This window comes from Rheinheimera gaetbuli (assembly GCF_054781935.1).
This window is the reverse complement of sequence record NZ_BAAGTL010000006.1, coordinates 1-115,343: the sequence shown is the minus strand read 5'-3', so window position 1 is coordinate 115,343 and position 115,343 is coordinate 1. Positions and strand designations below refer to the sequence as shown.

Genomic DNA, 115,343 nt, shown 5'->3' with positions numbered 1-115,343 from the left:
GATTGGATGAAGACAGCTGAGACATAACATAAGTTCTGACAGAATTAAACTGGCGCTAGTGTAGTCGCATCAACGGCTGAGGGAAACAACCATACTAAAAAATCATGCGCTGTAACGATAAGGTATCGCCAGATCTAAAGCGCTAACCCGGTTACGTAATACACGGATAACAGACAGCCGGCCCAGCGTTTTACCGGCCAAAGTGTCAAGCTCACCCAGTAACAGACAACTGACACAATCTGCGTCCGCAGCAACGACCAAGGCGCACTGGCTACTTAAGCCACGTAACATAACCACATCATGCATCGCTGCAGCACATGGTGTACCCAACTGAAAATACCAGCTTTTGTGCGCCTGCTGTTGTAAAAACTGGCAACTTAGTGCGGTAAGAACCAGCTCCAGCCGCACAGCAGCGGCTAAGTCCAATACCTGCAAGCTATGCTCTATGGCCCAAAAGGCTTCAGCTTCTGCCATAGACAAAGCTTGATGCTGTGGCAAACACGATAGTTGCCGGGCCGCAAATGGCGTGCAAAACTGCACATCGTCATTCAAGTCCAGCAACAAGCGATCACGTGTTTGGCAATAGGTCCAGATCCAGCGCTCAGTTGGCCTTAACATTCAAATCCCTGCGAATAAGATAATGGTTATTTATTGGTCAACTTAAGGGATACACTAAGATGATCAGGATGTTAAAGACTATTTTGTTCTAATAACAAATGATCAGCTATCGATCCTTATAAGCTATCAACGATCTCTTTAATCAGCGCTGGCCCGTGGTAAATAAAGCCAGTATAAACCTGCAATAAATTGGCGCCGGCTGCAAGCTTTTCCTGCGCGGAAGCAGCATCGCTGATACCGCCTACCCCGATAATGGGTAGTTCAGTGCCAACCGACTGGCGCAGCTGAGACAAAACCTGCGTACTTTTATCACGAACCGGCAAGCCACTTAAACCACCGGCTTCGTCAGCAAAACGCTGGCCCTGTACCAGACTTCTGTCTAGTGTAGTATTTGTCGCAATCACGCCATCCATCTTGCTTTTGAGTAACGTATCGGCCACTTGCTGTACTGCAATCAGATCCATATCCGGCGCTATTTTTACAAATACCGGCACATATTTATCATACTGAGCCTGTAAATCCAGCTGTTCATTTTTCACGCTTTGTAACAGATCAAGTAAGGCATCACCAAATTGCAGATCACGTAAACCCGGCGTATTAGGAGAGGAAATATTTACCGTAATATAACTGGCATGGGCATACACCTTGCGCATGCAGTGTATATAGTCATCTTTGCCCTGCTCGTTTGGCGTGTCTTTGTTTTTACCGATGTTAATGCCCAAAACACCTTTATAATTGGCGTTTTTCACATTCTGTACCAGATAATCAACGCCTTTATTGTTGAATCCCATGCGGTTAATAATGGCTTGTGATTGCGGCAGGCGAAAAATACGCGGTTTATCATTCCCCAGCTGCGGTCTTGGTGTTACGGTGCCGACCTCAATAAAGCCAAAACCCATCTGGCCAAAGGCATCTATACAATCGGCATTTTTATCAAGGCCAGCCGCCAGCCCTAACGGATTATCAAATCGAATACCTGCTACAGTAACCGGTTTTGCTTCCAGTTGTTGGCGCCATAGTGCAGCAACAGGGGTATGCGACAGCCGTTTTAAGCTGCCCAAAGCAAAATTATGTGACCACTCAGCGTCACAGGCGAACATCAGTTTTTGCGCAATAGGATAAAACATAACCTGCCTTATTTAACCAAAAAAATACCCCGGACCAGCCGGGGTATTGTAACGACTTAACGCATTATTTTACAGGATCGCAGTGATGACTTAATAACATTAGTTCACGCAACGCTACTGAAAACTTAGCAAACTCATGGTTCTTGGTCGTCTTAAACTCGGCCAGCATTAAACGCCAACGAACTAATATGGCATCGTTCGCACTGATCCAGCTGTTAATTACTTCATCAGCTGCACATACTGAACCACAGCTACGAACCACAACCGCAGATAGTGCACGTTGCTGCCAGTCTAATTCTTCACGGTATGAAGCCCGCGCCAGTGCCTGCCAATGATTTGCTACCGGCTGCGCGGTAATTTGGTCGAGGAACCAATGCAAATCCAGCTTATCGCCAAGTTTAAAGTAAATCTCTGCCACCATAGGTAGCGGCACTTTTTCTGTATCGGCAACTTGTGCAATATCCATCACCGAGAACAAAGTGCTGAGTTGCGATAAATATTGTGCAACATCCTCTGGCACGCCTTGTTCAACGAAACTGGCTTGCTTTTGCTGCAGCTGTTCAAGCTCAGCAGACGCAAGATATTGTGCAAGGTCCTGAGCCAGCTGCTGGTAGGCCGGTTTGAAAAAATCAACCGTTTGCTGAATATCCAGTGCCTTATTACGATGGCGCAGGAACCAGCGAGTAGCACGGCGCATCGTACGGCGCAGCTGGTGCAATAACCGGGTTTGTAACTCTGCCGGAATAATATTGTCCAGTTGCTCAACTTTACGCCATACCGCCGACATATCAAACAAATCACGCGCTATGGCATAACACAATGTCACTTCGCCGACACTGGCACCGGTTTCTTCTTGCATACGCTGAGCAAAGTTTGGCCCCATCTCGTTCACCAGCATATTCGCCAGTTTAGTTGCGATGATTTCGCCTTTCAGCGGATGGTTTTCCATCTCAGTTGCATACTTGTCTTGCAACATCTGCGGGAAATTAGCAAACAGCTGACGCTTAAAATAGGCGTTTTCAAAAATTTCCGGTAATACCAGGCGCTCTTTTAATACCATCTTGCCGTAAGCCGTCAGAATCGACAGCTCTGGCCGGGTTAATCCCTGGCCTTTTGCCATACGATCGGCAAGTTCATCGTCAGATGGCAAAAATTCCAATTCGCGATTAAGCTTGCCGTCTTTTTCCAGCGTATGAATAAAACGGGTGTACTCTTTTAGCTGCTCTGAGCCCAGTAACGACGAAATACTGATGCTCTGGGTTTGACGATAACAATCTTTAATGACGATTTCTGACACATCATCTGTCATATCCAGCAATAGTTTATTACGCTGTTTCAACGTCAAGTCGCCGCTGGCGACCAGTGTATTAAGCAAAATCTTGATGTTAACTTCATTATCAGAGCAGGTAACACCACCAACGTTGTCAACAAAATCGGTATTGATTAAACCGCCATGCATAGCAAACTCTATACGGCCACGCTGGGTAGCGCCAAGATTACCGCCTTCGCCAAAAATTTTCGCTTTCAGCTCTTTACCATTCACCCGTAGTGCTTCAGAGCCGCGATCACCTACTTCAGCATGGCTTTCGCCGCTACCTTTAACATAGGTACCTATGCCGCCGTTCCAAATCAAGTCTACCGGCATCATCAGGGCTTCACGGATTAACTCATTTGGTGTCATGCTGGCTTTAGTAGTGCCCAGCATTTCTTTCATTTGTGGCGACAGCTTAATCGCTTTAGCGCTACGCAGGAAAATACCACCACCCTCTGAAATTAACGATTTATTGTAATCATCCCAGGTTGAGGTAGGTAGATTGAACATCCGCTCACGTTCAGGCCAACTCTTTGCAGCATCCGGATTCGGGTCAATAAAAATATGCATATGGTTAAACGCAACCTGCAAGCGAATATGCTTTGACAACAACATACCGTTACCAAACACGTCGCCGGCCATATCACCAATGGCAACACAGGTAAAATCGCTGTTTTGGCAGTCAATACCGATTTCGCGGAAGTGACGCTTTACAGACTCCCAGCCACCACGGGCAGTTATACCCATTTTCTTGTGGTCATACCCATTAGAGCCGCCGGAGGCGAACGCATCGCCAAGCCAGAAACCATATTCTTCTGAAATACCATTAGATATATCAGAAAAGGTTGCCGTACCTTTGTCTGCGGCTACCACCAGATATGGGTCATCCTCATCATGACGCACCACATCTTTAGGCGGGACTACCGCGCCCTGTACGATGTTGTCAGTAACATCCAATAAGCCCCGGATAAAGGTGCGGTAACACTCTTTACCTTCATTGAGGAAAGCTTCGCGACCGCCGGTTTCTGGCAGCTTTTTACAAACGAAGCCACCTTTAGAGCCGGTTGGTACTATAACGGTGTTTTTTACCTGTTGTGCTTTAACCAGCCCCAGTACCTCGGTACGGAAGTCTTCGCGCCGGTCTGACCAACGCAAGCCGCCGCGTGCTACTTTACCAAACCGCAGGTGTACACCTTCTACCCGTGGTGAGTAGACGAAAATTTCAAACATCGGTGTCGGTAATGGCATATCAGGAATAAGATCAGATTTAATCTTAAACGAGATATAGGGTTTGTCGGCACCGTCTGATAATTTTTGGAAATAGTTAGTCCGCAAAGTAGCATTAATCATATCGACAAAGCGGCGGATAATACGGTCATCATCCAGATTTGCTACATGTTCCAGTTGGCCGGCAATTTGCTCTTCCAGTTTTTCAATAGTTTTTGCCGTTGCTTTTGATTTTGGCTCAAATTTGCTGTTAAACAGCTGTACCAGCAGATTAGCAAGCTCAGCATAACGGGTAAAAGTACTTTCTACATAAGACTGGCTGAACGTGCCGCCTATCTGCCGTTTGTATTTGGCATAAGCGCGCAACAAAGACGCTTCACGCCCACATAGGCCAGCACCGAGGATCAATTTGTTAAAACCGTCATCTTCTAACTGACCAGCCCATACTTTGGCAAATGAGTTCTGAAACGAGTTCTGTGCCGCTTCAAAATCTGCCGGCACAGCACAGTTTAACTCCATAGCAAAGTTCAATATCCAACTTACTGTGCCATCAGCACATTTCACTGCATAAGGCGTCTCGCCGATAACGCGCAAGCCGAAGTTTTCCAGCATCGGTAGCACGTCGGATAAGTGGATTGGATGATCTTTATGAAACAGATTTAACCTTACAGCTTTGCTATCTGCTTTTTCTTCCTGCGGCCGGTAAAACAGCATTTCGAGCTTGTGCTCATCATTCAGCGCTTCCAGTTTGCCAATGTCGACCAGTGCATCGTTTGGCAGCATTTCTTCTTTGTAGCTGCGCGGAAAGGCGTTGACATACTTACCAATCAGCTCGCGGCCACGCGCTTCACCGTAAACGCCTATCAGGGCGCTTTCTAACTTGTCTTCCCAGGTACGGGCAGCTTCAACCAGATTACGTTCAATATCTTTCACTTTATACTCGACATGGCTATCGCTGATCCGCACGAGATAATGGGTACGTGCCAGCACAGATTCTGAGAAATAGGTGGTAAATTCCACCGGCTCGTCACTCCCCAGAGCTCGTTGCAATATAGTCTGGGTTTCTTTACGTAACTGAGTGTTATAGCGCTCGCGTGGCACATACACCATCACTGTAACAAAACGGCCAAATGGCTCTTTGCGCATAAAAACACGTGTCATGTCACGTTCCTGCATCTGCAGCACGCCCATCGCTACATACAGCAGTTCATCTGCTGTAGCCTGAATAAGCTCATCACGTGGGTAGGTTTCCAGAATATTAAGCAAGGCTTTGTATGCATGCGTGCCGGCAGCAAATTCAGACTTCTGCATGACGGCAGCAAGTTTGTCTTTTAACAGCGGAATATCACCTGCACTGTTATTGTAAAGTGAAGAGGAATACAAACCGATAAAACGGTCTTCGCCAATGACTTTGCCGTCTTTATCGAATTTTTTTATGCCGATATAATCAATATAGGCTGGACGATGCACGCGTGATTTATTGTTGGTTTTTGTCAGGATAAGCAAGGCCTGACTCAGCGCCTGTTTACGGCCTGATTCAGGTAGTTCTGACAGTAACAATTCGCGTGACGAAGTGCGTCGCATTAAACCCAGCGATGTGTCATCAATACCACAAATTTGGTAATCGCCTTTTACCGGACTAATACGATATTCGCGGTAACCTAATAAAGTGAAGTTATCTTTAGCCAGCCAGTTTAGAAAATTATCAACTTGCTCAACTTCAGCCTTGCTGGCTTTGCCACTTTGTTTCGCCAGGTTTCTAATGACATTTTTTAGCTTTTCACGTGCCGGCTTCCAATCCTGTACAGCCAGCGACACATCTTCCATAACAGAATGCAGCTCGTCAGTAAGTGCAGAGATAGCTGTTTTGTCGGTTAACCGATCAATTTCAATATGAAATACAGTTTGCTCGGTACTGGCGTTGCTTTTACTTCCCAGTTTAAAGAAATCCGTGATTGCGCCTTTGTCATCACGTTCAGTCTGTAATGGGTAATGCAGCAGCAAATGAGCAGTAATGCTAAGGCGGCTCAGTGCCATTCGCACAGAGTCGACTAAAAATGGCATATCCTCAACCACTATCTCGACAACGGTGTGTTTAGATTCCCAGCCATGCTTGGCGATTTCCGGATTAAATACCCGGATCATTGCTTCAGGTTGCGCATGTTGGTTAAAGGTTTGCCATAAGCTTAGTGCTGCGCCGTAAAGATCGCTGTCATTACGGCCCACTAAATCTTCGTTCGACATATTGCCATACAAGGTATAGGCAAATTTTTCGACCAGGTTAACCTGATCTTTAACTTTTTGCTTTATAAGTTTATTAACATTTTGTAGTAATACAGAGGGTTGACCGTCTATCAGTGCCATTTTTGTATCCTTTTTGCAGTCACTGCCATAAAGCAGGCGCTACCGAATAAACCAGAGCGTGTCAGCTGCGCAGTGTAGTGCCAATTGTAGCGCTTTTCGAGCACTATTTTTGCCTTTTATGCTGGTTAAACCAGTGATTTTTAAAGGCTCTGACAACTTATTCAGCAAGCGTAAATAGAAAATGGCCTTTCGGCCATTTTCGTGTTTATTCATGCAATAATATTTTTTACTTACGCCGCCATAAAAATGCTGCCAGCGCGGGTAATACCACTATGGCACCAAGCATATTAACGATAAACATAAAGGTTAACAGTATGCCCATATCGACCTGAAACTTCAGCGCAGAGAATACCCAGGTGCTCACACCTATAGCCAATGTAATCCCGGTAAACAAGACGGCACTGCCACGTTCTTTTAATGCTTCAAAATAGGCCTGACGCAGCGGTGCGCCTTCACGCAACATCTGTGTCATATTCGACAAGATGTAAATGCCGTAGTCGACACCTATACCCACCCCCAGCGCAATCACCGGTAAGGTCGACACTGTCAAACCTATCTGTAGTTTAGTCATTAGCGCCGTTGCCAATACTGACACCACATACAAGGGCAAAATCACTGATATTGTCGCCCGTAACGAGCGAAAACTCAGCAAGCATAATATAATCACCGCACCGTATACGTACCACATCATCGGTTGTTGTGCTTCAGATACGGCCTCATTGGTTGCGGCCATAACACCAGCGGGACCCGAAGCCAGCATAAAACGTGTTTGTTCATCGCCCAGTTGGGCACCGTATTGCTTGGCTGCTGCTACCACACGCTCGATAGTTTCGGCTTTGTGATCTTCAAGAAACAACATTATCGGCATCACCGAGCAGTCCGCATTTAATAACCCTGTACTGGTCTCAACTCTGGACGAAGCCTGCACCAAACTTTGCGTATTGCGTGGCAAAATACGCCATTTAACATTACCTTCGTTAAAGGCAGCATTAATGTTTTTCGACACTGATGCCAGTGACACTGCTGATTGTACGCCGGCAATGTTCTCCATTAACCATTGAAACTGGTCGATACGTTGCATAATGCTATGTTCAGTGCAGGCACTGGGGATGGTTTCTACCATCACATTGATATAGTCAACCGAAATAGCGTAACGATCAGTGATAAGAAAGGTGTCCTGGTTATAACGCGATTCTTCATGCAGTGCCGGAGCGCCGGCATGCAAATCACCAATTTTAAGTTGCTGGCTTTGCATGTAGCCAAAACCAAACAGCACCGCGGTAATCAGCAAAATAACTGCTGCATATTTACGCGTAGCGAAAGCTGACAGGGCGTACCACACTTTCTCGGCTAGCGGTGATGGCGTTGCAGCGCGCTGTTTATACTTATCGCTAAACTTAACAAAAGACATTAATACCGGCAGCAGGATAAGGTTGGTCAGAATGATCACAGCTACACCTAAACTGGCTGTAATTGCCAGTTCACGTATTACGCCTATTTCAATAATTAGTAGGGTTAAAAAGCCGACAGTATCAGATAGTAATGCCACACCACCGGGCACTAACAGCTTACGGAAACTGGCCTGGGCAGCAGTTTTAGCATCCATCCCCGCAGCTACCCGTTTCCCGGTGGAGTTTATCATTTGTACGCCATGGCTAACACCGATAGCAAATACCAGAAACGGCACCAAAATAGACATCGGGTCGATACCAAAACCGAGTACAGACAGCAGGCCCATTTGCCATACGACGGCCATCAGCGAACAAGCTATCGGTAGTATGGTTAACATTAACGAGCGGCAAAAGAAAAATACCATTATCGATGTAACAGCTATTGCTACGGCGAAAAACGCTAAAACCCCTTTGGCGCCGTCGGCAACATCGCCAACCATCTTAGCAAAACCGATAATATGCACACTAAGCTTGTCATTTTCATACTTAGCGCGAATATTTTGTTCCAGCGTGCTGGCAAAACCTATGGTGTCCAGTTTTTCACCAGTGTCGGGGTCTGTTTCCAGTAACTGGGCTGAAATCATCGCACAGCTATAGTCATCTGCGACCATGCGCCCAACGATACCCGCTTTCTCGGTATTTTCTTTTACTTTAGCCAAGCCGTTGGCATTGGCGACAAAATCAGCCGGGATAACCGGGCCACCGGCAAAACCGTCTTCGACTACCTCAACAAAACGTGTGCTTGGGCTAAATAATGATTTAACCTGCACCCGATCAACTCCGGGTGTATATAGCAATTCATCATGGGCATTGCGCAGGCTGTTAAAAAAGTCGGCATTAAAAATATCACCACCGGCGTCACACAACGAGATAAGTATGTTGTTAGCGCCACCAAAGTCCTGCGCATGACGCAGATAAGTTTGCATATACTCATGTTTTAATGGGATATTTTTTGTAAATGCTGCATCCAGCTTTATTGATGTCGCTTTAAATAGCAAAAACAAGGTCGCCAACAAAAAGACAACAATAACCATTGCCCTATGCCGGAACAGCGCATATTCAAACTTGTTTACCAGTCTGTTAATACTCATCTTATTCTAATTCACTTAGTTTTATCGTTGTCACACCGGTTTCAGTGACCAGTATCAATTTGTCCTGCCACGCCAGGCCATTTACTATGGCTTTGCCGTTGGCTCGTGAAAAGTCGCGAAAGCTAATGCCATCGTCGTAGCTAATAAGCAAGCTACCAGCATTGCCCGCCAAATATAAACGGCCTGCCGCATCAGAGAAAACGCTATTAAACGTTGCTGTTTCGCCCACAGCAAGCGGTTGCCAGCTATTGCCCTGATCTGTGCTTTTAAACGCGTTGCCACGTAAACCAACAGCAATCAGGCTCATTTGCGCAGAGCGGGTAATATCGAATAATGAGCCATTATAAAACTCTTCCAGCCTGGTCCAGCTTTGGCCAAGATCAGTACTCTTTGCCGCAAATCCGGCTTCCCCGACCATGTACAGTACATTACCATCTGCGTACAACCGGTTAAAATGTGGCAATATCGCGCCTTGCTCTATCGCATATAACTCGGGATCGCTGTCCTGCAAGTCGGCAAGATAATCCTGCTCATCCTCTGACAACAGCTCGGGATGAAATTCTTTATTCCAGTTTACACCACCATCAGCGGTGCGATAAAACAGACCATAGGCGCCAACGGCAATACCGTTTTTAAGATCAGAGAAATAAATGTCAAACAATGGCTTATCAATTTGAGGCGCAAAATGTTGTACCTGCCAGTTTAATCCGCCATCAGTTGTCTGCAAAATGCTGGCATCGTGGCCCACTGCCCAACCATATTGTTTATTGGCAAAATAAACGCTGTTCAGGTTAGCTTGCACCGGCACATTCGCCTGTTGCCAAACCTCGCCATCTTTACTCATCACAATATGTCCGCGCTCACCTACTGCAATTAAAGTAACGCCATGCACATCGATAATGTCAGTTAACAGAGAACGGCTAACCATTGGCAGCTGATAAGCAGATTGCGGCTCTGCCTGGTTGGCCTGAACTGCACCAGGCATCATAAACAAGGCCGAGCCTAGCGCAACTAAGCAAATGAATTTATTACACATAATCTGAGTTATTACTCTACTGTACTTTGTAAATAAAAACGGTTGGCACTAGGCCAACCGTAACCGTAACGTGAGAAGGTTAACGTGTGCCTTCACGACGCAGTGCCGCCGGAGTGAAGTCGGCATCAGACAACTGCACAGAGAAATCATACATTTTGTCTTCATTATCCAGACCGATGGCAATGTAACGGCGAGAGTTTAAGTCGTGATACACTTCCAGCGTACTCCAATGCGTTGGGACTTCATAATAGTTCAGACCGTGGGCAAAAGCGACGCGATACAGCTCCATACGATTATCATAAAGATCCGCTACATGGATTTGCCAGCTGTCTTCGTCTATATAAAACACCCGCTTGCCATAGACGTGGCGTGTGCCGTCTTTTAAAGTTGCTTCAACCACCCAAACACGGTGTTTTTCCCAACGCACATATTCTGGGTTAATGTGGCCTGGCAGCAGCAAGTCAGCGTACTTCACTTCATTGCTATGCAGTTTGTAATCGTTGTAGGCAATATACATTTCCTGCTTGCCTTTTAACTGCCAGTTATAACGATCTGGCGAGCCGTTAAACATATCAAAATCATCAGTGGTGCGAAGACCGTCAGATGCTGTACCTGGTGCATCATAAGCTACGTTTGGCGCCCGACGCACACGACGTTGGCCAGTATTGTAAGTCCATGCCTGACGTGGTGTTTTGACCTGGTCCATAGTCTCATGCACCAATAAGGCAGTACCTGCCAACCGCGCCGGAGAAGTAACTCCTTGCTTAAAGCGGAACAGAATATTTTCTGCGGTTAATGCTTCAGCAGTAGCATTCGGCTCTGAATATTTGAACATGATCTGCTCATCAAAACCGATAACGGTATAAGCGCCTGTTGCAGTCGGTGCTGCCTGGCCACCGTTACGGCTGGCGGCAACACCGCGATAACGTAGTAAGTGATTCCATATTGCTTCCAAACCATTTTGAGGTATTGGAAACGGTATGCCAATCGCTGCGTTAACAATGCCATTACCACCCTCAACCAATTCGGCTTTGGTAGCAATATTTTTAGTAGCATCATAAACATACTGAGGATAAGACGCTGAACGGCGCGTTGGATACACATTCATTTTAAAGGTGTCAGGGTATAACTCGAACAGTTTGATTTGTCCAGGACTCAATAATGATTTGTATTGTTCTACATTACTTTTATCAATCGAAAACAATACTTTGTCATCAGCAAATGGATTTAAATGATGCATACCTGCAGTATAACCGGCAGGGGCAGCAGTAATGCCTCCAGTCCATGCAGGTATAGAGCCGTCAGCATTAGCTGCTTTTTCAGCGCCAAGCGGGGTCAAATCATTGCCCAGCCGATTAGCTTGTTCTTGAGTAACCTTAGCAGCCACAGAGCAGCTTAATACCAGTGCAATTGCTGAGGTCAGTAGGGTGAGTTTTTTCATAATTAGTGCTCGTCCCTTAAATTGAGTACTTAATGTTAAAAGAGATAAAGTCACGGTCGGCTACGTTGTTGGTTGTACCCTGTCCGTCCCAGAATATGTTGTAAGATAGCTCACCGGACCATTTACTCAGGTAATCAAAACTTACTGCATAAGCCAGCGACTTGCGGTCTTCTACAAACAAAAATAACGGATCGGGTGTAATACCATTTACGTCGTGAGAAAATACAATACGTTGTGACAGGTTAACACCAGCAAACACGTTGTTGTAGTCGGCTTTAGCAAGTAAGCGATAACCCCAGGCTGAAGCGGTAGGAAACGGATTAGTTTCAGCACCGTTTGACAAACCGGTATGCAAACCATCCTTATTCACCAGATTGCCACTGCTATCCAGCCCAAGCAAGGGGCCGCCACTGCGGTCCGTATTAGGGCCATTGAGGCGCAAAACACTTTGATCCGGCATGTCCTGAATACTGATACCACCTACTTCTGCCAGTAAACTTATATTGTCAGAACCCAATGCAGGGCCCACCAGGTGGGTAAACGTCATTTGGGCTTGTATTGTGTCTGTAAGGATAAAACCTTGTGCTTTTTGCCCAGGCTGTACTTTTTGGCCATAACGTGGATCACGGCCAATTTGCGAGATACCGGCTAAATCAGGTCGAAGCCCGGCATTAGCTAGTTGTTCCGGCATACCGGCATAGAGAATTTCAACATCATCTATTTGCAGCGGCTCGTCTTTACGATATGAAATTTCACCAGCAACAGAGGTTTCACCTACTGTAGTGTTAAAGCTGAAACCATAGAGTTTTATATCCTCAGGGTATTCAATCAGCGCTTTGGAAAACGCACCAAGCTGAGTAATATTCTCTTTTGTTACGCCACCAGACGCTGCCATAGCTGCCAAACGGCCTATATCAGCACCCGCCTGCGAGAAATCAGACGCTATACCCGATATCAGCGGTACACGGCTGTGGTAGTTCATGTAATACAGTGCAAATTCTGTATCGTTCAATTCAGGTGAAAAATACTCAAACTTAATACCGTACTCGCCACCATCTTTTGGCTTAAGCTCTCCGGCGCTGCCATAAGGACGCAATGTCACCTTAGTTGGATATGCCAAATAAGCTTGAGCTGCAGTAGCTGCAGGTAAGGCACCTGAAGCAACGGCAGAGCCCAGCATATTCAGACTGCTAAGCAAATGATCAAGATCAATATCCGGATTACCGGCAAAACCTAACTGAACATTTTGCTGATAGCCACCTTTACCGGCAAAGTCGTTGGTAGAAAAATAAGTTCCTGGTACAGGCAGGTAACTGTTTACCCACTCATACTGATAAAACAATTCCGTAGACAGGTTATCTGTAAGACCAATATTCAGGGTAAACATACCCACCGGAATATAGGCTTCTTTTAACTCGGCACCCGGGGCTCGGGCAACACCAACATCTATCGGCGTAATATTAATACCGTGCTGGATCAAGGTACTTTCACCCCAACTAAGCACTTGCTGACCCAGTTTAACCGTAACCGGATTCATACCATCATTAAAGCTAAAGTTACCGTAAACATAAGCATCAAGCAGGCGAACATCACGGCAAGTTAAGCTGCGGGCATCTTTATCAGCACAAGGGTCAACTTTTTTGCCAGAAACGGGGTTAGTGTACGCACCCTCTTTATCCATCAGGGCGAAATCATAAAAATACATAAAGCGGGTAAACAGACCAATGTTATCCTTAGTAATAGATAACTCATGCAAGCCTTTAAACAGGCTGCTAAACATATCACCTCTATCATAATTCAGGTTGCCTGCGTCACCATTGCTGGAATAACCGCCTGGTTGTTGCCAAATTTGTGAAGGTGTATAGATATTATTCGTTGCAGCGTTGTAACCTTCCCAATCAAAACGCGGATGATTAACTTTACTGATAGTATCCCAGTTACGGTCTTCCATACGCCAGCTACCACCGTATGAGAAGGTTGAGTCAAACGTGATATTTACATCACCCAGACTCCAGGATGCGGCATTTACCGGCGCCATTGACAAAGCAAACAGCGCGTACGCAACACCCACAGCTAAGGGTTTCTTAGCAAAGGTTATTGACCTTTTTTTCATCTTGTTATCTCCCCCCCTGTCCCAACAGGATTTATAAATGTTTTTTTTGTTATATTACTAAGCCAACTGATCCGATCTCAGCTTACCTAGCTAAAATAATTACATCATTTAACGCTACAGGCAAGGCCTGCCATAACGTAAATCTGTTGATTTTTATTCAGTTTTTATAAAACGCGCTCATCTTTTAACCAGCACTAGCTGTGTCAGGTTTAATCTTAGCAAAGGAGTGCACCACAAATTTTTCTAAGCTAATGAAATTAAAGGTCAAACCAGAGCGTTAAGCAAGCTATTGTTTTAATTCATTGTTTAAAGTATTAACTCTAATTAATTTTTTCCAGTCGCTCAAAAGTGCCCTGCTCAGTTACATTCAGCCGAAAACGACCTCTTATCCCTAGCGAATCTACAAAGGGAAGAAGATGACGAAAATGTAGCTGAATACGTAAACCATCGTCTGTCGTAACCAGTACATATTTAATCTGGCCGCGGTAATAACTCAAACATTGTTCAGCGTTTAACACAGCATTAAAGTTGTACTGTGGCATTATTGCAAACTTCTGCTGACCTTCTCAAACAGGTCATTGCTTAAATTAGATTGTGCGGCAAGTAACGTTAGTGCATTGCGCATTAACTGTTGCCGCGTCTTGTCAAAGCGTCGCCAACTGAGTAATGGCGTGACTAAACGCGCAGCAACTTGTGGATTGATAGGGTCAAGCTTTTTCACTGCATCCAGTATCAACTGGTATCCTTTACCATCCACACGGTGAAACTGTTGTGGATTGCGCATACTGAAAGCCGAATATAAAGCCCGGACACGATTTGGATTTTTCCAGCTAAACTGCTGATGCTGCAACATCGTCTCAATACCGGCAAATACCTCATCGCCCGGGTTGGTCGCGACCACCGCAAAGGCTTTATCCATAACCAATGCATCATGCTGCCAGCGTTGGCAAAACACATGAGTCAACTGTGCAAACAGCGCCGGTTTTGCTTGCTGCACAGCAATAAGCACCGCCATAGTGTCGGTCATATTGTCAGCTTGCTGATAATACTGCTGCAATAAATCATCGGTTGATGGCAGCTGCGCCAGATAAGCTAAGCATAATCCCCGTAACCGCCGCACTGCTACATGCTGCTGCTCGTAGCGATAGCGTTGCTGTGGCAGGCGCTGCAAACACTGCATAAACGCTGGTTCTAGCTGTTCTGCCAGGCTTATTTTAATAGTTGCAAGCGCAGACAAAATAGCATCTACCGGAATCTCGTCATGTTGCTCTGCCAGCGTATCAAAATCAGGAAGGGTTAACAGTTCAGCCGTTAGCGCCAAATCATCGCCCGGTGATTCCAGCCATTGTTTTAGCGTTGCAACTAAAGTATCTGACAGAATCGATGGCAAGGTGGCGCCCTGAATCAGTGCTGCGATTTGCCGGCTCCAATACTGCTGCATCGCATCCCAGCGCGCCACGCCATCTGATGCCCTGTCGGCAATTAGCAGTAATTCATCCGCCGTTGTTTGGCATTGCAATTTTACCGGTGCGGAGAAATGCTCCAACCAGACGACAACGGGCTCTGCTGGCAGGTCTTGCAGCACAAACTGTTGCTGGGCCGCAGTTAAACTAAACAAATGTTTTTGCTTGCTGCCGTGCTCAAAAAGTAGCTCAACAGCCAGTGGCAGCAATAATGGGTGTTTAGTCAGCTGATCTGCTGTTGCAGCAGTGTGTTGTTTTACCGTTAAGGTAAGTTGTTTGCTGGCAGCATCATATTGCTGCATAACCGAAACTACCGGCGTACCTGATTGGCTGTACCAGCGGGAAAACAACGTAAGATCATAGTCACTGGCATCCTGAATCGCCTGAATAAAGTCATCACAGGTAGCTGCCTGACCATCGTGCCGTTTAAGATATAACGCCAAGCCAGCGGCAAATCTCTCTCTACCCAGCAATGTCTGCAGCATGCGGATCACTTCCGCACCTTTATCGTAAACGGTCACAGTGTAAAAGTTATTCATCTCCAGCACTTGCTCTGGCCGGATGGGATGTGCCATTGGGCTGGCATCTTCAGCAAACTGAGCTGAGCGGACTAACTTGACTGCATCAATACGACACAGTGTGGCAGAGCCCATATCGGCACTGAATTCCTGATCACGAAATACCGTTAAGCCTTCTTTGAGGCTTAACTGAAACCAATCACGACACGTTACCCGGTTACCCGTCCAGTTATGAAAATACTCATGGCCAATGATAGATTCAATATTAAAATAGTCACGATCTGTCGCACTGGCAGCATCCGCCAGCACGTACTTGCTGTTAAAAATATTCAGACCTTTGTTTTCCATGGCGCCCATGTTAAAGAAATCAACAGCGACTACCATGTATATGTCCAGATCATACTCAAGGTTAAAACGTTGCTCATCCCAGCGCATAGCACGTTTTAACGCCTGCAGCGCAAAATCACCTTTTGCCGAGGCGCCCTTATCAACAAAAAGCTCCAGGCGGACATCTCGCCCTGACTGAGTAGTAAAGTTATCAGTCAGTAGATCAAAATCACCGGCGACCAGGGCAAATAAATAGCAAGGCTTCGGAAAAGGGTCATGCCACTGCACAATTCTGCAGCCCTGCTCATCGACATGCTCTGATACTTTATTACCATTTGATAACAGATAAGGGTATTTTTTAGCGTCGGCTTTAATGGTTACAGTGTACTGACACAATACATCAGGCCGGTCAGGAAAAAACATTATCCGACGAAATCCTTCGGCTTCACATTGCGTACAATAAGTGTTGCCTGCCATATACAAGCCTTCCAGTGCCGTATTGTGTTGTGGCGCCAGTTCCGTCTCAATACAAAGCTCAAAGCTATCGGGCACCTCAGACACGATAAGTCCATCGTCAAGCAATTGGTACTGACTACTGTTAAGCGGTTGTCCGTTAAGTGCTATTGCCAACAGTGTTAACTGCTGCCCATCCAGGCGCAAAGCGGCACCTGGCGATTGCCGGTTTATCTGCATCACCGCCCTGACTCGCGTGGCAGTGTCATGCAAATCAAAACTTAGCTGCATTGTCTGAATAGTGAAAGTAGGTGGCTGATAATCGTGGCGAGAGCGGGCAATCCGGCTGGCAGTGTGTGATGACATAGTGCGTCTCTGACAATAATAAAAATTACATTAATAATGACAAAAAAGCCTGACAGATTCAGGCTTTTTTATTCAGGCTTTGGCTTGCGTTTGCTGTAGCAAGGAATCAGGTGGTGTCAATTTCAATATCTTAATACCGCAGTAGGCATAAATAATCGCTAAAACCGGGTTTATTAAATTAAAGAAAGCATAAAATGCGTAATCCAAGGGGCTAACCTGTAACACGCTATGCATATAAGCACCACAGGTATTCCATGGGATCAACGGGCTGGTAATAGTACCGCCATCTTCCAATGTTCGGGATAAGTTCACAGGCGCCAGATTACGCCGTTCATACTCTTCTTTAAACATCCGGCCGGGCATTACTATCGACATATACTGATCTGCAGTAAGCACATTGGTAACAAAACAGGTCGCAATAGTGCTGGTAATAAGTGAGCCTGTGCTACGGGCAAAATACAAAATAGAGCTGACAAATTTACGTAATAAACCTATTTTTTCAATCGTCGCGCCAAACATCATGGCGCTAAACACCAGCCAGATTGTGTTAAGCATGCTAGACATACCACCACCGCTTAACAAATCATTTAAACTGGCATTGCCAGTGTCAATGGTAAAACCAGCATGTAAGGTATGCCAGATTAACTTAACGATACCAAGTGCCGACGGTACGTCGGCCTCAATCAGTTTAGCCAACAAATCCTGCTGAAAAAACACCGCCCACACAGCGCCCAGTAAGGCACCAATAAACACGGTTGGAAAAGCAGGAACCTTCTTTATTGCCATCGTTAACAAGACAAACAGCGGGATCAGTGCAATAAAACTGATCGAGAAGTTATCTTGTAATACGCTGGTAATTTCAGTGATACGGGCTAAATCAGCACTCACATTCGAGTTAAATCCGATAACCGTAAACAACATAAGCGCTAAGATGAAACTGGGAACCGTGGTCCACAACATATGCCGGATATGGTCGAACAAATCGGCCCCAGCTACTGCAGGAGCTAAATTTGTCGTTTCGCTCAGTGGTGATATTTTATCGCCGAAATAAGCGCCAGAAACGATAGCACCAGCAGTAATTGCCGGAGACAAACCTAAGCCGGCTGCCACGCCTATCAGGGCGACACCTATAGTCGCCGCAGTAGTCCAAGAGCTGCCGATACTCATAGCAACTATGCCACACAATAAACAACTGGCAGCATAAAACCAGCTTGGACTTAGCAGCTGCAAGCCATAGTAAATTAAGGTTGGCACAGTGCCGGACAGCATCCAGGTGCCGATCAGTGCGCCCACCGATAACAAAATAAGTACTGCGCCTAATGACAGTGAAATGCCTTTAACCATCGCTTTTTCCATTGCCGACCAGCGATAGCCATTCTTTAAGCCTATCACCACGGCAACGGCTGTAGCCATAAATAATGCAATTTGATTTGGCCCATAAGAAGAATTATCACCAAACAAATACACTGATGCAGATAATAAAATAATCAGTACGATAAGCGGTATCGCGGCATCCAGAAAGCTAGGTTGTTTTTCAGACATCTATTGCTCCGATTGGCTAAGGGTGCATCGACCCTTGCTCTTTATAGTTATATATTGTCAAACCACAAAACTAAAACGAACGGTAGAACATCACCAGAATGATAACCGGGCAAACAAACTTAACGTACCAAGGCCAAATCCGCCAAAACAGGCGTTGCTCCGCCAGGGCGTCACCCTTTTTCAACTCTTGCAGTATGTCATTACGTCGCCATACCCAACCGGCAAAAAGACATAGCATTAAGCCCAACAAAGGCTGGCTATAGCGTGTTGTCAGCGCAATCACAAAACCGAAAAGGCTATCAAAATTGACAATTATCAGACAACTTAGAGTAAAAATGACTGCGGCAATTAACCACACCGTTTTCTGTCTGGCTATTTGATGTTTTTCCACCACGTAGGACACCGGCACTTCAAGCATTGAGATAGACGAAGTTAACGCAGCTATTGACATCAGTAGGAAAAATGCGAACGCAACGATACCTCCGACAAAGCCCATCGTAGCGAACAATGACGGTAACACAGTAAAAATCAGCGTATCTTCAGATAGCATACTGCCATCAGCAGCAAAAATCTGCACACCATTATTTAAAGCTACATACATCGCCGGAATAATTAACAAACCGGCCAGCACTGCCACACCAATATCCACCAGCGATACAGCGGCACCCAAGCGCGGTAAATTTTCGCTATGGCTGACATAAGAGCCATAAATAAGCATAGTGCCAACGCCTAGTGACATGGAAAAAAACGCCTGCCCCATCGCACTGATCAACAAATCCGGCTTAAGGATCTGGCTGAAATCAGGTAGTAGGTACACTTTCAAGCCTTCGAGAGCGCCATCTTGCGTCATAACATAACCAAATAACACAAACATAATGACAAACAAAGTTGGCATCAGACGCACCGACCAACGTTCAATACCATTGACCACACCACCACTTACAATACCTACCGTTAAAGCCATAAAACCAGCGCAAAACAGTAAGTTACGCTCCAACGAAAAGGTGATTAACCATTGTGATACTTGATGAAAGCCCACTAGACTGGCGATAGCCTCAAGTGTATGTGCAAGCATCCAGCCGCCAACAATACTGTAGAATGCCAAAATAAGTGATACGGTAACAATGCCCCAGCCACCAACAAGACGCCCGGAAAAGCCTCTGGACACCTGCCCCAATGCATCAACCACATTGGCTTTGGTAGCCCGGCCAATCAATAATTCAGCCATTAATACCGGATAAGCTAACAGAAATGCTAATATCAGATACATTAGAACAAAAGCAGCACCGCCATTGCTGGCTACCTGCGTCGGGAAGCCCCAGATATTCCCTAACCCAACTGCTGAACCTGAGGCAGCCAAAACAAACCCCAGCCTCGACGAGAACTCACCACGTGCACTCATAGTAAACCTTTATAATTATTATGTTTTTTAAACTTAAAAAGAAGGCGGTATTGCTACCGCCTTCTTGTACCGATACAACCTAAAACTTATTTTTTTGCCAGACGGCTAACCATTTTTAAATCGGCAGTAATATTAGCAGCCTCTTCTAAAAATGGATCTATTTTCTCCAGCTTCTCTGGCACATCGTCAAGCGATTCAACAACAGGCATACCAAACCGCGTCAAACGTTGATTTACACGGCTAAGTTGCTTCGCTTTGTTTTCATCACGCTCTGCTAAACGCTCAGCCTCTTTTAACGATACCGTTTTCTCATCAATGTTTTGCTTGTATTCGGATATGTCCTGCAACAAATACTGAAATTCTGGCTCCGCACTGATACGGGCCTGATGTTTTTCACGCAAGCTCGGCACCAAAGTAGCAATGTCATACAGACTGTCGTACTGCGCAGCATTTATTGAGTCCCACGGCAAAGCATATTCCTCTTTGCTTTCGCCCCACTCTTGCGGATCTATCGCTGTTGGAAATAAGATATCTGGGATCACGCCTTTGTGCTGTGTGCTGCCGCCATTTATGCGATAAAATTTAGCTATGGTGTACTGCACGCTACCAAGCGGATTATCAAACATATCATAGATCCGGCCAAGACCCCGGTGCTGCTGCACAGTGCCCTTACCAAACGTTTGTTCACCAACAACCAATGCCCGGCCATAATCCTGCATTGCTGCGGCAAAAATTTCTGATGCTGATGCACTGTAGCGATCGACCATTACCGTTAAAGGACCATCATAATAACTAACGCCATCATTATCTTGCGATACAGAAACCTTGCCATCACCTTCACGAATTTGCACTACCGGACCACGGTCAATAAATAAGCCTGTCAATAACGTCGCTTCTTGCAGCGAGCCGCCACCATTGCCACGTAAATCGACAATAATGCCATCAACATTCGACTGCTTTAAATCAGCCAATAGTTTTTTAACATCTTCGGCCAAATTATTGTAGAAGCCAGGGATACTAATAACCCCGACTTTTTGATCAAGTTCAGACAACTGCGGCTCAAATATTTCGGCCTTTGCTGCGCGATCTTCAAGCCGGATTTTATCACGCACAATACTGATAACCTGAGATTGGCTGGTGCCAATATCATTGCCACCCACTACTTGTAAACGCACAGTGCTGCCCTTGGGGCCTTTTATCAAGTCTACGACATCATCCAAACGCCAACCTATCACATCGACAAACTCACTTTTGTCTTGCGCCACACCGATAATTTTATCTTTCGGTTTTAGCTTTTGTGTCATATCTGCCGGACCACCGGGAACCAAGCTCTGGATTACGGTGTAATCTTCATCTGCACGCAGCACAGCGCCAATCCCTTCCAGAGACAAGTTCATCTCTTGCTGAAAACGATCGGCGTTGCGAGGTGAAAGATACGACGTATGCGCTTCAATACTGCGGGCAAAAGAATTCATTACCAACTGAAATACGTCTTCACTTTCAGTTTGCGTTAGACGTTTTTTTGTATTGCGGTAACGTTTAGATAAAATTTCTTTTGTTTCTGCGGTGGTTTTTCCCGCAAGCTTAAGATTAAGCGCATCAAATTTTACTCGTTGCCGCCAAATTTCATTTAACTCTTTGGTATCTGCCGGCCAATTTGCTTTTTCTCTGTCGTAAACATATTGATCATCAACAGAAAAATCAAACTCAGTGTCCAATAACGACAGCGCGTAATCAAACCGTTCTGCACGACGTTGCAGCGTCAGGTTAAACATCTCAAACGCCAGGCTTAGATTGCCTTTGTTTATTGCATCATCAAACTGGGTTCGATATTTTTCAAAGCTCTCTGCATCAGCTTTGGTCAGTACGTTGCGATAATAGTCCAGATTCTTCAGGTAAGTATCAAACATACGTGAAGACAGGGCATCGTCAAGCTGCACTTTGCTATAATGGCCACGGGTAAACAACGCAGTGATTCTTTTACTGGCTGTTGCATGCTGAGATGCCTGCGTCACAACCGGCAGCACCAACGCGTCCGTGTCTACACCTGAGGCACCGATGCCAAAAGTAACAAAAAGTGCTGTCGCAAGTACTGAACATTTTTTCATAAGCTACTCTGTATTAATCAGGCCAGATACAAACTATCCTGCCGTGTTTTTATTACCATACCAGAATCCAGCTGCACAGTGACATCCTCTTTGCTAACTTCCAGCACCGTCGCCGGCATTGGGCTAAGACCAAGTTTAATCAGCACTTTGGCACCAACAACAACATCAGACGTCACAACAGGTTGTAAGGATGCTGAAGTGGCCGCAACCGGCTCAGCTCTGGCGGGTCTGTGGCTAACCTTAGCTTCTTTAGAGGCCTGAACAGGCTTTTTGTTCTGGTTTTTTTTGTAAGCAGGTTTTTCTGGCGCTACTGGGGCTTGTTTTGCTTTGGCTTCAGCAATGCGTGCTTTGCGTTTTTCAGCTGCTTTTGCCTTACTTTGTTCCAAAGTTTGGCTGGCATGTTCAGCTTGCGCAGCGTCGATTAAATCACCGTTGCTGCCGTCTAAATCGACTCTGGCAGTCCCTTCTTTGGTAGCTTCCAGATAACGCCAGCTTGATGTATAAACCCTTAGGGCTTGACGTAACTGAGTTTTACTAACAGTTTCATCCGTTTGCAAGCGTGCAGCTAAATCCTGAAAAATACCAATTTTTAGCGGCTTAGCTTCACCAGTCAAACTAAAGCAAGCTGGAAACTTATCGACAAGGTAAGCTAATACATCTTTTACATTTGTCGCTTTAACATTTTGTTCGGTTGGGGTGGTCATTAACGCTTCACTCTTCTTCATCTACGGTATCCGCGTCCGGTATACCTTCTTCCAGCTGTTGGCGCACATAAGCCAAAGCCCAATCTATTAATTCATCTTCGTCTGCTTCGAGCAGCACAGTACCGCCACGCAATTGATCCCATATGCCCGGCAGCAAATGCTCTACCTGGTCGGTAGTAATATCATCCGGCAACGCCTGCCAAACTGTATGATAAACCGCATTTATTTTATCTGTTACCAGCTCTTCATCACCTTCCCAGTCACCGATATCGGCTACGTCAAACAGGTAGTCGTGAATTGAAATGGCATCTTTCATAGTGTAACAGCCAAGTGCTGTTCAAACAGCTGAATAAGCTGCTCAAGCCCGGCCTGGTCATCGGTATCAAACCGTGCTAATTGCGGGCTATCGATATCCAGTACGGCAATAATCTCAGCATTATGGCGCAGTGGTAATACTATTTCAGAATTACTGGCGGCATCACAAGCAATATGGCCGGGGAATTCGTGCACATCCTTGACCAGTTGCACCTCGCCGCTGGCAACAGCTGTACCACAGACACCTTTACCTACAGCAATGCGCACGCACGCAACCTGGCCCTGAAACGGCCCAAGTACCAGCTCACCACTGCGCATAATGTAAAAACCTGCCCAGTTTAAATCAGGCAGCTGATTAAATATTAGCGCACTTAAATTCGCCATATTGGCAATAAGGTCGGATTCGTGCTCAATTAAAGCCTTGGCTTGCTGATTCAGCAGCCGGTACAACGCGGTTTTTTCACTAGACATGAAATATGGGATTCTGACTAAAGCTCAAAACCCGTACATTACTCGTTTTACCTGAGAATTTAAACCACTTCAGGGCAAAGATTTGCTGCCATTGGCGGTTTAAATGAAGCTTGACACGTATTTGACTGATATTTATACAAGGTTTGAGCCTAAACCCTATCGACCTTGTTCGGATTGGCCGGATAATAACGAACCGGCTGTTGCGCCTGATGACTAAAAAACCGCGTATCTTTGTATGGCAGTTTCATAAAGCCGCCAACACCCTCTCCGCTTATCTGCGCCACTTTGTGCAAAATACTTTGCAGTAAACGCTTAAACTGTGGCTCTGCGGCCGGGTCCAGCAAACGGTAGTAACTGTGGATCTTCATATACAAAGTGGTTACTTCAAAAATAATGCAGCCGGTATGCCGGATTAAGTTCAGCTTAGCAATGTCGTCCATAATAGCATCGGGCAATATCAATTGCTCATCCGGATCTTTACCATCTTCAAAATAAGAATGCTGTTTACTGGCGTCTTCGTTGCTAAGAACCGGGGCTAACTGATATGGAATAACTGCATCTGCCGGCGCGGTAAAGGGCTCGCTAACGCTATTTCGGCTGATATGCAGCGTATTACGTGCATTAAATAAGCAAGCTTTAAAAATACCCACTTTGGCAATGGCGCGCGCCAGCGTGACCACATTATTGACAGACAAAGCGAAAGAAGGCGCCAGGCTGTCGTCATATAAATTCAGGCTTGAATCAATGTAAACGCCACCCGCCTGCCAGTGAATAGCCAGACCACCGACCACAGGAAAACGCGCCAGCCGGCTTACTGCTGCGACAAAGGCTTTTTCTGTTTCGCCCATACCCTGCAAATAGTTTTTGTAATAACGCTCTAGTTGCACATCATCGACATAAGCAATGCCTTCTTCTTCACTGTGCTCACGTAAAAACGACTTACGCGATGAATACACTACCGTATCCAGCTCGCGCGCCTGCGGGCTTACCCATACCGGCAACAATGGGGAATCATCAAACAAAGCAAACTGCGGCAAGACTAAACGCTTTAATGCCGACATCTGCTGTAAAAAATAATCACCGGCCTGCGCCCTTAACATGGCATCGTCCGACAGCATACTGTCTAGCAGAGTGGCAAACTCTACCGGTAAACCCAGGCTGCGCGCAGGTATCGCTTTACAGCCAAAACGGCATGACTGACCGGATGCCAGCGCATACAAGGTGCCGGCAACGCCCTGCTCGTCAAAGCGTGGGCTGGACAAGGCGCCGGCACGTTGCTCAGGGCCGATAAAATACACATCGCCCATCCGCGCATTGGAGTGTTGTAAATCCGCCGACATCAACTGCATGACGTTGTTGGCTACATACTGGCCATTGGCATCTAATTGAGCAAATACCGACGAGCCCCAGTCAATCAGGCTGACATGGCCGTTTAGCTCGTCAAACACCAGGTTAGACGGCTTAACATCACCGTGCACTATTGGTATTAGCTCGCCGTCTTTGACATTACTACGCAGTGCCAACAACACATCCGCTAACTGACAGGCAATATCCACTAACAGCCGGGCACTTAAACGGCCATGCTTTAAGCTGTAATGCTCTAAATCGATACCAGCGCCACGTTGCATCATCAGAATGCCTTGCTTTTTAACCACCTGGTACGTGATGTAACGCGGTACGTTCGGATGCTGTACCTGCGACAGCATATAGGCTTCGTCCGCCAGCCGCTCCTGAATATGCTGCGGCAAATTGATGCGCGAAAATTTAAACACACAGCTTTGTCCGCTGGCATCTAACCCGGCAAATGCAAAGCCATAAGCGCCTTTACCAATTAGCTCAATCTGGCCGTAACCGAGTTTTTCCAGTTCAGAAATACACAGCGCCACCCAGTCTTTAAGCTTTTTAGCATCATTGGCATTAAGCAGATAGATCGACTGCTCTTCCGGAATGTAAAAGTTGCGCAACTGGTTTTTATACTGCATAGGGCCTCAGGCTTTCACACAGCGCTCGAGCGCCCATTGGCGCAGCGCATTAATTTGCTCTGCCATCACCACCGACAGCGGCTGCGTTGCTGACAGCTCGTCCATTAAATGGTGCAAGCTGAACTCAGTGCCGGCGGCCCGTGCACGAAAACTGGCACCAACGACCGCTTGCTCCAGCTCTGCGCCGGAAAAACCACGGCATAATGTCATGGCCTGTTGCAGTGCCTCATCCGGCAGGCTCAGTTGTCGCCTGGTTAAATGCAATCTGAGCAGCTGTAAACACTCGTCGTTACCGGGTAAGTCAACAAAGAAGATTTCATCAAAGCGACCTTTACGCAGCAACTCTGGTGCTAATTCGTGGATATTGTTCGCGGTAGCGACCAAAAACACCTGTGATTTACGCTCTGACAACCAGGTAAGAAAACTACCGAGCAAACGCCGAGTCACGCCGTTGTCGCTGTCACCACCGGACAAGCCTTTTTCTATTTCATCTATCCATAAAACGCAAGGGGCCATCGCATCGGCCAGCGCCAATGCTTGGGCGAGGTTTTTTTCGGTTTCACCAATGTACTTATTGTACAGCGCCGCCATATCCAGCCGCAGTAAAGGCAGGCACCAACTACCTGCGATGGCTTTTGCCGCCAGGCTTTTACCCGTGCCCTGCACCCCAGTTAGCAATAAGCCTTTGGGCGTATCTTTGGCGTTATCAATAAAGGCTTGCTGGCGCTGCGCTATCCAATGCTTAAGATTATGTAAGCCGATCACATTGGCAAAGCTGCCGCTGTCGAATACTTGTGACAACACGCCATCGGTTTGCAACAAGCTGAACTTAGCGCGGTTAATACGCGGGATATCCTCTTTTGTAATGGCACCGTCATCCGAAATCGCTTTGTAAGCCAGCCGTTTTACCTCATCAAAGGTTAAACCGCGTAAATTTTGCACCAGTAATGCCACATTCTCAGCACTCAGTTCTGCCAGCATGCCGTGTTTAGCGCTATAGCTATCGGCCATATCATGCACTAGCTGACGTACTTGCTGGTCGGAAGGCAAACTCAACTCAAAGCGGTAGCACAAGCGGGCCAGTTCCGGCGGTACCTCTATTGCGTGGCTTAACAGCATAATTGTGTGGCCAAGCTGTTCATGTGCCTGAGCAATCTCTTTGATATAACGTATATGCTTGGGATCAGACAAAAACGGATGAAAATCACACAGCACAAAAATGCCGGGGTTGCGGGTTGCTTTAATTTGCGCCAGTAAATTGGTGGGATCAGCATTAAATGCCTGGGCGCTGTGTTCACTATCCAGCCGCTGCAAACCGTCGGTGATGGTCCATTTAAACACCGGCCGCATTAAGTTTACGGCCAAGCGTTTGATCAGCAATAGCGCGCGCGGCTCTTCATAGCTTTCAATTACAATCAGCGGGCTGTGTGCCTGCACCAATACCCGTAAGTCATCAAATTCGTGCATAACAATCCTTGAGCCAAACACCAATAAAAAAACCCACTACAATGAGTGGGTTTTAGCAGAAAGCCGCTTAGCTGCCAAGCTTAAATATCGGCTATCAGCGCATTGCCACTAACATGGCTGACGGCTGTTCCAGATACTGTTTCCAAAGATTGGTAAAGCGCGCTATGGTGCCGCCGTCAATAACGCGGTGATCGCCAGACCAGCTGATCTGCATCAGTTGGCGCGCTTCCACTTCACCTTTGCTGTTAAAGCGTGGCAGCGTTTGCACTTTACCCAGCGCCACTATCGCCAGCTCCGGCTTATTGATAATCGGCGTGGCGACAGTGCCGCCTAGTGCACCAATATTGGAGATACTGATAGTACCGCCTTTTAAATCGGCCGGGCTTACCCGTCCTTCCCGCGCCTGCTCGGTTAAGCGAGTTAAATCGTTGGCAATATCAATAATGGATTTATGCTGGCAACCTTTGATATTCGGCACCAGCAGACCAATTTTGGAGTCTACCGCTATACCGATATTGTGATCATCAAAGTAGGTGAGCTCAGTGCAATCAGCATTGACTTTGGCGTTCATAATTGGGAACTGGTTAATTGCCAACGACAGTGCTTTGATAAAAAACGGCATCATCGTCAGTTTTACGCCCTGATTAGCGTAGTGATCTTTCAGACTGAGGCGCAGTGCAATCAGATCGGTTAAATCAATCTCTTCACAGTAAGTAAAGTGCGGAATAATCGACACCGATTCAACCATTTGCCGCGCCATCGCCGCTTTAATACCTTTGATAGGCTCAATACGGCTACCGCCGGATACCGCCGCCGGCGCTGGTGTTAACGCTTTGACTTGCTGCGGTGAAGATACTGGTGAAGTTTGCTTACCACCAGCAAAAGCACGCACATCCTCTTTATATACCCGGCCTTTATCACCGCTGCCTGGCACCTTGCTTAAATCAATATTTAATTCACGGGCTAAACGGCGCACCGCCGGGCTGGCCAGGGCTTTGCCTTGCACAGCTGGAGAGACAACTGCTTCGGGCACACTGGCTTGCGGCGTGAGTGCAACAGTTTGGCTTGCCGCTGCAGGTGATGTTGTTGCCGGCGCAGTGCCGGCATGCGTCATAGCAAACAGTGGCGAGTGTACCTTGGCAATTTCACCTTTGGCGTAATACAGCTTAGTAATTTTACCCGAGTACTTGGCGGGAATTTGTACCAGTGCTTTGTCGGTCATCACATCACATACCGGCTGATCTTCAACGATGTTATCGCCCTCTGCCACCAGCCAATCGACAATTTCACACTCAACAATACCTTCACCGATATCCGGCAGAATAAAATCTTCGCTGCCGCTCGCCGCAATAGTCGCAGGTGCTGGTGCTGGTGCTGGTGCTGGTGCTGGTTGAGCATCGCCACTGCTTGCTGTGCCTGCAACCTGCATTTCAAAAAGCGGCGCATGCACTTTAGCAATCTCGCCCTTGGCGTAATACAGCTTAGTTACTACACCGTTATGTACCGCAGGAATTTGCACCAACGCTTTGTCGGTCATCACATCACATACCGGTTGGTCTTCAGTGATGGTGTCGCCTTCACTGACCAACCAGTCGACAATTTCACACTCAACAATACCTTCACCGATATCCGGCAGAATAAAATCTTTTTTCATTGCTGCCTCCGTTAAAAGTTAACTGAGCGTTTAATCGCTTCATAGGTTTTTAAGTGATCTGCCACATACTCTTTTTCCAGCGCGAGCGGGTAAGGCGTATCCATACCGCATACGCGTTCAATCGGGCTTTCCAGATGTAAAAAGCACATTTGCTGGATAGTGGCGGCAATTTCACCGGCAAAACCTCCGGTTAACGGCGCTTCATGGTTTATCAGCAGGCGGCCGGTTTTCTTCACCGAGGCTGCAACCGTATCAGCGTCCCACGGTAAGATGCTGCGCAGGTCGATTACTTCGCACGAAATACCGTCTTTTTCAGCCATCTCAACTGCTTTTTGCACGATTTCCATTTGCGCGCCCCAGGCCAGCACGGTAATGTCTTTGCCCTGCTGGGTCACTTCGGCTTTGCCCAGCTCAATTTCGTAATAGTCTTCAGGCACTTCACCCACTGATGCGCGATAGAGCTTTTTCGGTTCAAAGAAAATAACCGGGTCGGGGCTGGCGATAGACGCCAGTAACAACCCCTTGGCCTGATACGGATCACGTGGGATCACCACTTTTAAACCCGGAGTATGCGCGAAATAGGCCTCCGGCGACTGACTGTGATAGTGTCCACCGGCAATACCGCCGCCATAAGGGCTTCGAAAGACAATGCCGCCTACATTAAACTCATTACCGGAGCGGTAACGGAATTTCGCGGTTTCGTTAACTATTTGGTCAAAGGCCGGGAAGATATAATCGGCAAACTGAATTTCCGCTACCGGCTTCATGCCTTGCGCCGCCATGCCATTGGCAAAACCGGCGATACCCTGCTCGGTTAATGGCGTATTAAAGCAGCGGGCTTTACCGTATTTTTCCTGCAATTTACTGGTGGCGCGAAATACACCACCAAAGTGGCCGACGTCTTCACCAAAACACACAACGCTGTCGTCTTTGGCCATCGCTAAATCAAGCGCATTATTAATGGCCTGTAACATATTCATCTTTGCCATTAGTCTAATCTCCCCGCCGTTACCGGATACGCATCCGGGTACTTACGGATATGCGCTTTTAATTCATCTAATTGTTGTTGTAGTGCCGGGATCGGCTGGGCATATACATCAGAGATCAGGTGTTCAATACCGGGCTTAGCCACTTTTTCCGCCACTTTTAACGCATCAAGAATTTCGCTGCGCAGTGCTTCAATGGTCACTTTGTCATCGGCATCTTTTAGCCAGCCTTTGTCAATTAACCATAAACGGTAGCGGGCGATCGGGTCGTTCTGGCGCCATTTCTCTTCTTCTTCTTTCGAGCGATAGCCACTTGGGTCATCAGAGGAGGAGTGCGCACCTAACCGGTAAGCGATCGATTCAATTAACACCGGTTCGTTATGCTTAAGCGCATGCTCACGCGCCATTTTGGTGGCATGGTACACGGCTAAAATATCCGCGCCGTCTACCCGCAGTGCTTTCATACCATAACCGACTGCGCGACAGGCAATACCGTCGCCGACAAACTGCTCGTTGGCCGGGGTAGAAATAGCATAACCATTGTTACGACAGAAGAAGATCACCGGTGCTTTGTGTACTGCGGCCATATTTAAGCCAGCGTGAAAATCGCCTTCAGAGGCAGCGCCTTCACCAAAATAACAAATAGTGGTGTTGGCCAAACCGCGCAGCTTTTGCGCATAGGCATAACCACTTGCCTGCGGAATTTGCGTGCCCAGCGGTGAGGATATTGTCATGTAGTAAATATCTTTACTGCCGTAATGCACCGGCATTTGCCGGCCTTTACCCAAATCTTTTTCGTTGGAGAACAGTTGGTTCATAAACTGCTCCAGCGTAAAGCCACGATAACGCAATGCCCCCTGTTCACGGTATTGCGCCATAATCATGTCTTTATCGTCCAGCGCAGCGGCACTGCCAACGGTAGCGGCTTCTTCGCCAAGACATTGCATATAAAAGCTGATGCGGCCCTGACGTTGTGCTGCCAGCATGCGCTCGTCCAGCACCCGGGTAAACACCATGGTGTCGTACATTTTAAGTGCGGTAGCCTTATCCAACTCCGGCACTGTTGCACCTTCGTACAGGCTGCCATCGTCGCGTAAAATGCGCAGCGTAGGAATTTTTAACGCATCACCGGCGGTAAACTCCGCAGTGTGCACCGTGGTAATGGTGGCGTTATTTGGGTTAGTCATAGGGTGTCTCTTGTTTGTTATACGTGTTGGACATGTGGTTAGCAACGCTGGCCCGGCCTTGGTGTCAGGCCAGCGTTACTACTCATTATAGCGGTGTTTACCGCTCTCCCCGTTTGTGCGCCACGTGAGCAGGCACCGGTTTGTTCTGATTATTATCGGCGGCAACTTTACCTTTACGTAAACTGCATTGCAACCGCCCTTGCGGTTTAGCCAGGCAAGCGCTGCCGGAGACTGTCAGCTTAAATTTACTCTTTACAGCAGGTTAATCGGCTAACTGCTGTTACACCAGGTTGTGCTGCACTGTGGTGGGCACCACCATCAACATAGCGCGTTGGCCTATTGCGACTTTAGCATTAGGGAAAATAATGGCTTCGCCTTCCCGCTCTACCCGATATTCAGTGTCGCCGTCAGTGGCTAACAACGTACCCACCGGGTAAGCGGTAAAGTTTTGCACGTCATCGGAAAAATGCAGCTTAAATTCCTGCGTTTGTTTATTAATAGCCCGATACACCTGATACAGCTGAAACTGCTGCTCATCGAACGGCACTGTGTTTACCCTCTCTTCGCTAACCAATTGACGCAATGCCGTGCGGGCTTTACTAAAACGGCGCATATCATTTTGGCCGAACGGCTGCACTTTACCCAGTTCAATGGTAAAGGCATCTGCGCCGTGGCTGTTAGAAGCATAATAGCTAAAGGTCGATGCCGGCGTTTGCATCAACAGTACAGTAGTGACATCACAGGCCTGTAAAAACTCAAACCCGGCTTTTTGCCACGGCTTGTCATGTAGGAACGGATATACGGCAAATTTTTCAAAGCGTGAGCCACGAATAGCGGTGTGTAAATCGTATAAATAACGGTTACGCGGCACCAATTTGGTTACGCGTACATCGTTGTAGAACCGGCTGACATAGTCTTCTAACGCCCTAGCACGGTGACGCTCAGCATTAATCAGGCCGGCGCCCATACTATGATGACCGGAAAACAACCGGTTTAAATTTTCTGTAATTTCTCGGCTGCCGGCATTAATCGCCGGTGGGTTACCAAACAGTACTAATAAGCGGTGTTTAAGCTGCAGTTGGCCGGTAAGCAGGTGCTTGACCAGCTCAGCACAAATTTCTATCGGCGCGGTTTCATTGCCATGTACACCGCAGGATAGGACAATGTCTTTACTGCCTGGCTGCTCGGGTTCAAAACAAATAACACCGGTGTCCCACACCGACACTGCGGTGTTGTCAGCCAGATTAAAATGTATTGGCGCCAGGCCATCGGGATGTTGCAAAGTAAGATGCAGAAAGTCACCGTTTGCGATCTGTTGTGGTGTCATACGCCAGCTCCGTGTAATAAAACAGCTGTCGATTCTACCCTATAACCACGCGGGACTAAACGGTTGAACGGTAATCAGAAAACGCTGCCACTGTATCTCGGCCTAACTCTTTAGCCCGATACATCGCATAGTCGGCGTCTGCCAATAGTTGCTTAAGCTGATAGCCGGAAGTATCAGAACCAGAAACCCCAAAACTGGCACTTAACGGAAACTGCTTGCCACTGTCGCTACTATCAATAGCACCTATTGCATCGCGGCAAATCTCTGCCAGCAGCACGGCTTTATCGGTGTGACAACCTGGTAAAACCACAGCAAATTCTTCGCCGCCAATGCGGCCAAACACATCATTGTTACGCATAAAATTACGACAAGTTTTAACAACTGCTTGCAAAGCCCAATCACCCGCAGCATGGCCATGCGTATCGTTTATCGTTTTAAAGTAATCCAGATCAAATAAAATAACTGCTGCCGGCTTCGTATTGTTTTCACAATAGTTCAGCGCTATTCTAGCCTGATTATTAAAGTGGTAACGGTTGCTAATGCCGGTAAGCTGGTCGTATTCAGCAATTTTCTTAAAACGCTTACGTCCTGTCATACCGCGATAAGCTAATGTCGTAGCGATTACCAATACAAACGCCAGTATCAGTACAACAAGACGGTTTTGTTTGGCTTCCTGTTCGTACAAGTCGCGCTGTAATGATAATACTTCATTGTCTTTATCCAACAATGCGATACGCTGGTTTTTAACTTCAATATTTGCTTTAGTAATGTTGTACGCTAACAAACCAGCGGTTTTCTCGTCTTCAAAAGCAGTTTGCTTTTCTACCCAGGTTTCATGATAGGTAAGTGCATTTTGAAAATTACCAACAGCCTTAGAGCTTTCATATAGCACCTGATAAAGCTTTAGCACTGCGTAATTTATTTCGTTAGACATCAGCAACTTCTCTGCTTCCAAGCCACGGCGCAATGCTAATTTTGGTTGCCCGGTTTTTAGAAGATTTAGACTATAGAGCGCCTTATACCATACTGACAACAGGTTGTAAGAAGTGCTCTCAACTTCAGGAAGGTACTTCCCAAGTTCATCAAGTGCTTTCTTAGGATCCTGCTCAGAAAGTTGCTCCAACCAGATACCTCTGACTATGCCAACATAGACCGGCTGTTCTGCAATTTCACACTGACTTACTGCGTTGTGATAAATTTCATCGAATTCACGATTCCTATTAGCACGATGTAGCGACTCAGCTTTATAGGATAAGCCAATACAAATATTTCGCGGATCTGTAGCAACTTCCAGTCTTTTATTTGCGTAATAGAGACCTAGCTCAAATTCATTTATATTGTTAAACACCAAAGCCATGATACCCAAACCATAGCTTTTAATTTCTTCATCGGAGATGTTTTTCAGCAAACTTTGGAAGTCATCAAAATACTTGAAAACATCACTGTATTTTCGTGAGACGACAAGACTATTTATCAGCAGCCCATAGGACCTGAACTTTATGTTATCAGAACTGGTGGAATCAATTAGACTTAATAACTTGGTGGTGGCTTCCTGTTTTTGACCAGAGTAAACCAATTGATAACTCAGTAAAAAATCAAGTTCCTGCTGCTGCAGCTGTGTTAAGCTTTCACGTACATTAACTAAATCAAATACAAGTTCAGTATATCTTTTAAAATCGGATGACTTGATTTCATCGGCTTGCTTTAACAATTCATTAAAATCTGATTTATGCAGCTCCACCTCAGAACAATACAACATGCTTGTAAAGGACAAGCATGTTGCTATCAAAATCGAAGTGACACTATGCATCGATATCACAAATAGTGTAGTAACTTACTTGTCTTCTTCTGGTGAATCTTCATCCGGAGCGTCTTCTGGTTGCTCAGCGGGCTCTTCAGCTGGTTCAATACCACAAACTAGATTTTTTCTGGCATCCAGTAGCATTTCTACCGTAGGATGAAGTGATGAGGCTTCGTTACTAACAAGTTTTTCTTGCTTGAGTAATGCCATCGCCTCAGTTTCAGTTAGCTCTTGAAACTCAGCGGAAGACCCCAACTTTTCCATAAAATTTATTATATTTCCCATTTGCGTTCCTTAGAGGTTTATAGTTTTACTAAGTTTTCTACCTTGTTTTTATACTAGAATTTGCTTCGTTTAGCTAGCAAGTTCATGCCCGCGCAGTGATTTAGAGAATTCCACCGCAGTAGCATTATTTAAAGTGTCTGACGTTTCTGTTGCTGTAAAACCAAGTAATTTCGCTGCACGTATAGCAGGCAGATTTTTAGGATGGATTTTGACAGTGAATTCACTAATGCCAATCTCCTGATAAATACGTTGCATCAACATGGTACTCGCATCTTGTCCCACCCGCTTACCGTGCGCGTTTGGCAATACCATACTACCAATTTCCACTTTTTTATTCGCCCGGTCAAAAAAGCTAATACTACTGAGAGCTGCAGCTTTATCTGCTCCGTCCACTGTAACACTAAAGAATAATCGGTCGCTTTTTACACTGCCATTCAACTTTAAAGCATATGCGAAACTTTTTTTTGCTTGTTCAAGTGACAATGGCTCGCCAATAAACTTCATCACCCGCTCACAGCAATACAAGTTTATGTATAACTGCAGATCACATTCGGATAATGGCTTTAAGTGTAAATGTTGCCATTTAAAATCAAACCTTTTCGCATCAAGCAACATCAATCAGCCTCATTTCCCCGGCTCTTTACCAGCAATTCCAGCTCTGTAATCAGTGCCTGGTTCAACTCGGCTTTGGTGCTAGGCGGTATTACCAGCGTGGTTTTTAAATCCATACTGGCATCGGGTAAGGCGCTTATGGGCAAATGGTCAATGCGTGTTGGCTGAATCGGTAGTGTTGCCGCTTCATACAGAATCACTTCATGCTCTGGCGGGTAATATTCTGCCAGCAGTTTTACCAGTACCTTACGGTACTCGCTGTCGGTGGTAAATTTCGCCAGGCTTCTGTCACCGGCTATACCTACCTGCCATAAAATCAGATAAGCCGCTGTATCGATATTGCGCTTGTAAAACATAAACTGGCTGGTTTCATAGTGCTGACAGCCCGAGCTGCCAGGGTCTATGCCCAAATCGGCAAACAGGCAGTCTTCGGCAGAAATGCCTGGCTCCATATGGGCTTTGTAACCCAGCTCGCGTGCCTGCTTAATGGCATTATGCGGTACCCAGGCAAACACACCAGGGTGGCCATAAAAGGCGCCGACTACTTTTTTACCGGCTTTAACTTCAGCCAGCATTGCCGCCACCATCTCACGGTAGGTAATCATGCGTGACTTACCTTCCAGATAATAGGGTTGCAGTGAACGCACATCAGCGTTCATCTGCTCTATCCATTTCTCGGTAATGCCGTCGGCCACCAGTACAAACACCACATCGGCCTGCTCGATATAACTGCGCGAAAGCGGGCTGATATGCGCCCCCAGTGTCATGCCGGTGCCGACACAAACTAAACTACCTGACTGCAAAGTACGTCCTTGATGTTTTTTTTGCACTATAAAGCGTTTTCTGCACGCGTTACAAGAGGGGCAGGCTTATCAGCTGCAAAAAATAAAAAGCCTGTCAGTGACAGGCTTTTTACGCGGTTTTAGCTGCGTTTTACCGTACATTTCTCCAGATGCCATATGCGACTTACATAATCTTCTATGGACCTATCTGAAGTAAATTTACCTACCGAAGCCGTATTTAACATCGCCTTTTTTGCCCACAGTGATTTATCGCGGTACCACTGGTCTATTTTTTCCTGAGCTTTGACATAGCTGGCAAAATCAGCCAACACCAGATAAGGGTCTCCGCCTTCTAACAAACTGCGCTTAATCGCTGCTAACTCGCCCGGTTTGCCTGGCGTAAAGTAATCGGTTTCCAGCCAATCCAGAATGGCTTTAATTTCTGGATCAGCGTAGTAATAGTCGGTACTGTTATAACCGCCGACCTGCAGTGCTTTCACTTCATCTACCGTTAAACCAAAGATAGCGATGTTATCACTGCCCACTTCTTCGGCAATTTCAATATTAGCACCATCAAGGGTACCTACCGTCACAGCACCATTTAATGCCAGTTTCATATTGCCGGTGCCGGAGGCCTCTTTACCTGCTGTCGATATTTGTTCGGATACATCGGCTGCCGGGATCATTTTTTCAGCCAGCGTGACACGGTAATTTGGCATAAACACCACTTTAATGCGGTTTTTTACCCTTTTATCATGGTTTATCTTCTCGGCCACTTTATTAATGGCATAGATAATTTCTTTCGCCAGCTTATAGCCAGGGGCCGCCTTGGCGCCAAATAAAAACACCCGTGGAACCATGTCATAGTCAGGCTCCTGCAATATACGGCGATATAACGCCAGTATATGCAACAGGTTAAGGTGTTGGCGTTTGTACTCGTGCAAGCGCTTGATCTGAATATCGAAGATGGCATGCGGGTCAATATCCACATTCGTCAGTTTTTTTACTACCGCGGCCAGCTCTGCTTTGTTCTGTTGCTTAATCGCCATAAAGGCGTCCTGAATCGCTGGATCATCAGCAAAAGCAGCAAACTGGGATAACTGCTTTAAGTTAGTTGGCCAGTCAGTGCCCACTTGTTTGTCCAGCAAGGCTGATAACCGTGGGTTACAGGCTTTAAGCCAACGCCGCGGCGTCACGCCATTGGTAACGTTAGTAAATTTGTCCGGCCAAAGCGCAACCATCTCCGGAAATAAATCCGATTTAACCAGCTGCGAGTGAATTTCGGCCACGCCATTGACACGAAAGGCTCCCACCACCGACAAGTGTCCCATCCGTACCATAGGGTCATGGCCTTCCTCGATGATAGACAATTTACGTTTTTTCTGGCTGTCGCCTGGCCACAATACATCAACCTGCTCTACCAGAAAGCGGCGGTTAATCTCATAAATAATTTCAATATGCCGCGGTAGTACTTTTTCAAATAAGCGTACCGGCCACTTTTCCAACGCTTCGGGCAATAACGTATGGTTGGTATAGGCAAATACCTGCTGACATAAATTCCAGGCCTGATCCCATTGCATTTCTGCGCGGTCTACCAACACGCGCATTAGCTCTGGTATTGCCACTGCCGGATGAGTATCGTTAAGTTGAATAACAACTTGCTTGGCAAAATCGCTCCAATCGTCTGCATGGGTGCGCTTGTAGCGGCGAATTATGTCTTTTAACGAGCATGAAACGAAGAAATACTGCTGAATTAACCGCAGCTCTTTACCGGCATCGGTTTCATCGTTCGGGTACAGTACTTTAGAAATGGTTTCAGCTTCGATGTTCTCGCGTGCCGCATCGATATAACCGCCAGAGTTAAATACATCCCAGTTGAAAAAGTCACTGGCCCGGCTTTCCCACAGACGCAATACATTAACCGAACTACCATTATAACCCACCACCGGAATATCCCAGGGCACACCTTTGATAATGCGGCCAGGGTGCCACACTTTCTTCATCCGGCCTTGCAGGTCATAGACGGTTTCAACATAACCATACACAGAAATTTCCTGCACCGACTCTGGCCGGCAGATTTCCCACGGGTTACCGTATTCGCGCCAGCTATCCGGCCGCTCTATTTGGCGGCCATCCTGAAAGCTCTGCTTAAATAAACCGTGTTCATAATGAATGCCATAGCCAATAGCCGGATAATTCAGTGTCGCTAACGAATCGATAAAACATGCCGCTAAGCGGCCAAGGCCACCATTGCCTAGCGCCATGTCTTCTTCTTGATCTTCCAGATCAGCAATATTCATCCCCAACTCGCTCAACGCCTGTCTGGCTTGGTCATACAGCCCGAGATTGTGCAGATTGTTGCTGAACAGCCGGCCCATTAAATATTCCAGACTGAAGTAATGCAGTGCGCGGGTATTTTGCTCGTAGTGGGTACGTTGGGTATTACGCAAACCATCAAACACCTGCTCATTTACCGCAGCACAGGTCGCGCGCCACCAGGCTTGGGGGCTGGCTTTATTGACATCGGTACCAAGACTGGCATGTAAATGTCGCACGATATTATCTTTTAGCTGCTCAGTGCTGAGCCTGGCAACCGATGTTGCCTCTGTCGTGGTATGTTTTTTCATTACAAATCCTGAAATGTTTATGCCTGAATTTTCAACAAAATAGCGGCAAATGTAGACTTATTACAAAAAAATACCTTAATGGACGTGTCTTAGCAAAGTAAAACGCTACGCATGAAACTTAGTTACAGTTTAATTTGTAGCGTTTTCAACAGCTTAGATTTTACTGAATACGTATTCAACAAATGCCTTAGCGTCCTGCTCTAACTGTAGCAGATGCGTTTCACCAACAAAGCTTTCCAGATAAATTTTATAAGAATTTTCTGTACCGGATGGCCGGGCAGCAAACCAACCATTGCGGGTAACCACCTTTACGCCACCGATGTCTGCGTCGTTGCCAGGCGCTTTAGTCAGCACCGCCAGAATGTCATCACCGGCCAGGGTAGTCTGCGTGACGCTACTAACATCCAATTTTTTAAGTGCTGCTTTTTGTTCAGCACTTGCCGGTGCATCCAGCCGCCGATAAAGTGGCGAACCTAACTCTTTGGTTAATGCCTGATATTGCAGATAAGGGTCAACACCGGTCTTTGCCAGCATTTCTGCTGCCAACAAACCTAAAATAATACCGTCTTTATCAGTCGACCAGGCGCTGCCATCAAAGCGTAAAAAACTGGCACCGGCACTTTCTTCACCGCCAAACGCTACGCTGCCGTTGTGCAGGCCGTCGACAAACCATTTAAAGCCTACCGGCACTTCCAGTAAATTACGGCCCCGGGAAGCCACTACCCGATCAATTAATGCACTGGACACCAGCGTTTTACCAATGGCTAATTCTGGCGCCCAGTCTGGCCGGTTTGCCAGCAAATAATTAATCGCTACTGCCAGGTAATGGTTCGGATTCATCAGGCCGCCACTGCGTGTAACAATACCGTGGCGATCAAAATCAGGGTCATTACCTATGGCAATATCAAACTGATCTTTAAGCTGAATCAAATTTGCCATTGCATAAGCTGACGAACAGTCCATGCGGATCTGGCCGTCTTTATCGAGCGACATAAAGGCAAAAGCGGGGTCAACTTTGTCATTTACGACGGTAATGTTAAGCCCGTAACGCTCTGCAATCCGTGGCCAGTACGCAATACCTGAACCACCCAGCGGGTCTACACCAATTTTAATGCCGGCCTTGGCAATCGCAGCCATGTCGACAACGTTTTCTAAGTCATCAACATAATGCTGAATATAATCTATGTGTTGACAATAGCCTGATTGCAGTGCCAGCGCATAAGGCATCATTTTTACGCCTTCCAGCTCTTTTGCCAGTAGCTGGTTCGCACGCTGCTCTATCCAGTTAGTGACGTCGGTATCCGCCGGACCACCGTGTGGCGGGTTGTACTTAATACCGCCATCTTCCGGCGGGTTATGTGATGGCGTAATCACAATACCGTCGGCCAGTTGGCTGCTTGCGCCTTTGTTTTGCGTTAAGATGGCATGCGAAATAACCGGTGTTGGCGTATAGCCCAGATCTTTTTGAATACATACCTGAATTTTATTCGCAATCAGCACTTCAAGTGCGGTAGCAAACGCGGCTTCAGACAAGGCATGCGTATCTTTACCAAGAAATAATGGTCCGGTAATACCCTGTTGCTTACGATAATCGGCAATCGCCTGACAAATGGCCAGTACATGAGGCTCATTGAAAGAGCATGTTAAAGCACTGCCTCGATGGCCTGAAGTACCAAAACTGACTTTATGCTGCGCATACTGATGCACATCGGGCTCCAGCACATAGTAGGCTGTCATAAGCCGACTGATATTGGGTACTAACGAAGAGGGCACCTGTTGGCCGGCCAGCGCATGTAGCGACATAAAAATTCCTTGTTATAACAAATCACGAATACGTTCAACGTCCTGCTCACTGTAACCCAGTTTTAACGCTGTTTCAGTCAACATCATTTTTTTCCGGGTGGTGTTAGAGTTGGTAATCACCCAAAAATCAGTATTGGGGATCAATTTTGGGTTGGTGCTGCTGCCCGCTTCGGACAACTCTTCAGCACTGTGGCCAAAATACAGTCGGTTACGGCCTTTTATCTCCAGCACTTTGGCAAACTGCTTTTTATGCGCTCGTGCCAATGTTGATAAAATAAATAAAAACCGCCCTACTACACTAGACTCCGCCTGCAGATCTTGCCGGTTTATTAAGTCAAAAATATTACTGTTGACCACAGGTTCGACCATAGCAGGCTCAGACAACTGCTCTGAGCTTGCTTCACTATCGCCCAACAGCAAGCGGCGCAGAATATCAGAGGCGCTCTCGCCGATGCGTTGGGTCTGGCCTGCAATATACTGATATAGCTCGTCATCTATTTCGATGGTTTTCATATATTTATTCCGCGCACTTAGAAGTCGCACCATTATATAAAGCCTTGCCGACAGACGCCAGCGACATGATTTGGTAGACTCTACTTAAAGGTAACCAGATGAGTGTTTTATGCTGTTATATAACCATATAAGTGGCCAGGCTATAGCAGGCCAGGCACCGGTAGTACTGATCCATGGCCTGTTTGGTAGCTATGAAAACCTTGGCGTAATTGAACGAAGCTTAAGTGAGCAATATCAGGTCATTAATATTGATGTACGCAATCATGGCCGCTCTGGCCACAGCGACGAGATGAATTATCAGCTGATGGCAGACGATCTGGCGCAAACCCTGGACAGTCTTAATGTTACCTCAGCGGCACTGCTTGGCCACTCTATGGGTGGCAAACTGGCAATGGCTTTGGCACTTGCTCAGCCGCAAAGGGTTAGCAAACTGATCCTGGCGGATATCGCCCCCGTTGCTTATCCTGCAAGGCACAACAGCATTTTTGCCGGTTTACATGCAGTAGACTTAAACACGATTAACAACCGCAATGACGCCGATGCCCTGTTGGCAAAGCATATCAGTGAATTAGGCGTGCGGCAGTTTTTACTAAAAAGCCTTGTAAAACACGATAATAAATTTATTTGGCGCTTTAATCTGGCAGCATTATACAGTAATTATCAGCAACTTATTGGCGCTCCGATACTTGAAGGCTGCTACCATGGGCCGGTGTTATTTATCAAAGGTGGTGATTCGGACTATATACTGCCCGAGCACAAAGCGCAGATTATGCAGCTATTTCCAAAGGCGCAAGCCAAAGTGATACAAGGCACAGGTCACTGGTTACATGCCGAAAAACCCGCTGCATTTACAAAGCTGGTAAACGACTTTTTATTGAGTTAACGCAGTAAAATTTTACCGCAGTTATGCTATAGTGCGCGCACTTTTTTCAGGTCAGGTAAAGTGCCGTGTCAATAGAGCAGTTTGAAAGCTTAGGCTTATGGCTTGGTTTGGGCGTGTTATATATATTTATCGTAATGGCGATAAGAGATGTACTGAAAAAAAGTAACGCACCCAGGCTTGGGCAGTTTTTTGTCTGGCTAGTGCTGTTTCTGTCGCCGGCGGTGTTTGTTATCAAAAGCATAGTGCCCTATTTTATCGAGTAGTAAGGTTTGGATTAATGGCTAAAATTGCCACTGATCGCACCACGATTGATTTGTTTGCGCAGGAAAAGCGCCCGGGACGGCCAAAAACCAACCCATTGCCGCGCGAAGAGCAACTTCGGCTGAACAAACGTAATCAGGTAAAACGTGATCGCAGTAAAGGTTTAAAGCGCATCGAGTTTAAACTGTCTGATCAGCTGTATAGCAAATTAGAGCAACAGGCAGACAAAGCTGGTATGACTCGCAGTGCGTATATAGAGAGTATTCTGACACAAGTTTTAACCAGGTAAGAAGGTTAGATTAATGGCAACTGTAGGCATTTTTTTCGGTAGTGATACCGGCAACACTGAACATATCGCCAAGATGATCCAGAAAGAACTGGGTAAGCACTTGTTTGATGTGCGTGATATCGCCAAAAGCAGCAAAGAAGACATTGCGGCTTTTGACTTATTATTACTGGGTATTCCGACCTGGTATTATGGTGAAGCACAGTGTGACTGGGACGACTTTTTTCCAGAATTGGACAATATCGACTTTAGCAACAAGCTGGTGGCTATTTTTGGTTGTGGTGATCAAGAGGACTATGCAGAATATTTCCTTGATGCCATGGGTACACTACGTGACATAATTGAGCCTAAAGGCGCGATTATTGTAGGACACTGGCCAACCAAAGGTTATAACTTCGTTGCTTCTAAAGCGCTGGCCGATGACAACCACTTTGTAGGCTTAGGCGTTGACGAAGACCGTCAGCCAGAGCTCACCGAACAACGTGTTAAACAGTGGTGTAAACAGATATATGAAGAAATGAGCTTAAAAGAGTTCGAAGGTCTGTAAATCCAGTTAAAAACCGGCAATTTTGCCGGTTTTTTGCAACTATCTAGCTCGGCCGGTATTGCGCTTTTTTACGCACATACACAGTACGGTTTACCTCACACACTATCTGACCTTTGCTGTCTTTAATGTGCAGCAAAAACTGCGGAAAATGCTTGCTACCATCCTCCGTTGCAGCCTTAACAGCATCAAGTGTTTTATCAGCCAACCAAAACTCAGCTATCAGTTTGCCGCGGCCCGGGCTAATAAAGTTAATATCGGCTTGTTTGTCCCATACCAGATACTCTTTACCCAAGGCTCCCATCAACATCAACGGGTAAATGGGATCGGTCATCGCAAACATCGAGCCACCAAATTGGCTATTGTTGATGTTACGCGTCCAGACACGCGACTTTAACTCTACCTTACAGTAGCGATAATCATCGCTAAGGTCTGCTACACGAATGCCGGTGAATAAAAACGGCGGCCAAAAGTTAAGTAAACGCCGCATCACTGACGGCTTAAATGCCCATTTCATCTGCTTTCTCTGGTATGACCTGTTGCGAGGTATTGTACCGACTGACACAACAAGCACAAGGACTATGCTTGCATTTAAGGGATGCTTTTCCATTTCAATGTCGGCATAATGTCTTTATAATCTTTTGCAAATATAAGCCAGAGTTAGAGTTATTATGTCAGATCACAACAGCGAATTACGTAAAGCCGGCCTGAAGGTTACCCTGCCACGGGTAAAGATTTTAGAAATCCTGCAGGATCCGAAAAACCAACATATCAGTGCTGAAGACGTATATAAGCTGCTGCTGGATCTTGGTGAAGACATCGGTTTAGCCACGGTATACCGGGTATTAAACCAATTTGACGATGCCGGAATTTTGACCCGTCATCATTTTGAAGGTGGTAAATCAGTGTTCGAACTCACTGGCAGCCATCACCATGATCATCTTGTGTGCTTAAAATGTGGCAAAGTTATTGAGTTTGAAGACGAGGTCATTGAAGCGAAACAGTTGGAAATTTCTGAGAAAAACGGTATTAAACTGACCCATCACAGTTTATACCTTTATGGCGAGTGCGTAGATACAGCGCAATGCAAGAAAAACAGCGATATGAACTAACAAGGTTTAGTTGAGCATGACGGCGCCTGGTGGCGCCGTTTTACTAGTCAGACATTGCCTGTGGTAATCCTCGCCATGCACAGTGCATTAACATAGCGCCCATATTGAAAGGCGAAATCCGTCAGCTCTGCTTCGGCTTCAAAACCAAAACGCTCATATAACGCAATTGCCGCCTCATTATTAACGTAAACCGTTAGCTCTACCCTGCGTATATTTAACCAATTATCACACAGCTCTAATGCTGAGCGCAGTAATGCCGAGCCAATACCCTGCCCCTGATAGTGTTCTGACACACCCATACCTAACTCGGCCACATGACGCCGGCGTGGGTTCTGGCAGACTTGCAAACCCAGCTGACCAATAACACGGCCTTCAACTTCAGCCACCAGATTGTAAAAGCCTGTGCCGGCATTATACAATCGCTGCCAGTTGGCAACAGGCTGATAAGGTAACTGCAGCGTATTGGCATACACAGAGCTTTGATCATATATGGCTTTTATCGCCTCAATGTCTTCCGGTTCAGCATGGCGTATTACAGCAGGCATATTGGCATCCTTATCAATGTCAGGCAGTTATCTTAAGCGGGGTTGAGCTTTAACAACAAGAGCCTAAATGCAAAAAAGCCAGCAAGACGCTGGCTTTATTCAAATTAGCACTGCTTACAGTTGCTGCTCCAGCTCAGGTAATACCGTAAACAAATCGGCTACCAGGCCATAGTCAGCAATTTGGAAAATCGGCGCTTCAGCGTCTTTATTGATCGCAACAATAACTTTGGAGTCTTTCATACCGGCCAAATGCTGAATAGCACCGGAAATACCCACAGCAATATACAGCTCAGGCGCTACAATTTTGCCAGTTTGACCAACTTGCATATCATTAGGTACAAAGCCGGCATCAACTGCCGCGCGCGACGCGCCTATAGCGGCACCTAGTTTATCGGCGATACCATTTAACAACGCAAAGTTTTCACCATTTTGCATACCACGGCCACCAGAGATAACGACGCGGGCAGCGCTTAGCTCAGGGCGCTCAGACTTGGTTAGCTCTTCGGCAACAAAAGCCGACACCCCTGCGTCATGAACTGCTGTCACAGCTTCAATCGATGCATTATTGCCTGTTTCAGCAGCACGGAATGCAGACGGGCGAATGGTCAGCACCTTTACTGCATCAGCTGATTTAACGGTTGCAATAGCATTGCCGGCATAAATAGGCCGAACAAAAGTATCAGCCGATTCAATAGCAATAACATCAGAAATTTGAGGCACATCCAGCATAGCCGCAACGCGTGGCAAGAAATTTTTACCTGTTGTCGTCGCCGCAGTCAAAATATGGCTATAACCATTACCCAGCTCAGCAACTAAGGCAGCAATATTTTCTGCAAGCTGATGCTGATAAGCGATATTTTCGGCCAACAGCACTTTGCCAACGCCGTTGATTGCTGCTGCTTCAGCGGCAACAGCATTGCAGTTAAAACCGGCGACCAGCACGGTAATGTCGCCACCAATCTGGCTGGCGGCCTGTACCACTTTATGCGTCTCGCTTTTCAGACTTTGGTTGTTATGCTCTGCAATTATTAAAATAGCCATTAGATCACCTTTGCCTCATGCTTTAACTTGTCGACCAGCTCTGCCACTGACTCTACTTTAATACCGCCCTGACGCACTGCCGGTGCAGTGACTTTCAGCACAGCGATATTCGAGGTTAAATTGACACCAAAGCTATCTGCTGACTTGGTTTCAAGTGGTTTCTTCTTCGCTTTCATAATATTTGGCAGTGACGCATAACGCGGCTCGTTCAGGCGCAAATCTGTTGACACTACTGCCGGTAAAGTTAGTTCTATTGTTTGCAAGCCACCATCAATCTCGCGGGTTACCTGTACTTTGTCGGCGCTCACTTTAACTTCAGAAGCAAAAGTACCCTGGCCCATGCCTGTTAACGCTGCCAGCATCTGACCTGTTTGATTATTATCCGAGTCTATTGCCTGTTTGCCTAAAATCACCAAACCTGGCTGCTCTTCCCCTACCACTTTGGCCAATAGTTTTGCAACTTGCAAAGAATCAAGGTTTAGGTCGGTTTCGATATGCAAGGCCCGGTCTGCTCCCAGTGCCAAAGCCGTACGCAACTGCTCCTGCACCGCCGTAGTGCCGATAGATACAACGACAACTTCAGTCGCTGTGCCGGCCTCTTTTAACCGAACGGCTTCTTCTATGGCGATCTCACAAAAAGGGTTTAACGCCATTTTTACGTTAGCCAGGTCAACTGCTGTTTCATCAGCTTTTACCCGCACCTTTACGTTGTAATCAATAACCCGTTTTACCGGCACCAGTATTTTCATAATGTCCTCGTTCTTTTCCTGCGCAAACAGGCTTTATCAGCGCAGGTTTACGTTAAGGTAAAGCTATAATAGTTTGACTTGGCACAATCTACTTACTGTTGACGTTAACGTCAACCTGCAATACCCTAAACAACATGATAAAAGCAGCTATAGCTGTAAATAATAAACTCCAAGAGGTCGGTAGCGTGGAAAGAGAATCAATGGAATTCGATGTAGTGATTGTCGGTGCAGGTCCGGCCGGGCTATCCACTGCTATAAAACTGATGCAACAGGCGCGCGAAACAGCAATTGAACTGACCGTATGTGTGGTTGAAAAAGGTTCTGAGGTTGGTGCACATATCTTATCTGGCGCTGTGTTCGAAACGCGGGCACTGAATGAGTTACTTCCTGACTGGCAAGCACAAGGCGCGCCAGTAACAACGGCAGTTAGCCACGATGATATATATCTGTTTAAAGATGCTGACAACGCCACCAAACTACCCTCTTTTGCCGTACCTAAAACAATGCACAATAGTGGTAACTATATTGTTTCAATCGCAAACCTGTGTCGTTGGTTAGCACAACAGGCTGAAGAACTTGGCGTAGAAATTTTCCCTGGTTTTGCCGCCAGTGAAGTGCTGATAGAAGACAATATCGTCAAAGGTATTTTGATTGGCGACATGGGCCTGGATAAACAAGGCCAAGCCAAAGATAGCTTCGTACCAGGCATGGAACTGCGTGCTAAGTACACCGTCTTTGCAGAGGGCTGTCGCGGCCATCTGGGCAAACAACTTATTAAGCACTTCGAGTTGGACAAAGATAAATCACCTCAGCACTATGCCCTTGGCTTTAAAGAGATCTGGGATATACCCGCCGCAAAACATCAACCGGGTTTAGTGGTGCATTCTGCCGGCTGGCCGCTGGCTAGCGACACTACTGGCGGCGGTTACCTGTATCATGCAGAAAATCAACAGATCGTGGTAGGACTAATCGTTGATTTGAACTACAGCAATCCACACTTAAGTCCGTTTGATGAGTTTCAGCGCTACAAGCACCATCCGGTGATCAGCCAATATCTGGCTGGAGGCAAAAGGGTCAGTTATGGCGCCCGTGCCATTGCTAAAGGCGGCCTCAACAGCCTGCCCAAAATGACGTTTAATGGTGGTTTATTAGTGGGTTGTGACGCCGGCACTTTAAACTTTGCCAAGATTAAGGGTAACCACACCGCAATGAAATCTGGCATGTTAGCAGCGGAAACCTTATTTAACGCACTGCAACAAGGTAATGGCGGCGAAGATTTAACCGCTTTTGCGACGGCATTACAAAATAGCTGGTTATACGATGAACTGTATCGCTCGCGCAACTTTGGCCCGGCGCTACACAAATTTGGCACCTTTTGGGGGGGCGCATTCAACACGGTGGAACAAAACTGGTTCGGCGGTAAGTTACCCTTTACACTTAAAGATGACAGACTGGATCACGCGCAACTGAAACTGGCAAGCGAAGCACAGCAAATAAGTTACCCCAAGCCGGACAATGTGTTCAGTTTCGACCGCCTGTCGTCGGTGTACTTATCTAATACCAACCACGAAGAAGAGCAACCTTGTCATTTAAAACTAAAAGACAGTAGCATTCCCGTGCGGGTTAATCTGGCTAAATATAATGAACCGGCGCAACGCTATTGCCCTGCTGGTGTATATGAAATAGTGCATGATGACAATAATGAGCCTAAGTTTCAGATAAATGCTCAAAATTGTATTCACTGTAAAACCTGCGATATCAAAGATCCGGCCCAAAATATTACCTGGGTAACCCCTGAAGGGGCCGGCGGGCCTAATTACCCTAACATGTAAGCCGCTAAAGTAAAGGGGCTGCCTGGAACAGCAGCCCTTTTACTAACTTGTTGTTTTATATTGTCCAATATCATCTGCGCCACCGCCTCTCTATAACGTTTTTTCATCTTGCTTCATTGCCTTAATTTTATCCAGCAACTACTTTTAATGCTGAACTTACTCAAATGAAGTGCAGTAATGCCTCGCCAGAGACAGGAAGTAGCATGATGAACAATAGAATAAAACCCGAAGCCAGTGCACAGGATGATTTGGTGGTAAAGAGCGCGGTGAGAAAGTCACCAACAACACAAGCTATTACGCCGTCTTTTGCCAGCGACCGCTATATGTATTTTACCGAACGTGATCTGAACAAAATTCTGACTAATTTGGATGCGTTACGCAGCAGCGTCTTCCCTGCCCCTAACCCTGACAATGAAATTCAAAGTAGAAAACAGCAGCACTTTCCATCGGTGTGCTTAATTGGTCTTGGACGCTGTGGCTCTAATATTGCGCTGGATGTTGCCTCTTTGGTGTATAACGCACGCAATTTTTATCTAAACGAGTTTAACAATGAAGAGAAGCAGGTACGCGAACAGGAATACCGGCCAATGCGCTGGATTAAACGCAGTTTGCATCTGTCTAACTCACAGGCCATAAAACCGGTTTTTTTAATAGAACCATTGGTGATGCTAGGCGATCTGGACAAAGATATTGAAGGCCGGATCCGTTTTTCACATAAAGGTGAGAAAAGCGGCTTTTTGCACGATTACACCAAAATGAAAATTATGGATCTGTCAGAAGTGCACGCTGGTGGTGCCGGCAATGCTCCTATTTTGGGGCAGTATCTGGCGAAGATTATTCTCAATAAAGACACGCAGCGCTTTTCTAATGCTGATTGGAAGTTTATTCATTCTTACCTTATTGACTCCTGTGGTATTAAAGCTAACCAGTCCAGATTGTATTTTTATATTTTTAGTGCTGGTGGCGGCACTGGCTCGGGTATGGCATCTGAGTTTGGCCTGGCGCAACAGTATGCCTACATGAGTAAAACCTTTGACACACGCACCCTTGCCGAAGATGAGGAAAATCGTGGTCATTCGTTTGTATTCGAGCCTATTTTCACCAGCGGGATTTGTATATTACCGAATATTTCTGATCATGGTGTTGAAATGTCTGAAGCTTTACATATCAACGCCGGACGGCTGTTATGTAAGTATCTGGCAGAGGAATGGGATTTTTCTTACAACTTTGAAAACGAAGACAGCAGTGAGTCTAGTGTCATGCATCGCATTCGGCCCTGGAATGCTATGATGTTGATTTCAAATGATATAATGCGTTATGCCGAAGAGACAGATGATGGTGGTATTCAACATATCGACGTCAATGCGATGGAGAAATATGCCAACCAGTATATCTCGCAGCAAATTTTCAATATCTTAACCGCTCAGGCCGTTACCACTGATTATGACGAAAACTATTTCCGTCGGGCCGGTATCGATATAGGCGAAACCATAAGGTTAGATGCAAATGACTTATTTATGAGCCTCGCCGGGCCGGTGGCCGTTGCATATGCTGAATCCGTTGTACCGGCTGATAACGCTGGCGAAAAGTTAAAACTGTTCGATAAAACGACCGGAGGGTTGAATATCGACGATTTGTTCTTCCGGTCCATCGACTTGCCGCATTTTAACAAAGTAACTCAAGCCATAGAGGGCATTAGCTTACTGCCAATAGAATCCAGCCGCTATCGCGAAACACTGTCGGGATATGTTAAGAACGGATACAACGCCAGCGAACTTAAAGATCTGCATTTCTTTAAAAACTGTTCGTCGGTAGTGTCTATTATTTCACTGCCCAAAGATTACAAACTATCATACATGGATTTAAACCGGTTAAAGTCACATTTAAACTCACTGTTTCCCAATACCACATTGAAACGTTATGCCTTGGTTATTGGTGCCTCGGCTAATATTTCACTGACCACGTTAATTGTTAAAAGCCCTTGTTTAAGTGATGATTTTTTAACACTGATTGTTGCTTATATTAAACGCTGCTTTGCAAAAGACAATTACCGTTTTGACGAGCAACTGGACAAGGCGATGCTCGACTTCATCCGCACTGACGAATTCGACGAAGTTGCGTTGGACAAAATGTTACATGAATTTGAAAACCCGGCGAAAATTCTCGATACCAACTGGTATGCGATAAAACCGATGTACGAGAAAAAATACCGTGAACTCATTCATAATAAAGACAAATTTGTCTCAATAAATGATATTCGCCTAAGCCGCGACAGCGTGAAAAAAGCCATCAAATATTTGCGGGAAATCTATCGGCATAAAATTAGTAAGACTAAGGTTATTTCGCTTAATACCCCTGCCAGCACAAAAGCCAGCCAGGTAAAAACACCTGATAAAGCTGAATAAACACCTTGTAGTAACAACACTCTGAGACAGACCTGGCAAGCCAGGTCTGTTTTTATGGCAAAACTGCTGCCCGGCTGCTGATATACAACTGATACCAGTGCTCCCGGCTTAGCGTAATATCACAGGCCTCAGTACAGGCAGCAATGCGTGCCGGTTGTATGGTACCTATTACTGGCTGTATCACCGCTGGATGACGCATCAGCCAGGCCAACACTATGGCCTCAGCGCTACAGTTGTAGTGTTCTGACAAATCAGCAACTAGCTGTGCGGTTGCAGCTTGCTGCGCATTTTGCTGCGGCGCACCACTAAATACCCCTTTGGCTAAACTGCCCCAACTTTGTACTTGCACACCATGCTGCTGACAATACTCCACAGTACCGTAACCAAAATGGCGCTGGCCTCCCTCAGGCATACCGACTAACACGCTCTCTTCCAGCCAGTTAATATCGGCCAGGCTCATTTGTAACTGATTCGCAAGCAGCGGCTTGGCTAATGCAGATTGCAGCAGCTGCATTTGCGCCCAGCCCATGTTAGATACGCCAAAATGACGCACCTTACCCTGCGCATTTAATTGCTCAAACGCCTCAGCGACATGTTCTGGTTGCATCAGGGGATCTGGCCGGTGTAACAGCAACAAATCAATGTAATCAGTGTTTAAACGCCGTAAACTTTGCTCTACCGAGGCAATAATGTATCCCGGCGAGAAATCATAGCGGCCTGGTGCGTGTTCATCAGCAAAACGGATCGCACACTTAGTTTGGATAAACATCTGCGAACGCTTGGCAGGCGCCTTTGCCAAATATTGGCCAAATACCTGTTCAGCCTTACCGCAGGTATAAATATCAGCATGGTCAAACAGATTAATACCATTGTCCATAGCCGCATCTATTGCGTCAGATGCCTGACGCAGTTGTTCCGCACTTACCGGACTGTTATCCCAACCACCACCTAATCCCATGCACCCCAGCGCCAGACGACTGACACCGGGCAAATGTTTATCTAACGCTAACATAACTGTCTCTGGCTTATTTAACACGCCGACAGTGTAGCGAAAAAAGCCCTCAGGCCCTACACTAGCAGCAACTAAAAAACTGCTAAGAAATACTGTTAAACTATGTCTGAAGAATTAGTGTACCGATTAAATAAATTTATCAGCGATACCGGCTTTTGCTCACGACGTGAAGCGGACAAATTTATTGAGAATGGTCAGGTAACGGTTAATGGCGCCGTAGCGCCGGTAGGCTTAAAAGTCAGTGCAGCGGATCAGGTGTTAATTGACGGCAAACCGTTAAAAGCTAAACCCAAACGGGTTTACATGGCTTACCATAAACCCGTTGGTATTACCTGCACTACCGAACGCCACATCCAAGGCAATATCATCGATGCTATTCGCTATTCTGAGCGTATTTTTCCAATTGGCCGGCTGGATAAACCTTCAGAAGGTCTTATTTTTCTGACTAACGATGGTGATATCGTTAATAAGATCCTGCGTGCTGGCAACGCCCATGAAAAAGAATACGTGGTAACGGTAAATAAACCCATTACCGAGCGTTTTATTCGTCAGATGAGCACAGGGGTGCCTATTCTCGATACCATAACCCTGCCCTGCAACGTAACGCAAAAATCAAAACAAAGCTTTAGCATTATTCTAACCCAGGGCCTTAACCGCCAGATCCGCCGGATGTGCGAGTATCTGGGCTATGAAGTGCAAACGCTTAAACGAACCCGCATTATGCATATCCGTGTCGCCGGGTTAAAACCTGGCCAATGGCGTCTGCTGGATGACATTGAAATTCGTATGCTAGAAGCCCAATTATTGACCTCCAGCAAAACGTCAGATCAAGGTGCTGCAGATAATAGCTTTGATGACTAACCGCACAAGAGCACATTATGTCCTGGTTAACTAAACTTGGCGCTGCCGCAAGACAATATTATTTAAGCTTACTGGCAGGCCCGCTACTATTCTTACTGACATTAGTCACTGAGCCTGCTTTCAGCGGTATGTCTGACAGTGCCTGGATAATCAGCGGCCTTACTGCCTGGATGGCACTATGGTGGATAACTGAGCCGGTGCCAATTCCTGTTACCGCACTGCTACCTATTGTTATAGTGCCTCTGCTGGGCCTGGATACCATTAGCAATGTTACCGCGCCCTACGCCCATCCGCTGATTTTTTTGTTTCTCGGTGGTTTTATTTTATCCATCGCCATGGAGCGTTGGGATCTGCATAAACGCATTGCCTTACTAACTATGCTGTTGGTGGGTAACAAACCCAGCCAGCAAATTGCCGGTATTATGCTGGTTACCGCTTTTTTATCGATGTGGATGTCTAACACTGCCACCGCTGTTATGATGTTGCCGATTGGCTTATCAATTATCGCCATGCAACAAGAGCAAGGTGTCAGTAACGATAACTTTGGCAAAGCAATTTTGTTGTCAATTGCTTATGCCGCCAGTATCGGTGGTGTTGCTACGCTAATAGGTACTCCGCCAAATGCCTTATTAGCAGCATATCTGGAGCGTAGTTATCAGTTGCAGCTCAGTTTCAGTGACTGGATGCTGTTCGGCGTGCCTCTGTCAGTAAGTTTATTATTGGTGTGCTGGTTTTGGCTGACACAGGTCCATTTCAGACTCGACAAAATCGCCACAATCGACAGCCGCACTATGTATCGTAAAAAGCTCAACGCACTAGGCGCTATGCATAATGCTGAAAAGCTGGTGTTGGCAATATTTATGTCCGCGGCATTTTGCTGGGTTTTTCGCGACCCGCTAAGTCAGCTTAGCGGTATCAAGCTGGACGATACCCTGATAGCTGTATTTGCAGCAGCCTTACTGTTTGTGCTTCCGGTATCATTGAAAACCGGCCAGCGTATTTTACAGTGGGAAGATTGCCAAAAGCTGCCATGGGGTGTGCTATTGCTATTCGGTGGTGGCTTAACATTAGCCAGCCAGATAGATAACTCCGGTTTATCCGCCTATATTGCCGGTCAAATTGGCCAGCTTGGCAGTATAAATTTGCTATTGTTAATTTTGCTGGTAACCACGGTGATTATTTTCCTTACTGAGATCACCAGCAACACTGCCACTGCAGCAGCATTTTTGCCTCTACTGGGCCCGGTGGCGGTGTCGTTGGATACCTCTGCCGCCATGTTGGTGATACCAGCGGCCGTCGCAGCCAGTTGTGCCTTTATGATGCCGGTAGCTACCCCGCCCAACGCCATCGTATTTGCTTCTGGTAAACTGAAGATTATCGATATGGTAAAGGCGGGCTTGGTAATGAATATTGCGGCAATTATATTTATCACCTTGGCAGTAGTGACCTTAGCGCAATATATCTTTGATTTTTAACGGTAGCGTAGAAACGCAAAAGCGCAGCCAATTGGCTGCGCTTTTGCGTATTTGGAGCGAGTAACGAGGTTCGAACTCGTGACCTCGACCTTGGCAAGGTCGCGCTCTACCAGCTGAGCTATACTCGCAAAAATCTGGTAATTACTCTTACAGAGTAATGGTGCCCGGGGCCGGACTTGAACCGGCACGCCCTTTCGAGCGAGGGATTTTAAATCCCTTGTGTCTACCGATTTCACCACCCGGGCAGACAACTTTTCTATTTTAACTTACCAAAACACTGTGTTATGGAGGCGGGTCCCGGAGTCGAACCGAGGTGGACGGATTTGCAATCCGCTGCATGGCCACTCTGCCAACCCGCCAATCAAACAATTTCCACTCTTAAGAAGAGTTGGAGCGAGTAACGAGGTTCGAACTCGTGACCTCGACCTTGGCAAGGTCGCGCTCTACCAGCTGAGCTATACTCGCAACGTTTGTAGCCATGTGCCTTAACACGTGACGCATTCTACTGTTTTAATTGTGCCAGTCAATAATAAATTTTGCTTTTATGACTGACTGATTAAAATTTGACTGAGTTGCGCTAAATAGCAACAAAAACAGCAATTAATCTATCAAATCACGCCAGGCAGCTTTTAAATAACTGTACATAGACCAGATGGTTAATACTGTCGCCAGATACAACAAAACCATACCAGCCGGTGTAAACCAACTGACCAGCCAATGCTCAGGCTGCCAAATGAGGCCAATCAGCGCCAACATTTGTGCAATGGTTTTATATTTGCCAAGGTTAGACACCGCTACATTGGCACGTTTACCCAGTTCAGCCATCCATTCCCGCAATGCTGAAATGACAATCTCCCGGCTAATCATTATTATGGCCGGAATAGTTATCCACAGCGAAGCACTGTCGGCAGCAATCAATACCAGCGCCACTGCTACCATAACCTTATCAGCTACCGGATCAAGGAAAGCACCAAAAGGTGTAGATTGCTCCAGTTTACGCGCCAGATAGCCGTCCAATGCATCGGTAATGGCCGCCAGCCAAAATACGAAAGCGGCCCAAAAGCGGGCATTATCTAAACCCGAATAAAAACACAAAATAAATACCGGAATAAGAAATAACCGGAACAGGGTAAGCAGGTTGGGAATATTCCACATCTTATTGTTCTCAACAGCGACAATGCCGTTATGCTACTTGTTATGACAGGCATGGTAAATGTTTTCTGCCTGCGCCTTTGAAATTCCTGGCACTGACGCCAGTTCAACTACCGATGCTTGCATCACACCTTGCAAGCCACCAAGATATTGCAACAAAGCCTGCCGACGTTTTTCTCCAATACCTTTTACCTGCTCTAACGGGCTTTTCACCAGTGCTTTACCACGTTTATTTCTATGGCCGGTAATAGCAAACCGATGCGCTTCATCACGGATCTGTTGAATTAAGTGTAAGGCTGGTGCATCTTCAGGCAAGTTAATACTATGACCACGTTGCGCCAAAATTAACGTTTCAAGCCCCGGTTTGCGGCTGGTGCCTTTAGCAACGCCTACCAGCAGCGGCATTTTCTCATGCGGCCAATTGGCAAATTGCGCTATAGCAATATTCAGTTGCCCCTGGCCACCATCAATAAAAATAATATCCGGAATTTTTTCAGTATCTTGCAACTTGCCATAACGCTTTTGTAGCGCAAACTGCATGGCGGCATAGTCATCGCCTCCGGTTATTCCGGTAACATTATAACGCCGGTATTGTGCTTTATTTGGCCCTGTGCCATCAAACACCACACAGGATGCTATTGTCGCCTGCCCCATGGTATGGCTAATATCAAAACACTCCATCCGCCCGATAGCGTCATCTAGTTGTAACAGTTGTTGTAGTTGCTGATAGCGCAGTGCCATTTTTTGCGACAAAGATTGTTTATTGTCACACGCTAGCTGCGCATTTTTTTGTGCCAGACTGAGGTATTGCGCCTTTTCGCCGCGTTGCGCGTAGGTAAGACGTACTTTGCGCCCGGCAACCTCACTGATAGCCGTTGCCACTATATCTATTTCAACAAGAGGTTGCGCAATCACTATTTCGCGTGGCAATTGTTGGGCACCGTAGCCGTCGAGATAAAACTGTAATAAAAAAGCAGTGAGGATTTCCGGTTCTGCGGTATCAGCAGGCACTTTGGGAAAGTATGCCTTGCTGCCCATCACTTTTTGCTGACGTACAAACAGCACATGCACCGCTGCTACACCGTGTGAATAAACAAAACCGATTACATCCATTTCATCATGTTCACCGCTGACACTTTGTTGCTCCTGTACTTTACGCAGCGCCAAAATTTTATCGCGATACTGGGCGGCCAGCTCAAACTGCTGTTGTTCACTGGCTTGTGTCATAGCTTGCACTAAATCATCTATAACCTGCTGGTTTTTACCGCGTAAAAACAACGCAGCCATCCGCACCAACTGTTGATAATCATCATCGGAGATTTTGCCAACACAGGGCGCGGAACACAGTTTTAACTGATACTGCAGGCAAGGCCGGGTTCTGGCACGATAAAAGCCGTCTTCACATTGGCGTATAGGGAAGATTTTTTGCAGCGTTTTTAAACTGTGCCAAACCGCACCAGCATTAGGATAAGGACCAAAATACTGCCCCGCCTTACTGCGGGGCCCTCGATGCGAACCAATCCTGGGGTGTTTATGTTCAGTCAGCAAAATATAGGGGTAAGACTTATCATCGCGCAACAACACGTTGTAGCGCGGCATAAACTGTTTTATCAGGTTATTTTCCAGGATCAGCGCTTCAGTCTCGCTGTGGGTTAGCGTGTATTCGACATTTGCAATCTGACTAACCAGCGAGCGGGTTTTAATGCTGTCAAGCTGAGAACGGAAATAACTGCTTAAGCGGGCGCGCAGATCTTTGGCTTTGCCAACATAAATGACCTGCCCCGCACTGCTTAACATACGATAAACGCCGGGCTGACGAGGTACAGCCTGTAAAAATGTTTTTGCGTCAAACATCAGGCTTTGGCGATGTCGATCATACCGTGGCGTAACGCAAGATGTGTAAGTTCAACATCACCACTAATTGCCAACTTTTCAAACATCCTGTAGCGATAAGAATTAACTGTTTTTGCGCTAACATTCAGCTGTTCAGCAATATCATTCACCTTTTGGCCTTGCGTAATCATCAGCATAATTTGCAGCTCACGATCAGATAAATCATCAAACGGATTTTGGCTGTTATTATTGACCTTACTCATGGCCATTTTCTGTGCTACTTCATCTGAAATATGCCTGGCACCGGAATACACTTTACGAATAGCGGCAACCATTTCTTTGGGTGGCGAATTTTTAGATATAAAACCAGCAGCACCCAATTGCATGACTTTAGTGGGTACCGGCTCTTCACAGGATACAGATAGTGCCAAAACCTTCGTGTCGGGACAGTAATGTAAAATACGCTTCGTGGCCGTCATACCACCCATGCCTGGCATATTCATGTCCATCAACACCACATCAGGTTCATGCTGACGACAAAATTGCAATGCTTCCTCTCCAGAGCCAGCCTCGCCTATCACCTTGATACCGCGCTCATCCATTAGTATGCGACTGATCCCAGTACGTACAAGCTCATGGTCATCAACTAACAGGACGTTAATCAATTTAGCCTCTCCGAATCACTGGTTATTAGTATAATTATTGATGTCTAGCATAGCCGAGGGCGGCCAGTATTGCTAACCCAATTACCTAGAAAATCGCTGTTTTGAACAGTTGGTGCTTAGTGTGCCAGAAAGGTTAATGATTTGAAATCAATAAGCTGAAAAATCTACTGAATCAGTATAGTAATAATATCTCAGCGAGGTATTTCTGAATTGCAATGAGATGGCGGAGGGAGAGAGATTCGAACTCTCGGTGGGCTATTAACCCACGCCGGTTTTCAAGACCGGTGCATTAAACCGCTCTGCCATCCCTCCGCGATATGGGGCGCATATTAAGAACTGACTAAGCTGTTGTAAAGGCCTTTTTTGCAATTTTACGCTGTTTGCTTAGTAAATCGGCAATAAGCTGTATATCCGGCTAATTAATCAGCATAAAAGTGCATTTATGGCAGACAAATAGCTATAAAACAAAAAAACCACCTTAACGGTGGTTTTAGTGGCGGAGGGAGAGAGATTCGAACTCTCGGTGGGCTATTAACCCACGCCGGTTTTCAAGACCGGTGCATTAAACCGCTCTGCCATCCCTCCGGCGACGCGTATATTAATCACTAACACCGGTAAAAGAAAGTGTTAAATTCAAAAAAATGTCTAAGTGCTACAAAATTTCGCTGCTAACACTGGCTCAGTGGGAACTTAGTCAGTATGATACAGTCAGATGAGCTATTAAACCTTTGTATCAGGAGGACATTACTATGTCATACAGAGACACAACCACCCTCGACACCGCCGGTCGCAGTGTTGAAATAAACAAAGTATTACGCAATACCTATTTTCTGCTAGCAATGACACTAACGCTAAGCGCCATTTCAGCTGCATTAGCAATGGCGATGAACATGTCGCCAATGGTATCACTTGGCTGTTTTGTCGCTGGTTTTATTATGTTGTTTGTAGTTAATAAAAAGGCTGACTCTGCCAGTGGCATTTTCTGGGTCTTTGCTTTTACCGGTTTAATGGGCGCATCACTTGGCCCAATGTTAAATTACTATGCGGGTTTAGCTAACGGCCCAGCCATGATCATGCAAGCGCTAGGTGGTACAGCGTTGATTTTTTTCAGTTTATCAGCCTATGCATTAACCACTCGTAAAGACTTCTCCTTCATGGGTGGTTTTTTGATGGTTGGTCTGATAGTGGTGTTGGTTGCGGCACTGGCCAATATTTTTCTGGCAATACCGGCACTAAGCCTGGCAATATCTGCAGCCATCATTCTTATTATGTCAGCACTGATCCTGTTTGATACCAGCCGTATAATCAACGGCGGAGAAACAAATTATATTCGCGCTACAGTCGGCCTGTACCTGAATATCTTTAACATCTTCGTTAATTTGCTGCAGCTGTTAGGTGTATTTAGTAGCGATGACTAAGCAACCCGCTTTGCGAAGCTGACACAATCCGATAAAATGCCCCGCCAGTCGGGGCTTTTTATTGCCGGATAGATCAACCAATACTAGTGGAATACCGATGAAAACCTTTGCATTGCTGCTAACCTCACCGGGTTTTGCCAGCCAAAGCCTTAGCAGTGCGCTGCAATTTGCCCGCGCAGTGCTGCTAACAGGCCATAGCATTGATCACATTTTTTTATATCATGATGCAGTGCTACAAGCGGCAGCGAATATAGATTTGCCTGCTGATGAGCCCGATTTAAGCGCCGAGCTGGCAGACTTTTGCCAAAAACAGCAGATACCGTTACTATTTTGTATCACTGCGGCTGAAAAGCGTGGTGTCGTATCTGCTAAAATGCCGGCCCGTAGCGGCTATACCGGAGCAGGCTTAGCTGAATTTGCTATGCGCCAGAGCAAAATTGATAGACTGGTGCAGTTTTAATGCGCAATATACTCCTTATTCAGCGTCATGCGCCTTTTAACAGCAGCCACGGTCGTGAAGCATTGGACATGCTTTTGGCCCTGGCAGCAGTAGAACACAAAGTGAGCGTGCTATTTAGGGCTGATGCGGTATATCAGTTACTGCCAACAGTAGACCAGCCTGAGCTTAAATTAAAAGCGTATCCGCGTAGCTTTAAACTGTTTAGCTTGTACGATATCGAGCAGGTGTATGTATGCCAAACCTCATTGTTGCAAAGAAATATTCAGCCAATACAGCTTAATATTGCCGTAAAACTGCTGGACGCCCAACAAATACAGCATCTGATAAGCCAACAACAGCAGGTGATTTGCAGCTGATGAAATTAATTACCCTGATCCAGCCTACTCTTTCCCTGGCTGACCTGACGACTATTTGCTGGCCAGAGGACGGTATTTTACTGCGTCAGGATGCCGTATGGCTAAGTATACGCCAGGATATTAACTGGCCTGTGCAACATGTCTATGCATTGCAAAGCGATATGCTACTGCGAGGCCTGCCCGAGCAGCAGCACATTAAAATAATCGATGACGCAACCTGGGTTGCATTAACCATTAAAGCCCAACAGGTGTTGCTGTGGCAGAACTAAATACCTTAATCGTGAACGGACAAACACTAATGTTGGATAAACATGGTTATCTGGCACACTTAAATGACTGGAACGAACAGGTTGCTGAGGCTTTTGCTATTTTGGAAAATATCACGCTCAGCGCCGCACATTGGGAGGTCGTGCATTTTGTCAGACAGTTTTATCTGGAGTTTAATACCTCACCCGCTATTAGATTACTGGTTAAGGCCATGGCACAGCAGTTAGGTGCAGACAAAGGTAACAGTAAATATCTGTTTTTGTTATTTCCGCAAGGCCCCGCTAAGCAGGCTACGCGCATTGCCGGATTGCCAAAGCCTGCAAAGTGTCTCTAACTAAGCAACACGTCAAAAAGTGTCACGTAAAATGGCAACAATAGGCTCTAATGTAACGATGACAAATATGACAATAATACCAAAGATAACTGCCAGAAAAATACCACGCATTAGCACAGCGTTAGGCTTCTCAGCGCTTTTTCGACCTTTTTTTGCCATGCGCATTTCCTTGCTTTACGCCATCCCGCAATACAACGGAATGGCGCAAAATTGTTGCTGTTTAACTCAGTTAAGCAGTTCAACACCACCCATGTAACTGTGAAGCGCTTGTGGTACCAACACACTGCCATCGGCTTGCTGATAATTCTCCAAAATCGCTACAAGGGTGCGACCCACTGCCAACCCTGAACCATTAAGCGTATGAAGCAACTCTGGTTTTTTCATATCTGGACTGCGATAACGCGCTTGCATCCGACGCGCCTGAAACTCGCCCATATTGGAGCAAGACGAAATTTCACGGTAGGTATTTTGCGCTGGCAGCCAAACTTCAAGATCGTAGGTTTTGCATGAGCCAAAGCCCATATCGCCGGTGCATAGCAACATAACACGATACGGTAAATCGAGTAATTGCAGCACCTTTTCAGCGTGGCCTGTCAACTGCTCTAACGCCTGCATTGCGTGCTGAGGTTGTACCAACTGCACCAGCTCAACTTTATCAAACTGATGCTGACGAATTAAGCCACGAGTATCGCGACCGTAAGAGCCCGCTTCGCTTCTGAAACACGGCGTATGTGCGGTATAGCGCTGCGGTAGCTCACTGACATCAAAAATAGTGTCACGCGCCAGATTAGTCACAGGTACTTCAGCGGTTGGAATAAGAGCCAGGCCCTGGCCCTCTTCTGTTGCAGGCTGGGTGTGAAACAAGTCGGCACCAAACTTGGGTAACTGACCCGTACCGTACAAGCTGGTATGATTTACCAGATAAGGCACATACAGTTCAGTGTAACCATGTTCAGTGGTATGCAGGTCAAGCATAAATTGTGTTAAGGCACGGTGCAACCGGGCAATTTTGCCACGCATGACGACAAAACGTGAACCGGTAAGCTTAACTGCACTTTCAAAATCCAGGCCGTTATCTATCGCCTCGCCCAAAGCTACATGATCTTTTACATCAAAATCAAACTGACGAGGGCTGCCAACCCGACGTACTTCAACATTTTCTGTTTCATCTTTACCTTCTGGTACAGATACATCGGGTAAGTTAGGTATCGTCAGTGCAATCTGCTCAACTTCGGCCAGCACAGTATCAAGTTGTTGCTTAGCCGCATCCAAAGCTGCACCTAAACCGTCTACCTCAGCTAAAAGCGGAGCGATATCTTCGCCACGACCTTTTGCCTGCCCAATCGCTTTGGACTTGGTATTGCGCAGATTTTGCAGCTCCTGCGTATCAACCTGCAGCTTGCGGCGCAGCTCTTCAAGTTCTGTTAACCGTGCCACATCCAGCACAAAGCCGCGCTTTGCAAGGCGAGCAGCAGTTTCAGTTAATTCGTTACGTAAAAATTTTGCATCTAACATAGTAATTACTTCATTGAACCCAGTTTAAGCCCTAACCAGGCAAGCGTTAAACATAACAGCACATTTAAAAACACATTAATCAGCGCCTTTAATACAGCCCCTTGCTGCAATAACAACACCGTATCCAACGAAAACGTGGAGAAGGTGGTAAAAGCGCCAATCAGACCTATTGCCACCAGCGCACGCCAGGGCGTAGCAGAGAGCGCACCGGTACTGAGCAGCGCATATAAAAAACCTAAAATAAAAGAGCCGAGAATATTAACCAGCAAAGTACCAAAAGGGAATGATTTACCGAAAACATTCAGCGCAGCCTCGTTACAGGCATAACGCAAACAGGCACCAACGGCGCCGCCCAATCCGATAGCAAGATAGGTTAACACTATTCGTCTCGCTTTTGCGGGCTTTGCGCATCCAGTGCGCGTAAATATTGTAGCTTTTCAGCCAACTGTTTCTCCATGCCGCGCTCTACCGGTTGATAAAAGCGTAACCCTGCCAGCTCTGCCGGTAAGTAGCGTTCTCCGGCTGCATAGGCACCTGGCTCATCATGCGCGTAGCGGTAGCCCTTACCAAAGCCAAGTTGTTGCATAAGTGCGGTTGGCGCATTACGTAAATGCAGCGGCACTTCATAATCCGGATGCTCTGTTACCAACTGCTTCAATTGATTAAACGCGCTGTAAACTGCGTTGCTTTTTGGTGCCAGGGCTAAATAAACCGCGGCTTGTGCAATAGCACGTTCGCCTTCCGCTGGCCCGACCCGTTCAAAGGTATCCCAGGCATTCAATGCCAGCGTTAATGCGCGTGGGTCAGCATTGCCGATGTCCTCACTGGCAATCGCCAATAGACGCCTGGCTACATATAGCGGGTCACCACCACCGGCCAGAATACGACAATACCAATACAGGGCCGCATCAGGATCTGAGCCCCGCACAGATTTATGAAATGCCGAAATTAAATCGAAAAACATATCGCCCTGATTATCAAAGCCAGGTAACTGCTTGGGCACCAGGTGTTTTAGGGTGGTGAAACTGATTTGTTTGATAGTACCGTCATCGGTAATTTCAGGTTCGGTTAGCTCAGCCGCTTGCTCTAATAAATTGAGTAACTTACGAGCATCACCTGCTGCCAATTGTAACAACAACTGCTGCGCCTGTGCCGTCAGTGTTATGGCGTCATTACCAAGTCCACGCTCTTTATCGTTAAGCGCACTGGTCAGTACTTGTTGCAAGTCAGCGTCACTTAGCGGTTTGAGCACGCAAACCCGAGCCCGGGATAAAATAGCATTATTAAGTGCAAAAGACGGATTTTCAGTGGTGGCACCTATAAAGGTAATGGTGCCATCTTCAATATAGGGTAAAAAGGCGTCCTGTTGGCTTTTGTTAAACCGATGCACTTCATCAACAAATAGCAGGGTGCGCTGCTGATACTGTTGTGCCCGCTGCTGAGCCGCGCTTATCGCCTCACGAATATCTTTTATACCCGAGGTTACCGCCGATAATTTAATAATAGCGGCATCGGCGTGACTGGCGATAACCTCTGCCAATGTGGTTTTACCGGTGCCCGGTGGCCCCCATAGGATAAGTGAGAAAACTTTGCCAGCGCTAATCGCTTTATGCAGCGCAGTACCAGGGGCAATAAGATGTTGCTGTCCGGCATATTCACTTAGTGTGCGAGGGCGCATTCTCGCCGCTAAAGGGCGAAAATCTTCAGCAAAATCTAAATCCAGTGTATTCACAGTCTAACGCTGCCGTTGATCATCAATATCGGTGCCCGCCGGCGGTTCAAACGAAAACAAACTATCCTCCAGTGCAATATTCAATTGCACCGTAGTAAAGTTAAACTCGCTGCGCTGGGTGTTAATATCGACCACTTGCATGTTCGCCAGCGCGTCACCAGAAAACCGTAAAATCAGCTGTTTAACCATACTGTCTGGATCTTTAGCGCTTATTACAAACTGCTCGGCATCACGGGTTACATTATACTGCGCCCAAAGCTCTGCTTTGGTTGAGGTTAACAACACAAAAGGCGTACGGTTCACTTCAGCTGCGGCGTCATATATCGTTAATTGTTCCAGAATTTCATTGTAAAACCACAACGTTTGGCCATCGCCAATAAACACGTTTGGCTCTGGCTCTGTGGTTTCGAATCTAAATAACGCTGGCTGCTTAATTAACAACTGGCCTTTGCCTTGCTGCAGGACTTGCTGTCCGGCATCAAAAACCTGCTGCTCAAAACTGGCAGAAAAGGTTTTAATGGTTGCCAGTTTACGCTGCAGCAATTGCGCTGCATCTTGTGCCTGTGCCAAAAGCGGCAGGCATAGTAGGGCTGATACTAGCCATTTTACTGCCATTTAATATCCTTTTGCCGGACCGCCCGGCACTATTACTTCACGATTGCCATTGTGGCCAGGACCACTGACGATACCACCTTGTTCCATTTGCTCGACTAAGCGCGCTGCACGGTTGTACCCGATACGAAATTTACGCTGCACCCCAGACACTGAAGCCCGGCGTGATTCAATAACAAAGGCTACGGCCTGGTCATATAATGGATCGGCTTCACCATCGTCGCCTTCGAGTGTTTCACCAGGCAACAAGTTTTCTTCTGTTGTTTCACCGCTTAGAATTTCCGCCACATAATTGGGTTTGCCGCGTTTTTTCCAATCCGCCACGACTGCGTGTACTTCATGGTCGTCAACAAAAGCGCCGTGCACCCGTGTTGGTACACCCGAGCCCGGCGGCAGATACAACATATCGCCCTGCCCTAACAAACTTTCTGCACCTTGTTGGTCAAGAATAGTACGGGAGTCAATTTTTGATGAGACCTGAAAGGCAATCCGGGTTGGAATATTGGCTTTAATAAGACCGGTAATCACATCAACCGAGGGGCGCTGTGTCGCCAAAATTAAATGAATACCGGCTGCCCGTGCTTTTTGTGCTATCCGCGCGATCAGTTCTTCCACTTTTTTGCCCACGATCATCATCATGTCAGCAAATTCGTCGATTACTACGACAATAGCGGGTAATCTCTGCAATAATGGTGCTTCAGTACGCATATCATCCGACGGACGCCATAACGGGTCTTTAATGGGCAAACCTTCGGCTATGGCATCGTTAATTTTCGCATTGTAACCTTTCAGGTTACGCACCCCCAGCGCCGACATCAGTTTGTAACGACGCTCCATTTCACCTACACACCAACGCAGACCGTTGGCCGCATCTTTCATATCAGTAACAACTTCAGTTAACAAATGAGGAATGCCCTCATAGATAGACAGCTCAAGCATTTTCGGGTCGATCATTAAAAAGCGCACGTCATCAGGTGTCGATTTATACAGTAAGCTACATATCATCACGTTAACGCCAACAGACTTACCTGAGCCGGTAGTACCAGCAACAAGTAAATGTGGCATTTTCGCCAGATCAGCTACCACCGATTTTCCGGCAATATCTTTACCCAGCACCATCGTCAGCGGCGATTTAGAGTTATCGAAAACCTCATCGCCAATCACTTCAGATAGCCGCACTATTTCACGGTGTTTATTTGGTAGCTCCAGTCCAATAAAAGACTTGCCCGGTATCACTTCAACTACGCGCACACTGATAGCTGACAGCGAGCGGGCCAAATCTTTGGCCAGGCCGGTAATTTTACTCACCTTAACGCCAGGCGCTAAATCCAGCTCAAATCGGGTAACCACCGGCCCCGGATGCACCCCAACTACTTGCGCTTCAACATTAAAATCGAGCAATTTGGCTTCTACCAGACGTGACACGCGCTCTAAGTCTGCCGGGTCAATCGGGTTAACAGCTTTATCGGGGCGGTCCAGCAGCGCCAACGATGGTAACTCTTCGAGCAGATGTGATACCTCCAGACCGTCATCCTCATCGTCGGTCACAGCAGTTAATATTGCTTCTTGCTCAGTCTCTGGCGGTAATTCAAGTTGCTGCAATGTTTCAGCCCAGCGTTGATCATTGTCAGGCTCGTCGACAGCGCTAAACGATAACTGCTCGTCTGCCAACGTATCCACTGCATAATAGGCTTTTGCCTGCGTTTTAACATCAAGCGGTTTAATCGGCAGCGGCTCAACACGGCTGGCAGAAACAAACGGCTCAGCTAGCGCTGTTTTTTCGACTGCTGGTGTTTTTGTCAGCGCTTTAACCGGCTCATCAGCCAATTGCTGCTCTGCTGAGAATGGATCGTAATCATCAGCTTGACGCTGCTTAATTCGGGCAGGAATACTGGCAATAAAATACGCAGCGTTAAAGCATGCTGCGCCAAGCGCATCTGCCACTGAGAACCAGGATATACCGGTCATAAAGGTTAAGCCGGTGGCAAAACCAATGAGCAATACCAAAATAGTGCCGACAAAATTAAAGTATGGCAGCAATGTATTGCTAACCACATCCCCTACTACACCACCGGACGAAAAATAAAAAATGTCATTAAAATTAATGCTGCTGATCGCCGTAGCCGATAGCAACGTTAGCATCAACCCTATCAGGCGCAGGCCTAAAATCAGATAGTCTAATTGCATCAAATCGTGAAAACGCTTAAATAATAAAAATCCGCTAAATGCGACTAAAAAAGGCACCAGATATGCTATCCAACCAAAACTGAACAACAACAGATCCGCAAGCCAGGCACCAATTGGCCCAGTATAATTGCGAATATCGGTCTGATAACCAGTCTGCGACCAACTAGGATCGGCCGGGTCAAATGACAGTAATGCAAGTAACAAAAACAAGCCAAAGCCAGAAAAAATAATCAGTCCAACTTCCAGCAAACGCTGAATGCCGTTCAATGGAAAATACTCTCTGTTTTGCAAATGGAGCCCCTAATTTTTATCGTCGTTCTTCTGTGAGCGCGTTGCTGCTTAAGATACCAGACAGACTGTAAAAGTGCATCCGTGAAGCGGCGCTGAACCAGTATTTAACTATTAACTGCGACAAAAGTGGTTTGTTTTACTTCTTCCATCACCACATAGGTGCGGCTCTCCCGCACGCTGGGTAATCTGAGCAGCGTTTCGCCCAACAGTTCACGGTATGCCGCCATATTGGCTACCCGGGTTTTTAACAGGAAATCAAAACTACCCGATACCAGATGACACTCCTGAATTTCTGTCAGTTTTTGTACCGCCTTACTAAACTCATCAAAGTCTTCAGGTGAGGTTTTACTCAGCGTAATTTCGACAAACACCAGCAAAGCGGCACCTACCTTGTGTGGGTCGACCTGAGCGGTGTAACCCAGAATAACGCCTTCAGCTTCGAGCTTACGTACGCGCTCTAAGCACGGCGTTGGACTAAGCCCTACTCTGCGCGCCAACTCAACATTGGCTAAACGCCCGTCACGCTGTAATTCAGTGAGTATTTTACGATCTATACGATCTAACTTCTTGATACTTTTACTTAAAGAGTACATTGCAGTTAAATAATTCGCTTTTTAATTTTAAACAGAATTTTGCACTACACTAACGCCTCAAAACAAGCATTAATTCCTTAAAATTAGCAGTATACTTCGCATAAATTTTACCTAAGCCAACATTTACCTCAAAATAAGGCAAAAAAACATGATTATTGGCGTACCAAAAGAAATCAAAAACCATGAATACCGTGTCGGTATGACACCAGCCAGCGTACGTGAGCTGGTAAACCATAAACACAGTGTATTGGTAGAAACCAATGCCGGTATGGGCATTGGCTTTACCGATGAAGATTACACCGCTGCCGGCGCTACAGTGTTGCCAACAGCGGCAGACGTTTTCGCTAAAGCAGAGATGATTGTTAAAGTAAAAGAGCCACAAGCGGTTGAACGCGCCATGCTGCGTGAAGGCCAAATTCTGTTTACTTACCTGCACCTGGCACCGGATCTACCGCAAACCGAAGATTTAATTAAATCTAAAGCTATCTGTATTGCTTATGAAACTGTTACCGACAACCGCGGCGGTTTACCGCTGTTAGCGCCAATGTCAGAAGTCGCTGGCCGCATGTCAATTCAGGCCGGTGCCCGTGCTCTGGAAAAGTCCTGTGGCGGTCGTGGTATGCTGTTAGGCGGTGTACCTGGTGTAGCACCGGCCAAAGTAGTCGTAATTGGTGGCGGAATGGTAGGTACCAACGCAGCACAAATGGCGCTGGGTTTAGGTGCTGATGTGACAGTGCTGGATCGTAGTGTAGATGTGTTACGCCGTATTAACGCTCAGTTCAATGGCGCAGTTAAAGCCATTTACTCTACTGCCGATGCGTTAGAGCAAGAAGTGCTGGCAGCCGATCTGGTTATTGGTGGCGTATTGGTTCCAGGTGCAGCCGCGCCTAAGCTGGTGACTAAAGAGCACATTAAACGCATGAAACCAGGCTCAGCAATTGTTGACGTTGCTATTGACCAGGGTGGCTGTGTTGAAACATCTAAAGCAACCACCCACGCTGAGCCGACCTATATTGTTGATGATGTAGTGCACTACTGCGTCGCGAACATGCCAGGTGCTGTGCCTCGCACATCCACCTTTGCACTGAACAACGCCACCTTACCGTTCATCCTGCGTTTAGCCAATAAAGGCTACAAACAAGCCTTGCTGGACGACAAGCATTTGCTGAACGGCTTAAACGTGATCAATGGTCAGGTGACCAATGAAAGTGTGGCCGAAGCATTAGGTTTTGCTTTCGTCGCACCTGAAGTAGCATTAAATGCTTAATGTTCAATAAATAAACAACTGCTTTTAAAGGCCGCTTTTGCGGCCTTTTTTATTTTTTACGCTTTTTTATTGCCTGACAACGGTTTATTTGTAATTTGCTATATACATTACGCTCAAACCTGTTATAGTTCATTCCGGCCTGTAAAGCAGACCTATGTAACAAAATGTTTATGAAAACTTCGCTACACAGCTTCATTGTAAGTCATGTCCTGAAGATTCACGCACGTTTGGCCGCATAAGTAAGGTAACAGTCAGGCTAAAAGCGCAATTAAGCGTCAATTAGTTCTATTAAAATTTTTAGGAGTCATTCATGGCTAAAGTAACTGGTGTAGTTAAGTGGTTCAACGCTGATAAAGGTTTCGGTTTCATTACTCAGGATAACGGCGGCGCTGACGCATTCGTTCACTTCCGTGCTATCCAAACTGAAGGTTACAAAACCTTAAACGAAGGCCAACGCGTAGCTTTCGAAATCGAACAAGGCCAAAAAGGCCCACAAGCTGCTAACGTTACAGTTCTGTAATCTAAGCACTTGCTAAAAAAAGGACACTGCGGTGTCCTTTTTTATTGCCTTTAATTTACCACCCTACCTGAATAAATTAAGCGCCCGGTTACAAACACCATATCTAGCTACTGCTCTTCTCTGACGAATGCGATATCGGCAAAACCCATACGGGCAAACTCTTGCTGCCGGTAATTTTTCACCGCTGCGCCACGCTTAGCGGTCATTGCCACTTGCTGCTCCATCGCCAGAAAGCGAGTTAAGTCTATGCCTTCGGCTGCAGCAACAGCTTCATACATATCACGGTGCTTGTCATAGCTAAAGTTAATTACTTTACGCTGTTTATTAAAGGTATAACTAACTTGTCTGGCCATTTGCCACTCCGGGTTTAACTGAGTTGCGCACAGGCTTACACAACATACAGGATAAGATTAACAGTATTGAACCTATGCATAAGCTCAACAAGTTCTCATTGCGGTTCCACAATACAATATTTACCAATAAACCTGCCGGGATCAGCATATTGTTCATTACAGCCAACAAGCCACTGCTAACCAAGGTAGCGCCTTTATTCCAATAATAATAACCGCCACCGGATGCCACCAGCCCCAACCACAGCAATATGCTCCATTGCGTAGCGCTCTGCGGATACTGCGCATCACCTAGCAATAACCAGGCTGGTAACACCACTATTACCGCGCCAAGGTAAAACCAACCAAATAGGTGATGCTGCGATAAAGCAGAAGGTTGTTGTGCCAATAGTAGCTTATAACCTACCTGGCCTAGCGCAAAACATAAATTTGCTCCCTGCACTACCGCAAAGCCCAACCAGTAATCTTGTGTCAGCCCCTGATAACGCATAATGGCAGCAGCGGCAACGGCTAACAACGCCGCCAGTAAAAAGCGAAAGCGGAAGCGGCGCTGCAATGCGTCGTACAACAGGGTAATATAAACCGGCGTAAAAATGGTAAAAACCAGCACTTCTGGCACCGTAAGCAACAAGAACGACTGATAATAAAACAAATACATCAGCCCCAGTTGCACCGCACCCAACGCCAGTAACTTTAGCGCCAGCGCAAGCGGTATCCATCGCATAAAAGGTAAAAACACCAGCAGGGCCAACAGCACGCGCAGCAACACGGCGAAGTAGGCATCTACCTGACCGGCTAAATACACCCCAATCAGGCTAAACGAAAACGCCCATAACAGCGTTACCGTAATTAAATAGCTCAACTATGCACTCCGCCGGTATGCTGTTTTAACAGCGGTGCGGCATACAACTGACTTAACATAGGTTGAGCTGCAGCAGGCAAAGCCTGTAACCGTTGTTGCCACTGTTCTGCTACCGCTTCATCAATAGCCAAATGTTGTTGACCGGCAGCTAAATAATTTACCGGAAACAAACGATAGCCTTGCCAAATTTGCTGATCTATTAATGCGGCCAATTGCTCAGGCTCTGCCGGCACATCGCTGAGCGGAGTACAAAAAGCTACGTGCACCCGCCCCTTAAAGCCCACTATGCCTTTAATAATACTGTCGATATCCTCAAACTCGCCTTTTTGATAACTGCCGGCAGTTTGTTTTTGCCACAATTCGTTTATCTTATCTATATCGCACGGGTCATACTCATAAGATAAACACACCGGCACGATATTTAACCCAGCCATATAGGCGGCAAAATCTTCGCCGCGCTTTTTGCCTTCCATATAAAACATCTTCAAAATAGCCGGGTCGGTTTCATCATTACCATCTTTAGCTCGGCCTTCTTTTTGCGCAATCCATACCGATTGTTGTTGTTCCAGTGAATGCTTAATATAAGACGACAACTGCGAGAAATTTTTTAGCATTTCACGCGGCCCTTTGGCGCCACGTTTCACAATAAAGCTTTTATTTAGCTTCATCAGCTCTGTGGCACAGGCCTTGCGCAGTAAATTATCACCAATAGCAATGCGTACAGTATCAAAACCATGATGATGTAAACACCAGTTCACCAATGCAGGATCCATGGCGATGTCGCGATGATTGGACACAAACAGATAAGCTTTACCAGGCCTTAGTTGTTCCAGTCCTGACACTGTTACCTTGTTAGTGGTATTTTCTATCATTCGGTCCATAAACACTGCAACCTGCCGCTGCACAGCTTGCACGCTGGTCAGTTTGGCCCAGCGCCGTTTTAGTGCAAATTGCACCACAGGAGACAGTAACCAACCAAAGGGACCCGATAAATGCGGAAAACGGTAGTGCAAAATTGCCTTGATAAAATCTTTATCAGCAACTAGTCGGGCTATAGCGCTTACGACCTCACTATCGTTGTACGGACGGATATCGGCATATAGGTCTTTATCTGACACAAAAATCACTACGTTAACTCTTAAGAAGGCACCATTTTACTGAGTTAGCAAAAATTCACCAGTGGCAAGCTGTATTTGTTTCGCCATCATTCCGACATCGCCAGCCATCACCTTATCGCATTGCAGTTGCATCATCTTGCTTTGCTACGGACAATACAGAAAAATTATACAAGGACTTTTTGTATGCGCGTGTTAATCACTGTATCTCTGTTGCTGTTAAGCACAATAGCCTCAGCCAGCCCCTTTGAGATCCGTTTTACAGAACAAACAACACCTGATGCCGACACCCTGGTATTACTGGCAGGAACAAATACCCAACTACAGGATGAACAACTCAGACAGTTGGCGCAAAGCGAAAGCTTTAATGCGACTACCGGGCAAAGTTTGCAATGGCTATCACCGCCAGTGCCGTATCAGGGCTATAAACGGCTTTTAATATTGGGCGTTGGAAATGCAACCGAACATAACACCCACAGCGCGGCGGCACTAGGTGCTGAGCTAGCAAAGCAATTAGGTAGCTCCGCAGCACAGCAGGTAATAGTGGATGCCAGCCAGATCAACAGCAGCCTGGCTGATACTGAATTAGCCGCACAGCTGGCGTTTGGGGCAAGGTTAAGCGCTTATCGCTTTGATCAGTATAAAAGTAAAGCTGCGCCGTTAAAGCAGCAGCAACTGACATTTATCGTAGCCAATGCCAAAGAAGCACAGCGGCGCCATGAGCAACTCACTGCAATTGCCAACGGTGTCACGCTGGCACGAGACCTGACCAATGAACCTGCTATGGGACTAGCTCCGGCCACCTTTGCTGAAAAAGCTACCGCACTGAAAAAACTCGGCGTGAAAATTACGGTGCTTGATGAAAAAGCATTGCAAAAAAACAATATGGGCGCCATTTTAGCCGTAGGGCGCGGCAGCGCGCGGCCACCGCGTCTGGTGATCGCACATTGGCAAGGTAGCCAACAAGCGCCTTTAGCTATAGTGGGTAAAGGTATCACCTTTGATACCGGCGGCTATAACTTAAAAACTCAAGCTGACTCTATCCTTCGCATGACCAGCGATATGGCAGGTGCGGCGGCGGCGCTGGGTACAATACATGCCCTGGCAGAGCAAAAAGCCCCGGTAAATGTGCTGGCCGTATTAGCGCTGGCAGAGAATATGATCTCCGACCGTGCTTATCTGCCAGGCGATGTGGTAAACAGCGCTGCCGGATTAAGTGTGGAAGTAATTAACACCGACGCCGAAGGGCGACTGGTTGTCGCTGACGCCCTGTGGTATGCCGAAAAACATTATCAGCCGCGGGCTATGGTAAATATCGCCACTCTCACCGGCGCCAAAGTTACAGCCCTCGGCAGTTACTATGCCGGCCTGTTTAGTAAAGACGACAGCCTGGTGATGCAATTACAACAAGCCGGCAAGCAGGTAAATGAGCAACTATGGCGCTTACCGCTAACAGACGACATGCTGCCTGAGCTAAAAAGCCGCATTGCCGACTTGCGAAATACCGGGCGCAGCGCAGGCGCGTCCACCGCAGCCCTGTTTTTGCAGCAATTTGTTGGCAAGACACCGTGGGCACATATCGATATAGCCGGCAATGCACTGGCTAACAGCAGTAAAGGTATTAACCCGGAAGGTGCCACTGGCTTCGGCGTACAACTGCTAACCGAATGGGCTCTGACACAGCCATAACAAACTGACTTAGGCTTGAGGCAGTTGTCCTGCCTCAAGCCCACATTACGGCTATAGCAGCCAGCACTATTAGCGCCAGGCCCCAATGATCGGCTTTTTGCAGCTTTTCTTTAAATACAAAAGCTGAGATCAGTAACATAAACAGCACTTCAACCTGGCCAAGGGTTTTTACCAATGCTACCGATTCCAGGCTCATAGCGGTAAACCAACCCACCGAGCCAATACAACTGCAAACACTAACCAATAAGGTAAGCTTTGGCCGCTGCCACAGTGCTGTTAACGTCGGTTTATCTTTCAGGCTTAACCACAGCAGCAGAATAACGGTTTGCAGCAATATAACCAGCAGCAATACCCAGGCCGCGCCATGCGGAAATGGCAAGCCCAGCACCAGGCTGGCCTGGCGCACCCATAAGGATGTCATTGCAAACGCCAAGCCGCTACCGAGGCCCAGCAACATTACCGGCAACGATAACTGGCGTAAGCTGGCACCACTGAGTAAAAATACCGCACAGCCACCTAAGGCCACACCTAGCCAGCCCAGCGCGGTTAAAGATTCGCTGAAAAACACCACGCCTAGCACCGCAGCCAGCACAGCCTCGCTTTTAGCCAGCCCGGCTCCGATAGCATAGTTACGTAGCTTAAACAGCTTTACCATCAGCGCAGTAGCCAGAATTTGTGCCAGCGCAGCCGCAACAATAAAACCGGCCAAACGACCGTTAAAAGCCGGTAGCGCCACCGGTTGCCACTGATACAAAGCCCACAAATATACTGCCGCCAGCGGTGATGCCCAGATAAAACGCGCCAGCGTTACCCCGGCCACGCCAACATCTTTGCTTAATTGTTTTTGAAACGCATTGCGCCAGGCTTGCATAAACGCAGCCAGCAAGGTAAAGGGGATCCACAGCACAGCTATACACCAAAAGACGTAAAGATGGCTATGCTAGCAAGGAAGCAATACATTTAATAGCCGAGTCATTTAATAGCCTGCTATAACGCCGATAACACATAACCGCAGAACAGACTGGCGAAAATAGCGACAGTCAACCATTACAGCATTGCTTTCTGGCGGGGAATCATTATGATACGCCCTACGTCGGTACGTAGCGCAGCTTGGTAGCGCACTTCGCTGGGGGTGAAGGGGTCGGAGGTTCGAATCCTCTCGTACCGACCATTAATTCCTCAAAACAAAGCCCCGCTTTTGCGGGGCTTTGTTGTTTCTGTGCTTATCTATTTTGGTTTAGAGTTTAAAACCACTCAGTGACTTTTTCATGTCACTGGCCATTTGCCGTAATTGCTGGCTAGCGACCGACAGTTCAGTTGATTTCACCGTGGTACTTTCCACGGCGTTGGCGATGTTTTCCATATTCTCGTTTATGGTGCCGGACACCACCGCCAGCTCTTCGGTGGCGCTGGCTAATTGATCGTTTACGTCAGTAATGCTGGATACTGCAGTATTGATGCGTTTTAGCGCTTCATTCGCCTGCTGCGAACAGGCAATAGTTTGCTCAGTCTCTGTTTTGCTTTGCGCCATCGATTCTACTGCGTTAGCAGAGTCTTGCTGAATACCTTCGATACGTTTGTTGATATCTTGGGTAGAAGCCTGAGAGCGGCTGGCAAGAGTGCGCACCTCATCTGCAACCACGGCAAAGCCGCGGCCCATTTCGCCTGCGCGTGCTGCTTCAATCGCGGCATTAAGCGCCAGCAAGTTGGTTTGCTCGGCAATAGCGCCGATAACATCTGTTACCGCGCCAACTTCTTCGCCGCGTTTTGATAATTGGGCTATAACCTCAGACACCTGGTCTAGTTTTAACTTAAGCGCATCAATAGCGGTTATCGTTTGTTGTACTGAGGTTACGCCATTTTGTGTTTCAGTATCGGCGTCGCGGGCAGCTTTTGCAGCAGTGGTCGCACTGCGTGCCATATCTTCACAGGTGGCGGTCATTTCATTTACGGCAGTGGCTACCTGAGCCGTTTGGTCCATCACACTTTGCAAAATATGCTTCGTTTGTTGACTGGTTTCATCCAGTGCTTCAGATTGCCCTGCCAGCTGCTCAGCCATTGAGGATTGCTGACTGATAATACTGCGCAGTTGGCTGATAAGGCCGCTTAGTGCTGCCAACAAACTGTCATTGTCACCGGGTTTTAGCGCAAAATTTACTGAAAAATCACCGCCGGCAACTTGTTGCACCAATGCTTTAGTGCTGGCAACTTCACCGCCTAAGGCCCGCAGCAACCAACGGCGGATAAACAAAGATACCCCCACCGTCAGCAAGATAATAATCACCACGACCAGGCCAACCTTTACAGCTACCGCCCAAAAGGCCGCTTTTACATCGTCAATATAAATACCAGAGCCTAATACCCAGTCCCACTTAGCGTCTTTGGCCACATAAGACAACTTAGTGTAGCGCTGTTCTGACATCCCTCCGCTTTTTAACGGTTTGGGCCATTGGTATTCGACAAAACCATTGCCGTAACGACCTATGACATCGACAAAGCTAACAAACAAGTTAGCATTGTCCAGCACTTGTCGTTGGCTGCCGTCGCGGTTGCGCATTAAGGTGGCATGGTGAAATCTTTCTTGATCCAATATGGTGTTATCGAGTGTTGGCGCCGTGGGGTGCATAATCATGGTCGGAATGGGCCGGCCCGTGTCATTGATCCAGATATATTCGGTGCCGTCATAGCGGATCGCTTTAATGGCCGCCATCGCTTGCTGCTGTGCCTGAGCAGTGCTTAGTGCACCGCTTTGCTCCAGCGCCTGGTAATGTTTTAAGATACTAAGGCCGCTGTCGATAACTGCTACTACGCGGTTTTCACGGCCTTCAGTCAAGCTCTGGTTAAGTGCGCTCAACGCTACAGCCGCCAACACAATAAAACCCAGCAATGCCAATATAGGTATGCTGAGTAAACGCCCGCCTAATGTATTCCAGAATGCCATTTTACTACCCCATGTTATGGTAAATACCAAAGCAGAACTGGTTTACTTCTGTTTAGTATTTAGCCTGTTATTATAAACTCAGCTTAGACGCAGGAATAACGCTTGTCATGTCTTGTAATTTTAACTGTGCCAAGGTAGAACAGGAGCAATGTCACGTAGGAGAGTTCAATGTTGTATCGCATTATGTTATTAACGCTGTTTGTTGTATTAAACAGCGCCGTGGCTGAGGATGAAACCAAAGTCCAACATAGTGGCGCCGTAGCCGCACCCGATAAGTACGGAGCTGAAATAGCAGAGCAGATAATGCGCCGGGGTGGTAACGCGGTTGATGCAGCTATTGCTGCTGCTTTTACTCTGGCGGTAACCTACCCTGAAGCTGGCAACATAGGTGGCGGTGGCTTTATGACACTATGGTTTGATGGCAAAGCCTACTTTCTTGATTATCGTGAAACAGCTCCAGCAGCAGCGTACCGCGATATGTATTTGGACTCAGAAACACAAATTATTGAGAACTTAAGTTTAATTGGCCATAAAGCAAGCGGTGTGCCCGGTACAGTGATGGGCTTGTGGCAAGCACATCAACGCTTTGGCACACTGCCATGGGCCGAGCTGGTAAAACCAGCGGTACACTATGCGCAAAATGGTTTTACAGTCGCCGAAAACCAATACCAGTATCGTGCTGACATCCTAAGCCAACTGGCAGGTACAACAAACTTTGCTGACTACTTTGGCACTATGCAAGCCGGTAAAAACTTTCGCCAACCGGAATTGGCCGCCACGCTTAGCCGAATTGCCGCACATGGGCCGGCAGATTTTTATCTGGGTGAAACCGCTAAACTGCTGGTGGCACAGATGCATCGCGGCGGCGGCCTAATCAGCATGGCTGACTTAGCCAGCTACACAGCCGGTTGGCGTGAACCGGTAGTAATGCCCTGGCATGAATATCAATTAGTAACCACTGCCCCGCCCAGTTCTGGCGGTATAGCCCTTAGCCAACTGCTTAGCCTGAAACAGCGGCGCGCAGCAGATTTTAACGGCATTACGCTGAACAGCGCTCAATACGTACATTTAATGGCGGAAATAGCCAAGCGGGTTTATGCCGATCGCGCTTATTATTTAGGCGATCCGGATTTTACCAGCGTGCCGCAACAACAATTGCTGGACAGCTCCTATTTAGATAAACGCGCTGCAGAAATAAACAGTAAAGCCATTTCAGCCACTAAGTCAGTAAAACCGGGGCTGGAGGGATACCACACTACGCACTTCTCCGTGCTGGATAAACACGGCAATGCAGTGTCAAACACTTACACGCTTAATCTGGATTATGGCAGCGGTGTAGTAGTTGAAGGTGCTGGTTTTTTACTTAATAACCAAATGGATGATTTTTCTGCCAAGGCCGGCGTGCCGAACGCTTTTGGCGTGGTGGGCAGTGAGGCTAATGCAATTGCGCCAAACAAACGTATGCTGTCATCCATGACACCCAGCCTGCTAGTCAAAAATGGTAAAGTAGAGCTAATTATTGGTACCCCTGGCGGTTCAACTATCTTTACCTCCATTTTTCAGGTAATAACCAATCTGTATGATTTTGGTATGCCGCTGTCAGAGGCTGTTGCTGCGCCGCGCTTCCACCATCAGTTATTACCTAAGGATCAGATCACAATGGAGCCTTATGCCCCCTTAGCAGCTGAAGTGCAGACACAATTAAAAGCCAGGGGTTACAATCTAGTGACTCAAAGCTGGAGCCTGGGCGACATTCAGGCGATACATAGCACTAACGGCACAGTGACTGCCATTGCTGATCCGCGCTCGCGCGGCGTGGCGAACGTATTTGACTATTAAACTGTGCTCAAAGGATTTGTGATGCAGCCCGCGACGTTAATACTGCACTTCAGCTTATTGCTGTTCAGCACCGCTGTGCGCTCTGATGTGCTGCAAACACCAGAAACAGATATTACCGCAACACAGCAAAGCATTACGCTGCGCTTTTGCTACGAAGACAAGCAATTGTTACCCTATTACGCCGGTAATGGCCAACACATTCCCGACCTGCCAGGTGCAACCATCGAACATCTGCGTCTGGCAGCAACAAAAGCCGGTGTAACGTTACAACTTGTGCGTTTACCCTGGTTACGCTGCCTGCAGCAGCTGGAAGATAACAGTGTAGACGCACTGATTGCGGCATATGATCCAGACCGGGAGCATTACACGGTATACCCCAAACAACCGGATGGCAGCCCTGATCCGGCCAAAGCAATCAACCAATTGGGCTTGTGTCTGGCATACCGTTATGACAATTCTCTACCTGACAATATTGATCACCCAATCAACCAAATTACCGTATCAAGGCCACTAGGCTATAAACCGATTCCGTTTCCACAAAATACTCTGCTGGTTGGCGCAAACTCGCCGCAGCAGGCTCTGGAGCTGGTGGTCTCTGGCAGGGTGGATGCCACTACAGTGCTGTGCGAATTGAACGGCATCAAAGCAAAAGAGCAGCATTTGGACCAACTGCCAGTGCTGTTATTGTACCCGGCATTACATAGAAGCAACGGTTACCTGATGCTAAGTAATGATTTTTATCAACGCAATCCCGCTCTGTCAGAACGACTATGGCAATCTCTGCCTGAAACACTGAATAAACAACGTTATCTGCGTTATATGACACTACCTGTAGATTAGCCCCCCAGTTGCTGTACTAAAGCCTTATTGCTCAAACTGTTTAGTTTTGTCATGGTTAAGCAGATTATATTTCTTGCCAGGAGTTGTCATGCCCGCCATAAATTTACTGTATTTAACCATATTAACGACAAGTATGCCTTCCCCGATTACCAGCGCTGAGATCCCCCAACTTAAACTACAACATGCTATCACCTTGTCAGGTTTATCCAGTGGCGCTTATATGGCAGGCCAATATCACCTCGCTTTTGCAGAGAGTGTAAACGGTATCGCCATGATTGCAGCAGGCCCGGTGTACTGTGCTCAGAACAGTTTGGGTTTAGCGCTGGAGCATTGCTTTAATAAAGCCACCAGCGCGCCGGACATGGCTGCTATTAACGCTTATTTAAAGCAGCGGCAAGCAGAGGGTAAACTGGCGCCGCTATCCGCGCTGGCAAGCGACAAAGTGTGGATATTTCATGGCACCAAAGACGGAACCGTCTACCCCGGACTTGCGGTAACGCTTTATCAGCAGTACCAGCAATGGCTGCAACCGGCTAACATAACACTGATAAATGACAAAGCCTTTGGCCATACCTTCCCTACCGACCGCACCGATTTAGGTAGCTGCGAGCTATCAGAGCCGCCTTTTTTGGCCAGCTGTAACTATGATGCCGCCGGCGCTTTGCTTAGTCATCTATTGGGTAAGGTTAACGCGAAAACGAGCGCAGCTTCAGGGCAACTGATTCCCCTTAATCAACATCTATTATCCACCGCAGCAAAAACTACTCTGGCTGAACACGGTTATCTTTATGTGCCACAGCGCTGTGCAGAGGGACAGCCTTGCCGCTTGCACGTTAGCTTTCATGGTTGCAAACAAAATGCGCAAAGTGTTGGTGATGCTTATGTTACCGGTACCGGTTTAAATAATTATGCTGACAGCAATAACTTGGTGGTGCTTTACCCGCAAGCTACAGCCAGTAGTATAAACCCGTTCAACCCCAACGCCTGTTGGGACTGGTGGGGTTATACCGGCGCAGACTATGCAACCAAAGAGGGTCTCCAACTGCAGGCCGTGCATCAATTAGTGCAGGCTTTAATCCACTAACTCAAAAAAAGGTCGACCAGGACAGAAAAGCCGACAAACCGCTGTCACGATCAGTCAGCGGGCTGTCGCTGATACTGCTACCGTACCAGTGATGCTCTATACCTAAGCGCGTCATACCACCGAAAAACACTGGTGTACTAAGTGAGAAACCAGCGTTGTAGTTAACCGCGCCACCGGCCTTATAAGCCGCACGCTGCGCTGTTGCTTCGTCCGCGCGCACACCATAGTAATAATTAACCAGTTTGCTGTCAGAATAACTGATACCAAATTTAGGCTCTATGACTACAGGTCCGGTGCGATAGCTGTAACTTACTGCCAGTTTTGACTCACGGCCATTTGAATTACCTAACAGATCAAATACGGTATCCGCTTCCAACAGCCAGTCTTGCTGGCGCAATTGCACAGCAAAACCACCATCCAATGAGCTTTTACGTTTTGCCATACCGGCAAACACGCTGCTGTCAGACTCGTCAAAGCCGGCAAAACGTGGCGCCAGCTTAGCACTGACACTGATATTACCAAAATCCAGCAGTTTATAACTGGCAAAAGGGCCGTACACAGATAGCCTATCGTCGCGATAACCGACTATCGGCAACGGTATAGTACGGTTATTGTAACCACGGTAAATCTCCTGATTTACGCCTATACCCACACCATATAAAAATCCCTGCGGGGCGGCTTGCTGGGCAGTTGCCGTCGCACTACATAATGCTGCAGATAACACCGCAGCAAGGACATAACCACAAACCTTCATCTGATAACCCTATTTTGATCACTAGCTTAATAAACAGCACATTATATTACGGGTTAGATACTGTACCTAACTGTTATCCGATCAACCAGCCTGATCATATTTTTTAATCAGCTTTTTGTTACGCGGCGAATTAGCTTTTGCCACATAACCCGGTTTGCAAAAGCATCAGCCCAACCACAACACCGCTACACCCAGCGCCAGAATAACCAGGGTAGATATGGCCAGTTTATGCGCCAATGCACGGCCACCCAGTGCATACACCAAGCCACACTTTACCAGCGTATTGCTAAGCGCGGCCACAGTAATAGCGCTGCCGGCAACGGTTAAGGCCTCGGCTGACTGGCCGGCATATTGCGCCATCGATAAGGTAATGGCATCCACATCTGTCATGCCCGCTACTGCCGCTAACAAATATAAGCCTTCTGCTGCAGCATATTGCTCAGTTAACTTTACCAGCAACAAAATTACCGCAAACAAAGCGCCGAATTTGATAGCCGCCACCAGGCTAAAGGGATTGGTTACTTTTACCGCACTTTGCTGTGGCGCCTGATAACGCCGGCTGCCATGCCAGTAATACAACCCAGCCATTGTCGCGGTTGCACCAGCCATAATGCTAAACGGTAGCCATATCTTGGCTAATAAGGGTTGATAAACAATACTGATGGTAACCAGCACACGGATAAACATCACCAGCCAGGCCAGCAACACGCCACAAGCCTGATTATCGGCCGCCAGTGGATCACTCTCTATTTTGCTGCTGCGGGCAAAGCTCAAGGTCACTGCTGTAGAGGATGCCAGGCCACCGCTGATACCGGTAACCACGGCACCGTGTGCAGCGCCCAGCCAACGCACCGCAACATAACCGAGCAGAGACATGGTCGAAATTAAGATCACCAGTAGCCAGAGTTTATAGGGATTAAGCGCCAGCCAGGGATCGATAGGTTCGTTTGGCAACAAGGGTAATACAATAAAGCTGGCGATAAGCAGCTTAAGCCCGGCATACAAATCATCAGTACCAATTTTATTTACCAGACCGTGCAGTGGCTGCTTAAAAGTTAAAATGGCTGAGGTTAAAATACCCAGCATAACCGCCAGTTCAGCGTAGCCAAACATAATGGCGCCACCGAGCAAACATACGGTAACAGCACTTATTTCACTGGTTAAGCCCAGCGCAGACGGGTTGTGCCGGTTTTCCAGAATATAGGCAGTTAACACTGCTAATGCCACCACCAACACCGTAATAACGAACAGCAAAGGCGATTGCAGATGAATAGATAACCAGGCCGATACCGCACCGGCCTGAGCAAACAAAATATAGGTACGCAGGCCACCAAAACTGTTCGGGTGCTCGTCGCGCCGGTGCTTTTCGCGCTCAATGCCAACCAGTGCGCCCAGCAACAAGGCAATTAAAAAGTTTTGCACCATATCTATATCAAATTCCGACATTTTTACGTTAACTCAGTTAGTTATCTCTGCTTTTCACAGCATAGCGCAGTTTGGGCCAACACGGCAGCCACCCACGGCTTAAACGGTAAAATTGAGTACAACAGCACTTCGCGTTACACTCGCCGCCTTTATACTGCAAGTGAGTTGAGCAATGGCACTTAAAGCCACCGTATTTAAAGTACAGCTGCAAATTGCCGATATGGACCGGCATTATTACCAGGACCACAGCCTGACGCTGGCCCAGCATCCGTCCGAAAACGACGAGCGTATGATGGTACGTTTGCTAGCCTTTGCCATTAATGCCAGCGACACCCTGGCGTTTACCAAAGGGCTAAGTGCTGAAGACGATGAGCCGGAATTATGGGACAAAGCCCTGAGCGGCGAAATAAACCTCTGGGTTGAGTTTGGCCAAAGCGATGAAAAGTGGTTGCGAAAAGCGGCCGGACGCGCCAAACAAGTGCAACTGTTTTGTTATGGCGGGCGCAGCGTGCCAGTATGGTGGAAGAATAACCAACAGGCGCTGCAGCGCTATCAAAACCTCAGCGTGTTAGAAATAGACGAGGCAGCCGTAGCGCAAATGGCCAAACTGGTTAGCCGTAATATGAACTTGCAGTGCAATATCAGCGAAGGCCAGATTTGGCTGTCCGACGCTGAGCAAAGTGTATTAATAGAGCCGGTAATACTAAAAACGGCGCAATAACGTGATTAACCCAGCCGCGGATCGCTGTCTGCTACCATTGGTTGGCTTTTGTTATCTTTGCAAATAGCTAATAGCGCCGGGTAATCATCGAGCTGCAATAATTCGCGGAACATAATCCAGTCGACCAGACTGTAAAGCGCCATGGCAACATAATCCCAGTTGGCAAATTCGGCATTACCGGCTTGCTGCTCTAACACATATAACGATGTGGCCACCCGCTCGCGCTGCAAGTTAAAAAACAGTTTATCGTCATTGGTGTCAAAGCCACTGCGGCTGCATTGCAGCAGCATGACTAAAGAATCCGTTACAGCATTAATCAGCGTCAGCTGATTTTCCTGATACCAGTTAAGTGGTCCTATGCCCAGCTGCGGAGCCAGATAACGATATATCACGCCGGAATCAAAAATAACCCGGCCATTATCGTCCAGCATAGGAATACGCAGCGTTGGATTAAGCGCGGCCAGGGTTTCACGATCAGTGCCGGCAAAAATATTCAGATTAATAAATTCATGAGCCGTCGCCGCCAATAACAAGCGAATGCGCCTGACATAAGGTGAAGTTTGTGAACCATACAGTTTCATATTTATTCCTTAACAGACGCTGTTGCAGCGCCTAATGATCTCATACTAAACCCGGCCACCAGCATGGTGCCGCTAACGACACCAAACGAATGATACTGGCTAAATTCAACGTCTGTTTCCTGTTTGTCGGCTTTTACGTAGCGTGCTTAGCGATAGAACCAAAACCACACCGCTAAGGCGCTGAGCAACATCAACACCAGTATGAAACCCCAGGGCTGTTTTTTCTCAGCATAAGGATCTTTAATAATTCGCTGTGCCCCTTTAGGTAAGCGGGCCAGGCCGGTTAATGCTGCACCAAAGGGCACATTAATTCTGGCTCTGGTATTGATGGCCCAGCCGTTGGCGTCCAATAAGGGCCCCAGGTTACGCCGACGCAGTGTCATATAAGCCATTAACATTGACGGGCATGATATCAGTAGCATCGCGCCAACTAACACCAAGGGTATTTGCCACCAAAACAACGAAAACAAACCTGCGACCATAGCCGCTAACGCCGTACCTAAGGCACCCATTGCCAGCCCTATAGCCGCAAAAATACCGGCAAATTTAGCAATATCAAAACCCGTTGTTGCTGTCGCAGGTGCAGCTGTCACGCCACTGTTTGCTTTGGCTTCAATATCTTTGTCGCGGCTGGCCGCAAATTTTTGTAACTGTGCTTCAATAAAAGCCGCTATACGTTTATAGGGCGACCAAAATGCCTGACGAATACTCACCGGCTGAACAACAACCTTAGTGACACTGGCCTTCCAATCCCGGCCCTGACGGTCATAAAACACCCCATTACGCCCAGGCACCATAAGTTCATCCACATCACCGCCGGTTAAAGCAGCAACAATGTTAACCGGGGCTTCGCCTTTGCGTATACAACTGCAATACACCAGATAACAGCCACTAAATGGCGCCATGGTTGCGTGCCGGGCCAAATCGTTAACATACAGCACCAACTCACAGCTTCGTTGATCCAGATACAGCGTACCGGCCTGAAATACGGCTTTCTTTGCCCCCTGATAAAAGTCACTCAGCGAAACAAAATTGCGCAACAAGGTCACGAGATCCCGCTGCAAATACAGCAGCTTTTCTACCGCATCTACATTATCAGCGAATGTTTTCTCAGCGCTGTCTTGCGTAATAAGCGCTGCCAGTTCGGTGGAAACTTCACTGTTTAAAATGGCTGACAAACGCTCAGCACCCAGCACATGCAAAGTTGATTCGGGCTTTGCCGCCTGCCAGGCACGCCACGCAGCCAGGCTGGAAGATATTGCCGACCACTGCACCAGCGTTAAACTGTTATCTTCGCTGCCAAGCAATGGCTCAACTACCTGCACACGTAATTGCTCTATTTTTGCCGCCCAAGCCGGGTTAACCCCCTGCCCCAGTGGTAAAGCCAAACCTGCAGCCACTTCAGCCAGCGGCAAGGCCGCAATATCGTTGTCGGCGTTACCAATAGCGCGGTTTGCCAAAACGGCATAAACCGAGGCATCAGGATTTAAAGCCGCGGCAGAGCGGCTATCAAACGCCGCCAGTTGGCAACGGACAAAAAAATCATCTACTTTCGCTTGCACGCTATCAAATACCGCTACTGCGGCTGCAGTATTTTCACCTAGCGGATGCAAAACGTCGGACTCTGTTGCTCCGGCAGCATGCCAGTCCACTATGGCCTGCGCCTGCGCATTGAAATTGCTTAGCATCGTCGCGTCTACGCCAACACCGCCGCTGCGATCTGGTACACCGCCCAAAGTGGCAATAATATCAACAATTAGCTGCTTTACATCACTGTTGTCAGTAAGCTCAGACATAACTACGCCGTCACCGTTAAAGTGATCGGCAGAAAACAACCGTGCTTTATCAAGCACATCGCTAACTTGCAATGCATCAGCCGCTGTCTTACCAGCATATTGCAGCACCCGCTGGGCTGCCGTTTTTAGTGCTACACCTTCGGCATCGGTATCGTTTATCGCGCTAAGTGGTATACCAGAGGCTTGAAACAGCAAATCAACATCAACCAGACGCTGGCAACACCAGCGAACAGCCGCTTGAACTTCAGGCACGCGCACCTGGCCATCTCCATCGGTATCTAATAACGCTAAGGTGCGGCTATCAAACTCTAAACCGGTTGTCGGACAGTTCAGTACTGTCCATAGTTTTGGATCAAGTTCACTCAAATGTTGTAAGTCGGCAGCACTATCCAGTGTTACCTGGTCAAAACCGCCACTGCGGAAAAAGCGCCATTTATGTTGTAAAGCATTATCAGCCACAGCTTTCACTCCCTGAAACAAAAAAGTCAACAGAGCATAATGCAGTACAACAAAATTTACCACGCAGGCAAACGGCAAAATGCAGAATTATTCAGCACACATATTGCCAAGCTATGCAGCTTTATTGCATAATCATCCCGCTTCATTTTTGCTTTATAGCTTTTGGCCCACGCTTTGCGTGGGCTTTTTAGTTTTTACAGCACTTAACGCAATTCAGCCTTTATCATCATGGCTAATGCGGCTGGCGACAGCACCGGTTTGCTGCTGGTATTTTGCATCCAGCCGCTTGTTATAAGGCCGATCAGCCGGGCCTGTCATCAACTCAAAATTCAGTGCACCAATTTTCATCTGTGGCCTAAGCGCCAGCGGCAACTTACCGCTGTTATAAAACTCAAGCACGATATTACCCGACCAACCCGGGTCAATACGGTGCGCGGTAACATGCACCATTAGACCTAAACGCGCTAATGATGAACGGCCATCTAACCAGCCGACGATATCGTCCGGCAAGGTTACCGATTCTAATGTCATCGCCAGTGCGAGCTCGCCAGGGTGCAAAATAAACTTGTCACCGTCAGCAACGTAAATCTCGTCACTCATTACACTGTTCAGCGCTTTATCTACTTCGCCGCGCGGGCCGCTTAAGTCAATGTAAGCGGCGGTATGCGCCACAAAGACGCGAAACTTATTACCCAAACGAATATCAACACTGACACCGCTTATCATGTCGGCGTCAGGCAGTGGTGTAATGCTAATTTTACCTTCAGCTAAATAGCGTTCTATATCGCGGTCACACAGTCTCATCTTAATCGTCCGTTATTATAATTTCAGGCTGGCCTATTTGCTGTGAAGCTGCTTGCCAATGCAATGCCAGCATTAATTGCCGGCTGATTGTACGGTAAATTTGTGCCACTGGCTGCTGTTTTAGTACCGCCGGTACGCCAGCATCGGCCTGCTCGCGGATATGCTTTTCAAGCGGTAGCTGCCCTAGCACCGGCACCTGATAACGCTCTGCCAGCAGCACGCCGCCTTCGGTGCCAAAAATATCATCCTGCGCACCGCAGTGGCTGCACTGATAAAAACTCATATTTTCAATCAGGCCCAGTAGCGGAATATTTACCTGACGAAACATACTGATGGCTTTTTCTGCATCCGACAGCGCCACGTCCTGCGGTGTGGTCACCACCACAGCACCGGTTACCGGCAGCTTTTGCGCCATGGTAAGCTGAATATCACCGGTACCCGGTGGCATATCAACAATCAGATAATCAAGCTCTGGCCACAGGGTTTCGTTCAGCAATTGTAACAGCGCCTGGCTGGCCATTGGGCCACGCCACACGGAGGCTTGCTGTGGGTCGACCAGAAAGCCGATAGATTGCAAATACACACCATGGGCAAATTTGGGCTGCATCAGTTTATTATCCGGCGAGCTGATTTTCTCGCCGTTAAGTCCGAGCATAGTGGGAATTGACGGGCCATAAATATCAGCGTCTAACAAGCCGACTTTAGCACCTTCCAGCGCCAGTGCTGCAGCAATATTGACTGAGGTAGTCGATTTGCCCACCCCGCCCTTGCCGGATGCAACAAGAATAATCTGCTTAATCTGTTTAAATACTGGCGCCGTCGCCACTTGATAGTCCAAACTCAACTGATAGCTAAAACCGGCATCAGCCAGTGCCTGTTGCAGCGGCTGAGCTATAGACAACAGCGGCAGTTTTAAACGGATGCTCAGGGTGTTTTTGTTAAGGCTCACGCTATCGAGCAGCAAGGCTAACGGCGCGCCGTTATACGGCAGTTGCCAGTGGTGTAACAGCTGCTGTGCAGAGTCGGGTAAAGCGTCGGTTTTGGCGGATTTAAACCAGTTAAACATCAGCGAGTTCCAAATTAAGGCTTTGACACGTTTTTTTAGCAGTTCCACACCTAGGCGGGTGCGGTTCGATGCCAGCTAGTGTATCATTTAGTGAAATTTTTTCAGTTATTTATGCAAAAGAGCACCGCTTAATGTCGACACGCAAAATACTTGTTACCAGCGCTTTACCCTATGCCAATGGCCCTATTCATTTAGGTCACTTACTGGAATACATTCAAACCGATATCTGGGCCAGGTTTCAAAAAGCCCGCGGCCATGAATGCTACTACGTTTGTGCCGACGACGCGCATGGCACGCCTATTATGCTTAAAGCACAGGAGCAAGGCATTACGCCGGAGCAAATGATTGCCAAAACCAATATTGAACACCAGGCCGACTTTGCCGGTTTCGGCATTGGCTTTGACAATTATCACTCGACCCACAGTGAAGAAAATCGCGAGTTTGCCAGCCAGATCTACAACAAACTCAACGATGGCGGCTATATCAAGCGCAAAACCATCAGCCAGCTGTTTGATCCGGAAAAGCAGATGTTTCTGCCCGATCGTTTTGTTAAAGGCGACTGCCCTAAATGTGGCGCCCTTGATCAAAATGGCGACAGCTGCGATGTTTGCGGTGCCACCTACAGCCCGACAGAAGTAAAAAATGCCCGCTCTGTGGTATCTGGTGCGACACCAGTATTAAAAGACTCTGAGCATTATTTCTTTGACTTACCCGCCTTTAGCCAGATGTTACAAGACTGGACGCGCAGTGGTAGCTTGCAAGAAGAAATGGCGAATAAACTGCAGGAATGGTTTAAAGACGGCCTGCAAATGTGGGATATCAGCCGTGATGCGCCCTACTTTGGCTTTGAAATACCTAATGCGCCTGGCAAGTTTTTTTACGTTTGGTTAGATGCGCCGATAGGCTATCTGGCCAGTTTTAAAAACCTGTGTGATAGAACCGGTATCGACTTTGACAGCTTCTGGAAGCTGGACTCCGATGCAGAGGTATATCACTTTATCGGTAAAGATATTATTTATTTTCACAGCCTGTTTTGGCCGGCCATGTTACACGGTGCCGGTATGCGCAAACCAAACGCCATTTTTGCCCACGGTTTTGTTACCGTAAACGGCGCCAAGATGTCCAAGTCACGCGGTACCTTTATTAAAGCCCGCACTTATCTGGATCATTTAAACCCGGAGTATCTGCGTTACTACTTTGCCTCTAAGCTAAGCAGCAGTATTATTGATCTGGACTTAAATCTGGACGATTTCAGCCAGAAGGTTAATGCCGACTTAGTTGGTAAAGTGGTAAATATTGCCAGCCGCTGTGCCAGCTTTATTACCAAACGCTATGACGGCAAATTATCCGCTACAGTGGCTGAACCAGCACTGTTGGCAGAATTTACCGCCGCAGGTGAAAGTATTGCCGACAGCTTTGAGAAGCGCGAGTTTGCCCGTGCTATACGCGACATTATGGCGCTGGCCGATAAAGCCAACCAATACATAGATGCCAAAGCGCCTTGGGTGCTGGTAAAAGATGATGCCAAACAGCAAGAAGCGCATGACGTCTGCTCAATGGGCATCAATTTGTTTCGCGTGCTGATGCATTATTTAAAGCCGGTATTGCCGCTAATGGCAGCAGAAACCGAAGCCTTCTTAAACAGCGAACTGAATTGGAAAAACTATCAGCAGCCGTTAACTAATCATGCTATCAACCCATTTAAAGCGCTGATGCAGCGGGTTGACCCGTTAAAAGTTACCGCCATGCTGGAAGCTTCAAAAGAAAACCTGCAGCCCCAAACGGCAGCACCGGTTAAAACGGCTGTAAAAGCAGAAAAAGCACCCAGCACGGAGCGCGAACCGATCAGCGACACCATCAGCATTGATGATTTTGCCAAAATTGATTTGCGCGTCGCCAAAATTATCAAAGCCAGCGCGGTAGAAGGCGCTGATAAACTGGTACAACTGCAACTGGATATTGGTGGCGGTGAAGTGCGCCAGGTGTTTGCCGGCATTAAATCGGCCTACAGCCCAGCGCAACTTGAGGGCCGTTTAACCGTTATGGTGGCCAACCTGGCACCGCGCAAAATGCGCTTTGGTTTATCCGAAGGTATGGTGTTAGCGGCAGGCCCAGGCGGGAACGACTTATTTATTTTGTCGCCGGACGAGGGTGCCCTGCCGGGTATGCGGGTGAAGTAACGTTTTCAGGCAGCGTTTGGCTGCCTGTGTTTTTTAAGGCAAAGAATGACCAGTAAAAGCCCTTATCGCAGCTTTAGTGCATTATTTCTTACCACCTTGCTGATGCTGGTGGCCCAGGGTTCGTTATCAACTTACCTTGGGTTATCACTGGCACAACAAAATGTCGATTCAATCTGGATTGGCGCCCTAATGTCCTGTTACTACCTCGGGCTGGTGCTGGGCTCTAAGCTGGGTCATAAAGTCATTGCCCGGGTAGGTCATATCCGCGCCTTTGTCGCCAGCGCTGCTATTGTCAGCACCTGCGCCATGACACACGTCTTAACGTCGCAGTTAGAAGTGTGGCTGGTTATGCGGGTTATTGTGGGCATGGGTATGATGTGCCAGTATATGGTACTGGAGAGCTGGCTGAACGAGCAAACCGAAAGCTCTCAGCGCGGCACGGTGTTTGCTTTTTACATGATCACCTCTTACCTTGGCATGATTGGCGGCCAGTTAATGCTTAGCCAATTTCCCGAGCTTGGCACCTCGCCCCTGCTGATCATCAGCATGTGTTACTCACTGTGTATAGTGCCAATTGCGCTGACTAAACGTATTCACCCGGCACCGCTACAACCGGCGCCACTGCAAATTCTGGCGTTTTGGAAGCTGGTGCCTCAATCGCTTACCGCCATCAGTGTCGCCGGCATGATGGCAGGCTCATTTTATGGATTGGCACCAGCTTATGCCGCCGCCAAAGGCATGAGTACAGAACAGGTTACCTTGTTTATGTCAGTCACTATTCTGGCTGGTTTATTAGCACAGTGGCCGATGGGTAAAATTTCTGACCGTATTCCACGCAGTCGTATTTTGCGCTTTAACGCTGCAGCACTGACCATTCTTACCTTGTTAATCGCCTTGTTGCCGCTAAGCGGTGTTCTGCTGTTGGCCGCAACCTTTTGTTATGGCGTGCTGGCGTTTACGCTGTATCCTATAGCTTCTGCATTTGCCAACCAAAACGTAGAACAAAACGATCGGGTGGCATTATCTGCTACCGTGCTATTAACCTTTGGCTTGGGTGCCTGTTTCGGCCCTTTGCTGGCATCAGCCTTAATGCAACTTATTGGCCCGGCTATGCTGTATGCCTTTATCAGTTGTTGTGCTTTTACGCTGTTTTTACGCTTGTTACGGGTAAATTACACGCAAAAACAAGTAAAACGCATGTTGGACGAGCAACAAAATGCCCAGTTTAAAATGGGCTCCGGCGATTTGGTATCATCGCCTTTGGCGGCAGCACTCGACCCCCGAGTAGATGAAGAAACAGTACTAACACAGATGCGTGACGAAGAGTTTCAGGCAGCAAGACAACAAGTGCCTGCCGGCTACGATGAAGATATCGACTGGGACAAACCTGACGACAGTTTTGACATTGGTGTGCGGCTTGAACCGGCCCACCCAGAGTATACTGACGTCACTGCAGTATATAACAAACACAGTGCAGCGGATAAAGATGCCGATATAGATAACAACAAAACCGGTTAGGCCGGTTTAGTTACTGTGCATTACTACTTTGTTCCACAAATTTTGATTTTTAACCACAGAGAAGTACTCGTCTGGATGCCAGCACTTTGGCAACAGGGCCATATTTTTCCGCTCTTCAAAATTAGACACCAGCTTACTAAGAATTTCTAACAGCCGCTCTTCGCTGATACGCTCCAGCTTTTTACGAGCCGCAGAGTAATACAAGTTGTTTTCTACGCTAACAGTACACCCCATCGCCGACACGTTATAAGTTAAATTACGGGTAACCATACGGCATACCGGCTGGCGGATATCGGCCGGATACAAGCCAGTGACAATGGCGTATTCGTAGCGGTCAAGGTCTTGTCGATCTGAGTCTTTTGGGATGTAGGTCACGCCGTAACCTTGTGGGAATATGCCGGTAATGCTTAGTAATGCGCTAACCGCTACTGCACTGTAAACGCCTTTTTCTACGCCTTTTTCCAGCACCAGCGCCACTTTAGGCAAAGCCTCGTAGCTGTAGTTGCTCTTGGTAGACAGCACTACGGATGTATATATTTGCGGTATTTTTAACAGGTTCCCGATACCGTGTTCTGGCTTTACCGCATTTTTCAGCAAAAACAACACAAAGTTTTGTCGCTCAGATTCCCGTTTTATATGTAAATCACGCTCTTCTCTGGAGTTTCCGGTGTATCTTTCTATCCCCAGGCCCTCAGAAATATATTTTAAACCTTCGCGGTAGCTTATTTGCAACAACGTATTGCGTTCGTCATTTTCCAACACCCGAAACTCGTCAGCCTTGCCATCTGGGCCTTTGAGGATCAACTGTGCATCAGGATAACAACTACCAATATCCTGCATTAAAGCTGCAATCAACAACGGGATCTGCACATCATCCCGAAACGGATCATACTCATCTGTAACAGCTTTCTTGCCTTTGGATGCCATAACCCGCTGTTGCACATAGGCGTTGTTCAGCTCGCCGTCGTTAAGTAGCTTATCCAGCAAACGCAACGATAATACGGCTTTGTACAGATGTTTGCTTTTCTGATTAGCTACTGCGACGTTTCTACCCTCTGTGGGCGACAATAGCTGTATAGTGCCAAGCAACTTGGCAGTCAGCAGATTGGTTTCTTCTAATGATTCTCCCTGGCACAGTTGTAGAATATCCAGACACACACGCTTTAACGCCGCCATACGCACACTGGCTTCATCTGCACGCGCCTGTTGAAAACTCTGTTGTTCGGTTTGAGCTTTTTTCAAATTGCGCTCAACCAATGCCATATCACGCTGGCTAGCTTGTTGTTGGCGGTTTTCAAACAACATTACTTGCTGAGCTAACTCAGTCTTCTGCTCTTGTTGTGCTTGTGATTGCTGAAAATATAGTATCGCCTGCTCATACACCGAATCAGCTGCGGTAGTAAAGTCACAGATACGACTAATTAACGACGATACGGCTTTACTGTATGTTGATTTGCCAATACTTCCTAGTGCCATGCTGAGCAGATATCCTAAAAATGAGTTAGGCAATCAAGGGGGGCGTCATTAGTCTACCCAAGCCTGTTGGTTTTACCGATAATTCAGAATGTTAACACAAGCTTACCAATGGTGGTATTCGTGGCCATTAACTGGTGTGCTTGCTCAGCCTGTTGCCAGCTGAATTGCTGCTGCAATACCGGCCTTATTTGCCGTTGTGCCAAGGATACAGCAAAGGCAGATACAAATGCCTGAGTAAGATTTGCTTTATACCTATTACTACGATTACGCAGTGTCGAGCAGATTAACTGGCCACGACGCTTAAACAATGCGGCCAGATCAAGCTGTGACACTTCACGACCTCCCATCATGGCATAAAGTACTATTTTGCCATCTTGCGCTAACAGCGGTATTTCCCGGCTAATATAATCGCCCGCAACCGGATCCAAAATAATATTAACTCCGTCAGGCCATTGCTGCGCCAACGCTTGCTCAAATGCACAATGTTGGTAGTTTAATAGCACATCAGCGCCCAGCGCACTGCATACCTTGAGCTTTTCATCAGAACTTGCAGTAACGGCAACTTTTGTGCCGAGCGCTTTTGCCAGTTGGATTGACGCAGTGCCCACACCGCTGGCACCAGCATGAATAAGTACATGCTGGCCAACTTGAACATTGCCTATGTTACACAACAGCTGATACGCGGTTAAGAATACCTCTGCAGTAGCACCTGCCTCGGCCATCGAATAACCATTAGGTACCGCCATGGCATGGCCAGCGTGCATCAGCGCGTATTCAGCGTAGCCGCCACCGGGCACTAAACCAAATACGGCTTTACCCAACCAGCTTTTATGCTGTGGGCCTGCGGCCACAACAACACCGGCTGCTTCAAGCCCAAGAATATCACTGTCACCTTGTGGTGGTGGATACAAGCCACGGCGCTGCATTAAATCCGCGCGGTTAATTCCGGCAGCGGCAACTTTGACTAAAAGCTGTTCGACATTTGGCTGTGGCACGGCGCGCTCCTCTACCTGCAACTTGCTGTCTTTACCTGGATCAGTTACCACTATTGCTTGCATCATGGTCGGAATAGTTGCCACGGTTTGCTCCTTATGAAATGGCGATCCAGCACAAATTATATAAAGGCATAAATTCTGCTTTAGCTTTGTGCAGTGCTTCTCTACAATGCGGCCTTTAGTCTAGCACAGTGTGAAAATACCCATGAACCAGCCTGATATCAATCAATCTTTGCCTACGCTTACGCTGCAGGACAGCCGTGAAAAATCGTTGAAACGGCGCCACCCCTGGGTATTCTCTAAAGCAGTAAAGCATGTCAGCGGCAAACCATCAAATGGTCAGACAGTGTCAGTCCAGAGCAGCAAAGGCGAGTGGTTATGTTATGCAGCTTACTCTGGAGAATCACAAATTCGTGCCCGCGCCTGGAGTTTTGACAACAATGAACAAGTTGATGCCGAATTTTTTCAACGCCGCATTGCGCGCGCCTGGCAGCTGCGTACTGAGATGTTTGATCTTGAGCAAACCACAGGTCTGCGGGTAGTTGCGGCAGAGTCTGATGGCTTGCCAGGCGTGACTATTGATAAGTACGACACTATTCTGGTGTGCCAATTACTGTCTGCCGGTGCCGATAGCTGGCGTACTGAAATCGTAAGTGCATTGATCGCGTTGTTCCCTGAGCACAGTATTTACGAGCGCTCAGATGTCGATGTGCGTAAAAAAGAGGGCTTAAAGCCGGTAACAGGCTGGCTACACCTGCCACGCGAGCACGGTGAAGTGATTATAAAAGAGCATGGCATGTCGCTACTGGTTGATGTGATACAAGGCCATAAAACCGGCTTTTATCTGGACCAACGCGCCAGCCGTGCTGCAGCCAAACGTTATGCCAAAGCTAAAACCGTGCTGAATTGCTTTAGTTACACCGGCACCTTTGGTGTCGCCGCATTGCAGGGAGGCGCCACATCAGTGACTAACGCTGACTTGTCAGAACTGGCGCTGAGTACCGCACTGAAAAATGCTGAGTTAAACCGACTTGATGTTACTAAGATCGACAACGTCAAATTTGACGTATTCAAACTGCTACGCCAATACCGCGAGCAAGGTAAGCAATTTGATATGGTGATCCTCGACCCGCCAAAATTTGCTGAAAGCAAAGCCCAGCTGATGGGCGCCTGCCGTGGCTACAAAGATATTAATATGGTCGCCATGCAAATAGTAAAACCCGGCGGTTTACTACTAACGTTTTCCTGCTCCGGCTTGATGGAAGACAGCCTGTTTCAAAAAATTGTCGCCGACGCTGCACTGGATGCTAAACGGGATTGTTTATTTGTCGAAAAGTTAAGTCAAGACAGCGATCATCCGATAGCCAGCTTTTACCCTGAGGGCAGTTACCTGAAAGGTTTGGTGTGCAAAATTTACTAAAGGCTTAACTTTGGCCCCTGCTTCGCCTTAGGGTATGCTAAGGCTAGTTGGTAACTAACGGAGAAATAACGTGAAAGTATTTGCTTTAGCACTGGCCTTAACCAGCACGCTGACATCTGCTGCTAATTGGCAGTTAGATAATAGCCAGTCAAGTTTGCATTTTGTGTCAGTAAAAAATGATGTGGTGGCTGAAACCCATCAGTTTAAGCAGTTATCCGGCAGCTGGGACGGCAACAACGCCGTTATCAGCATTGCTGTTAACAGCCTGGAAACCAATATTCCCATTCGCAACGAGCGTATTTGGCAATACGTGCTGCAAGCAGAGAAATTCTCGGCAATTAGCGTAAAAGCTACTCTGGCAGAGACAGAAACGGCAAAACTGGCAACAGGTCAGTCAGTAATAAAGACATTGCCGCTTAACGTGACTATTGGTGCCGAGACATCAGAACTAAGCGCTGCGGTACGTCTGACTAAACTGAGCGACACCACTATCGCAGCCAGCAGCGAGACACCGTTAATGTTAAACACTAACAGCTACAAACTCGGCGCCGGTGTTGCTAAGTTACAGGAATTAGCCGGCTTAACACGCATCGATCCTTTGCTGCCGGTTAGCTTTAGCGTGCAATTTACTCAGCAATAACTGCAATTGAGCATCGCTACAGATAAAAAAAGCAGCCGAAGCTGCTTTTTTTCTGTTTATCTAATTTAGCTCCATAAAGGCTAAACCCAACTGATAGATCTCTTCACTTTCCTGGGTGCAGCGCATTACTTTAGCGCTGGCATCCAGCGGCGGCACACTGGCATTGGCAGAGTCCAGCCTTACGCGGATCAACGTGCCCATCTCCAACGGCTCGTCTACTTCAATCGACATGCCCGTTGCACTTAAGTCGCGGCATATACCATCTATTGTACGCCCGGCTTCAGGATCGTTAATCATCAGCTTTACATCTGCGTTAACCATCATCCTGAAATAGTGCCGGTTATCTCCTTTTGTTAACATAACGCCTCCCCCAGCTACATCAGCGTTTAGTTATAGAACTTTCCGCTGTTGCTGTAAAGCCTGCAATAAGCTGTCAGGCAGGTTTTAACCGCTTCTACGTTTTAATTTCCTGTACCGCATGTAAAACTCGTTTAACCGATATCGGATACGGAGTGCCCAGTTGCTGCGCATGTAACGATACTTTCAGTTCCTGCAACATCCAATAAATCGCCTGTACCGGCTCTGGCAGCACTTTAGCACCAGCAAACTTACCCAACAGGTTGTTATAAGCGTCAAAGGCTTTTTGATACTCGTGCATCAATAAGCGATCACGCTGCGGGTCAACCGGCAGCTTTTCCAGCCGCTTTTGCATCGCCTGCAAATAGCGTAGCAAATCATCCAGCCGCGCCGCGCCATGACTGCTGACAAAACCTTTAAATATCAGCTCATTCAGCTGTTGTTTAATGTCACCCTGCGATTGCACATGGGCTAAATCTACTTTGCCTTTTAAACGCTTTTGTATGTCATGACACAGCGTTAAAATTTGTTCTACTTTAAGCGCTATGGCCAGTACCGTATCGCCAAGCTCTGCACGGACTGTTTCTTTTAATGCAATAAATTGCGACTCATTTTGCGGCAAAGCGTCATTTTCAATAAATGCATCAACACCGGCGGCGATGCAGTCATCTATCAACTCTAATACCCGCCCAAACGGGTTAAAATACAGCCCCAGCTTGGCTTTGTTCGGCAACGATTCCTGCAGGTATTTAACCGGCGACGGAATATTCAGCAGTAATAGCCGCCGTAAGCCGCGCCGGGTGCTATCTAATGCCTGCTGCGGGTTATCCAGTAACTTTATCGCTACCGAGTCGCGCTCATCAACCAGAGCCGGAAAGGCCTTAATTTCATAGCCGGCTTGCAACTTAACGTATTCGCGCGGCAAGGTGCCAAAGCTCCACAGCGTTAAACTGTCCTGCTCTATACCCTGCTCTGCAACCTCACTTAAACTTTGCTGCACTTCGCCCTGCAGCCCTTGTTTGAGCACGCTGAGCGAGCGGCCCTGGCGCAACGTTGTGCCTTTATCATCCACTACTTTAAAATTCATTTTTAAATGCAGCGCCAGACTGGTTAAATCCCAGGCGTCTTCAGGAATAGTAACGCCAGACATCCGCTTTAATCGCTGCGTGATGACATCAATCAACTTGCCCTCATCCGGGTTCAGAGTTTGCATTAACGCATCAGCATAATTTGGCGCTGGGACAAAATTCCGCCGGTATTGCTTGGGTAAGGATTTTATCAGCGCCACCAGCAGCTCATGGCGCAGCGCCGGGATCAGCCAGTCAAAACCACTGTCGTCCAGCTGGTTTAACAGCGCCAGCGGAATAATAACGCTGACACCATCATCCGGCTCCCCAGGCGCAAAATGGTATTCCAATGGCAGAGTTAAATTGCCCTGGCGCCAGCTTTCGGGGAATTTATCGGCGGTAATATCGCTGGCATCGCGATTTAGCAAGCTGTTGGGGTCAAAATTCAGAAAGGCCGCATCTTCGCTGCGCTTTTTCTTCCACCACTTGGCAAAATCAATGCGGTTGTTAGCCCATTGCGGTACCCGCTCGCTGTAAAATGCCGCCAGCGTATCTTCATCCACCAGAATATCGCGCCGGCGTGACTTTTCTTCCAGCGCGGTAACATCGTCAATTAAACGCTGGTTGTACTGCAAAAAGCTGTCGTTAGTGCCCAGCTCCTGATTAACCAGCGCGTCGCGGACAAACAGCGTATGACACACTGCCGGGTCTATCTTGCTGTACAGCACAGCGCGCTTGGGCACGATAACTAAGCCGTACAAACTGACTTGCTCGTAAGCGATAACGGCGCCGCGCTTTTTCTCCCAATGCGGCTCGCTGTAGCTACGCGTAAGCAAATGCTCCGCCAGCGGCTCTATCCATTCCGGCTCTATCCTGGCTAAGGTGCGGGCGTAAAGTTTACTGGTTTCTACCCACTCAGCGGCGGCTACCCATTTGGGTTTGCGTTTAAATAAATGGCTGCCGGGAAACACGTAAAAGCGTGTTTGGCGCGGGCCTAAATAATCCGCTTCAGTGTCTTTAAAGCCAACCTGGCCAAGCAAACCGCTTAATACCGCCTGATGAATGGCCTGGTAACCCGCCGTTTGTGGGTTAAGCGCATAACCCTGCTCCTGCATCAGCTGGGTAAGCTGACCGGTAAGGTCCTGCCATTCGCGTACACGCAGGTAGTTTAAAAATTCCTGCCGGCACAGACGGCGAAACTGGTTATTACTTAACTGCTCTTGTTGCTCTTGTAAGTACTGCCACAGTTTTAGCCAACTGGCAAAGTCGGAATCCGGATCAGCAAAACGAGCATGACACTGATCGGCTTTTTGTTGTTTATCTAACGGCCGCTCACGCGGGTCCTGAATCGATAATGCCGCAGAGAGCACCAGCAGCTCATTTAAGCCGCCGTTATCAGCAGCAAACACTACCATCCGCGCCAAACGCGGATCGATAGGTAAACGCGCCAGCTTTTTGCCCAGCTCTGTTAGTTTAATGCCGGCTTTATCGCGCTTTAGCGGGATGGCGCCGAGCTCTTCGAGCAGTTTAATACCGTCGTTAACAAAGCGGCTGTCTGGCTTTTGTAAAAATGGAAAGGCTTCAATATCACCCAGCCCCAGCGCCAGCATTTGCATAATCACCGAGGCCAAATTGGTGCGCAGTATTTCCGGATCGGTAAATTCAGGCCGGCCGTTAAAGTCATCTTCGCTGTACAAGCGGATACAAATACCGGCGGCAACTCGGCCACAACGGCCTTTACGCTGATTAGCACTGGCCTGGCTGATAGCCTCTATCGGCAGTTGCTGCACCTTTGAGCGGTAACTGTATCGCGATAAGCGCGCTGTGCCGGGGTCGATAACATAGCGGATACCGGGCACCGTTAACGAGGTTTCGGCCACGTTGGTGGCCAGTACGATACGCCGGCCGGCATGGCTTTGAAAAATACGGTTTTGTTCAGCCGCACTTAAGCGGGCATACAGCGGCAATACCTCGGTGTGCGGCAGTTTGAGCTTTTCCAGGGCATCAGCGGTATCGCGAATTTCACGCTCACCGTTTAAAAAAATTAAAATATCGCCTGGCGGCTCACGGTACAGCTCGTCTACCGCATCAAAAATGCCCTGTAACTGGTCGGCATCTTTATCGTCTTGCTCGCTTACCGGCCGGTAACGGGTTTCAACCGGAAACGTGCGACCGGATACCTCAATCACCGGGGCATTGAAAAAGTGTTTGGAGAAGCGCTGCGGATCGATGGTTGCCGAGGTAATAATCAGCTTTAAATCCGGCCGTTTTGGAAGTAACTGCTTTAAATAGCCGAGCAAAAAATCGATATTAAGGCTGCGCTCGTGCGCTTCGTCAATAATCAGTGTGTCGTACTGGTTTAAAAACCGGTCTTGTTGAATTTCTGCCAGCAAAATACCGTCGGTCATCAGCTTAACAAAGGTATTGTCGCTGGTGTGATCGCCAAAGCGTATTTTATAGCCGACCTGGTTACCGACCTGACATTGCAGCTCTTCTGCTATACGGTCACAGACACTGCGCGCAGCCAAACGCCGTGGCTGGGTGTGGCCTATCATGCCGGCCACACCGCGGCCCAGCTCAAGACAGATTTTCGGAATTTGCGTGGTTTTACCTGAACCGGTTTCACCGGCGATAATCACCACCTGATTAGCGGCAATCGCAGCTTTGATATCGTCCTTTTTTTCTGATACCGGCAGTTGTGGCGGATAGCTTACCTTGGGCAATGCTTGCGCCCGGGCACTGCGTAACGCCTCTGAGCGGGCGATATCGGCGGCTATGCGCTGTAATTGCGTGGCTTTAGCTTCTTCTGCCATATTTTTGCAGTTATGCAAGCGCCGGCGCAAGCGAAACTGGTCTTTTAACAGACAGTGCGCAACACGGGAAATCAGATAGGGTACAGAAATAACAGCTTCAGACAAAACAACGCCCTCGTTAACAGAGGGCGCCATGCTACCAAGAGCGGCAGGTAAAAATCCAGCGCTAACGCTAACCTACTTTACCGTAATGTGAATGTAGTTCTTTATCGATAGCGCCCAGCACGTCAGAGCGGGTAATAATACCCAGTAGATAGCCGTCGTCATCAACCACCGGATAAAGCTTTGGCTTAGCTTTTAACATTATTTGCGCCAGGTCGATAACACCATCATAGTCTTTTACCGTTAACACCGCCGGATTCATTACATCAGCGACGCGTGACGCTTGCTGATCATGATAGGTCGACATCAACATGCGTTGTAAACAATCTTGCTCGGATATAAAACCGACTATTTTTTTATGTTCATCTATTACCGGACCACCAGTTTGGCGGCCTTTAATCAGGCGATCAACAGCCATTTCAACCGGCATATCAACGGTAAAAGTGACCGGATGCCTGTTCATATAATCTGCCACTTTGAGTAAATCCATGCTTCCCCCTGCACTGTGTTACTGAGCTTCAGGCTCCTGTTAAGGTTAGCCGAATTTAGCCACTTTGCTGCAAAATCAGTTGCTACCGGCAAAGATTTCGCTTAGCACTTCACCGCCTTCGGCTTTTAGTGCACGGTACATGCCTTCGGTGTTAAAGGTCCAGCTAAGCTGGCCTTTGTTATCAACCACGATAACACCACCGTCGCCCCCTACTTGCTTTAACTCAGCCAGCACTTGTTTGGCAGCCGCTGCTGCAGATATTTTCTGATATTTAGCCCTGGCACAGATATCGCTGGCAACCTGATAACGAATAAAAAACTCACCGTGGCCGGTGGCCGACACTGCACAGCTGCTATTATCGGCAAAATTACCAGCACCAATAATAGGTGCATCGCCAATCCGCCCATACCGCTTGGCGGTCATACCGCCGGTAGAGGTTGCTGCAGCCAGGTTCCCTTTGCGGTCTATTGCTACCGCACCAACGGTACCCATTTTCCAGGCCGGGTCGTACGGCACTGCCGCCTGATGTGGCTGCGGCGCTATGGCTTGTTTCGCCCGCTTTAAAGCCTCGTAGCGAAACTCTGTATTAAAATAGCTGTTATCTACCAGTTCCAACTGTTGCTCTTTAGCAAACTGCTCTGCGCCTGTGCCGGACAGCATCACATGGACCGACTTCTCCATTACCGCCCGTGCCAGCAAAATCGGATTTTTAACGTTGGTTACGCCGGCTACCGCACCGGCACTGCGGTTACGGCCATCCATAATAGAAGCGTCCAGCTCATGGTTTTCGTCAAAGGTGTATACCGCCCCTTTGCCAGCGTTAAATAGCGGCGAGTCTTCCAATATCGTTACCGCCGCGGTGACAGCGTCTAAACTGCTGCCACCGCGTTCCAGCACGCTATAGCCCTGATTTACCGCATGCGTCAGTATGGCATGGTAAGCCTGCTCTTGTGCTGCGGTCATACTGTCTTTACTAATAGTACCCGCGCCACCGTGCAGCACAATGCCGATTGGAGTTTTGGCGGCAGCAGCCGCAGAAAAAGTAAGTAGCACAGCAGCGAATAATAATAGTGTTTTCATTGTAATTTCCCGTGCAGATTGATGTTTCTTTGTACTTGATTTATTAAAAAATCACAACCGCTTGTCACTTGCCTTCCCTCTCTGTAACCATAATTTTGCTATTACTGGACAAAGATAGTTTGCTGAGTTTGCGCTATAGTGAACTTATCGCAGTCGTGGAGCTCAGCGATGAAAACATACATAAGCCTGTTTATTAGCTTTTTGGCGTTAACCGCCTGTCAGTCTGTACCAAAATCAGAATTAAGCTACGATTATCAGTCTCTGCTAATCGCCAATTCAGCTTTTGCCGGTGACATATCCGAGGTTGAAACTGAACAGCAAATTTATGCGCTGCCCAAGCACGTGCTTTCAGAACTGCAACGCATCCTGAATACAACCAACGGCATTTCTGAACGCTCTAAGGTACTGCTAAAGTACATATTCTCGTTTGCTCATGATGAATTGATATACGACAACAGCGCCACGAAAACAGCAAGCGAAACGCTGGCTATTGGCAAAGCAAACTGTCTGAGTCTGTCGATACTGGCATATAGCATGGCTAAGGAAGTGGGGTTAAAAGCCGTGTTTCAGGATGTTGCCATTCCCGAATACTGGACCAGCGAGCAAAACACCACCTGGCTAAACGGTCATGTTAATTTACGTATCGTACAAAACTCCTTACCGGAAAATCATTCTGGCGTAATCTTGTTTGGTCGCGATGTCGTTGTAGATTTTGATCCCGCCATACTAAAACAACGCTTCTCTACCACCCAACTTAACAGACAGCGGGTAACCGCAATGTTTTACAACAACAAGGCGGCAGAGGAATTGAATCGTTTTCAGGACGCACAGGCATACCAATACTACCTGGCCGCCATTAAAATAGATCCGAACTTTGCAGTGACCTGGGCTAATCTGGGGGTACTGTACCGAAGGTACGGCTTGGAGCAGCAAGCAGAACAAGTTTATAAACACAGTTTAAAACTGGATCCCAGTTCAATTAATACCATGTCGAATCTGGCGTATTTGTATAGCAAGTCACAGCGACAAGACGAAGCTGCGGCACTGATGCAGCATGTGGATCAGGCACGCAAGAATAACCCATACTATTATCTGATGTTGGGTAATGAAGCGTTAAGACGCAGTGATGCTAACGAAGCCATATCCCAATATCAGCATGCTGTGCGCCTGGATAAAAACAATCATGAAGCTTACTTTGGCTTGGCCAAAGCCTATTTTCAACTTAATGACAATGTGCAGGCTGAACGTTATCTGCAACGGGCAAAGCGCACTGCGCCGTCAAGCGAGGATAAAGATCAATATCAGCGCAAACTGTCCAGTTTGCTGCAACTAGCCAGAGTTAACTAGGCCTGACAAGTTGCCGTTGCTCTGGCATAGCCATACTCAGCAAATAAGGCACAGCGCTTTGCTGCGCTGCCACAAAGTCCTGTTTTGATTTAAGCCCATGCCAGCCTATTTGAATTAGGCTTTGCGCCACCGCACCGCCTAACCCAGCCCCAGGCCCAAGTAGGATAATATGCTCAGGCGCAAATTCTTTTACGGCGACCTGCAGCGCTTTACTAAAATCATAGCTGTGACATACCTGATGTTGCAGTGTATAACGCTGCAACGCGGCTAAATCACTGCCAAAATTCGGCCAAATCTGGCCGCGGCCGTCAATCAGCGGCAATTGCGGCTGGTTAAACCGCGCGGCCGGCCAAAGCGACAATGCTTTATCTGACGCCGCCTGCATAAAGCCGGTATGAAATGCTGCGTGGCCCGGCAGTAACAGCGGAAAACGTTCATCACAGGGCGGTAGTGCTGCCATCGCCGCTTTGACCGCCGCTTCGCTGCCTGCCAGCACGGCATAGCCACCATAAACGATAGACATAAACAGCTGATCTTTATGCAGTGCTAATTGTTGTTGCACCAAAGCGCAGCGCTGCGTATCTGTTTGCCAGTTATCATCAATAACCGGGTAAATAAACTGCGCACCTGTGCCATCTGCAGTTAATTGCGCCATATCAGTGACCAGCTGCATACCGCTATCCGGCGCCAGCACTCCGGCACAGCCCAGCGCGGTATACCAGCCCATCGAATTGCCGGTAACGGCTACCACCTCAAACTGTTCGGAGTTAACGCTATGATAATCTGCTACTCCGGCGGCAAAAATCAGCGCCGCGGCGTTTTCGGCTTTCAAGTGCGTGCTGCGGCTAAATACCGGCTGTTGATCCAGCTCGCTTACAGTAGTTAAACCGGCAGCGGAGCGCACCGCATCAAACTGCGCCAGCAATGCCTTGTCAGCACAGTTGTTACTGATATAGCCCAGCTCTGCTTTGTTGTAAGTGCCGCGGCCCGGACAAACCACCAATGCCGTTTTTTTCATAACATCACCTGTTCAGTGTTCACGCTTAGCATCGTTAACGCTTGTTGCACTATCTGCTGTTTTGATGGCAATACCGCATATGCAGCAGCGCCCAGCGGGATAAAGCTATCTTCAGCACATAAGCGCTGCACGCTGAAATGGCCGGGTTTAGCCTCATGCAAAGCAGTAAACAGCTCTTCACTAAGTGAACCACGCCGACGGCATTCATCGACAATCAGTACCTTACGACAGCCTTTTAAGGCGTTAATAATCTGGGAAGTATGCAGTGGCACCAGGGTACGTAAATCCAGTACGCGAATACGATAACCTTGTGCTGCCAGCTCTTGTTCAGCCTGACGGCTTAAGTAATAACCATTGCCGTAGCTGATAATCGCCAGTTCATCGCCATCGCCGTATACTGCGGGCGCACCGAGCTCGGGCAATGGCGTGTCCGGTAACGGATAGTCGCTTAGCCACAAGCCATCGCCGGCAGTGACCAGATCGCGGGTCATATACAGCGCAATAGGCTCAAGGAAGATAACCAAACGCTTTTGCTGATGCGCCAGTTGCACCGCCTGACGCAGCAACAAGGCAGCGTCATAGCCGTTTGACGGGCAAAATAAAATTATGCCCGGAATATCGCGAAACACCGCAAAGGAGTTGTCATTATGAAAATGCCCACCAAAGCCGCGCTGGTAGGCCAGACCGGCGATGCGAATGACCATCGCATTGTGGTACTGGCCGTTGGAGAAAAACGGCAAGGTGGCCGCTTCACCGCGAATTTGATCTTCGGCATTGTGCACATAAGCCAGAAACTGAATTTCCGGTATTGAAATAAAACCCTGCTGCGACAGGCCAATCGCCATACCCAGTATGCTTTGCTCATCCAGCAAGGTATTAATCACCCGGTTGCTGCCAAAGGCATGCACCAAATGTTGGGTAACACCATAAACGCCGCCTTTTTTGCCGACATCTTCGCCGAAAACAACGGTGTTATTGTACTGCGCCAGCACATCGTGCAATGCCCAGTTCAGTAGTTTTGCCAGGTGCTGCTTCTTACCCATATTATGCTGGTCAAAAGCAAACAATTGCTGCCGTGCTGTGCTATCGGGCAGCGTTGGCAGCGGCAAGGCCGCACGCTGCGGCGCGATAGACGCCATAACCTGCGCTGCAGTGGTTAGCTTAGGCTGGTCACTGGCAATGGCTGCTACGCGGCCAATTTGTGCAACCAGTGCATTGAACTGCGCCAATAACTTTTCTGCGGTAATGTCGCCACTGGCAAGCAATGCGGCCGTACTGCTAAGCAAGGGGTCCAGCTCCAACTCGGCTTCAATTTGCGCTTTGGTGCGATATGCCGCTTCCGCATCAGCGCCGGCATGGCCAAACAGCCGTACGGTAGATAAATGCAGTACAGCAGGTTTACGTTTGCTGCGCACGTAATCAGCGGCACGGCGGGCAATATGATAGGTTTGCGCCAGATCGCGACTGTCGGCGGCAAAATACTTTAGCGCCGGACGGTCGGCTAAATCCTGCTCTATCCAACCGCTGGGTGTCGGGGTAGAAATACCCAAGCCATTGTCTTCGCAGACAAACAGCACCGGCAGCGGCACCTGCTGGTACGCTGCCCAGCAGGTCGAGTTAATGGCGCCCTGAGCGGTAGAATGATTGGCCGAGGCATCGCCAAAGCTGCACAGCACTATCGCATCCTGCGGCCACTGGCCTCCGACCCCAAGACGTTTGCTTAAGTCGACAGCAAAAGCCGCGCCCACTGCTTTGGGTAACTGTGACGCTATGGTGCTGGTTTGCGGCGGAATATTCAGCGCCAGGCTGCCCAGTACCTTGTGGCGGCCACCGGAGATGGGGTCGTCACTGCTGGCACAAAACGACAGCAACATATCGTATAACGGTGTGCTGCCGGGCAACTGCTTGCTGCGTTCTATAAAAAACGCGCCGCTGCGGTAATGCAAAAATGCCGGATCGGTTAGCCTCAGTGCAGCAGCGACAGCCGCGTTACCCTCGTGGCCGGCACTACCGATGGTATAAAAACTCTGGCCTTTGGCTTGCAGCAAACGCGATTGTAAATCCAGCAGACGGCTGCATAACTGGCTGTGCCATAACTGATATAAGGTACTGAATTCAATACTATGACTACTGCTGTGCGGCGGTAGTTTGCCGCTTTTTAAGCGCTCACGGTATTCATTAACCCAGGGATGTACGGCTTCTGACATAAGGCTTACTCCGCTGCAACTGCCTGGCTTAAACGCCGCTAAACGCCTGTAAACCGGTTTGTGCCCGGCCTAAAATCAGCGCATGCACATCATGTGTACCCTCGTAGGTGTTTACCGCTTCCAGGTTCATCACATGGCGGATAACATGGTACTCGTCAGCAATACCGTTGCCACCATGCATATCGCGGGCAACCCGGGCGATATCCAGCGCTTTGCCACAGGAGTTGCGTTTAATTAACGAAATAGTTTCCGGCGCCAGCAAATTCTGATCCATCAAACGGCCTGCTTGTAAGCAAGACAGTAAACCTATGCTGATCTCAGTTTGCATATCGGCCAGTTTTTTCTGGATCAGCTGGTTTGCCGCCAAGGGCCGGCCAAACTGGTGGCGGTCCAGAGTGTACTGCCGGGCGGCATGCCAGCAAAACTCCGCTGCACCCAGCGCGCCCCAGGCGATGCCGTAGCGAGCTTTATTTAAGCAGCCAAACGGGCCTTTTAAACCGCTGACATTGGGCAACAACGCATCCTCGCCCACTTCGACGTTATCCATCACAATTTCGCCGGTAACAGAGGCCCGCAGAGAAAACTTGCCCTCTATTTTGGGTGCTGATAAGCCTTTCATGCCCTTTTCCAGCACAAAGCCGCGGATGTCACCGTCTAATTTGGCCCACACCACAAACACATCAGCAATTGGCGAGTTGGTGATCCACATTTTGCTGCCGTTTAACAGATAACCGCCGGCGGTCTTTTTCGCCGTGGTGCGCATCCCTGCAGGGTCTGAACCGGCATCCGGCTCGGTTAAACCAAAACAGCCAACCCACTCGCCAGTTGCCAGTTTGGGCAAATACTTCAGCCGCTGCGCTTCGCTGCCGTATTCATGAATAGGATGCATCACCAGCGAGGATTGCACGCTCATCGCGCTGCGATAACCGCTATCTACCCGTTCTACCTCACGAGCTATCAGGCCATAACAAACGTAGTTAACAGCAGAGCAGCCATACTTTTCCGGTAAGGTTGCGCCCAGCAGGCCCAACCCGCCAAGTTCTGTCATTATTTCACGGTGAAAATGCTCTTCGCGGTTCGCCATTAACACCCGCGGCAGCAGTTTTTCCTGACAATACTGCTGCGCCGTGTCGCGGATCATCCGCTCCTCTTCGGTTAACATGTTGCTGAATGCAAACGGGTCCTGCCAATCAAAATGTGCACGTGCCATAGCAAATTCCTCAATAAAACCAGCCAAATATTTTTAGTTATCGCCAGATTAGCCTGCTTTAATGTACAGTTAAAATATAATAATTCTGTATCAGGTATAGTTTATAGCTATGGATATTCGCCAACTAAATTACTTTGTTGCCGTATACGAGCAAGGCAGTGTCAGCGCGGCGGCGCGCCAGTGCTGTGTGGCACAGCCATCGCTATCATCTGCGTTGCGCCAGTTAGAACAGGAGCTGGGCGTCAGTTTATTTACCCGTCTGCCAAAAGGCGTAACCCCAACGGAGGATGGCGACAAACTTTACGGCCATGCCGGCCGCCTGTTGGCGCAATTACAGTCACTTAAAGCCTCGTTTAGCCAACCGGTGGCGCGGGTAAAATTCCGCCTGGGGCTAATTCGGGCTTTAGGCGTTGAACGCATGAGCCAGTTACTGCGCGAGTTTAGTAACAGCCTGCCCGGGCTGGAACTGCATTTGGTTGAACCGGATGAACAGTGCGATGCCCGTATAATAACGCCTCAGCTGTTAAAAGCCGGCGAAGCGTTTCAGCCAATATGGCAGGATAATTATTTACTCGCGATACCACCGGGCTCAACATTAATGCTGCAGGAAAATGTTGTGCTAACTGACTTTGAAAATTTACCACTGATTAAACGCACCCCCTGTGATGCGTGGAATGCGTTATACCCTGAACTGGTACGCCGCGGCATTAAACCCGACTTACGCGCTGATATTCAAACTATCGAATATGCATTAGGGCTGGTGTCTGCCGGTGTTGGCTGTGCACTGGTGCCAGATTTTGACAATATGCAACAACGGAATGACGTTGTTCTGCGCCCGGTGAATGAACTTAAATTAGAACGCACTATAGGTCTGGCCTATCCAAAGAACAGTAATACAGAACCGCTCACTATGTTGCTACAACAATGTCTGCAAGCCGGTAGTCGGTAATTTTACTGCGGTAAAACCATGTATCCCAAGCGCTGCAGCTGCTAAACTGGCGATATGTTGCTATACACCAAATTTGGATAAGCTATTGTGACGACAGCACAAAGCAGTTTTTACTTTCACGACTATGAAACCTGGGGCGCGGATCCCAAGCGTGACCGCCCGGCGCAATTTGCCGGTATTCGCACCGACTTAGACCTTAATATTATCGGCGAGCCCGATGTCTGGTATTGCCAGCTAGCCGATGATTATCTGCCGCATCCTCAAGCCGCCCTGATCACCGGCTTAACACCACAGCTGTGCAACAAAAAAGGCCTGAACGAAACTGACTTTATGCAGCGAATTTTGCAGCAATTCAGTATGCCCAACAGCTGTGTACTGGGCTATAACAACCTGCGCTTTGACGATGAAGTCACCCGCTACAGCCTGTACCGCAATTTTTATGAGCCCTATGGTCGCGAATGGCAAAACGGTAACAGCCGCTGGGACTTAATTGATATGGTACGCGCCTGCTACGCCTTGCGCCCCGAAGGCATTACCTGGCCATTGCGTGAAGATGGCAGCCCGATATTTAAACTGGAGCAACTCACCAAGGCAAATGGCTTAGCACATGAAAACGCTCACGATGCCTTATCTGATGTCTACGCCACTATTGCCATGGCCAAGCTCATTAAACAAAAGCAACCAAAGCTGTTTAGTTACTTATTTGAACTGCGTAAAAAAGCCAAGGTGGCTGAGCTGATTGACGTTGCCGGTATGACACCGCTGGTGCACGTATCGTCAAAGTTTCCTGCCTCGCAGGGCTGCGTTAGCTGGATAGTACCGCTGGCATTTCACCCAACTAATAAAAACGCGGTAATTTGCTATAACTTACAAGCTGATCCGACGCCACTGCTGGAAGACGATATCGCTACCTTACAGCAAAAACTGTACACCAAAACTGCCGATTTAGCCGATGGCGAACAGCGCTTGGGCTTAAAGCTGATCCATTTAAATAAATGCCCGGTGCTGGCACCGGCAAAAACGTTAAGCGAAGAGCGGGCTGCAGAATTTAGCATTGACCGCACACAATGCCTTAAGCACCTCGACTTTCTGCGCCACCACCGCGATACGCAAGCTAAAGCTATAGCACTGTATCAGCAATTGAATGAGTTCCCTGCTGAAACCAACCCGGATTATCAGCTGTATAATGGCTTTATCAGTGACGGCGATAAGCAAAAAATGCAGCAACTGCATCAGCTTTCGCCGGAGCAACTAGCGGTAGATGCACCGGTATTTAGTGACGAGCGCTTAAACAGCCTGCTGTTTTTATACCGGGCCCGTAATTACCCCTACAGCCTGACCGACAGCGAACAGCAAAAGTGGCAGCGCTACCGCACTGATAAGCTAATGCACGGCCTGGATAACCCCAACCTGACGATGGAAGATTTCAGCCTGGCGCTGGAGAATCTGGCGCATGAGCATGCCAGTGACGAACATAAGATGAAAGTTCTGAAGTCGCTGTATGTGTATATTCAGAGTTTATAATAAAACCGGTTGCATTCAGATCTTGAATTTCGTTAGCAATAAGTGAATACTTAGCACCATCTTGTCGGAGTGCCCAGCTGTTTGCAGCGGGCTGAGACCGTGAAAACGGGATCCGTTGAACCTGATCAGGCTAATACCTGCGAAGGGAAACAAGGGGAACTACAGCATTTAACCCAAGCCAAATCCGCCCGGCGGACTGGCTCGGCGTTATCACCTGCCCCCACTCCGGACAAGCAACCTCAACTTGTTAACCGGAGCTTGCTATGTCTGCTACACCTTTGTCAAAACGTGATTTACGCGCCCATGCCCGTGCCTATATTCAGGCGCTGCAAGGCGAAACCTTTCCGGGTTCCAGCCGCCGTTATCTGTTGTGTGAACACAGCGACGTGCAAGTACCGGTGCGGGATATACATCTTAGCCCCAGCCGTATGGCTGACGGCAGCGAGCAAGCTAACCCCAGTTTGCCGGTGTATGACACTTCAGGCCCATACGGCGACCCGGCGCAGCAGTTAGATGTGCTAAAAGGCTTACCAAAGTTGCGGCTGAACTGGATTAAAGCCCGTGGCGATGTAACGCCCTCGCCTGAGTTACCCTTTGCTGATATTGCGCTGGATGAACAAATCACCGAATTTGAGCATCAGCCGCTCAAAGCTAAGCCCGGTAAAAGCGTAACCCAGCTGCATTATGCCCGCGCCGGTATTATTACGCCGGAGATGCATTTTATTGCGCTGAGGGAAAACATGGCCGCCACTGATGATGGTATCAGAAACCATCAGGGCGAAAGTTTCGGTGCTGCTATACCCAGGCAAATCACTGCGGAGTTTGTGCGCCAGGAAGTCGCGGCCGGCCGCGCCATTATTCCGGCCAACATTAATCACCCGGAAGCAGAGCCGATGATTATCGGCCGCAACTTTAAAGTTAAGGTCAATGCCAACATTGGCAACTCGTCAGTCAGCTCCAGTATTGAAGAGGAAGTAGAAAAGCTGGTGTGGGCCACGCGCTGGGGCGCCGATACGGTAATGGACTTGTCCACCGGCCGGCGTATTCATCAAACCCGCGATTGGATCTTACGCAACAGCCCGGTGCCGATTGGCACAGTACCGATTTATCAGGCACTGGAGAAAGTAAACGGTGATGTTAGCCGGCTGAACTGGCAAGTTTTTTACGACACCTTAGTTGAACAAGCCGAACAAGGCGTCGATTACTTTACTATTCATGCCGGGGTACTAAAGGACTATGTCGCACTAACCGCCAATCGGGTTACCGGTATCGTCTCACGTGGCGGCGCTATTATGGCGCAGTGGACCAGGCTGTATAACGAGGAAAGTTTTTTATATCAGCACTTTGAACAAATTTGCCAGCTCTGTGCGGCCTATGATATTTCGCTGTCACTGGGTGACGGCCTGCGCCCGGGTAGCATTGCCGATGCTAACGATGAAGCGCAATTTGCCGAACTGCGTACTTTAGGCGAGCTAACCAAAATTGCCTGGCGCTATGATGTACAGGTAATGATTGAAGGCCCGGGTCATGTGCCGATGCAGCTTATTCAGCAAAATATGACCGAGCAGCTAAAGCATTGTCATGAAGCACCATTTTACACTTTGGGCCCGCTGACAACCGATATTGCACCGGGTTACGATCACATTACCTCCGGCATCGGTGCAGCGATGATTGGCTGGTTTGGCTGCGCCATGCTGTGTTATGTCACGCCGAAAGAGCATTTAGGCCTGCCAAATAAAGAAGATGTAAAGCAAGGCCTGATTGCCTACAAAATTGCCGCCCATGCCGCAGACCTGGCTAAGGGCCATCCGGCCGCGCAGCTTAGAGACAATGCCCTATCCAAGGCGCGTTACGAATTTCGCTGGCAAGATCAGTACAATCTGGCGCTGGACCCGTTTACTGCCAAAGCCTATCACGATGAAACGCTAAGCCATGAAGGTGCCGACAGCGAACAATTCTGCTCGATGTGCGGGCCCAAATTTTGCTCGATGCGGCTTAACCAGCAAATTCAGCAGGAAGAGGCATTAACTGATGCCTGAGCAATTATCTGAAGCCAAACCCATCGTCTGGACCATTGCCAGCTCGGACAGTGGCGGTGGCGCCGGCATTCAGGCCGATTTGCATACCTTTGCTGCTCTTGATTGTCACGGTTGCAGCGTGATTGCGGCCGTAACAGCGCAAAACAGTACTGAGGTAGTGGGCTATGAAGCCGTTAGCCAGGCACTGTTTGTTACCCAGCTGAACTGCTTGTTGCACGATATGCCGCCCCAGGTGATTAAAATCGGCCTGATCCCTGATGCCGGTTTGCTGGAGCAATTAGCCAGCTGGCTGGCTCAGCACAAAGATCAGTATCAATTTATTGTCATTGCCGATCCGGTGTTAAGTAGCAGCACTGGCTATAACTTCGTCCGGCAAAGTACTTTAAGCGTCTGGCGCCATAAGCTGATACCACTGCTGGATCTTATTACCCCTAACTTGCCGGAGTTGGCCCTGCTGAGTCATTTAATGCAGGCTGAGGTTTCATCGCAAGCTGAGCAATTATTGCAATGGGAGGCAAAAGCCGTACTGATAAAAGGTGGGCACAGTAACAGTACAACCGATATCACTGATCATTTTATCAACGCAAGCAGTAGCCTTAAGCTTACACAACCCAGGCTCAGCACAGCGCATAACCATGGCACCGGCTGTGTATTGTCCAGCGCAATAGCTGCAGTTTGCGCTCATGGCTATGATCTTACTGATAGCATTATTATTGGCCGTGCTTATCTGCAACAAGCACTGTGCCATAGCTACGCTACAGGCAAAGGCGCAGGTAGCCTGCAACATCACGGCTGGCCAACAGAGCCGCGCTATTTTCCCAAGCTAACGCAGCCGCAAGATACGTACTACGAAACGCTAAACTTTGCCGCTATCGCCGCCCCTATCGGCTTCTATCCGGTAGTAGACAGCGTGCAATGGCTAAAACGTTTGCTGCCGTTTGAACCGGATGTTATCCAGCTACGCATAAAACATGAGCATGGCACTGCTTTGGAAATTGAACAGCAGATAGCCGAAGCCGTGGCGTTAAGCCGCGATTACAAATTGCGGTTATTTATCAACGACCACTGGCAGCTGGCAATTAAATACGCTGCCTATGGTGTGCATTTAGGCCAGGAAGATTTAACCACGGCAGATTTACCTGCGATAGCAGCAGCCGGTTTACGTCTGGGCATTTCAACCCATAGTTACGCTGAACTATTACGGGCGCGTCAGTTACAGCCGTCTTACATCGCATTGGGGCATATTTTTGCCACGCAAACCAAGCAAATGCCGTCACAGCCACAAGGTTTAACCAGGCTTAAGCGCTACGCCGCCCTCTGTAGCGATACGCCGACCGTCGCCATAGGCGGCATTACTACTGAGCGGCTGGATGCAGTACTGCAATGCGGTGTATCCGGCGTAGCCGTAGTATCAGCGGTTACGGCACAAGCTGAGCCCGAACAGGCATTTTCGCGCTTTAAACATCAAGTGGAGCAACATTATGCACATTATGCTTAACGACACCCCACTACAACTTGCTGCTGTCTGCACCTTAGAACAACTGCTACAGCAACAACACTTAAACACTGAGGGCCTGGCAATAGCGGTGAATAACAGCGTTATTGCTAAACGCCTGTGGCCTGAGTATCAACTGCAAAACCATGATCAGATACAACTATTTCAGATAGTTACCGGAGGCTGAGCATGCTGACAATCGCAGATAAAACCTTTCACAGTCGTCTGCTGCTGGGTAGCGGAAAATTTTCCGCTCCACAGCTGATGCAACAAGCTATACAGGCCAGTGGCAGCCAGCTGGTGACACTTGCCATAAAGCGACTGGAGTTAAATAAACCCCTGGATGATTTACTGACACCGCTACGGGCGATGAAAATTCAGTTGCTGCCAAACACCTCCGGTGCTAAAACAGCGAAAGAAGCCATTTTTGCCGCAGAACTGGCGCGCGAGGCATTACAAACCAACTGGCTGAAACTGGAAATTCACCCCGATCCGCGTTATTTAATGCCGGAGCCGATAGAAACCCTGGCGGCTGCCGAACAGCTGGTTAAACTGGGCTTTGTGATACTGCCGTATTGCAGTGCTGATCCGGTGTTGTGTAAACGGCTGGAGCAAGCCGGCTGCGCCGCTGTAATGCCGCTTGGAGCTGCCATCGGTTCCAATCAGGGCCTGCAAACCCGCGCCATGCTGGAGATTATTATCGAACAAGCAACAGTGCCGGTTATTATCGACGCCGGCCTTGGCGCGCCGTCACACGCGGCGGCCGCTATGGAGCTTGGTGCTGCAGCAGTGTTAATCAATACCGCTATTGCGGCAAGTCAGGATCCGGTAGCAATGGCAGGCGCCTTTGCACAAGCTGTAAGCGCCGGGCACATAGCATATGAAGCCGGCTTAGCAGCTAAACAGGTATATGCAGCAGCTTCAAGCCCGTTGACTGATTTTCTGGCGGCACTATGAGTTTTACACAACACTGGCAACAGCAAGACTGGCAGGAATTACAACTGCAAAGCCGTAATTTCAGCCTTAGTGATGTGCAAGCTGCGATTAACAAACCGCAGCCTGGTATAACAGATTTGCAAGCACTGCTCTCACCGGCAGCGTTACCACTACTGCCTGCGTTGGCAGCCAAAGCACAGCAACTCACCCGACAACGGTTTGGCCATACAGTACAATTTTATGCGCCGCTGTATTTATCCAATCTCTGCGCCAATGAATGCACATACTGCGGCTTTTCACTGAGTCAAAAAGTGAAACGCCGCACCTTAAACTACGGCGAAATAGCACAAGAATGCCGCGCTATTAAAGCACTGGGTATAGATCAGGTGCTGATTGTAACCGGTGAGCACGAGCGTAAAGTAGGTATAGACTATTTCTGTGATGTACTGCCATTAGTTCGCAGATACTTCAGCAGTGTGCAATTAGAAGTACAGCCGCTAAGCTGCATAGAATATGACAAGCTAAAGGCTCTCGGCGTCGATGCGGTAATGCTGTATCAGGAAACCTATAATGCAGCGGCGTATCAACAGTATCATCTAAAGGGTAAAAAGAGTGATATTCACTGGCGGCTGGATGCACCTGACAGAGTGGGTCAAGCCGGTATTGATAAAATAGGTCTTGGTATTTTGCTTGGTCTTAGTGACTGGCGCACGGACGCTATCTTGCTGGCACACCATCTGCGTTACTTACAACAACACTATTGGCAATGCCGTTTTAGCTTATCCGTACCCAGAATACGCCCTTGCAGTGGTGGTAACGAGGTAATAAATCCAATCAGCGATAAAGAACTGATCCAGCTGATTTGCGCTTTTCGCTTGTTTGCACCCGAGCTGGAAATCAGCCTGTCTACACGCGAATCTGCCGTGTTCCGTCAGCACGTGGTACCACTGGCTATCACCAGTGTCAGTGCCGGCTCAAAAACCCAACCAGGTGGTTACAGCGTCGAGCCGGAAAATCTAGAGCAATTCAGCATAGACGATAATCGCTCACCACAACTGGTAGCAAAGTCATTAATACAACGAGGCCTGCAGCCGGTATGGAAAGATTGGGATAGTTTTTTAGGCCGGTAAACGCAGAACGGCCTACCGGTTAGGGTAGGCCTTTTGCTCGAACTGGGAGCCTGCGGGGCTTGGCCCTCCAGCGGTGAAATACATTGCTCGGCGCATCGTGCGCCTCGTCCCTGCGGGACCAGCCGTTGGCTGTCTCACAAAACGGCAGGATAGCCGTTTTGAACAGCTATGCTGCCGCAGGCGAGCGACAAGGATGTTGTGAGTATAAAATGTTCCAGACATTTTTGTCGCATAGCTTTTCGCTCGCTCGGGCAGGTTCACCACCAGGGCAACGCAAAGCAAAAAGCCCGACTCTTTCGAGACGGGCTTGTTTACTTATTGGGAGCCTGGCGGTGAACTAC

General features: G+C 47.7%; 97 protein-coding genes, 7 tRNA genes, 3 pseudogenes and 1 riboswitch (1 of these 108 running past the window's edge). Of the genes and pseudogenes, 35 read left to right on the top strand and 72 right to left on the bottom strand.

The genetic code is table 11. The annotated features are described in order from the left end of the window. The 29 genes from ACYVIC_RS05520 to seqA all read right to left on the bottom strand — a co-directional run. Positions 1-25, bottom strand: partial view of a class I SAM-dependent methyltransferase gene (locus ACYVIC_RS05520; RefSeq protein WP_460858002.1) — the start only. It extends 1,172 nt beyond the left edge of the window; 25 of the gene's 1,197 nt are visible here — the first part of the coding sequence; its start codon is at positions 23-25; its stop codon lies beyond the left edge, outside the window. 77 nt (positions 26-102) lie between these two features. Further along, positions 103-618: a cell division protein ZapC domain-containing protein gene (locus ACYVIC_RS05515; RefSeq protein WP_460858001.1), complete on the bottom strand. Its 516-nt coding sequence runs from the start codon at positions 616-618 to the stop codon at positions 103-105. A gap of 116 nt (positions 619-734) precedes the next feature. Further along, the gene (gene pyrD, locus ACYVIC_RS05510) at positions 735-1,745 is read right to left on the bottom strand and encodes a quinone-dependent dihydroorotate dehydrogenase (protein ID WP_460857999.1); all 1,011 of its coding nucleotides are present in this window, start codon (positions 1,743-1,745) and stop codon (positions 735-737) included. Positions 1,746-1,809: 64 nt separating this feature from the next. After that, entirely contained in the window at positions 1,810-6,648 is a 4,839-nt protein-coding gene (locus tag ACYVIC_RS05505) for an NAD-glutamate dehydrogenase (RefSeq protein ID WP_460857997.1), read from the bottom strand. Between the two features lie 226 nt (positions 6,649-6,874). Next, complete coding sequence (locus tag ACYVIC_RS05500) at positions 6,875-9,190, bottom strand: efflux RND transporter permease subunit (RefSeq protein ID WP_460857996.1); 2,316 nt, start codon at positions 9,188-9,190, stop codon at positions 6,875-6,877. Between the two features lies 1 nt (position 9,191). Further along, complete coding sequence (locus ACYVIC_RS05495) at positions 9,192-10,178, bottom strand: WD40/YVTN/BNR-like repeat-containing protein (protein WP_460857994.1); 987 nt, start codon at positions 10,176-10,178, stop codon at positions 9,192-9,194. Between the two features lie 127 nt (positions 10,179-10,305). Next, positions 10,306-11,667: a DUF1329 domain-containing protein gene (locus ACYVIC_RS05490; RefSeq protein WP_460857992.1), complete on the bottom strand. Its 1,362-nt coding sequence runs from the start codon at positions 11,665-11,667 to the stop codon at positions 10,306-10,308. A gap of 16 nt (positions 11,668-11,683) precedes the next feature. Continuing rightward, positions 11,684-13,780: a DUF1302 domain-containing protein gene (locus ACYVIC_RS05485; RefSeq protein ID WP_460857990.1), complete on the bottom strand. Its 2,097-nt coding sequence runs from the start codon at positions 13,778-13,780 to the stop codon at positions 11,684-11,686. A 320-nt stretch (positions 13,781-14,100) separates the two neighbouring features. After that, complete coding sequence (locus ACYVIC_RS05480) at positions 14,101-14,322, bottom strand: DUF2835 family protein (protein ID WP_460857989.1); 222 nt, start codon at positions 14,320-14,322, stop codon at positions 14,101-14,103. Continuing rightward, positions 14,322-16,907 carry an aminopeptidase N gene (pepN, locus tag ACYVIC_RS05475; protein WP_460857987.1) on the bottom strand — a complete coding sequence of 862 codons (2,586 nt, stop codon included), beginning with the start codon at positions 16,905-16,907 and terminating at the stop codon, positions 14,322-14,324. Before pepN ends, ACYVIC_RS05480 begins: the two co-directional genes overlap by 1 nt. Positions 16,908-16,979: 72 nt before the next feature. After that, the gene (nhaC, locus tag ACYVIC_RS05470) at positions 16,980-18,449 is read right to left on the bottom strand and encodes a Na+/H+ antiporter NhaC (RefSeq protein ID WP_460857986.1); all 1,470 of its coding nucleotides are present in this window, start codon (positions 18,447-18,449) and stop codon (positions 16,980-16,982) included. A 70-nt stretch (positions 18,450-18,519) separates the two neighbouring features. Then, positions 18,520-19,851, bottom strand: coding sequence for a sodium-dependent transporter (locus tag ACYVIC_RS05465; RefSeq protein WP_460857984.1), 1,332 nt, complete (start codon positions 19,849-19,851; stop codon positions 18,520-18,522). Between the two features lie 86 nt (positions 19,852-19,937). Next, positions 19,938-21,959 carry a carboxy terminal-processing peptidase gene (gene prc / locus ACYVIC_RS05460; RefSeq protein WP_460857982.1) on the bottom strand — a complete coding sequence of 674 codons (2,022 nt, stop codon included), beginning with the start codon at positions 21,957-21,959 and terminating at the stop codon, positions 19,938-19,940. A 17-nt stretch (positions 21,960-21,976) separates the two neighbouring features. Next, complete coding sequence (gene proQ / locus ACYVIC_RS05455) at positions 21,977-22,684, bottom strand: RNA chaperone ProQ (protein WP_460857980.1); 708 nt, start codon at positions 22,682-22,684, stop codon at positions 21,977-21,979. Continuing rightward, entirely contained in the window at positions 22,671-22,979 is a 309-nt protein-coding gene (locus ACYVIC_RS05450; protein ID WP_460857977.1) for a hypothetical protein, read from the bottom strand. The genes proQ and ACYVIC_RS05450 overlap by 14 nt, the downstream gene beginning before the upstream one ends. Then, positions 22,976-23,449: a GAF domain-containing protein gene (locus ACYVIC_RS05445; RefSeq protein WP_460857975.1), complete on the bottom strand. Its 474-nt coding sequence runs from the start codon at positions 23,447-23,449 to the stop codon at positions 22,976-22,978. The genes ACYVIC_RS05450 and ACYVIC_RS05445 overlap by 4 nt, the downstream gene beginning before the upstream one ends. Positions 23,450-23,598: 149 nt before the next feature. Continuing rightward, the gene (locus tag ACYVIC_RS05440; protein ID WP_460857974.1) at positions 23,599-25,431 is read right to left on the bottom strand and encodes a protein kinase domain-containing protein; all 1,833 of its coding nucleotides are present in this window, start codon (positions 25,429-25,431) and stop codon (positions 23,599-23,601) included. Positions 25,432-25,437: 6 nt separating this feature from the next. Then, positions 25,438-26,898 carry an AAA family ATPase gene (locus tag ACYVIC_RS05435; protein ID WP_460857972.1) on the bottom strand — a complete coding sequence of 487 codons (1,461 nt, stop codon included), beginning with the start codon at positions 26,896-26,898 and terminating at the stop codon, positions 25,438-25,440. A gap of 94 nt (positions 26,899-26,992) precedes the next feature. After that, on the bottom strand, positions 26,993-28,552 hold the full coding sequence (locus tag ACYVIC_RS05430; RefSeq protein ID WP_460857970.1) for a dihydrolipoyllysine-residue acetyltransferase: 1,560 nt from the start codon (positions 28,550-28,552) through the stop codon (positions 26,993-26,995). Between the two features lie 11 nt (positions 28,553-28,563). After that, positions 28,564-29,541, bottom strand: coding sequence for an alpha-ketoacid dehydrogenase subunit beta (locus tag ACYVIC_RS05425; RefSeq protein WP_460857969.1), 978 nt, complete (start codon positions 29,539-29,541; stop codon positions 28,564-28,566). Next, a complete protein-coding gene (locus ACYVIC_RS05420) occupies positions 29,541-30,725 on the bottom strand; it encodes a thiamine pyrophosphate-dependent dehydrogenase E1 component subunit alpha (protein ID WP_460857967.1) in 1,185 nt (394 codons plus the stop codon). The genes ACYVIC_RS05425 and ACYVIC_RS05420 overlap by 1 nt, the downstream gene beginning before the upstream one ends. A 280-nt stretch (positions 30,726-31,005) precedes the next feature. After that, positions 31,006-32,052, bottom strand: a complete 1,047-nt coding sequence (gene astE / locus ACYVIC_RS05415) for a succinylglutamate desuccinylase (RefSeq protein ID WP_460857965.1) — start codon at positions 32,050-32,052, stop codon at positions 31,006-31,008. 55 nt (positions 32,053-32,107) lie between these two features. Next, the gene (locus tag ACYVIC_RS05410; RefSeq protein WP_460857963.1) at positions 32,108-33,862 is read right to left on the bottom strand and encodes a GGDEF domain-containing protein; all 1,755 of its coding nucleotides are present in this window, start codon (positions 33,860-33,862) and stop codon (positions 32,108-32,110) included. A gap of 24 nt (positions 33,863-33,886) precedes the next feature. Beyond that, positions 33,887-34,138: a hypothetical protein gene (locus ACYVIC_RS05405; protein WP_460857962.1), complete on the bottom strand. Its 252-nt coding sequence runs from the start codon at positions 34,136-34,138 to the stop codon at positions 33,887-33,889. 69 nt (positions 34,139-34,207) lie between these two features. Continuing rightward, on the bottom strand, positions 34,208-34,753 hold the full coding sequence (locus ACYVIC_RS05400) for a GNAT family N-acetyltransferase (RefSeq protein WP_460857960.1): 546 nt from the start codon (positions 34,751-34,753) through the stop codon (positions 34,208-34,210). Continuing rightward, positions 34,753-35,553, bottom strand: coding sequence for an SAM-dependent methyltransferase (locus ACYVIC_RS05395; RefSeq protein ID WP_460857958.1), 801 nt, complete (start codon positions 35,551-35,553; stop codon positions 34,753-34,755). Before ACYVIC_RS05395 ends, ACYVIC_RS05400 begins: the two co-directional genes overlap by 1 nt. A gap of 119 nt (positions 35,554-35,672) precedes the next feature. Next, positions 35,673-38,159 (bottom strand): glycogen/starch/alpha-glucan phosphorylase, encoded by a 2,487-nt coding sequence (locus tag ACYVIC_RS05390; RefSeq protein WP_460857956.1) that lies wholly within the window; start codon positions 38,157-38,159, stop codon positions 35,673-35,675. Between the two features lie 153 nt (positions 38,160-38,312). Continuing rightward, positions 38,313-39,962 (bottom strand): phosphoglucomutase (alpha-D-glucose-1,6-bisphosphate-dependent), encoded by a 1,650-nt coding sequence (gene pgm / locus ACYVIC_RS05385; protein ID WP_460857954.1) that lies wholly within the window; start codon positions 39,960-39,962, stop codon positions 38,313-38,315. A gap of 12 nt (positions 39,963-39,974) precedes the next feature. Next, positions 39,975-40,475 (bottom strand): replication initiation negative regulator SeqA, encoded by a 501-nt coding sequence (seqA, locus tag ACYVIC_RS05380; protein WP_460857952.1) that lies wholly within the window; start codon positions 40,473-40,475, stop codon positions 39,975-39,977. Between the two features lie 109 nt (positions 40,476-40,584). Between seqA and ACYVIC_RS05375 the strand changes: the two genes are divergently transcribed. The 4 genes from ACYVIC_RS05375 to fldA all read left to right on the top strand — a co-directional run bounded on the left by ACYVIC_RS05375 (position 40,585) and on the right by fldA (position 42,452). Beyond that, entirely contained in the window at positions 40,585-41,358 is a 774-nt protein-coding gene (locus tag ACYVIC_RS05375; RefSeq protein WP_460857950.1) for an alpha/beta fold hydrolase, read from the top strand. A 65-nt stretch (positions 41,359-41,423) separates the two neighbouring features. Next, positions 41,424-41,621 carry a DUF2788 domain-containing protein gene (locus ACYVIC_RS05370; RefSeq protein WP_460857947.1) on the top strand — a complete coding sequence of 66 codons (198 nt, stop codon included), beginning with the start codon at positions 41,424-41,426 and terminating at the stop codon, positions 41,619-41,621. A gap of 14 nt (positions 41,622-41,635) precedes the next feature. After that, positions 41,636-41,908, top strand: a complete 273-nt coding sequence (gene ybfE / locus ACYVIC_RS05365) for a LexA regulated protein (protein WP_460857945.1) — start codon at positions 41,636-41,638, stop codon at positions 41,906-41,908. 13 nt (positions 41,909-41,921) lie between these two features. Continuing rightward, a complete protein-coding gene (gene fldA, locus ACYVIC_RS05360) occupies positions 41,922-42,452 on the top strand; it encodes a flavodoxin FldA (RefSeq protein ID WP_460857943.1) in 531 nt (176 codons plus the stop codon). Positions 42,453-42,495: 43 nt separating this feature from the next. Here fldA and ACYVIC_RS05355 read toward each other — a convergent pair whose 3' ends face one another. Continuing rightward, on the bottom strand, positions 42,496-42,966 hold the full coding sequence (locus ACYVIC_RS05355; RefSeq protein WP_460857941.1) for a DUF4442 domain-containing protein: 471 nt from the start codon (positions 42,964-42,966) through the stop codon (positions 42,496-42,498). A gap of 154 nt (positions 42,967-43,120) precedes the next feature. On the opposite strand from ACYVIC_RS05355, the gene fur reads away from it, so the two are divergent. Continuing rightward, the gene (gene fur / locus ACYVIC_RS05350) at positions 43,121-43,561 is read left to right on the top strand and encodes a ferric iron uptake transcriptional regulator (protein ID WP_460857938.1); all 441 of its coding nucleotides are present in this window, start codon (positions 43,121-43,123) and stop codon (positions 43,559-43,561) included. Between the two features lie 47 nt (positions 43,562-43,608). On the opposite strand, the gene ACYVIC_RS05345 is transcribed toward fur, so the two are convergent. The 3 genes from ACYVIC_RS05345 to ACYVIC_RS05335 all read right to left on the bottom strand — a co-directional run bounded on the left by ACYVIC_RS05345 (position 43,609) and on the right by ACYVIC_RS05335 (position 45,896). After that, positions 43,609-44,106, bottom strand: a complete 498-nt coding sequence (locus tag ACYVIC_RS05345; protein ID WP_460857936.1) for a GNAT family N-acetyltransferase — start codon at positions 44,104-44,106, stop codon at positions 43,609-43,611. Between the two features lie 114 nt (positions 44,107-44,220). Further along, positions 44,221-45,147 (bottom strand): electron transfer flavoprotein subunit alpha/FixB family protein, encoded by a 927-nt coding sequence (locus ACYVIC_RS05340; RefSeq protein WP_460857934.1) that lies wholly within the window; start codon positions 45,145-45,147, stop codon positions 44,221-44,223. Further along, positions 45,147-45,896: an electron transfer flavoprotein subunit beta/FixA family protein gene (locus tag ACYVIC_RS05335; protein WP_460857932.1), complete on the bottom strand. Its 750-nt coding sequence runs from the start codon at positions 45,894-45,896 to the stop codon at positions 45,147-45,149. The genes ACYVIC_RS05340 and ACYVIC_RS05335 overlap by 1 nt, the downstream gene beginning before the upstream one ends. A 200-nt stretch (positions 45,897-46,096) precedes the next feature. Between ACYVIC_RS05335 and ACYVIC_RS05330 the strand changes: the two genes are divergently transcribed. Further along, positions 46,097-47,728 carry an electron transfer flavoprotein-ubiquinone oxidoreductase gene (locus tag ACYVIC_RS05330; RefSeq protein ID WP_460857930.1) on the top strand — a complete coding sequence of 544 codons (1,632 nt, stop codon included), beginning with the start codon at positions 46,097-46,099 and terminating at the stop codon, positions 47,726-47,728. Here the strand turns inward: ACYVIC_RS05330 and ACYVIC_RS05325 are convergent. Further along, the gene (locus tag ACYVIC_RS05325; protein ID WP_460857928.1) at positions 47,713-47,835 is read right to left on the bottom strand and encodes a hypothetical protein; all 123 of its coding nucleotides are present in this window, start codon (positions 47,833-47,835) and stop codon (positions 47,713-47,715) included. The genes ACYVIC_RS05330 and ACYVIC_RS05325 overlap by 16 nt on opposite strands. 216 nt (positions 47,836-48,051) lie before the next feature. Here ACYVIC_RS05325 and ACYVIC_RS05320 point away from each other — a divergent pair, with 216 nt between their 5' ends. Further along, on the top strand, positions 48,052-50,133 hold the full coding sequence (locus ACYVIC_RS05320; RefSeq protein ID WP_460858378.1) for a hypothetical protein: 2,082 nt from the start codon (positions 48,052-48,054) through the stop codon (positions 50,131-50,133). A 52-nt stretch (positions 50,134-50,185) separates the two neighbouring features. Here the strand turns inward: ACYVIC_RS05320 and ACYVIC_RS05315 are convergent, their stop codons facing one another. Beyond that, positions 50,186-51,145, bottom strand: a complete 960-nt coding sequence (locus tag ACYVIC_RS05315) for an aldo/keto reductase (RefSeq protein ID WP_460857927.1) — start codon at positions 51,143-51,145, stop codon at positions 50,186-50,188. A 102-nt stretch (positions 51,146-51,247) separates the two neighbouring features. Here ACYVIC_RS05315 and ACYVIC_RS05310 point away from each other — a divergent pair, with 102 nt between their 5' ends. Together ACYVIC_RS05310 and ACYVIC_RS05305 are read left to right on the top strand one after the other, a co-directional pair. Beyond that, entirely contained in the window at positions 51,248-52,006 is a 759-nt protein-coding gene (locus ACYVIC_RS05310; RefSeq protein WP_460857926.1) for a pseudouridine synthase, read from the top strand. 17 nt (positions 52,007-52,023) lie between these two features. Next, positions 52,024-53,481, top strand: coding sequence for an SLC13 family permease (locus tag ACYVIC_RS05305; protein ID WP_460857925.1), 1,458 nt, complete (start codon positions 52,024-52,026; stop codon positions 53,479-53,481). Positions 53,482-53,533: 52 nt separating this feature from the next. On the opposite strand, the gene ACYVIC_RS05300 is transcribed toward ACYVIC_RS05305, so the two are convergent. The 9 genes from ACYVIC_RS05300 to ACYVIC_RS05260 form a co-directional block, all read right to left on the bottom strand. Continuing rightward, a tRNA-Gly gene (locus ACYVIC_RS05300) sits at positions 53,534-53,609 on the bottom strand. 30 nt (positions 53,610-53,639) lie between these two features. Then, positions 53,640-53,726, bottom strand: a tRNA-Leu gene (locus ACYVIC_RS05295). Between the two features lie 40 nt (positions 53,727-53,766). After that, positions 53,767-53,840, bottom strand: a tRNA-Cys gene (locus ACYVIC_RS05290). Positions 53,841-53,870: 30 nt separating this feature from the next. Next, positions 53,871-53,946 (bottom strand) — tRNA-Gly (locus ACYVIC_RS05285). Between the two features lie 135 nt (positions 53,947-54,081). Beyond that, on the bottom strand, positions 54,082-54,636 hold the full coding sequence (pgsA, locus tag ACYVIC_RS05280) for a CDP-diacylglycerol--glycerol-3-phosphate 3-phosphatidyltransferase (protein WP_460857923.1): 555 nt from the start codon (positions 54,634-54,636) through the stop codon (positions 54,082-54,084). Between the two features lie 33 nt (positions 54,637-54,669). Continuing rightward, entirely contained in the window at positions 54,670-56,487 is a 1,818-nt protein-coding gene (gene uvrC, locus ACYVIC_RS05275; protein ID WP_460857922.1) for an excinuclease ABC subunit UvrC, read from the bottom strand. Next, on the bottom strand, positions 56,487-57,131 hold the full coding sequence (gene uvrY, locus ACYVIC_RS05270) for a UvrY/SirA/GacA family response regulator transcription factor (protein WP_460857920.1): 645 nt from the start codon (positions 57,129-57,131) through the stop codon (positions 56,487-56,489). The genes uvrC and uvrY overlap by 1 nt, the downstream gene beginning before the upstream one ends. A 221-nt stretch (positions 57,132-57,352) precedes the next feature. Continuing rightward, positions 57,353-57,443 (bottom strand) — tRNA-Ser (locus tag ACYVIC_RS05265). Positions 57,444-57,625: 182 nt separating this feature from the next. Beyond that, a tRNA-Ser gene (locus tag ACYVIC_RS05260) sits at positions 57,626-57,716 on the bottom strand. A gap of 164 nt (positions 57,717-57,880) precedes the next feature. Between ACYVIC_RS05260 and ACYVIC_RS05255 the strand changes: the two genes are divergently transcribed. The 5 genes from ACYVIC_RS05255 (at position 57,881) to ACYVIC_RS05235 (ending at position 59,966) form a co-directional block, all read left to right on the top strand. Then, positions 57,881-58,549: a Bax inhibitor-1/YccA family protein gene (locus ACYVIC_RS05255; protein WP_460857918.1), complete on the top strand. Its 669-nt coding sequence runs from the start codon at positions 57,881-57,883 to the stop codon at positions 58,547-58,549. Between the two features lie 97 nt (positions 58,550-58,646). Then, positions 58,647-59,009 carry a sulfurtransferase complex subunit TusD gene (gene tusD, locus ACYVIC_RS05250; protein WP_460857916.1) on the top strand — a complete coding sequence of 121 codons (363 nt, stop codon included), beginning with the start codon at positions 58,647-58,649 and terminating at the stop codon, positions 59,007-59,009. Next, positions 59,009-59,365 carry a sulfurtransferase complex subunit TusC gene (tusC, locus tag ACYVIC_RS05245; RefSeq protein ID WP_460857914.1) on the top strand — a complete coding sequence of 119 codons (357 nt, stop codon included), beginning with the start codon at positions 59,009-59,011 and terminating at the stop codon, positions 59,363-59,365. Before tusD ends, tusC begins: the two co-directional genes overlap by 1 nt. Further along, on the top strand, positions 59,365-59,634 hold the full coding sequence (locus ACYVIC_RS05240; RefSeq protein WP_460857913.1) for a DsrH/TusB family sulfur metabolism protein: 270 nt from the start codon (positions 59,365-59,367) through the stop codon (positions 59,632-59,634). The genes tusC and ACYVIC_RS05240 overlap by 1 nt, the downstream gene beginning before the upstream one ends. Continuing rightward, entirely contained in the window at positions 59,622-59,966 is a 345-nt protein-coding gene (locus ACYVIC_RS05235; RefSeq protein WP_460857911.1) for a TusE/DsrC/DsvC family sulfur relay protein, read from the top strand. The genes ACYVIC_RS05240 and ACYVIC_RS05235 overlap by 13 nt, the downstream gene beginning before the upstream one ends. A gap of 12 nt (positions 59,967-59,978) precedes the next feature. Here the strand turns inward: ACYVIC_RS05235 and ACYVIC_RS05230 are convergent, their stop codons facing one another. From ACYVIC_RS05230 to lrp, 8 genes and pseudogenes are all read right to left on the bottom strand, one after another. Next, positions 59,979-60,125, bottom strand: coding sequence for a hypothetical protein (locus ACYVIC_RS05230; RefSeq protein WP_460857910.1), 147 nt, complete (start codon positions 60,123-60,125; stop codon positions 59,979-59,981). 66 nt (positions 60,126-60,191) lie between these two features. Then, positions 60,192-61,481, bottom strand: coding sequence for a serine--tRNA ligase (gene serS, locus ACYVIC_RS05225; protein WP_460857908.1), 1,290 nt, complete (start codon positions 61,479-61,481; stop codon positions 60,192-60,194). A gap of 5 nt (positions 61,482-61,486) precedes the next feature. Then, complete coding sequence (gene crcB, locus ACYVIC_RS05220) at positions 61,487-61,861, bottom strand: fluoride efflux transporter CrcB (protein ID WP_460857907.1); 375 nt, start codon at positions 61,859-61,861, stop codon at positions 61,487-61,489. Continuing rightward, positions 61,861-63,213 carry a replication-associated recombination protein A gene (locus ACYVIC_RS05215; RefSeq protein WP_460857905.1) on the bottom strand — a complete coding sequence of 451 codons (1,353 nt, stop codon included), beginning with the start codon at positions 63,211-63,213 and terminating at the stop codon, positions 61,861-61,863. The genes crcB and ACYVIC_RS05215 overlap by 1 nt, the downstream gene beginning before the upstream one ends. A 3-nt stretch (positions 63,214-63,216) precedes the next feature. Next, positions 63,217-63,828 carry an outer membrane lipoprotein chaperone LolA gene (gene lolA, locus ACYVIC_RS05210; protein ID WP_460857903.1) on the bottom strand — a complete coding sequence of 204 codons (612 nt, stop codon included), beginning with the start codon at positions 63,826-63,828 and terminating at the stop codon, positions 63,217-63,219. After that, positions 63,829-65,415 (bottom strand): annotated as a pseudogene (locus ACYVIC_RS05205) (DNA translocase FtsK); the annotation flags it as partial. A 396-nt stretch (positions 65,416-65,811) separates the two neighbouring features. Beyond that, a pseudogene (locus ACYVIC_RS05200) lies at positions 65,812-66,216 on the bottom strand (DNA translocase FtsK 4TM domain-containing protein); the annotation flags it as partial. 191 nt (positions 66,217-66,407) lie between these two features. Next, complete coding sequence (lrp, locus tag ACYVIC_RS05195; RefSeq protein WP_460857901.1) at positions 66,408-66,896, bottom strand: leucine-responsive transcriptional regulator Lrp; 489 nt, start codon at positions 66,894-66,896, stop codon at positions 66,408-66,410. Between the two features lie 148 nt (positions 66,897-67,044). Between lrp and ald the strand changes: the two genes are divergently transcribed. Together ald and cspE are read left to right on the top strand one after the other, a co-directional pair. Then, positions 67,045-68,163 carry an alanine dehydrogenase gene (ald, locus tag ACYVIC_RS05190; protein WP_460857899.1) on the top strand — a complete coding sequence of 373 codons (1,119 nt, stop codon included), beginning with the start codon at positions 67,045-67,047 and terminating at the stop codon, positions 68,161-68,163. Between the two features lie 310 nt (positions 68,164-68,473). Beyond that, positions 68,474-68,683, top strand: a complete 210-nt coding sequence (gene cspE, locus ACYVIC_RS05185) for a transcription antiterminator/RNA stability regulator CspE (protein ID WP_027670166.1) — start codon at positions 68,474-68,476, stop codon at positions 68,681-68,683. A gap of 107 nt (positions 68,684-68,790) precedes the next feature. On the opposite strand, the gene ACYVIC_RS05180 is transcribed toward cspE, so the two are convergent. From ACYVIC_RS05180 to ACYVIC_RS05170, 3 genes are read right to left on the bottom strand one after another with little or no spacing between them, the layout of a single operon-like run. Beyond that, positions 68,791-69,036, bottom strand: coding sequence for a DUF2960 domain-containing protein (locus tag ACYVIC_RS05180; RefSeq protein WP_460857896.1), 246 nt, complete (start codon positions 69,034-69,036; stop codon positions 68,791-68,793). Continuing rightward, positions 69,020-69,895 (bottom strand): EamA/DMT transporter family protein, encoded by an 876-nt coding sequence (locus ACYVIC_RS05175; RefSeq protein ID WP_460857894.1) that lies wholly within the window; start codon positions 69,893-69,895, stop codon positions 69,020-69,022. Before ACYVIC_RS05175 ends, ACYVIC_RS05180 begins: the two co-directional genes overlap by 17 nt. Continuing rightward, complete coding sequence (locus ACYVIC_RS05170) at positions 69,892-71,013, bottom strand: 1-acyl-sn-glycerol-3-phosphate acyltransferase (RefSeq protein WP_460857892.1); 1,122 nt, start codon at positions 71,011-71,013, stop codon at positions 69,892-69,894. The genes ACYVIC_RS05175 and ACYVIC_RS05170 overlap by 4 nt, the downstream gene beginning before the upstream one ends. A gap of 183 nt (positions 71,014-71,196) precedes the next feature. Between ACYVIC_RS05170 and ACYVIC_RS05165 the strand changes: the two genes are divergently transcribed. Beyond that, positions 71,197-72,699 carry a leucyl aminopeptidase gene (locus ACYVIC_RS05165; RefSeq protein WP_460857890.1) on the top strand — a complete coding sequence of 501 codons (1,503 nt, stop codon included), beginning with the start codon at positions 71,197-71,199 and terminating at the stop codon, positions 72,697-72,699. Between the two features lie 34 nt (positions 72,700-72,733). Here the strand turns inward: ACYVIC_RS05165 and ACYVIC_RS05160 are convergent, their stop codons facing one another. Next, entirely contained in the window at positions 72,734-73,606 is an 873-nt protein-coding gene (locus ACYVIC_RS05160; protein ID WP_460857888.1) for an EamA family transporter, read from the bottom strand. 187 nt (positions 73,607-73,793) lie between these two features. On the opposite strand from ACYVIC_RS05160, the gene ACYVIC_RS05155 reads away from it, so the two are divergent. Next, positions 73,794-73,870: transfer RNA gene (locus ACYVIC_RS05155), tRNA-Pro, on the top strand. 66 nt (positions 73,871-73,936) lie between these two features. On the opposite strand, the gene ACYVIC_RS05150 is transcribed toward ACYVIC_RS05155, so the two are convergent. Then, complete coding sequence (locus tag ACYVIC_RS05150; RefSeq protein ID WP_460857886.1) at positions 73,937-75,640, bottom strand: methyl-accepting chemotaxis protein; 1,704 nt, start codon at positions 75,638-75,640, stop codon at positions 73,937-73,939. 168 nt (positions 75,641-75,808) lie between these two features. On the opposite strand from ACYVIC_RS05150, the gene ggt reads away from it, so the two are divergent. The 3 genes from ggt (at position 75,809) to ACYVIC_RS05135 (ending at position 79,403) form a co-directional block, all read left to right on the top strand. Next, on the top strand, positions 75,809-77,479 hold the full coding sequence (gene ggt / locus ACYVIC_RS05145) for a gamma-glutamyltransferase (RefSeq protein ID WP_460857884.1): 1,671 nt from the start codon (positions 75,809-75,811) through the stop codon (positions 77,477-77,479). A 21-nt stretch (positions 77,480-77,500) separates the two neighbouring features. Continuing rightward, on the top strand, positions 77,501-78,319 hold the full coding sequence (locus ACYVIC_RS05140) for an amino acid ABC transporter (protein WP_460857882.1): 819 nt from the start codon (positions 77,501-77,503) through the stop codon (positions 78,317-78,319). An 88-nt stretch (positions 78,320-78,407) separates the two neighbouring features. Further along, a complete protein-coding gene (locus tag ACYVIC_RS05135) occupies positions 78,408-79,403 on the top strand; it encodes an extracellular catalytic domain type 2 short-chain-length polyhydroxyalkanoate depolymerase (protein WP_460857880.1) in 996 nt (331 codons plus the stop codon). A gap of 1 nt (position 79,404) precedes the next feature. Here ACYVIC_RS05135 and ACYVIC_RS05130 read toward each other — a convergent pair whose 3' ends face one another. Together ACYVIC_RS05130 and ACYVIC_RS05125 are read right to left on the bottom strand one after the other, a co-directional pair. After that, positions 79,405-80,157 carry a MipA/OmpV family protein gene (locus tag ACYVIC_RS05130; RefSeq protein WP_460857879.1) on the bottom strand — a complete coding sequence of 251 codons (753 nt, stop codon included), beginning with the start codon at positions 80,155-80,157 and terminating at the stop codon, positions 79,405-79,407. Between the two features lie 165 nt (positions 80,158-80,322). Further along, complete coding sequence (locus ACYVIC_RS05125) at positions 80,323-81,603, bottom strand: MgtC/SapB family protein (protein ID WP_460857877.1); 1,281 nt, start codon at positions 81,601-81,603, stop codon at positions 80,323-80,325. Positions 81,604-81,754: 151 nt separating this feature from the next. On the opposite strand from ACYVIC_RS05125, the gene ACYVIC_RS05120 reads away from it, so the two are divergent. Continuing rightward, positions 81,755-82,303 carry a YaeQ family protein gene (locus ACYVIC_RS05120; RefSeq protein ID WP_460857875.1) on the top strand — a complete coding sequence of 183 codons (549 nt, stop codon included), beginning with the start codon at positions 81,755-81,757 and terminating at the stop codon, positions 82,301-82,303. 5 nt (positions 82,304-82,308) lie between these two features. Here ACYVIC_RS05120 and ACYVIC_RS05115 read toward each other — a convergent pair whose 3' ends face one another. From ACYVIC_RS05115 to apbC, 4 genes are all read right to left on the bottom strand, one after another. Then, positions 82,309-82,884 (bottom strand): glutathione S-transferase family protein, encoded by a 576-nt coding sequence (locus ACYVIC_RS05115; RefSeq protein ID WP_460857874.1) that lies wholly within the window; start codon positions 82,882-82,884, stop codon positions 82,309-82,311. A 146-nt stretch (positions 82,885-83,030) separates the two neighbouring features. Further along, complete coding sequence (locus ACYVIC_RS05110; RefSeq protein ID WP_460857872.1) at positions 83,031-85,139, bottom strand: hypothetical protein; 2,109 nt, start codon at positions 85,137-85,139, stop codon at positions 83,031-83,033. Positions 85,140-85,352: 213 nt separating this feature from the next. Next, positions 85,353-85,943, bottom strand: a complete 591-nt coding sequence (gene dcd, locus ACYVIC_RS05105) for a dCTP deaminase (protein ID WP_460857870.1) — start codon at positions 85,941-85,943, stop codon at positions 85,353-85,355. Between the two features lies 1 nt (position 85,944). Continuing rightward, positions 85,945-87,009 (bottom strand): iron-sulfur cluster carrier protein ApbC, encoded by a 1,065-nt coding sequence (gene apbC, locus ACYVIC_RS05100; protein ID WP_460857868.1) that lies wholly within the window; start codon positions 87,007-87,009, stop codon positions 85,945-85,947. Between the two features lie 131 nt (positions 87,010-87,140). Here apbC and metG point away from each other — a divergent pair, with 131 nt between their 5' ends. Both metG and ACYVIC_RS05090 read left to right on the top strand, forming a co-directional pair. Then, a complete protein-coding gene (metG, locus tag ACYVIC_RS05095; protein WP_460857866.1) occupies positions 87,141-89,189 on the top strand; it encodes a methionine--tRNA ligase in 2,049 nt (682 codons plus the stop codon). A gap of 45 nt (positions 89,190-89,234) precedes the next feature. After that, a complete protein-coding gene (locus tag ACYVIC_RS05090) occupies positions 89,235-90,707 on the top strand; it encodes an MFS transporter (protein ID WP_460857864.1) in 1,473 nt (490 codons plus the stop codon). Positions 90,708-90,713: 6 nt separating this feature from the next. On the opposite strand, the gene ACYVIC_RS05085 is transcribed toward ACYVIC_RS05090, so the two are convergent. After that, positions 90,714-92,183: a hypothetical protein gene (locus ACYVIC_RS05085; RefSeq protein ID WP_460857862.1), complete on the bottom strand. Its 1,470-nt coding sequence runs from the start codon at positions 92,181-92,183 to the stop codon at positions 90,714-90,716. Between the two features lie 83 nt (positions 92,184-92,266). Then, on the bottom strand, positions 92,267-93,262 hold the full coding sequence (locus tag ACYVIC_RS05080) for an NAD(P)H-quinone oxidoreductase (RefSeq protein WP_460857861.1): 996 nt from the start codon (positions 93,260-93,262) through the stop codon (positions 92,267-92,269). A gap of 121 nt (positions 93,263-93,383) precedes the next feature. On the opposite strand from ACYVIC_RS05080, the gene ACYVIC_RS05075 reads away from it, so the two are divergent. Together ACYVIC_RS05075 and ACYVIC_RS05070 are read left to right on the top strand one after the other, a co-directional pair. Next, positions 93,384-94,598 (top strand): class I SAM-dependent rRNA methyltransferase, encoded by a 1,215-nt coding sequence (locus ACYVIC_RS05075; protein WP_460857859.1) that lies wholly within the window; start codon positions 93,384-93,386, stop codon positions 94,596-94,598. Between the two features lie 70 nt (positions 94,599-94,668). Next, entirely contained in the window at positions 94,669-95,238 is a 570-nt protein-coding gene (locus ACYVIC_RS05070) for a YceI family protein (RefSeq protein ID WP_460857857.1), read from the top strand. A 60-nt stretch (positions 95,239-95,298) separates the two neighbouring features. On the opposite strand, the gene ACYVIC_RS05065 is transcribed toward ACYVIC_RS05070, so the two are convergent. The 4 genes from ACYVIC_RS05065 to ACYVIC_RS05050 all read right to left on the bottom strand — a co-directional run bounded on the left by ACYVIC_RS05065 (position 95,299) and on the right by ACYVIC_RS05050 (position 101,147). Further along, entirely contained in the window at positions 95,299-95,598 is a 300-nt protein-coding gene (locus ACYVIC_RS05065; protein ID WP_460857855.1) for a PilZ domain-containing protein, read from the bottom strand. Between the two features lie 94 nt (positions 95,599-95,692). Next, on the bottom strand, positions 95,693-99,580 hold the full coding sequence (gene hrpA / locus ACYVIC_RS05060; RefSeq protein ID WP_460857853.1) for an ATP-dependent RNA helicase HrpA: 3,888 nt from the start codon (positions 99,578-99,580) through the stop codon (positions 95,693-95,695). Positions 99,581-99,647: 67 nt separating this feature from the next. Continuing rightward, positions 99,648-100,067 (bottom strand): CBS domain-containing protein, encoded by a 420-nt coding sequence (locus ACYVIC_RS05055; protein WP_460857850.1) that lies wholly within the window; start codon positions 100,065-100,067, stop codon positions 99,648-99,650. Between the two features lie 75 nt (positions 100,068-100,142). Continuing rightward, the gene (locus ACYVIC_RS05050) at positions 100,143-101,147 is read right to left on the bottom strand and encodes an isoaspartyl peptidase/L-asparaginase family protein (RefSeq protein WP_460857848.1); all 1,005 of its coding nucleotides are present in this window, start codon (positions 101,145-101,147) and stop codon (positions 100,143-100,145) included. Positions 101,148-101,315: 168 nt separating this feature from the next. On the opposite strand from ACYVIC_RS05050, the gene ACYVIC_RS05045 reads away from it, so the two are divergent. Next, positions 101,316-102,494 carry a tetratricopeptide repeat protein gene (locus ACYVIC_RS05045; protein ID WP_460857846.1) on the top strand — a complete coding sequence of 393 codons (1,179 nt, stop codon included), beginning with the start codon at positions 101,316-101,318 and terminating at the stop codon, positions 102,492-102,494. On the opposite strand, the gene ACYVIC_RS05040 is transcribed toward ACYVIC_RS05045, so the two are convergent. The 3 genes from ACYVIC_RS05040 to ACYVIC_RS05030 are packed head-to-tail and all read right to left on the bottom strand — an operon-like array spanning position 102,487 to position 106,929. Next, a complete protein-coding gene (locus tag ACYVIC_RS05040) occupies positions 102,487-103,512 on the bottom strand; it encodes a malonyl CoA-ACP transacylase (RefSeq protein WP_460857845.1) in 1,026 nt (341 codons plus the stop codon). The two genes, ACYVIC_RS05045 and ACYVIC_RS05040, sit on opposite strands and share 8 nt — an antisense overlap. Further along, positions 103,509-105,719 carry a dehydrogenase E1 component subunit alpha/beta gene (locus ACYVIC_RS05035; RefSeq protein ID WP_460857843.1) on the bottom strand — a complete coding sequence of 737 codons (2,211 nt, stop codon included), beginning with the start codon at positions 105,717-105,719 and terminating at the stop codon, positions 103,509-103,511. Before ACYVIC_RS05035 ends, ACYVIC_RS05040 begins: the two co-directional genes overlap by 4 nt. Positions 105,720-105,747: 28 nt before the next feature. Further along, complete coding sequence (locus ACYVIC_RS05030) at positions 105,748-106,929, bottom strand: acyl-CoA dehydrogenase (protein ID WP_460857841.1); 1,182 nt, start codon at positions 106,927-106,929, stop codon at positions 105,748-105,750. Between the two features lie 109 nt (positions 106,930-107,038). Here ACYVIC_RS05030 and ACYVIC_RS05025 point away from each other — a divergent pair, with 109 nt between their 5' ends. From ACYVIC_RS05025 to ACYVIC_RS04990, 8 genes and pseudogenes are all read left to right on the top strand, one after another. Continuing rightward, the gene (locus ACYVIC_RS05025) at positions 107,039-107,878 is read left to right on the top strand and encodes a LysR family transcriptional regulator (protein ID WP_460857839.1); all 840 of its coding nucleotides are present in this window, start codon (positions 107,039-107,041) and stop codon (positions 107,876-107,878) included. Between the two features lie 87 nt (positions 107,879-107,965). Continuing rightward, a complete protein-coding gene (gene sbcB / locus ACYVIC_RS05020) occupies positions 107,966-109,402 on the top strand; it encodes an exodeoxyribonuclease I (protein ID WP_460857837.1) in 1,437 nt (478 codons plus the stop codon). Between the two features lie 55 nt (positions 109,403-109,457). Continuing rightward, positions 109,458-109,568, top strand: a riboswitch (TPP riboswitch). A 97-nt stretch (positions 109,569-109,665) separates the two neighbouring features. Beyond that, a pseudogene (gene thiC / locus ACYVIC_RS05015) lies at positions 109,666-111,417 on the top strand (phosphomethylpyrimidine synthase ThiC); the annotation flags it as partial. A 16-nt stretch (positions 111,418-111,433) separates the two neighbouring features. Then, positions 111,434-112,939, top strand: coding sequence for a thiamine phosphate synthase (gene thiE, locus ACYVIC_RS05010; RefSeq protein ID WP_460857835.1), 1,506 nt, complete (start codon positions 111,434-111,436; stop codon positions 112,937-112,939). Further along, positions 112,923-113,123 carry a sulfur carrier protein ThiS gene (gene thiS, locus ACYVIC_RS05005; protein WP_460857833.1) on the top strand — a complete coding sequence of 67 codons (201 nt, stop codon included), beginning with the start codon at positions 112,923-112,925 and terminating at the stop codon, positions 113,121-113,123. Before thiE ends, thiS begins: the two co-directional genes overlap by 17 nt. 2 nt (positions 113,124-113,125) lie before the next feature. Continuing rightward, positions 113,126-113,893, top strand: coding sequence for a thiazole synthase (locus ACYVIC_RS05000; protein ID WP_460857831.1), 768 nt, complete (start codon positions 113,126-113,128; stop codon positions 113,891-113,893). Beyond that, positions 113,890-115,002, top strand: coding sequence for a 2-iminoacetate synthase ThiH (thiH, locus tag ACYVIC_RS04995; protein ID WP_460857830.1), 1,113 nt, complete (start codon positions 113,890-113,892; stop codon positions 115,000-115,002). The genes ACYVIC_RS05000 and thiH overlap by 4 nt, the downstream gene beginning before the upstream one ends. Positions 115,003-115,160: 158 nt before the next feature. Further along, positions 115,161-115,343 (top strand): hypothetical protein (locus tag ACYVIC_RS04990; protein WP_460857828.1); only part of this gene is annotated, 183 nt, incomplete at its 3' end.

Excerpts from the sequence above, each read along its gene's own strand:
- ACYVIC_RS05515 (WP_460858001.1), bottom strand. The coding sequence starts at position 618 with ATGTTAAGGCCAACTGAGCGCTGGATCTGGACCTATTGCCAAACACGT.
- pyrD (WP_460857999.1), bottom strand. The coding sequence starts at position 1,745 with ATGTTTTATCCTATTGCGCAAAAACTGATGTTCGCCTGTGACGCTGAG.
- ACYVIC_RS05505 (WP_460857997.1), bottom strand. The coding sequence starts at position 6,648 with ATGGCACTGATAGACGGTCAACCCTCTGTATTACTACAAAATGTTAAT.
- ACYVIC_RS05500 (WP_460857996.1), bottom strand. The coding sequence starts at position 9,190 with ATGAGTATTAACAGACTGGTAAACAAGTTTGAATATGCGCTGTTCCGG.
- ACYVIC_RS05495 (WP_460857994.1), bottom strand. The coding sequence starts at position 10,178 with ATGATGCCTGGTGCAGTTCAGGCCAACCAGGCAGAGCCGCAATCTGCT.
- ACYVIC_RS05490 (WP_460857992.1), bottom strand. The coding sequence starts at position 11,667 with ATGAAAAAACTCACCCTACTGACCTCAGCAATTGCACTGGTATTAAGC.
- ACYVIC_RS05485 (WP_460857990.1), bottom strand. The coding sequence starts at position 13,780 with ATGAAAAAAAGGTCAATAACCTTTGCTAAGAAACCCTTAGCTGTGGGT.
- ACYVIC_RS05480 (WP_460857989.1), bottom strand. The coding sequence starts at position 14,322 with ATGCCACAGTACAACTTTAATGCTGTGTTAAACGCTGAACAATGTTTG.
- pepN (WP_460857987.1), bottom strand. The coding sequence starts at position 16,907 with ATGTCATCACACACTGCCAGCCGGATTGCCCGCTCTCGCCACGATTAT.
- nhaC (WP_460857986.1), bottom strand. The coding sequence starts at position 18,449 with ATGTCTGAAAAACAACCTAGCTTTCTGGATGCCGCGATACCGCTTATC.
- ACYVIC_RS05465 (WP_460857984.1), bottom strand. The coding sequence starts at position 19,851 with ATGAGTGCACGTGGTGAGTTCTCGTCGAGGCTGGGGTTTGTTTTGGCT.
- prc (WP_460857982.1), bottom strand. The coding sequence starts at position 21,959 with ATGAAAAAATGTTCAGTACTTGCGACAGCACTTTTTGTTACTTTTGGC.
- proQ (WP_460857980.1), bottom strand. The coding sequence starts at position 22,684 with ATGAAGAAGAGTGAAGCGTTAATGACCACCCCAACCGAACAAAATGTT.
- ACYVIC_RS05450 (WP_460857977.1), bottom strand. The coding sequence starts at position 22,979 with ATGAAAGATGCCATTTCAATTCACGACTACCTGTTTGACGTAGCCGAT.
- ACYVIC_RS05445 (WP_460857975.1), bottom strand. The coding sequence starts at position 23,449 with ATGTCTAGTGAAAAAACCGCGTTGTACCGGCTGCTGAATCAGCAAGCC.
- ACYVIC_RS05440 (WP_460857974.1), bottom strand. The coding sequence starts at position 25,431 with ATGCAGTATAAAAACCAGTTGCGCAACTTTTACATTCCGGAAGAGCAG.
- ACYVIC_RS05435 (WP_460857972.1), bottom strand. The coding sequence starts at position 26,898 with ATGCACGAATTTGATGACTTACGGGTATTGGTGCAGGCACACAGCCCG.
- ACYVIC_RS05430 (WP_460857970.1), bottom strand. The coding sequence starts at position 28,552 with ATGAAAAAAGATTTTATTCTGCCGGATATCGGTGAAGGTATTGTTGAG.
- ACYVIC_RS05425 (WP_460857969.1), bottom strand. The coding sequence starts at position 29,541 with ATGGCAAAGATGAATATGTTACAGGCCATTAATAATGCGCTTGATTTA.
- ACYVIC_RS05420 (WP_460857967.1), bottom strand. The coding sequence starts at position 30,725 with ATGACTAACCCAAATAACGCCACCATTACCACGGTGCACACTGCGGAG.
- astE (WP_460857965.1), bottom strand. The coding sequence starts at position 32,052 with ATGACACCACAACAGATCGCAAACGGTGACTTTCTGCATCTTACTTTG.
- ACYVIC_RS05410 (WP_460857963.1), bottom strand. The coding sequence starts at position 33,862 with ATGCATAGTGTCACTTCGATTTTGATAGCAACATGCTTGTCCTTTACA.
- ACYVIC_RS05405 (WP_460857962.1), bottom strand. The coding sequence starts at position 34,138 with ATGGGAAATATAATAAATTTTATGGAAAAGTTGGGGTCTTCCGCTGAG.
- ACYVIC_RS05400 (WP_460857960.1), bottom strand. The coding sequence starts at position 34,753 with ATGTTGCTTGATGCGAAAAGGTTTGATTTTAAATGGCAACATTTACAC.
- ACYVIC_RS05390 (WP_460857956.1), bottom strand. The coding sequence starts at position 38,159 with ATGAAAAAACATACCACGACAGAGGCAACATCGGTTGCCAGGCTCAGC.
- pgm (WP_460857954.1), bottom strand. The coding sequence starts at position 39,962 with ATGTCGCTACATGCGCTGGCCGGCCAACAGGTGCCCTCTTCGTTAGTA.
- seqA (WP_460857952.1), bottom strand. The coding sequence starts at position 40,475 with ATGAAAACCATCGAAATAGATGACGAGCTATATCAGTATATTGCAGGC.
- ACYVIC_RS05375 (WP_460857950.1), top strand. The coding sequence starts at position 40,585 with ATGCTGTTATATAACCATATAAGTGGCCAGGCTATAGCAGGCCAGGCA.
- ybfE (WP_460857945.1), top strand. The coding sequence starts at position 41,636 with ATGGCTAAAATTGCCACTGATCGCACCACGATTGATTTGTTTGCGCAG.
- fldA (WP_460857943.1), top strand. The coding sequence starts at position 41,922 with ATGGCAACTGTAGGCATTTTTTTCGGTAGTGATACCGGCAACACTGAA.
- ACYVIC_RS05355 (WP_460857941.1), bottom strand. The coding sequence starts at position 42,966 with ATGAAATGGGCATTTAAGCCGTCAGTGATGCGGCGTTTACTTAACTTT.
- fur (WP_460857938.1), top strand. The coding sequence starts at position 43,121 with ATGTCAGATCACAACAGCGAATTACGTAAAGCCGGCCTGAAGGTTACC.
- ACYVIC_RS05345 (WP_460857936.1), bottom strand. The coding sequence starts at position 44,106 with ATGCCTGCTGTAATACGCCATGCTGAACCGGAAGACATTGAGGCGATA.
- ACYVIC_RS05340 (WP_460857934.1), bottom strand. The coding sequence starts at position 45,147 with ATGGCTATTTTAATAATTGCAGAGCATAACAACCAAAGTCTGAAAAGC.
- ACYVIC_RS05335 (WP_460857932.1), bottom strand. The coding sequence starts at position 45,896 with ATGAAAATACTGGTGCCGGTAAAACGGGTTATTGATTACAACGTAAAG.
- ACYVIC_RS05330 (WP_460857930.1), top strand. The coding sequence starts at position 46,097 with ATGGAATTCGATGTAGTGATTGTCGGTGCAGGTCCGGCCGGGCTATCC.
- ACYVIC_RS05325 (WP_460857928.1), bottom strand. The coding sequence starts at position 47,835 with ATGAAAAAACGTTATAGAGAGGCGGTGGCGCAGATGATATTGGACAAT.
- ACYVIC_RS05320 (WP_460858378.1), top strand. The coding sequence starts at position 48,052 with ATGTATTTTACCGAACGTGATCTGAACAAAATTCTGACTAATTTGGAT.
- ACYVIC_RS05315 (WP_460857927.1), bottom strand. The coding sequence starts at position 51,145 with ATGTTAGCGTTAGATAAACATTTGCCCGGTGTCAGTCGTCTGGCGCTG.
- ACYVIC_RS05310 (WP_460857926.1), top strand. The coding sequence starts at position 51,248 with ATGTCTGAAGAATTAGTGTACCGATTAAATAAATTTATCAGCGATACC.
- ACYVIC_RS05305 (WP_460857925.1), top strand. The coding sequence starts at position 52,024 with ATGTCCTGGTTAACTAAACTTGGCGCTGCCGCAAGACAATATTATTTA.
- pgsA (WP_460857923.1), bottom strand. The coding sequence starts at position 54,636 with ATGTGGAATATTCCCAACCTGCTTACCCTGTTCCGGTTATTTCTTATT.
- uvrC (WP_460857922.1), bottom strand. The coding sequence starts at position 56,487 with ATGTTTGACGCAAAAACATTTTTACAGGCTGTACCTCGTCAGCCCGGC.
- ACYVIC_RS05255 (WP_460857918.1), top strand. The coding sequence starts at position 57,881 with ATGTCATACAGAGACACAACCACCCTCGACACCGCCGGTCGCAGTGTT.
- tusD (WP_460857916.1), top strand. The coding sequence starts at position 58,647 with ATGAAAACCTTTGCATTGCTGCTAACCTCACCGGGTTTTGCCAGCCAA.
- tusC (WP_460857914.1), top strand. The coding sequence starts at position 59,009 with ATGCGCAATATACTCCTTATTCAGCGTCATGCGCCTTTTAACAGCAGC.
- ACYVIC_RS05240 (WP_460857913.1), top strand. The coding sequence starts at position 59,365 with ATGAAATTAATTACCCTGATCCAGCCTACTCTTTCCCTGGCTGACCTG.
- ACYVIC_RS05230 (WP_460857910.1), bottom strand. The coding sequence starts at position 60,125 with ATGGCAAAAAAAGGTCGAAAAAGCGCTGAGAAGCCTAACGCTGTGCTA.
- serS (WP_460857908.1), bottom strand. The coding sequence starts at position 61,481 with ATGTTAGATGCAAAATTTTTACGTAACGAATTAACTGAAACTGCTGCT.
- lolA (WP_460857903.1), bottom strand. The coding sequence starts at position 63,828 with ATGGCAGTAAAATGGCTAGTATCAGCCCTACTATGCCTGCCGCTTTTG.
- lrp (WP_460857901.1), bottom strand. The coding sequence starts at position 66,896 with ATGTACTCTTTAAGTAAAAGTATCAAGAAGTTAGATCGTATAGATCGT.
- ald (WP_460857899.1), top strand. The coding sequence starts at position 67,045 with ATGATTATTGGCGTACCAAAAGAAATCAAAAACCATGAATACCGTGTC.
- cspE (WP_027670166.1), top strand. The coding sequence starts at position 68,474 with ATGGCTAAAGTAACTGGTGTAGTTAAGTGGTTCAACGCTGATAAAGGT.
- ACYVIC_RS05180 (WP_460857896.1), bottom strand. The coding sequence starts at position 69,036 with ATGGCCAGACAAGTTAGTTATACCTTTAATAAACAGCGTAAAGTAATT.
- ACYVIC_RS05165 (WP_460857890.1), top strand. The coding sequence starts at position 71,197 with ATGCGCGTGTTAATCACTGTATCTCTGTTGCTGTTAAGCACAATAGCC.
- ACYVIC_RS05150 (WP_460857886.1), bottom strand. The coding sequence starts at position 75,640 with ATGGCATTCTGGAATACATTAGGCGGGCGTTTACTCAGCATACCTATA.
- ggt (WP_460857884.1), top strand. The coding sequence starts at position 75,809 with ATGTTGTATCGCATTATGTTATTAACGCTGTTTGTTGTATTAAACAGC.
- ACYVIC_RS05140 (WP_460857882.1), top strand. The coding sequence starts at position 77,501 with ATGCAGCCCGCGACGTTAATACTGCACTTCAGCTTATTGCTGTTCAGC.
- ACYVIC_RS05135 (WP_460857880.1), top strand. The coding sequence starts at position 78,408 with ATGCCCGCCATAAATTTACTGTATTTAACCATATTAACGACAAGTATG.
- ACYVIC_RS05130 (WP_460857879.1), bottom strand. The coding sequence starts at position 80,157 with ATGAAGGTTTGTGGTTATGTCCTTGCTGCGGTGTTATCTGCAGCATTA.
- ACYVIC_RS05125 (WP_460857877.1), bottom strand. The coding sequence starts at position 81,603 with ATGTCGGAATTTGATATAGATATGGTGCAAAACTTTTTAATTGCCTTG.
- ACYVIC_RS05120 (WP_460857875.1), top strand. The coding sequence starts at position 81,755 with ATGGCACTTAAAGCCACCGTATTTAAAGTACAGCTGCAAATTGCCGAT.
- ACYVIC_RS05115 (WP_460857874.1), bottom strand. The coding sequence starts at position 82,884 with ATGAAACTGTATGGTTCACAAACTTCACCTTATGTCAGGCGCATTCGC.
- dcd (WP_460857870.1), bottom strand. The coding sequence starts at position 85,943 with ATGAGACTGTGTGACCGCGATATAGAACGCTATTTAGCTGAAGGTAAA.
- apbC (WP_460857868.1), bottom strand. The coding sequence starts at position 87,009 with ATGTTTAACTGGTTTAAATCCGCCAAAACCGACGCTTTACCCGACTCT.
- metG (WP_460857866.1), top strand. The coding sequence starts at position 87,141 with ATGTCGACACGCAAAATACTTGTTACCAGCGCTTTACCCTATGCCAAT.
- ACYVIC_RS05090 (WP_460857864.1), top strand. The coding sequence starts at position 89,235 with ATGACCAGTAAAAGCCCTTATCGCAGCTTTAGTGCATTATTTCTTACC.
- ACYVIC_RS05085 (WP_460857862.1), bottom strand. The coding sequence starts at position 92,183 with ATGGCACTAGGAAGTATTGGCAAATCAACATACAGTAAAGCCGTATCG.
- ACYVIC_RS05075 (WP_460857859.1), top strand. The coding sequence starts at position 93,384 with ATGAACCAGCCTGATATCAATCAATCTTTGCCTACGCTTACGCTGCAG.
- ACYVIC_RS05065 (WP_460857855.1), bottom strand. The coding sequence starts at position 95,598 with ATGTTAACAAAAGGAGATAACCGGCACTATTTCAGGATGATGGTTAAC.
- ACYVIC_RS05055 (WP_460857850.1), bottom strand. The coding sequence starts at position 100,067 with ATGGATTTACTCAAAGTGGCAGATTATATGAACAGGCATCCGGTCACT.
- ACYVIC_RS05050 (WP_460857848.1), bottom strand. The coding sequence starts at position 101,147 with ATGAAAACACTATTATTATTCGCTGCTGTGCTACTTACTTTTTCTGCG.
- ACYVIC_RS05045 (WP_460857846.1), top strand. The coding sequence starts at position 101,316 with ATGAAAACATACATAAGCCTGTTTATTAGCTTTTTGGCGTTAACCGCC.
- ACYVIC_RS05040 (WP_460857845.1), bottom strand. The coding sequence starts at position 103,512 with ATGAAAAAAACGGCATTGGTGGTTTGTCCGGGCCGCGGCACTTACAAC.
- ACYVIC_RS05035 (WP_460857843.1), bottom strand. The coding sequence starts at position 105,719 with ATGTCAGAAGCCGTACATCCCTGGGTTAATGAATACCGTGAGCGCTTA.
- ACYVIC_RS05030 (WP_460857841.1), bottom strand. The coding sequence starts at position 106,929 with ATGGCACGTGCACATTTTGATTGGCAGGACCCGTTTGCATTCAGCAAC.
- ACYVIC_RS05025 (WP_460857839.1), top strand. The coding sequence starts at position 107,039 with ATGGATATTCGCCAACTAAATTACTTTGTTGCCGTATACGAGCAAGGC.
- thiE (WP_460857835.1), top strand. The coding sequence starts at position 111,434 with ATGCCTGAGCAATTATCTGAAGCCAAACCCATCGTCTGGACCATTGCC.
- thiS (WP_460857833.1), top strand. The coding sequence starts at position 112,923 with ATGCACATTATGCTTAACGACACCCCACTACAACTTGCTGCTGTCTGC.
- ACYVIC_RS05000 (WP_460857831.1), top strand. The coding sequence starts at position 113,126 with ATGCTGACAATCGCAGATAAAACCTTTCACAGTCGTCTGCTGCTGGGT.
- thiH (WP_460857830.1), top strand. The coding sequence starts at position 113,890 with ATGAGTTTTACACAACACTGGCAACAGCAAGACTGGCAGGAATTACAA.